This is a genomic window from Ruegeria sp. O11, from assembly GCF_056535285.1.
The window spans coordinates 1-115,343 of sequence record NZ_JBQERS010000009.1 but is presented as its reverse complement, the minus strand read 5'-3'; the positions used below and the strand labels follow the sequence as shown (position 1 = coordinate 115,343).

Genomic DNA, 115,343 nt, shown 5'->3' with positions numbered 1-115,343 from the left:
TGTATGGCCTGCGCCGTTTCCTCCTGCAGGAATATCGTCTCACCACGGTCATACTGACGCCAGATCGCGTGGCTCAACAATGTTTCCACATGCTGTTCCGGTAAACTGCGCAGCAGCAGCGACTGACGTGCGATCGCTTTTTGTGCTTCGTGAGACAAGAGAATACCCCTGTTACTTCCTGCCGGCGCGCGCGCCCGGTTGGTCCATCCTTGCCCCACGCTATGCCAGAGCCGGCAGTTGTGCACCATAGTTTTATGTTGTGTAAACTTGACTATTGTCATGTTGCGGGTTGGTTCGCTGCCCTATTCTCGGCCCAAAGCCAGTATTCCGGGGAGCACGTAACATGGACTACGAGCGTTATTTCAGTCAAAGCCTCAATGACCTTCGGGAAGAAGGGAATTATCGTGTTTTCATAGACTTGCAACGTCGTTGTGGTTCTTTTCCGAACGCACGCCAGACGGATGGCTCGGTCCAGCGGAATGTGCGGATCTGGTGCTCGAACGACTATCTCGGCATGGGTCAGCACCCCTCGGTGATCGGCGCGATGCATGACGCATTGGATCGCTGCGGCGCGGGGGCAGGCGGCACGCGGAACATATCAGGCACCACGCATGATCACGTGCTGCTTGAGGCCGAACTGGCGGATTTGCACGGAAAGGAATCCGCGCTTCTGTTTACTTCCGGGTATGTTTCGAATTGGGCAGCTCTTGGCACCCTCGCCGCAAAAATCCCCGACCTGATCGTGTTCTCTGATGCCCTGAACCACGCCTCGATGATCGAAGGCATCCGCCACTCGCGAGCGCAGAAGGTGATCTGGAAACACAACGATCTGGAAGACCTTGAGGCCAAGCTGGCCGCCGCTGATCCAGATGCACCCAAGATGATCGCCTTCGAGTCAGTCTATTCGATGGACGGCGACATCGCCCCCATCAAAGAGATCTGCGATCTGGCCGACAAATACGGCGCGATGACCTATCTGGATGAGGTTCACGCCGTCGGTCTTTATGGCCCGCGCGGCGGTGGCATTGCTGAACGCGATAGACTGATGGATCGTCTGACGGTGATCGAAGGCACGCTTGGCAAGGCGTTCGGTGTGGTGGGTGGATATATCGCTGCCTCTGCTGCGCTGTGCGATTTCGTGCGCAGCTTCGCCAGCGGCTTCATTTTTACCACCGCCCTGCCGCCTTCTATCGCAGCTGGAGCTGCAGCCTCGATCCGGCATCTGAAACAATCGAATGCTGAACGCGACTTGCAGAAAGCCCGCGTGGCACAGGTTCGGGCCCGTTTGGATGCGGAAGGTATCCCCCATATCCCCAACCCCAGCCACATCATCCCAGTGATGGTCGGCGATCCGGTGAAGTGCAAGTTCATCTCGGACACGCTGTTGGAAGAGTTCGGTATCTACATCCAGCCGATCAACTATCCCACCGTGCCAAAAGGGACCGAGCGGCTGCGGATCACGCCGTCGCCCGTGCATACCGATGAGGATATCGACCATCTTGTCGGCGCGCTGTCTGCCCTCTGGCAACGCTGCCAGATCGCGCGGATGCCGATGGCCGCCCAGTGATTAAGAAGCGCCCCCTTTGCGTGACACTTCGCCGTCTCCTCGGAGGCGGCGTTTTTTTGGTCAGATCAGGTAGAGGACGAAGATGATGATGGCAAATCCTGTAGTCACCATGGTGAACCCCCGCAGCCAGGCCGGGCTGTTTGCGAGATCAAGATAACGAGCCAGGATGATGCGGCATTTCGCCAGTGCGAGGATCAGAATGCCGCCGGCCAGGGCGGCAGGCGGGATGGGCAGCACAGTCAGCAGTGCAGATGCGACGCTGAGCATCAGAAGGGTTAGCCATGCGCGTGTGAGCGCATTCGGGAGTCTCCAGCGGGCGTATTTAGGAAAAGATGAAGCTGCGGCCATCCGTATTATCCCAGCAGGTAAATCACGGGGAAAAGCAGGATCCAGATCAGATCGACCATGTGCCAGAACTGCGCACCTGCCTCGATGTTGCGGGGGTCATCGCGCCAAGCGACCAGCAGCAGGATGCCGACGCCAGCCAGCACATGAGCGGCGTGAAAGCCGGTCAGCAGGTAGTAGAACAGGAAGAACGGGTGGGTCTCGTAGGTGATCCCTTGTGCGGCTTTGCCTGCGTATTCCACGCCCTTGATGACAAGGAATACGACGCCCAGCGCGGCGGCGGCGATCAGTGCCAGACGGGCTGCGAGCCGACGCGCGATCTGCCGCCAGTGCAGTGCTTGCGCCGCCAGATAGCCAGAGGTGACCAGCACCGCCGTATTGAGCGCCGCTCCGGTACGATAAAGATGCGATTGTGCTTCGGCGAACCCGGCCGGATCGGTCAACCGAACGCCCATGAAGGCAATCAGGCCAGCGCCGAATACCAGCAGTTCCGAGATGATCAGAACCCACATCAACAACTCGCCCGGAAGCTCGTCGATCAAAGAGGTATCACTCATGCGCCGACCAGTTGGCGGTAGATTTGCGGCAGGGCCATAGTCAGGCGGTGCGGATCGGGGATGACCGCAAATCCGCCTTGGCCGAACATGCGCGGGAACCAGCTTTTGCCGGTTTTGTCGATGGTAACACCAAAGACCGATTGCCCGACGCGGCGTGCCTCGCGGATGGCTTGGCGTGTGTCTTCGATACCGTGACGGCCTTCGTAATGGTCCAGATCGTTGGGTTTGCCATCGGTGATCACCAGTAGCAACCTGCGTTTGCGCGATTGACTGGCCAGATCAGCCGAGCAATGGCGGATCGCCGCACCCAGCCTTGTATAGTGGCCCGGACGCAGGGACGCGATGCGCTGTTCTACCAATCTGCCCATCGGCTCATCGAACCGTTTGCAGCGCTGCACGTAGACGCGTTGGCGTTTCAGCGAGCTGAAAGCGTGAATGGCAAAATCGTCACCGCAGGCGTTCAGACCCCAGGCCAGCGCGGCCAGTGCCTCGCGTTCGATGTCGATCACGGCACGGCCTGTCACGGCGCTTTCGGTGGAGCGGCTGACATCCAGTAGAATCGAAACGGCCAGATCGCGGGCTTCGGGGCGGGATTGCATCCAGACGCGTTCATTGCCTTCACCGCTGGCGTGGCGATCGGTTTCGGCACGCACGGCGGCCTCGATATCCAGTTGATCGCCGTCCAGATGGCCGCGGGTCATGACGCGGCCCGGGCGCAGCGCCTCGAACTGGCGCTTTACAGCGCGGATGCGGCGGGCGGTGGCAGGGTCTTTGCCGAATTCAGCCGAGTCTTCGCGGATATCGGCATCCGACAGCAAGACGTTGACGTGATCCGGCAGGTAATGCCCCGTGCGCACGTCCCATTCAGGATAGAGGATGCGGCCTGAAAGACGCTCGCGATTCACGTCCTCGGGCGCCAGGTCCAGATGCAGTTTCAGCTTGGTTGGCGGGGCTTTGGAGATCTGCCCTAAACCGATTTCTTCCTGATCGTCGGCGGCTTTCTTGGCGTTATCGGGATCGTCATCATCGATGCGCCGATTGATGTTCAGAAACTCGGCCCAGCTGAGGATCGCCTCAAACTTGTGCAGGATGAAACTGTCACTGCGGTTGGCCTGATCCGATTTACGGCGGCGGGCGCGGTGGGTTTTCTCCCCTGATTCCTCAGGTGGACCTTCAGTATCGGGGTTTTCGACCTCGTTATGTTCGGAAAATCCGACGGCGCGCAGTTCGGGCCACAGGGGAACAGGGCGGAGATGCTGATATCCACGTGGGGCGGTCAGATCATCATCCAAGGTCAGAAGCTGCTCGGCCCGCGCTGACAGGGGTGCGGGATCGCCCAACATGTAACGAAGCAGTTCCTCGACCGCTGCCTCCTCGGGAGGCAGGCCAGGGATGTCGCGGTGATGCAACACACCCTTGCAAAGCTCGTAATAAAGTGGGCGCAGGCCGGGGGCGTCGTCCAAAGTAGCCTCGACCATGCTCTGCGCGGCGATCAACGCGCGCAGGTCAGCGCGCAGAGGGTCATCTTCATCAATCCGGGTTCCGGCATGGGCGGCAGCAGCGGCCAGCCAGACAAAAAGCGCGCCATTGGCTTCGCGCGCGGGGAAAACGGCCAGCCGGTCCGGTAGGCGCAGAACTTCGCCATCGAAGGAGGCGCGCGGCATCAGCTCGACCTCGGTTGCCAGCTTGCGACGCCAGCTTAGACGGTGACGTGAAACCTCGGGTGAGACCGGGCGCAATTCAACGCCCGGACTACCCCCAAGCCCTCGGAAGAGGACAGCCAGCCGCCCTGCGACCTCAGAGAGGTCGACCGCGGCTCCATCATGCACCTCAGGTGCATCAAGGCGGCTGGCAAGGGTGTGCCACAGTTTCCCGATCGTTTCTTCGGGTTCCCATGGCTCAAAATCGATCCTGACCATCGGCCGGCCTCACCCAAAGACAGCCGTGACAAGATCGAGGAGCCCGCGTTTGATATCCTCGTCATCAGTCAGAGGTTCGATCATAGCGGCGAGGATGGCGCGGTCGGTTGACATGCCTTGTGCGATCAACGTCGCGGCATAGACAACCAGACGGGTGGAAACGCCTTCCTCAAGGTCCTGCCCCTTGAGCCCGCGCAGCTTGTTCGCCAACCGGATCAGGGGCTTGCAGCGCTCCAGCGCCAGCCCGCTTTCCTGGGCGACGACTTCGGCTTCCATCTCAGGAGATGGGAAGTCGAATTCCAGCGAAATAAACCGCTGCCGGGTCGAGGGTTTCAGGGTTTTCAGGATATTCTGGTATCCGGGGTTATATGAGGCCACCAGCATAAAGCCGGGCGCGGCCTCAAGTTCTTCGCCGGTGCGGTCGATCGGCAGGATGCGCCGGTCGTCGGTCAGCGGGTGCAGCACGACGGTCACGTCCTTGCGGGCCTCGACCACCTCATCCAGATAGCAGATTGCGCCTTCGCGCACCGCACGGGTCAGGGGGCCATCGACCCAGACGGTTTCTCCACCTTTCAAAAGGTAGCGGCCAATCAGATCGGCAGCGGCAAGATCATCGTGGCAGGCCACGGTATAAAGCGGGCGGCCAAGTTTTGCGGCCATGTGGGCCACAAAGCGGGTCTTGCCGCAGCCTGTCGGGCCTTTCAGCAGAACCGGCAGGTCGTTGTTGTAAGCGGCTGTGAACACATCACATTCATCACCTTGGGCGAGGTAGAAGGGGGCGTTTGCCGCCCCCTCATTCAGTTTCATGGAGCCGTCCATATCCATCACTCCGCAGGGGTTTCAGCTGCGCCAGGTTCGATGACCTCTTTCCGGGGAACCCAGATCGAGTAGATGAACAGTAGCGCACCAAGCACCACAACCACACCTGAGCCGAGACGCATCCAGTAGAAGATCGCAATCTGGTCTTGCACGTCCATGAAGTAGTCACCGACCACACGTTGCATGTGAGTCTGCACGGTACCACCGAAAGTCAGGACGAATGTCATGAACACCATGCCGCTGGTCATCAGCCAGAACGAACCCATGTTCAGAACCTGATTATAGGGATCACGGTTCTTCAGGATCGGCATCGCGTAGCTGAAGATCGCCAGGTTGAGGCAGACATAGGCACCGTAGAAGGCCAGGTGACCGTGCGCGGCGGTGATCTGTGTACCGTGGGTATAGTAGTTCACCCCATGCAGTGTGTGCAGGAAGCCCCAGACACCGGCACCGAAGAACGCCAGAGTGGCACAGCCCAGCGACCACAACAGTGCGGCCTTGTTCGGGTGGTCACGGCGGCCCTTCCAGACCATGACGAAGGCAAAGGCCATCATCGCGAAGAACGGGATCACCTCGAGGCTCGAGAAGATCGACCCGATCCACTGCCAATACCCGGGGGTACCGATCCAGTAATAGTGGTGACCTGTACCGAGGATGCCCGAGAACAGGGCAGCGGCAACGATGACATATAGCCATTTCTCGACGATCTCACGGTCAACGCCGGTCAGCTTGAGCATCAGGTAGGCCAGGATCGAGGCCATGATCAGCTCCCACACACCTTCAACCCACAGGTGGACGACATACCACCAGTACTGTTTGTCGAGCGACAGGTTGCCCGGGTTGTAGAAGGCAAACAGGAACAGCAGCGCCAGACCCCACAGGCCCAACAACAGGATGTTGGTGATGGCAGTCTTCTTGCCCTTCAGAACGGTCATCGACACATTGTAAAGGAAGATCAACGCGGCCACGACAATACCCATCTTGACCCATTTGGGTTGCTCAAGGAACTCGCGCCCCTCTTTGCCCAGCAGCCAGTTGCCTTCGAACAGGTTGAAGACATAGGTCACAACCACACCCAGCGTGCCGACCACAAGAATGATCAGCTGCAGATAAGCCAGCTTGGGTGAATGGATTTCACGTTCCGCCTCTTCCGGGATCAGGAAGTAGGCCGCTCCAAAGAAGCCAAGGATCAGCCAGACGATCAAAGAGTTGGTGTGAAGCATCCGCACGATGTTGAACGGCAGAAGCTCACTCAGGAAGTTCGGGAATACATAGATGAAACCGGCCAGAAGGCCGCCGATCACCTGTATCGCGAACAAGGCCATAGCTACCGCAAAGTAGGCATAGGCTATTTTTTGGGATTCGTATTTCATTGCTCCGTTCCCTTTCTCAGCCTGCCTCGTTGGGCGGCCAGCCCTGAGCGTCGATATTGTCGGTCCAGATCAGGAAGTTCGCCAGATCACGGATCTCTTCGTCGCTGAGGTTGAAATTGGGCATCTGTCGACGACCGGGAATGCCGGTCGGTTGTGCTTCCATCCAGCCCTTAAGTGCTTCAAAGGCTGATTCCGGGTCGTCCAGCACACCCCAACGGGTCATCACATTCGCGACTTCCGGCGCATAGTAGGCACCTTCACCCATGATAGTATGACAGTTGATGCAGGCGTGTTTTTCCCAGACATGCTTGCCCCGGACCACACTTTCATCAAGCTTTGCCGAATTCTCGGAGTTGACGATATACAAGTGCGAATGGGCCGACAGGGCCAGAAAGATGAGGATGAAGAACAGTGACCCGCCATAGAATATGTTGCGAGCCATGCTCTTTGTCATGACTTCTCGCATTGCGCTCTCCTTTGCGCAGATTAGCTAGTATGGAGACAATGCCGCGTGGGTAGTGGAGCTGCCTTAACGAAAGTCAAGACTGCAGAGGATGAGCGTTCCCCATTCCAAATCTTTGGTCATCAGAGGCCAACAACGATCTATCTTGACCAAACAACGGCAGAATCCCCTCATTAAACCGATATTTTTAATCGAATAATAACCTTGAAAACTGCATTTAGGGTGGTCAGTCTCTTGCAGAATTCTTTGTCGGTCGGGGTTTTCCCTTCGGCCTGCGGTCCACTCAAGCCAGGCGGATAATATCAATGCCAATTAATATCTACGGTGCCTTTCGTACTGACACGACGATGACAGACAACACAGCGACCTTTGCGACGCTTGGGGCCACGTTTCAGATATCCCAATATAGCCAGATCACGATTGACGATGGTGCGGATGGGTCGGTTATTGAAGGCGACAATATCGTCAATGAATCCCCGAACGACCCGACCCAGACCTATTTGGGAGAGGTGTTTATCTGGGACTACACGATCGAAGTAAATGATGGCGTCAACACCTATCAGATCGGTGTTATGGACTGGGATGAAAACGGCGATGGGGATTTCGATTTTCCAACGGCTGAACAAGGTTATTTCATTGGCTTTATCGGTGATATTCCCCCGCTCAACACCACCCTGACTGTTGGCTCGGTTGTCGACAACGGCGCGAATATTGACGTAGATACCGTTGTTCCCTGCTTCTGCGCTGGCACGCTGATAGATACTCCGACCGGACCTCGCGCGATCGAAACACTATCCACTGGTGACAAAGTCGTCACCTTGGATCACGGTCCCCAAGTTATTCGTTGGATTGGATCGCGAACGCTTGATGCGTCTGAACTGGCTCGCAAACCCAGATTACACCCTATCCGGATCGCTGCCGGTAGTCTGGGCAGCGGCCTGCCACGTCGTGATCTTTTGGTCTCACCCCAGCACCGCATGCTGATCCGTTCGAACATCGCGATTCGCATGTTCGACAGCGAGGAAGTCCTGGTCCCAGCCCACAAGCTTGTTGGCATCCCGGGAATTACTGTCGAAGAGGACGCTCAGAATGTCGTCTACTATCACATACTCTTCGACCGGCATGAGATCGTGTTGGCCGAAGGTGCGCCATCCGAAAGCCTATTCACCGGGCAGCAGGCGCTAAAGGCTATACACCCGGAAGCACTGGCTGAAATTGTTGCGCTTTTTCCTGAACTGGCCTCGCAGGATCATCAACCTGTGGCTGCGCGCCAGATTCCCAGGCAGGGAAGAAAAATCCACTCATTGCTACGACGGCACAAAAAAAACGACAGGGCCTTGATCCGACCGTCTTGATGCGGATTCATCGACGCGCCTACACTCAGGATGCAATACGTGGCCCTGTCAAAGCAGGCCACATCGTGATCAGGTAAAGAACGATAGCGCTGATCCACAGACCGTCAGAAACCAACATCATGACCAGATACCCCTGGTCGGTCACTGAACCAACCCAGCGCAAAATAGCGGACGAAGCCATAAGACCGTAGGCGACTGCCATAGGTGGCGGGGCAACAAGTGCGCGGCCACTATGGCCCAAAGCAGCCCGACTCATCACGGCTAGGGTCATGCCTCCGACACAACCGATTCCCAGAACGTGCAACGCGCCGATTTCGCTGCCGATACCCAGAACCGCCACCCCCCACAAAACCAGCCCCAATGCCAGCATTCCCAGACCCAGATGCAGGGCAACCAAGATCGGTTGACGTATGGCCCAGCGCGCGCGCCACCGTGACATGCGCAGGATTTGGGTTATGCCAAGCGCTACGGCCATGCCACCCGCTATCTTACCCAATCCGAAGAGAAAAACGCTGAGCGGTAGTAGCAGCGCCAATCCCATGCTGGCTTTGTCTAATGCAGCTACCGATACCGGCCACGCGGCTTCCGGCTTGCCCGCGCGCTTCATCGCATTCCGGGTGAAAGCTGGCGTTATACGTCCACCAAGTATCGCGATCATGCTGCACAGCGTCAGCAATCCTACACGCAATCCTATGTCCAGTGTACCGCCGGTAATGCCCATCCAATCAAGATGGGTCAGCAGATTGGCAATCCAGAAATAGCTGAGCAACAACAGAAAGATCATGTTCTGCGGCTTGGGGCGTCGGATCAGTTGGCTTGCGATCTTTGCCGCCAGAATCGGTACAAAGGCCAGATCGAAGACAGCGACCAGACCCGGCGGCAGAGCCCCGGAGAACCACATCGCGATCCGTCCGGCCAACCAGATACCCGCGGCAATAACAATAAACTGTACCCTTGCCTCCGGCGTACCCGTCCAGTTTGGCACCGCTGTCAGTAGAAATCCTCCAAGGGCGGCCGTGGCATATCCAAATATCATCTCATGCGCATGCCACATGGGTGGGTTCATGGCATAGGTCGGATTTTCGTAACCGACCAACCCGGTCTGAGTCGTGAGCCACACACCCCAAGCACCACCCGCGAATAGACCGAATAGCCCCGCTGACAGAAAAAAGACGCGAAATCCTTCACTCAGTACCCGCGCGATCATTGCCGGCATGCCTGCTCTCCTCGGCCTTAGTGGCTGTTGAATCCGGTCTAACAAACCCGACTCGTTCGGGACTTAACCGAAATCAAGCGCCCGGAGAAACATGACCCTAAAACATAGGTTTTCCTCATAATTTAAAGGTTAATCAGGACCTTCATTTTCCAGTTTGCGACCCTTCCGTTGACTTTCGTCAAGGAGTGATCGGCGCCAATGTTTCAGGCTGCAACCTGCCTCACCACGCAAATGGAGAGTGATCATGTCACTTGGAATCAGCTACGATAAGACCGGCCGCGCCTTTGGGGTCGGTTTGGCAATGCTGCTGGGCTCTGTCGCCGCGCCAGCATTTGCCGAAGAGCCAACGTTGAGCGACGAAGCATTTGAGTCGTCCAAGCAGCTCTATTTTGAACAATGCGCAGGTTGTCACGGCGTTCTGCGCAAAGGTGCGACCGGTAAGAACCTGGAACCACACTGGAAAAAAACTGCAGCAGACGGCACCGTCACAGAAGGCGGTACGCTTCAGCTGGGTCAGGAGCGCCTTGAAAAGATCATCGCCTGGGGAACCGAAGGCGGGATGAACAACTTCTCGGACATTATGACCGAGCAGGAAATCAAGGATATGGCGACATACATCATGATGGAGGCCCCCAAGCCGCCGGAAATGTCGCTGGAGCAGATGAAAGAGACCCGCAAGGTCTATGTGGAAGAGGCCGACTATCCAACCGAGCCGCTGCATGGCCGCAACTGGGAAAACTTCTTCGTCGTCATCGAACGTGACGTGGGCAAAGTGGCTGTTATCGACGGCGACACCAAAGAAGTGCTGACTCACATCCCGACTGGTTATGCCGTACACGTTCTGAAAGCGTCTGAGCACCACTCGATCACTGAGCCTGAGCATCCCGGCCGCTTCTGGTACACGATGGGCCGCGACGGCAAGATGACCAAGATCGACCTCTGGCAGAAGCCAGAGAACATGTTGGTTTCCGAAGTCAAAATCGCCTATGACGCACGCGACGTTGCCGTTTCCGGCGACGGTAAATACGTCATCGGTGGCGGCTACTGGCCGCCGCATTTCGCGATCGTTGACGCGCAGACCATGGAACCGGTCAAGGTCGTTTCTACACGTGGTACCAACGTAGACGGCGAGTATGTGGAAGAAGCCCGCGTAGCCGCGATCTACACCACGCCGAACGAACCCACCTGGATCGTTGCCGTGAAAGAGCTCGGCCAGCTGTGGCAGGTCGATTATACCGACCTGGACAACCTGCGGATCGACAAGATCAACTCGGCCAAGTTCCTGCATGACGGGTTCTTCGACCCGACAGGCCGGTACTTCCAGATCGCCGCGAACGCGTCGAACAAGATGGTCGTCGTCGACACCGAGACCCACAAGCTGGAAGCGATGATCGACACTGCAGCCCTGCCGCACCCGGGACCCGGCGCCAACTGGGTCGACCCGAACTGTGGTCCGGTGGCTGGTACAACCCACCTTGGTGTTGGTACCGTAACGGTCTGGGGTAACGACCCCGAAGGTCATCCGGATCAGGCCTGGAAAACCTGCTACGAAGTGGAAACAGACGGCCCCGGCCTGTTTGTCCGTACCCACCCGAACTCGGACTACATCTGGGCCGACCAGACTAAACACCCCGAGCCGGAAATTCAGCAGTCTGTTCAGGTCATCTCGAAAGAGACCGGTGAGATCGTGAAAACCATCCAGATCACCGAAGACGAAGGCAGCGCTGCTGTTCACTTCGAATTCAACGCGGATGGGACCGAGGTCTGGGTTTCCAAATGGAACCTGTCGGATTCGAAAGAACCCAATGGCCAGATCGTAATCTTCGACGCCAAGACACTGGAAGAAATCGGCCGCATCGAAGGGCTTTATGCTCCGACCGGTAAGTTCAACGTCTACAACCGTTCGAACCACGTCACCTGACGGTTTGAGAACCAACACCGGAAAGGGCGGGCCCCTCGCCCGCCCTTTCCTCGTTTGACCCATCAGCCAAACTCACCGGCCTGCCATCAAAGGCCAGATAAGAAAGCCAAAACGGAGCCCGGATATGACCTCCGAACCGGATAAGAAAAAACCGATCTGGCGCCGGTATTTCCTGTGGGGAATGCCCGTGGCCGGTATTGCCGCAGCTTTTGTCGGCGGCATCATCTTCTGGGGCGGGTTCAACACCGCCATGGAAGCCACCAACACCAAGGATTTCTGTATCTCGTGCCACGAGATGCGCGATTTCGTCTATGAGGAATATACGGGCACGATCCACGACGTGAACCGTTCAGGCGTAGGTGCTGTCTGTTCCGACTGCCACGTGCCCAAGGACTGGACGCATAAGATCATCCGCAAGATCAAGGCGTCGAAAGAGCTGTACGGCAAGATGGTCGGCACCATCAACACACGCGAAAAATTCGAGGCCAAACGCGTGCACCTGGCGATGAACGAATGGGAGCGGATGAAGTCCAGCGACTCGCGTGAGTGTCGCAACTGCCATGACTTCGAGTCGATGATGCCCGAGTTCCAAAAACCCCGTGCGCGTCAGCAGCACCTGAATGCGATGACCGTCGGGCAAACCTGTATCGACTGTCACAAAGGGATTGCACACTCGGACGCTCGTGATCGGGCTGACGAGGAGTATCTGGAAAAGCTTGAGGCCCCGAACCCGTCCTTTATCCGCGAGATACCGCCGGAATACCTGGCCAGCCTGGAACGGATTGAAGCCAAAGAAGCTGCCGAAGCTGAGGCCGAAAAAGCTGCCAAACAGGCACAGCATGAGGCCATGCAGGCACAGATTGCGGCGGCGGTGGATGCGGCGGTGGCCGAGGAGCGCGCCAAAGCCGGCGGCGAAGAGGCCGCAGCGCCTTCAGGTGGTGGAGGTGGCAGCGATGTCGGCTCGGACATAGATTGGAACGCGGTAGCTGCTACAGATCTCAAGCTGTTCTACCCCGGTCAGGCTTCGTTTGAATGGGTACAGAATGGCAAATTCCACGGAGGCGCTCGTCCGCTGACAAAAGGTGGTGACCAGTGCACGACCTGTCACGCCAAAGAGCTGGATACCATCGGCAACAAAATCGTCGCAGGTGGTGAGCTTGAGCCGACGCCGATCCCCGGCAAACGGGGCGTGATCGATGCGACCGTACAGGCCGCGCATGATGATCAGAACCTCTATGTCCGACTGCAGTGGCCGGATGCTGGGCACAATCCCGCACCTTTCGTTGATGGTGGCAAAATGGACCCTGACAACCAGATCAAGGTTGCCATGATGATCACCGGCACAGGGATCGAACTGGGCGAACAGGTGGGGTGTTGGGCCTCGTGCCACGCCGACAACACCTATATGCCATTCGCGCCCGAGGCGGACGCCATCGCAGGTAACGCCGATGTGGCGGGTCGTATGACCACGCAGGACACGGTGACCAAGTACATCAGCGAAAGCCGGACCGAGGTCGAGATCAAGGGCCGTCGTGGCAAGGCGCTGGGTGGCTGGGACAAACTGCAAGCCGCTGAGCAGATCGAGCAGTATCTGGCCGACGGCACCTATCTGGACCTGATGCGCGTCTATGCAGACGGCAGCGCCACCAACGGTTATCTGCTGGAACAGCGCGTGGTTAATGACGGCGAAATCGCCGCCTCGGCCAGCCTCGACGCGGGCATGTGGACCGTGGTCTTCACCCGCCCACTGAACTCGGGCGCACCCGGTGACGTGCCGCTGGAGGCCGGTCAGACCTACACGGTCGGCTTTGCTATCCACGATGACTTTGCCGCCGCGCGGTTCCACCACGTGACGCTGGATACCAGCCTGGCGCTGGACGATGACAGTGCCTTCATCAACGTGGTCAAACAATAAGGAACTGGGGCCGGGCAATCCGGCCCCTTCCGCTTAGAAGAGGAGACTTGGACGATGAAACCCCAACACCTTCTTCCCGCTTTGCTGTTTCTGGCCGCACCTGCCTGGGCGGATGAGACCGCCGAGCTGTGTGCTGAAGCCGAAGAGCGTTATGCCGAGCTGTTTGGTCAGCCCTCATCCTCCATTGAGGATGCGGAAGTGGTGCTGATGTACAAATACACCTTCTGCCCGGTCGAGCTGACCGTGAAAGCAGGCACCACGGTGCGCTGGGTCAACGTGGACAAACGCACGAGCCACTCGGTCCTGCTGAAAGACGGCAGCGAACCCGAAAGCGACAGGCTGTTTCCTGAGGAAACGGTTGAACTGACCTTCCTCACCCCCGGCCCGCAGGAATATTTGTGCGGACCCCATTGGGAAACGCAGAACATGATCGGCATGATCACCGTCGAACCCTGAGCCGAGGCACCATACAGGCATGAGAGAGAGGAGCGCGGGATCAATTCCTGCGCTCCTTAACTTTAGTCAAGGAGGTTCCTTTTCGATTGCGCCAGTCTGGCCGCATGACACGCCCGGCTCACCCAGCAACGTCCCCTGATCGCGCAGGAATTCCGGGCTCCGAAGACATTCAGACCAAGCGAGTTTGCACATGAGCGGTAAGGTTTTTCTGATTGGCGCAGGCCCTGGTGACCCTGAACTGATGACCCTGCGCGCACTGCGGATGCTGCAAGAGGCGGATGTGGTTGTTTATGACCGTCTGGTCTCGACCGATATCCTCAACTTGCATGCCGAGGGCGCACGGCTGATCCCGGTTGGCAAGGCCCCCAAATGCCATACGGTGCCGCAGGATCGCATCAACGAAATCCTGGTCGAAGAAGCAAGCGCCGGTCACACCGTTGCGCGGTTGAAAGGCGGCGACCCGATGATCTTCGGGCGTGGATCGGAAGAGGCGGCGCATCTGATGGCCAACGGCATCCCGGTCGAATATGCGCCGGGCATCACCGCCGCACAGGGGGCGTCCTGTTCCACCGGCGTGCCGCTGACCCACCGCGGTCTGGCGACCTCGGTGCAATATGTCACTGGGCATCGGCAGGCCGACAAGGTGCTGGATCTGGATTGGAAACGTCTGGCCGACCCGGACTCGACGCTGGTTGTCTATATGGGGGTCGCCAATATCGGCCAGATCGCCATGGGGCTGATGACCAAGAACCTGCCCGGTTCGACCCCGGTGTTGGCAGTTGGCAAAGCCACCACACCGGATGAACACCGCATGGTGTCCCGGCTGGATCGATTGGCAGCGGATGTGCGCGACGCTGATTTGAAAGCACCGACGCTGTTCATCATCGGCAAGGTCGTATCGCTATTCGCAGAACGGCCCGTGGCTGAACTTCTGGAGCAGGCGCATGGCTAAGTTTGGTTCCAGGCGATCAGGGGGCAGTCTGTCGCTGCCCGATGGTGCTGCCAAGGGCCCAGGTTGGACCGCGCGCGCTGTACTGACGACGGCTGTGCTTGTGGCCACATCTGCCTTTGCCGCCGACACTCTTGACCCCAACGCGCTGAAACGTCTTGTCCATCAGGACTGCGGCTCGTGCCATGGGCTGTCGTTGAAAGGCGGTCTCGGCCCTGATCTGAGATCCGAGACATTGGAGCACTACGACGCGGACGTTCTGACCGGCGTAATACTCGATGGTATCCCCGACACCGCGATGCCCCCATGGCGGCCTTTGATCAGCGAAGAAGAGGCTGAATGGATCGCGCGTTATCTGCTGGCACAGGAGGCACAATGAAACAGCTCATCCTCACCCTTGCCGCCACCCTGCTGATGACAACAGCGCAGGCTGAGCCCACCGCGACCGGAGACCTCGGCCTTGTGATCGAACGGGCAAAAGGCTCGGTCCTGCTGGTGGATCAATCCGACCGCGCCGCGCTGGCCCGGATCGAAGGGCTTGGCGATCTCTCCCATGCCTCATTGGTCTATTCCCCCGATGAACGCTTTGCCTATGTCTTCGGGCGCGATGGAGGGCTGACTAAGGTCGATATCGTCACCCGCCAGATCGTGAACCGCGTGGTCCAGGCGGGCAACGCCATCGGCGGCGCAATCTCGGATGACGGCAAACTGGTCGCGGTGTCGAACTATGAGCCCGGCGGGGTACGGGTCTTTGATGCGGACACGCTTGAGATGGTCGCCGACATTCCCACCGACAGCAAAACCATCGGTCTGGTCGACGCACCGGGTCGCCGATTTGTCTTTACCATGTGGGATACGGGCGAGACCTGGATCGCCGATTTCACCAAGGGTGACCCCGCAATCACCAAGATTGCTGACATGGGCAAAAACCCCTATGACGCGCTGATCACCGCCAATGGTCGCACCTATATCACCGGCCTGTTCGGTGAGGATGGACTGACCGCGCTGGACCTGTGGTCCGACAATCCCGAACCCATCCGCGTGCTGCCTGACTATGGTCGCGGACAAGAAGAAATGCCGGTCTACAAGATGCCCCACCTCGAAGGATGGGCGCTGACCGGGCGCGAATTCGTGCTGCCGGCTGTCGGCCATCACGAGGTTCTCTGGATCGATTCCGACACCCTGACCGAGACCGGGCGCACGCAGACCCACGGCCAGCCGGTCTTTGCCATGGCCCGACCCGACGGTCGGCAGGTTTGGGTGAATTTCGCCCACCCGTTGAATGATACAATTCAGGTCATTGATTCAGTGAGCAAGGAAATCATCCACGAGTTCAAACCCGGCCCCGCCGTGCTGCATATGGAATTCACGCCTCGAGGGCATGAGGTTTGGATCAGCGTCCGCGATGCCAACAAAGTCATGGTCTACGACACCCAGACCTTTGAAAAGCTGCGCGAGATTGAGGCCGACAGCCCCTCGGGCATTTTCTTCACCGCGCGTGCGCACAGAACGGGGCTTTGACATGCAGCATATCACCGACCCGATCGACCGCCGTCTTCTGGACGATTTCCAGCGTGATTTTCCCATCGTAGAGCGCCCGTTTCAGGTTCTGGCCAACGCGCTTGGGCTGGAAGAGGCAGAAGTGCTCGACCGTCTGGCCCGGATGCGCAAAACCGGCCGCATAACGCGGGTCGGTGCGACGATCGCACCCGGCGCGGTTTCGGCCAGTACGCTTGCGGCTGTGGCAGCTCCGGAAGAACGGCTGGAAGAGGTCGCAGCGCTGATCGATGCGGAACCTGGTGTGAACCACAATTACCAGCGCGAGGATGACTGGAACCTTTGGTTCGTGGCCACTGGACCGGACCGGACGCATGTGAACGACACCCTCGCAAGGATCTCGCAGCGCTCGGGGCTGCGGGTTCTGGATTTGCGGCTGGTGCGGCCGTTCAACATTGATCTGGGCTTTCGTATGTCGGGCGAGACCCGCAATGCTCCTGGCCCGCGAAAAGTGGATCGTTCAGCCATGCGAGAGGGTGACCGACCCCTGTTGCAGGCCCTCAGTTCCGGCCTGTCGCTGGTCTCTGATCCTTATGCGGCGCTGGCCCGAACCCTGAACCGCGACCCAGACGACGTGATGGATCGCGTAGCCGCCTTGCACCGGGCCGGGATCATCTCTCGCCTGGGCGTCATCGTACGCCACCGCGCTTTAGGCTGGTCCGCCAATGCAATGGTGGTCTGGGATATGCCGGCCGAGCAGGTCAGCAGCGCTGGCCCGGCGCTGGCAGCGCATCCCGGTGTGACACTGTGCTATGAGCGCAACCCGGTCGAGGATATCTGGCCCTATCGCCTCTATTCCATGATCCATGCGCGTTCGCGCCCTGAGGCAATGGAGGTTTTGGCCGGGGCCGCCGCCCTGCCCGAACTATTTGGCGCGCAGCGCAAAGTACTGTTCTCGACCCGCTGTTTCAAACAGACCGGTGCATTGATCCAACCGAAGGAGGCCGCCGCATGACGCTCGACGACACCGACCGCGCGATCCTAAACCGGATGCAGGATGACCTTCCGCTGACCTCGCACCCTTACTCCGAAATTGCTCAGGAAATGGGGATCGCAGAGTCCGACCTGCTGGCCCGTCTGACCCGCATGAAAGACGAGCGTGTGATCACCCGCTTTGGTCCCTTCTTTGACGCTGCTGCGATGGGTGGAGCCTTCTGTCTGTGCGCTATGGCCGTGCCCCCACGGGATTTCGAAAACGTCCTGACCAAAGTCAATGCGCATCCCGAGGTCGCCCATAATTATGAACGCACGCATCGGCTGAACATGTGGTTCGTTCTGGCGACCGAAACACCCGAAGGGATCGCAGCCACAGCCGAGGCGATCGAACGGGAAACAGGGATCGCGGTCCTGCAATTCCCCAAACTTCAGGAATTCTTCATCGGCTTCCGGGTGGCGGCATGATCGACGCTAAAGACAGAGAGATTATCGAGGCGCTGCAAGGCGGCCTGCCCCTTGTGCCCGCCCCCTACGCGAAGGTGGCCGACGGCTTGGGCCTGGATGAAAAGACTCTGATGTCCCGTCTGGCCGATATGAAATCGCGTGGCGTCATCCGGCGCATCGCTGCGGCCCCCAACCACTATAAACTGGGGATGACCTCGAACGGCATGACTGTGTGGGATGTCGACGATGACCGCGTCGCTGAATTGGGCGCTCAGATTGGTTCGCTACCCTTCGTCACCCATTGCTATGAACGCCCGCGCGCCTTGCCAGACTGGCCTTACAATCTGTTCGCCATGGTTCATGGCGCTGACCGGGATGAGGTCGAGGACAAGCGTGCCGAGATTGCCGCCATCCTCGGCGATGCCTGCCGGGCCAAAGATATCCTTTATTCCACGCGCATCCTGAAAAAGACCGGGCTGCGCCTGAAAAAGAAAGGCTGAGATATGTTTCGCCTGACCGAATACATGCACCAGCTGGTCAAACCGACCCCGGTGCGCAAACGCCGCTCCGGCCCGGTGAAACCGGTGGTGATCTGGAACCTGACACGGCGTTGCAATCTGAAATGCCGCCATTGCTATACCGTCTCGGCGGATGTCGCGTTCCCGGGTGAGCTCAGCCACGAGCAAGCCATGGTAACCCTTGAGGATCTGGGCCAGTTTCGCGTCCCGGCCCTGATCCTCTCGGGTGGGGAACCACTGGACAGGTTCGATTTCTTCGACATCGCCAATCGCGCGCGTGATCTGGTGCCGATGCTGGCACTATCGACCAACGGCACGCGGATTTACGACGAAACCGCCGACATGATTGCGGACGTGGGCTTCAACTATGTCGGCATCTCGCTGGACGGAATCGGGGCCACGAACGACTGGTTCCGCGGTGTCGAGGGCGCCTTTGCCGACGCCCTGCGCGGTGTGCGCGAATGCAAGAAACGCGGCATCAAGGTGGGCCTGCGGTTCTGCCTGACCGAAGGCACGCAACATCACCTGCCTGACCTGCTGCAGCTGTGCGATGATGAGGGAGTCGACAAGTTCTATCTGTCTCACCTCGTCTACGCCGGGCGCGGCGACAAAAACCGAGGCGAAGATGCCGAGCACCTGCGCACCCGTAAGGGTCTGGACCTGCTGCTGGAACGTGCGTGGGAGGCTGCGTCTGGCGGTCGTCTGCTGGATATCGTGACCGGCAATAACGACGCCGATGCGGGGTATTTCCTGAACTGGGTCCGGGCGCATTTCGACGATGACAAAGCCGCCCATGTGCGCGAGCATCTGGCCGCGTGGGGCGGGAACTCCAGCGGGCTGGGCGTGGCCAATATCGACAATCTGGGCCGCGTGCATCCCGACACTTATTGGTCCGATTACACAGTCGGCAATGTGAAGACCAAATCGTTCTCAGAACTTTGGACCGGTGACGACCCGATGCTGGCCATGCTGCGCACCCGTCCGCGTCCTTTGAAAGGGCGTTGCGGGGCCTGCCAGTTAAAGGACGTCTGCGGCGGAAACACCCGCATCCGGGCGCTGCAACTTACTGGTGATCCGTGGGCCGAAGATCCGGCCTGCTATCTGTCGAATGAAGAAATCGGCGTGGATGGCGCGAGCGAGCGCCTGCAGGTCACGCCGTTCCGGGGGAAAAGCCATGATCCGGCGCATCAGTTCTTTTGACACTCTGAAAATCGGCGCTTTCTGCTCGCTACTGCTAGCGGGCACCGCATGGGCCGATGCCTCATCTGATTACGCCGAGCATTGCGCCTCATGCCATGGCGAGAACCGTCTGGGTGGGGTCGGTCCGGCGCTTATTCCCGAAACGCTGAAACGGATGCGAGGGCCGCGTGTGGCCGCTGTGATCGCCGAGGGGCGAATCGCGACACAGATGCCGGCGTTTTCGTATGAACTGGACGCGCTGCAGATCGAGGAACTAGCAGGGTGGCTGAAATCGCCGCTGGAAACCGATCCCGAATGGGGCGAGGCCGATATCATGGCCAGCCGCACTCTGGACGAGGATTACATTCCAGTCGATGCCCCGGTCTGGGACAGCGACCCGATGAACATCACGCTGGCCGTTGAGACCGGCGATCACCATGTCAGCGTTCTGGATGGGGATACTTTCGAGGTTCTGGACCGGTTCGAGACACCTTTTGCCGTGCATGGCGGGCCGAAGTTTAGCCCGGACGGGCGCTATGTCTTCATCATGTCCCGCGATGGCTGGGTGCAGAAATATGACATCTGGGCGCTGAAACAGGTAGGCCGCGTGCGTGCGGGTCTGAACAGCCGCAACATCGCCATGTCAGGGGATGGCAAATGGGTGGCCGTGGCAAACTATCTGCCGAACTCTCTGACACTGCTGTCGACCGAAGACCTGTCTGTAGCGAAAGTCATTGATGTAAAAAGCAAAAAAGGAAAACCCAGCCGCGTCTCGGCGGTCTATCAAGCACCGCCCCGCGAGAGCTTCGTTCTCGCGCTGAAAGACGTGCCCGAGATTTGGGAAGTATTCTACGGGGCGAACCCACCGCAATCCGGTTTGGGGCATGACTTCCGCATCGAGGGTCAGTTCAAGAACCCCGATCCCTTCCCGGTGCGCAAGATTACCACGCCGGACTATCTGGACGATTTCTTCTTTGACCAGAGCTATGAATACGTCATGGGCGCCTCGCGCGATGGCAAGGGCGGGCAGGTGATCGATCTGGTTATCGGTCACAAAGTGGCTGATCTGGACCTGCCTGGGATGCCTCACCTAGGTTCGGGAATTACCTGGAAACATGGCGACTCCACCGTGATGGCGACGCCGCATCTGACCGATGGCACGGTCTCGGTGATCGACATGGAGACATGGGAAACCGTCAAGCGGATCAAGACCGAAGGGCCCGGCTTTTTCATGCGCAGCCATGAGAATTCGCCTTACGTCTGGGCCGATGTGTTTTTTGGGCCGAACAAGGACGCCATGCATGTGATCGATAAGCAAAGCCTTGAAATCGTAAAAACTTTACGCCCTGCGCCAGGCAAGACCGTGGCGCATGTTGAGTTCACCAAGGATGGTAGCCACGCGCTGGTTTCAATCTGGGAAGATGACGGCGCGGTGATCGTTTATGACGCGCAGACGCTGGAAGAGGTCCGCCGCCTGCCGATGCGCAAACCGTCTGGGAAGTACAATGTCTGGAACAAAATCACCTTCTCGGAAGGCACCAGCCACTGAGGATAAATGGCCGGTCTGGAAGCTAGCCATGCTGCTTTACCCGGCCACGGCTCTGACCGTGGCCATCAACCTGTTTCTGGCCGGGCTGATCCTGCACAGCGCTGGATTTGGTGCCATCGGGCCGGTGCCCGCGATCCTGTGGTCGATCCCATTGGGCATACCTGCCGCGTGGTTGGCGGGGCGTTGGGTGCGAGGGTTGATGGATGAGGCAGATGGTTGATTTCAAATGTTAAAATCGAAAGTTTCCAGAACCTGACCTAAGTCAAGTATCGCGCCGAGAGAATCCCCTAGAACACGCAGCATAGCTTCCCGAGTCGGAGTCTCCATGCCTGCCCTCGTCCCTTTGCACAATCTCCCTGCCCGTGCGGTTCGCGCGGCAGCTGGGTTGGCGGGCATGCTCCTTCTATTGCTGCAGACCTTTGGAACGGCGCTGGCGAGTCCCGGTGAAAGTGTCTGGGTGGAGATCTGCTCGGAAGGCGGCGCGGTCTGGGTTGAGGTTGACCTTGAGGAGGGCACCGAAGACCCGACCGCGTACTGCCCGAAATGCGCCGATTGCGCGCTGTGCGCTGTCACCAGCGCGGCACCCGTGCCCGAGCTGGCGCAAGTGCCGCAAATCGGAATCTTCCTTGTTGTACAGGTTCAGAACAGCAAATCTTCCGTGTTGTACAACTCGGATCGGCTGTGGCCCGAAACCCGGGGACCCCCGTGCCCGACCCAAAATACATCTGAACGCGCCCCGCGCGCGTCCATGGCGTCCACCCTAAGTATCGGAGGTGCGCCGTGGTCGTAAGTCGCGCAATCCATTTCCTGCTGGCCTTTGCCCTGTCCTGCCTGATGGCGATCAGCGCCCAAGCCGACAGCCTTGCCAGCTTCCTGCCCGAGATTGAACCCGCCGATCTGGCCCCCGGTGCCGATGCCTTTGGGCCGGTCCGCGATGACGTTCCGGTTGCGCCCGTTCTTAAGGGCGGCGAGACCGTTGCCTGGGCCTTCCTGACTTCTGACTTCGTGGGCACCACCGGATATTCCGGCAAACCGATCCATGTGGTTGCCGCCATCGATGACGACGCGGTGTTGACCGGTGTGCAGCTGGTCAAGCACTCGGAACCCATCGTTCTGATCGGCATCCCAAACTCGCGCATGGTTGAGCTGACCGAAGGCTATGCCGGTCTGGACCTGAAGGTTGAGGCTGAAACCGGCGGCGAGGGACATGACCTCGACATCATCTCGGGTGCGACGGTGACGATCATGGTGATCGATGACAGCCTTGTGCGTGGTGGCATCAAGGTGGCCCGAGCACTGGGTCTGGGCGGGTTGTCTCCGCTACAGGCAGACGGGCCGAAACGCGAAGTCGATATGGCACAGGATGCCGTTTACGACTGGACCACATTGTCGGGTGACGGTTCGATCCGGCGGCTGACACTGGATGTCGGCCAGGTCAACGCTGCCTTTGAAGCCACTGGCGATCAGCGCGCCATCAAACGCCCTGAACCGGGTGAGCCGGATGACACGTTCATCGACATGCACGTGGCGCTGGTCTCGGTCCCATCGATCGGCAAATCGCTATTGGGCGAGGCGGAATATCAGAACCTTGTCGAATGGCTGGATGAGGGCGAACAGGCTATTCTGGTGCTGGGGCGCGGGGCCTACAGCTTCAAGGGTTCAGGCTACGTACGCGGCGGAATCTTCGACCGGATTCAGCTTATCCAGGGCGACAATTCGGTACGGTTCTTCGACAAGCAGCAAGAGCGTCTTGGCAGGGTTGCAGCCCCGGACGCGCCCAGTTTCACCGAGCTGGATATCTTCAAGATTCCCGCCGAAGCCGAATTCAACCCGGCCGAGCCGTTCCGCCTGCAACTGCTGGTGCAAAGGGCCGTGGGTGCGGTCGACAAAACCTTCCTGACCTTCGATCTGGGCTACAAGCTGCCCGAGCAGTATCTGTTGCCAGTCGCAGCCCCCACTGTTGTGGATGACGCCACTGGCGAAGCCGCAGCAAAGGCCGCCTTGTGGAAACGCATCTGGAAGGATCGCACGGTCGAGATTGCCGGTCTGGGCGTCATGTTGTTGGTGCTGACCGCAACCTTCTTCTTCCAGTTCCACGCCACGATGAACGCCCGGGTCTTTTACTGGTTCCGCATCGGATATCTGACCCTGACGCTGTTCTTTATCGGCTGGTACGCCAATGCGCAGCTGAGCGTGGTGAACCTGATGGCTCTGGCGGGCAGCTTGCGCACCGGGTTCTCATGGGACGCCTTCCTGCTGGATCCACTGGTCTTCATCCAGTGGTTTGCCGTGGCCGCCGCCCTGTTGTTCTGGGGACGCGGGGCTTATTGCGGCTGGCTGTGCCCGTTTGGTGCGCTGCAGGAACTGACCAACAAGATCGCGCGCGCGCTGAAAGTGCCACAATGGACGCTGCCATGGGGACTGAACGAACGTCTGTGGCCTGCGAAATACATGATCTTCCTTGGCCTCTTCGGGCTCAGCTTTGTCTCGATCCCGCTGGCTGAGACCTATGCCGAGATCGAGCCGTTCAAGACCGCCATCATTCTGAAGTTCATGCGCGACTGGCCCTTTGTGGTCTTTGCGCTGACCCTGCTGGGGATCGGGCTGTTCATCGAACGGTTCTATTGCCGCTACCTCTGCCCGCTGGGCGGAGCGTTGGCTATCCCTGCCCGAATTCGCATGTTCGACTGGCTGCGCCGCTACAAGGAATGCGGCAGCCCTTGTCAGACCTGCGCCAACGAATGCCCCGTTCAGGCCATCCACCCCACTGGTGAGATCAACCCGAACGAGTGCGTCACCTGCCTGCATTGTCAGGTGCTCTACCAGTCCGAGGACAAATGTCCCGTCGTTATCCGCCAGCTTAAACGGCGGGCCAAGACAGGGTCGGTCAACATCAAGGCCCCCCTCGGGCAACCACCGGCGAACCATCCGAACGCCAAACCGCAATCCGTTTCCTAAAAAGGAGGAACGATCATGTCGGAACAAGACAACAAACTGAACATCACCCGCCGAGGGATGCTGGGGGCAACCGCCACCGGTGCAGTGCTGGCCGGGACCGGCCTAGGTTCGACCCTGATGACCGCGAAACAGGCCAGCGCTGCGGCCAATGCCAACCTGGAGCCCGGAGAGCTGGACGAATATTACGGCTTCTGGTCTTCGGGTCAGACCGGTGAATTGCGCATCCTGGGCTTCCCGTCCATGCGCGAGCTGATGCGGGTGCCGGTGTTTAACCGTTGCTCTGCAACTGGCTGGGGTCAGACCAACGAGTCGCTTAAGATCATGACCGATGGCCTGCTGCCGGAAACCAAGGAATTCCTCGCCAAGCGGGGCATGAAAACCTATGACAACGGCGACCTGCACCACCCGCACATGTCGTTCACCGACGGCACCTATGACGGCCGTTACCTGTTCATGAACGACAAGGCCAACACCCGTGTCGCCCGTGTGCGTTGCGATGTGATGAAATGCGACAAGATCACCGAGATCCCGAATGCCAAGGCGATCCACGGTCTGCGTCCGCAGAAATTCCCGCGCACCGGTTATGTCTTTGCCAATGGTGAAGATGAAACTCCGCTGGTCAACGATGGCACCGTGCTGGACGATCCGTCGCAATACGTGAACATCTTCACCGCGCTGGACGGCGATACCATGGAAGTGGCATGGCAGGTGATCGTTTCGGGGAACCTCGACAACACCGACTGCGACTATCAGGGCAAATACGCCTATTCGACCTCGTACAACTCGGAAATGGGTATGAACCTGGCCGAGATGACCGAGAACGAACTGGACCACGTTGTTGTCTTCAACCTCGCGGAAATCGAAAAAGGCATCGAGGCTGGTGACTATCAGGAGCTGAAAGGCGTCAAGGTTCTGGACGGCCGTAAGGGTCAGAACAAGAAATACACCCGCTACATCCCGATCCCGAACTCGCCCCACGGCATCAACACCGCGCCTGATGGCAAGCATGTCTGCATCAACGGTAAGCTGTCGCCGACCGTATCGATCATGGATGTGACCAAGCTGGACGCCCTGTTCGAAAGCGATGCCGATCCGCGATCCTGCATCGTGGGTGAGCCGCAGCTGGGTCTTGGCCCGCTTCACACCGCGTATGACGGTCAGGGCAACGCGTTCACCACGCTGTTCCTCGACAGTCAGATCGTGAAGTGGAACATGGATAAGGCGATCCGCGCCTACGCGGGTGAAGATGTCGATCCGATCATCTCGAAGGTCGATGTGCATTATCAGCCGGGTCACAACTCGACTTCCATGGGTGAAACCAAGGATGCCGACGGCAAGTGGCTGATTTCGATGAATAAGTTCTCGAAAGACCGCTTCCTGAATGTGGGTCCGCTGAAGCCTGAAAACGAACAGCTGATCGACATCTCTTCCGACGAGATGAAAGTGGTTCACGACGGGCCGACCTTTGCCGAACCGCATGACTCGATCATCGTTCGCAGCGACATCGTCAACCCGGTCAACGTATGGGACCGCAACGACGTCACTTGGGAAGACGCCCGCAAACAGGCCGAAGCCGATGGCGTCGATCTGGAAGAAGGCGCAGAAGAGCCCATCCGGGATGGCAACAAGGTGCGGGTCTACATGACCTCGCAGGCGCCGACCTTCAGCCTTGAGAAGTTCACCGTCAAACAGGGCGACGAGGTAACAATCTTTGTCACCAACCTGGATGACGTGGACGACGTGACCCACGGCTTCTGCCTGGGCAATTACGGCATCGCCTTCGAGATCGGGCCAATGGCAACCGCGTCGATCACCTTCACCGCTGACCGTCCGGGCGTGCACTGGTTCTATTGCCAGTGGTTCTGCCACGCGCTGCACATGGAAATGCGCGGCCGGATGCTCGTCGAGCCGCAGGGAGCATAACCCATGCGTTGGCCCCTGCTCATACCGCTCCTGCTCGGCTCGCCCCTTTGGGCGGCGGACTGGGATGTGCCCAACCGGGCGGGGGCCATCAAAGAAACACTGGCGCAGGCGGCGGATGGAGACACCCTCCGCCTGAGCCCCGGTGTCTACACCGAAACACTGGTTCTGGACCGGCCCGTAACCCTCGACGGGCTGGGACAGGCCACCATTGACGGACAAGGAAACGGAAGCGTCATCACCGTGACCGGGCCGGGCGTGACTGTGCGTGGTCTGACAGTTATCGGTTCCGGTTCAAGCCATGAGGGTATCGACAGTGGTATCCAGCTGACCAAAACGGCTAAGGCGCCCGTGGTCGAGGATAACGTGCTGCTAGGCAACCTCTACGGCGTCGACATTCACGGGGCCAAAGACAGCATCGTGCGTGGCAACCGGATCGAAGGACGTTTGGACCAACGGATGAACGACCGAGGCAATGGCGTCTATGTCTGGAATGCCCCCGGCGCAGTGGTTGATGGCAATGACATCCGGTACGGTCGTGACGGGATTTTTGTGAACTCGTCCAAGAAGAACACCTTCACCAACAATCTGTTCCGCGACCTGCGCTTTGCCGTGCATTACATGTATGCCGACAATTCGGTGGTCAGCGACAATGTCTCGATCGGCAATGATCTGGGCTATGCGGTGATGTTCACGACTAATGTGACCGTGGCCAACAATATCTCGATTGGTGACCGCGAACATGGCGTGATGCTGAACTATGCCAACAAGAGCACCATTACCGGCAACGTGGTGAAAGGTGCCAAGGAAAAATGCACCTTCCTCTATAACTCCAACAAGAACGAATTCACCGACAACTGGTTCCAGGGATGCGGCATCGGCATCCACTTTACTGCTGGGTCTGAGCGCAACCGTATCGTTGGCAACTCATTCATCGGAAACCGGACGCAGGTGAAATATGTCTCGACCAAATGGGTCGAGTGGTCCGAAGACGGGCGCGGAAATTACTGGTCCGATTTCGCCGCTTATGATGTGGATGGCAACGGCATTGCCGATGCCCCCTATCGCCCCAATGACAGTATGGACCATGTGCTGTGGACCCAACCCTCAGCCAAATTGTTGCTCGGCTCCCCAGCCGTGCAACTGGTGCGCTGGTCTCAATCGGCCTTCCCGGCGCTGTTACCGGGGGGTGTGATGGACAGCAATCCATTGATGCAAGCCCCTGAACCCCCAGCTATGAAAAAGGTGCCTCATGACGGATAAGGCCCTGTCAATCGACCATGTTCTCAAGGACCGTGGAAAAACCCGCGTTCTTGACGATATCACCCTGTCCCTTGCCCCCGGCCAGCGCGTTGCGCTGTTGGGCCATAACGGCGCGGGCAAGTCGACCCTGATCAAATCTATCCTCGGCCTGACGCCGATCCATGGCGGAGCCATTCGGATCGGAGACGCCACCCCCGGTAGTGCTCAGGCCCGGCGCGAGACGGCCTATCTGCCCGAAGCGGTGTCATTTCATCCCGCGCTAACCGGGCGTGAGCAGTTGACCCTGTTTGCGCAGCTTTCAGGCGCAAAAGCCGATGTGTCCGGTTTGCTGGATCGTGTCGGCCTGAGCGACGCTCTGGACCGTCGGATCGGCACCTATTCCAAAGGCATGCGGCAACGTTTGGGCCTGGCGCAGGTGCTGTTGGGCCAACCGAAAGTGGCCTTGCTGGATGAACCGACAAGCGGGCTGGACCCGATTTCTCGGCAGGACCTGTACGCCATCATCGACGAACTAGCTGCCCAAGGCACCGCCGTTCTGATTGCCTCACACGCGCTGACCGAGGTCGAGGCGCGCACCGACCGGATCGCCATCATGCGCAAGGGTCAGATGGTCGCCGACGACACCCTGAACAATCTGTCGGCTCTGGCCGGTCTACCGATCCGCTTGAAGGTACGCGCCAGCGCCAATCCGGATGTGCTGGCCGCTGAACTGGGCGGCAGCCGGATCAATGGGGCATCTGTTGAATTGCTCTGCACACCCGAAGACAAGATGGAGGCCCTGCGCCGGATCGCTGGACTGGGCGATGCGGTCGCGGATGTGGAAATGACCCCGCCCAAGCTGGAAGATCTCTATCGCCACTACGCACAGGAGGATTTGCAATGACTCGCTTCCTCGCCATCACCCGCACAGAAATGCTGATCCTGCGCCGCAACCGTTGGCTGCTGGTCGCCACGTTGATCATGGTTCTGTTCGCCTTGGCTCTGACCTTTGCTGGCAGCGCACCTACCGGCACGCTAGGCGTCGAAATGCTGACCGTCTCGGTCGCGTCAATGACCACGCTGTCGGTCTATCTTGCGCCGCTGCTGGCGCTGATGATTGCCTTTGACGCCATCGCCGGCGACGTGGATCGCGGCAGCCTTTCGCTGCTGCTGTCTTACCCGGCTGGGCGCGGAGAAATCCTGTTGGGCAAGTTCACCGCCCACCTCGCGGCGTTGGCCTTTGCCATGACCATCGGTTTCGGCACCGCAGGCGCAGTGGCCGCCTTCTTTGGCGGCGCGGGGCCAGAGAGCCTGATGGCGCTGGTCCGCCTCATCCTCACATCCATCCTGTTGGGCGCTGTCTTTCTGGCGCTTGGATACCTGTTGTCCGCCCTGGCAAAGGGGGCCACGGCGGCAGCGGGTCTGTCGGCTGGGCTCTGGCTGGTCTTTGTCGTCCTCTATGATCTGGGCCTGTTGGGGGCCGTGGTCATGGACAAGGGCGGCACTTTCACCCAATCCGTCTTTCCATGGGTGATGGTGGCCAACCCGGCCGACGCTTTCCGACTATGGAACATCGCCGCGACCGAAGGCGTCGCGATGGCTTCCGGCATGACCGGGGCGGCGCAAGCTCTGCCGGTCTGGGCTGCACCCGTCTCACTGTTGATCTGGCCGGTGATAGGCTTTGCACTTGCCCGGATCGCATTCCGGAGGGTCGAGCCATGAAGCGCCTCGCCCTGATCGCCTTGGTCGCGTTGGCGGCCTGCAAGGAAGAGGTCGCCGAGGCCCCCGACCCGGTTGATCTGACCCCCGATGCGCTGAGCTATTTCTGCCAGATGAACATCGCGGAACATGGCGGGCCCAAAGGTCAGATTCATCTTGAGGGCTATCCTGCGCCTTTGTTCTTTGCTCAGGTGCGCGACATGCTCGCCTATCTGAAAAGCCCCGAACGCGATGCCAAGATCACCGCTGTTTACGTCAGCGACATGGGTGTCGCCCCCAGCTGGGGGCAACCGGGCATCTCTAACTGGATCGCAGCCGATGGTGCGACCTTTGTCGTCGGCGCAGATGTCGCCGGAGGCATGGGCGCGCGCGAGGTCGTCCCATTTGCGAAACTCGACGAGGCCGAAGCGTTTATCCTGCGCTATGGCGGGTCCGCTTTGCCCCTGCCCGAGATCCCCGATGCCGAAGTCCTTGGACCCGTCGATCTGGACTTGATTCTGGAGACCCCCGCATGACCGTTTTGACCCGCCGTCGCTTCCTGACCATCTCAGCCGCCTGCGCCGCCATGCCCGCAGCCGCCAGCAGTTCGGCCCAATGGCGCGGCATCGCGCTGGGCGCACCTGCAAGCCTGCGGCTTGAAGGCCTGACGGGTGTACAGGCCGCGCCGATCTTTGCTGCGGTCGAGGCCGAATTGAACCGGCTTGAGGATATCTTCAGCCTCTACCGACCACATTCTCAGATCAGCCAGTTGAACCGCACCGGTCACTTGAATGCACCTGCGCCTGAGCTGCTGGAGGTGCTGAGCCTGTGTTCCGTGCTTCACGAAGCCTCGGGCGGGGCGTTTGATCCGACGATCCAGCCGCTCTGGCTGGCGCTAGCCAGCGGAGCGGAGCAGCCAATAGTGGAACGCGCGCATGCAACGATCGGATGGAACAACGTGCATGTCGGTACGGATGAAATCCGCCTGCCATATCCCAGACATTCGGCGATCACGTTGAACGGGATTGCGCAAGGTGCGATCACCGACCGGATTGTTGCTTTGCTGCGGTCCTTCGATCTGCGCAATGTATTGGTGGATATGGGTGAGGTCGCCGCTCTTGGCCAGCCACACACTAGCGAACCATGGCGCGTGGGGCTTGCCGCCCCCGATGGCACGTTGGCCAAACGAATCAGGCTTCAGGATCGAGCTGTCGCAACCTCAGCGCCCGGCGGTACGATGTTACAGGGCAAACATGGCCATATCCTGAACCCGAAAGGGCACAAAGTTACGCAACGCGCAGTATCAGTATCCGCACCTCAGGCTGTTGTTGCCGATGGGCTATCAACCGCCCTTTGCCTGACTCCGGATAGCGGAGCAAACGTGCTGGCGTCGCGGTTTCCAGGGGCGAAAATCGAGATGCTACTCTGAGCCACAAGAGCGGCGGGCACCTCAAAAATATCTAGCGCTCGCTTTGGGGTGCCCCGTTACGGTCGGGATATTCAGTGAATGGTTTTGTTGGAGAATTATGTTCGCCAATGTGAATTGATTTTGACGGCTGGCCAGTGAGATGGAGGGGTTTGCGCCCATCAACGAACCGCATTGTATTGATGCTTTAGCCAAGTTCCCCGAGGAGGCACGCCAACATCGAGCTATGATTTCCTCGAGTGAATATTGCAAGCACAGTAACTGAAAGAGAGTTCCTCTAACCGCCCTTAAGCGTCTAATAGGGTTAAGTTTTTTCAAACACTTTTTACTCATTGAAATGCGTCGAGTAGCAGATTGTTGGCGCATTTCCTCAAATATTTGCATCGATCCGAACGAAGGCGCTGTCCGCTTGAGGCGGACGAAGATCAGTAGATCTGCACGATTACAACCTACAAAGCTCCGAAATCGCGCGAATTGTTAACGCAATGTTAACGATGCGTTTTCGATCCATTCAAAGACATTCCGGCATACTAACAGTATGTTATGTCGCCGACGATTATACGGCACCTGCCAAACTTTCTAGATTGGAAGACCCGATGTTAAACTTCTCTCTAAACTTCACGGTTGCCTCAATTGGGATTTTTTCTGGCTTTCTAACAATATATGCTTTTTTGTGATCGGCTCAGGAACTGATGTTCGAACCCTCAACCCCAAACAGTGCAGCCGTAAATGCATACCGGCTGAAACGTTCCAATTCGGAATATGATGTAGCGATGTGGGCAGCTTGCGCTTTAATGGCGCTGCACAAAGACGAGCCAGCCGTGTTGCGAGAATATGCATGTCTCTGGGCGAGCAGAGAGAAATTAGACGGATCAAAAAGAAATCAGTCAGAGCAGTCATAAAGTGGACAGCCCAGCGATCAAAAGGCAACGACCTTAATGGATAAGAATTCCGCCTCAAAGCTAAATATCTGAGGCTAAGTTGTGACCCTGCTCCTTGATCCCGATCGTTTGGACGTAAAAGCCGTTTCTGCCTCTTCGTATTGATTGAATTGTGGTCAATGCCTGCTAAGCGGAACTACTGAATAACTCAAACGAAGCAAGCATGAGGTACACTGAGATTCGCCTAATAATCTGAAACTAGCCCGCCAACAAAAGTGCGCGCTCGTTTTGTGTTATGGTCGATCCTGCAGTTTTTGATGATCTTTCGCGCTTTGGCGAGATTGCAACTGTCGGCAATACTGCAAGCTCCCTTCCTGACGCAGCATTTAAGGATGCGCTACCTACGCTTCTTCTTGGCGCCCTAGCCTTGTCAAACGCCAGAACGGGGCAACCCCATCATGAGGAAAGAAACTGACAGGCCCATCACTTTCCGCGCGCCCAAGTATATCCTCTCCTGTTTGGTTTTTCAGTGTCTCATTCAGGGGCAGCAACCTATCGCTGTCGAATGGCTTGATCTGGGGGTGCCCCCAGTTTTGTTTTGACAGCGTCAACATGCGACGTAGTCCAACGCGCACCCTCTCGCCAGCATCACTTTTCCAGGGGCGTAACCCCACAGCCGAAAGAAGGTCAAATAGGTTAACCCAACTCTGCAAATTGAAAGTACAATAGTGCTGCGTCAGTGTGCGCTGCAGTTCGTGTGGTTGATCTCCCTCAGGAGTAATCGTGGAGATGGCACGAGCTTGCGCTCGTAAGTCAATGGCTTGCAAATCATCCTCTTTTTCCAAAAAAGCGGCAAGACTGGCGGCCTGCAAGTCATAGCACGTCCCGTGGTTGTTGGCGGCTCTACACTCTTGGCGACCTTGGGCGCTATTGGTGAACCAATCAAAGAACTCTAAGCTCCACTCTTTCATACGGTCGGTTGTGCGCGAATCCTCAAGGAGCCGAACCGCATCCAGAAGAAAGTAAAAATCCTTGGTTTCAATGAGTCCACGGGCGGCACCCATGTTGCCCTGGTGACCCATCCGAACCTGTGCATATGAAAGGTTGGGTTTCATTCCTGTTTTCGCGTCAAGAAACCACGTCCTCAGAATTGAGCAGGCGTGTGCGTGGAAGCTCGGATCGGCGTCTTGTAATGTACTCGCTAATGCAAGGGCTGTGGTGTCGTCGAAGACGCGTTGTAAACGAGTTCGATCGAAGCGGCCGCTCTCTGGTTCGTAAAGTTCAGTGCCCGGTAGTCGTTCACCGTCGCGCCTGACATAGGGCAAACCATCTTTCGAGTTTGGGTTCGGCCACCAATATGGCGCTGGATGAAAATAGTCGCGAAGATCGCCAGAGGGGCCGGGCTCGGGTTTTTGCGTAACCGAAAATGGACCTCGTTCTAAAGCCTGCTGTGCAGCTTCCCGAACAGCTACCCAATCTTCTGACTGTGCCGGATCAGCCGTGGTCAGGTCATAAGATAGGGCTTGGTCTTGCGCGAACGACGCACGGACTGGGCGCGCCGACAACATGTCCAAAGTCGAACGGATCGCAGAAGCGCGTGCGAGACCACGGTTAACAAATGCCTTCCGATCAGCCTGTTCAAGGTGGGCTTTTCCTGACGCCAGCCGCGCGACCCAACCGGCTTGCCCAACCCGATGACCATCAGGGTGAACTCGGCGTGGCGGAATGTCGAAATCTTCCACAGGCCATCGCGTCCACGGACCCTCGATACCAAGATGCATGAAAAGCTCAACCTTTGGACGACGACCATATGGAAGGTCCTCGTTGAACCTCAATGGTGCATCGCATCGAAAAACCAATTGGGGCTCTTCTTCCGCAGAAAAGGTATTGTTAGGTTCCAGCAAATCTTGATTGTTGGTGATCCTTGCCATTGGAACAACAAAATATCGCTTGTCCCGGGCCTCTAAGATGTTCGAATGCAGCTGTGCCCATCCTGAGGACGTAAGGAAGCAATTCCCATCAAAAGGCAGCGCCCACTTGCCGTATTCCAGACAAAAATCGAGAGCTGCATTTCGTGCGCCGTTGTTGTGCATCACATAGTTATTGCGGGCGCGGTAAGCCTGCATAACCGCCTGCGTCGTGCGCGTACTGGTTGAATCTATTTCAAGATGTCCGTCGTAGAACATATCAGGCTGTTTGAACGTATCGAAACTGTATCCGATAGACTGATATTCTTCTGGATCGAAGGCGATACGTCGATAGGTCTGCCCTCGTTCCTCAAGCAAGTCGATAATCTTTGCTTCAGTCTCCGCGTTAAATATCCTGTTGAGCAACCATAACTTTTTTACGCCCTCGAATTCTGGTTCATTGTCTAAAATAAAGCGCACATTTGAGAGGCTTTGGCCAACCTTGTGCCTTGGCTCGAGATCGTTGCCGACAATACGACAGAGCGCGAATGTATCCGCCAAATCGTTGATATCAGATTCCAGTCTTGGATCAATGGGCGCTTGATTCACATCTCGCAGAGTACCGCTTATATCACCCATACGCGGCACTTCATAAGAAGTACCGAAGCGATTGCGCCTGATGCGGTTGCGCCTTATGTCTCGCCAATGCCTGTTCAGCCTGTAAAGCAGGTAGAGAGGAAACAGAGCGATGATTGCTATTCTGATTTGTAGGGAGCTTCGCTTGAAGTCGTGTTTAAGTCGTTCGAGCAAAGCTTGCCTCCTGTAAGATCGCTTTGGTACGCATATTGGCTTTGTTTGATCTCATCAACCAATTCAAAAGCAAAAATTCGCTCATGATTGGCTCGGCTCTTCTGAGCCTTTGTTCTCTGCAGTGCCCCTTGAGTGTCCCATTTGATTTGGATCGCCGTTATTTGTGAGGAACGGAGGATCGAGAATGTAGATCAAGAGACACAAGCCAGAAGAAATAGTTCAGAATCTGCGGCAAGTTGATGTGCTTGGCGGACAAGGAATGATGCGTGCAGATGCGATCCGCGAGGTTCGCATAGCGAAACAGACCTATTACGGGTGGCGCAAGCTATATGGTTGGATGGGAACCGATCAACTAAAGAAACTCAAACGTCTGCGGAATGAAAATGAGCGTCTGCGAAAGGCCGTCTCTGGTCTCACAATCGACGGGCTCATCTTGAAGGAAGCGGCTCAGGGAAACTTCTGAGCCCCACCCGGCGGCGTGTCTGCATCGACCTGATCAGAAGCGAGATGAAGGTAGCGGAACGCCAGATTTTTCGGGTGCTGGGGCAGCATCGCTCGACACAACAGTACTAGGCATGCAAAATCTTAATACGGTTAAGCTACTGATCCTGAACGAGTCCAATCTCGGAAGACAGGGCATTTTTGCGTTGCTTTCCGATGACCCTTCTCACAGCCCATAGGATCGTTAGGGGTGCCAGCAAAATCAACCAAGGTGCGCTTGCTATTAACGATATTTTTTAGCTTTCTGTCGCGTTTTATTGTAAGGCGAGCTCGGCCCGAGCAGCGCGATTTTCGTCATCCAGTATCTCTAAGACTCGAATTTGGCGTGTGGATTGAACCGGCCGAAGGTCATCTGGCGACACATACACACTTTTCGATGGAAACCCCTATGGAGATTATTATTTTTGTCGTTATTTTGCATAGCTAATCCTATGCACGCACAACATCAGCCGCGTCGCGATAGACACCACGTGTATCGATTAGAACATTTGTGTGCTTTTCAATCATATCGTAGTCAAAACCAGTATGGTTGGTCAGCAAGATCGCAGCATCAAATTGAGCGAGTACTTCTGGGGTAAGGGTTACAGAAGACAAATCAAATGCATGTTCGCGCATAGGTGGAAAAACTGGGACATTGGGGTCTGAATATTGCACATCAGCTCCCCATTCCCGCAGGAGTTCCATCACGAATACAGAAGGGCTTTCCCGCATGTCATCCACGTCTCGTTTATAGGCGATCCCCAGAGCCAGAATTTTAGCACCCTTGATAGGTTTCTCCGCTTCATTAAGCGCACGTATCACCTTGTCGACCACATACTGCGGCATCGCTGCATTGATCTCACCTGCTAACTCAATAAAGCGCGTATGCAATCCGTATTCTCGGGCTTTCCACGTAAGGTAAAAGGGATCAATTGGGATGCAATGTCCTCCAATACCGGGACCCGGATAGTATGGTGTAAACCCAAAAGGTTTAGTAGCGGCGGCGTCCACGATCTCGAAAATATCGAGTCCCATACGATCGGCGACAATCTTCATCTCGTTAACCAAACCAATGTTCACGGAACGGTGGATGTTTTCCAGTAGCTTCACCATTTCAGCGGCCTGGGTTGAGCTTACGGGTACGACATTGTCGATGAATGTACCGTAGAGGGCGCGGCCTGCCTCGAGGCAAGCCGCAGTGTGACCTCCAACAACTTTTGGAATGGTCGTTGTCTCGAATTCAGGGTTGCCGGGATCTTCACGCTCCGGTGAATAAACCAGGAAAAAATCTGAACCAACTTTCAGTCCCCGACCTTCGATATAAGGTAATAGAACTTCAGCGGTTGTTCCCGGCCATGTGGTGCTCTCCAAGCTAAGGAGTTGCCCACCACGCAGGTGATGCTGAATACACTCCATAGTCGAGCGCACAAAACTCAGATCGGGCTCGCGATTGGAATTTAGGGGTGTGGGCACACAGATGATTAAAGCGTCGCACTCTCGTGCGCGGGAGAAGTCTGTCGTTGCCTCAAAACCGTTCTCCTTAAGGTTGGCAATCTCCTTATGAGCGATATGTTTGATCGGACTATGACCTCCGTTCATCTGCTCGATACGTTCCTTCAGGATGTCAAAACCTAAGACTGGTAAACCTGTTTTGGCAATTGAAAGCGCGAGGGGTATGCCAACATAGCCAAGGCCAATTATTCCTATTTTCGCCTGTTTTAAGGCAAAACTCTCTTTCAACTCCATGTTATCTTCCTATTAATCCTCTGCTCTAAACACCGTGCAATGTATATGTTGTTATCGAGTGGCGTGATCTAAAGTGGCGATTAGTACATGACTGACCCTTCTGCCACCGAGATATTGGCTTCTTTGGAGTGCCGCGCCTGCGGTCTTTCGCCTATTCTCCCAGTAGTGTCTGACCCTTGGATGCATAGAAAGCTTCTGCGAGAATATTCAAGCGCTTCCAATTAAGCGTCTGCATGGTTTTGGTATGACCATATGTATTTGCCTTAAACGGACGGGTAAAGGCGGATTTGGGGTCAGGATTCATGACCAGCGCCTGCAAGCTCCGGCAACGTCATGTCATCATCCTGAGACACCAGATCTTCGTGGAAGGCCTTGTGGGGTGCGAGTTTCCCGTGTTCTCGGGGACCATCGTGTTTGATACAGTCCGTAAAATGGCGGCCAAACCGGTTCACACAAGCCGATCGGTTTCGCGGCTGATAATTACGCCCCGCTCAGCAAGAATATTCTCGATATCTACTGCGCTCAAAGAAAGCCGACGATACACCCAGACCGAGTATGCAATCACATCACGTGGGAAACGAAAGCCGTTCGGGTGTGGCATATCTGTCGGTATCTTCATCCAAAACAACTCACGCCGCCATCTGTCCCAAAATCCCTGACGGCGGACAATACCCGGTTTCATTTTAAGCGGGGCGTTTAGTATGATCAAATACCGCGAACTTCGGAAATGCAATGAAATCCTTGCTACGCCATCTGCAACCTTTCACTCGTTTCGGCAAACAATTCGATTATGAAAACCCGTTGACGAAGCGCCCCGAAATATTCCTGATCTACAGAAAGACTGGAACTGCTTCGACATTCCTAATGCGTTTACTGAAGGGCGTTTATGCTACAACGCCGCTAGATTCGGTCAAAACAGACCTAGGCAGTTACAACACAGAGTATCCAAATGTCGTTGATTATCTGCTCAACATACGCCCCAGCATTCCAATCAATGTAATCGTATTGGCACGGGATCCATTTACGCGGCATGTGTCGCAGTATCAAGCGGGAATCTAAAAGACTACATAACTATTATATTAGGAATAGTAAATTTCCCACCATTAGATGAAGGTACCCCCACTGATACCCCCAATGCTGATTTTGCCTTTATCCTGTCCCCACTGGCCCCTCGCTCATAACGAGAGTCTGCGGGTTTGTTCTCTGCTCTCCCACATTGGACCGCCTTAAACTGGGTTCTTCCGGCTCTTTGCGATCACGGGCTGATGACGCCATCTGGATAGTGCACGGCAATCGGGACGTTATTTCCGATTGCGCCGTAGGGTCTGTCCTCGTTGTGGTGTTTTCGCCAATCCTCCAGCTTTTAGTGGACATTCGCAAGGCTCATGAACCAGTGGGTGTTCAGACACTCCGCCCTGATCTTGCTGTTGAACGCCTCTATGAAGCCATTGTCTATGGTTTTCCGGGTTGCGAGAAGTCCAGCGTGACATCGTCGGCAAAAGCCCAAAGATCAGGTCGCAGCAGATAAACCCGTTGCCTTTGTCGCAACGTATTGTCTTTGGATAGCCGATTTTCCCACAGACTCGTTCGAGCGTCTGCACGACATCCTGGCCTCGATAGAGAAGCGCGGATCGGCCACGGGACAAAGGCGCGAAAGCTTGCGCTCAAACCGCTGCCAGCCATTCCTTATGATGCGATGCTGACGGTGGAGCAGCGGGTCAGCCATGAAGGCATAGTCTCAGTTGATTGCAATTACTATGCGGTGCCGGAAACAACACGAAAGCGCCCGGTGGACCAGAGGCTAGTCATGAACTAATTATCATACTGGATCAGTAAGGTGGGGCAGCTTAACTCGTGCAACAATATCGGGGAATAGTTCTAAATGGGAACAAAGATAAAGACATGCTGGAAGTCAGGGAAGCAACCCTAAAAGATTGCAACATTCTCTTACGTTGGCGCAACGACGAACGTACTAGGAGTATGTCCCGCACCTCTGGCCAAGTTTCGCCTGCAGACCATAAAAAATGGTTTGAGGCCGCGCTTGAAGATCCACTCAGATTACTACTGATGCTTGTTCGGCACGATTCGCAAAGCACCCAGTTTATTGGGACTACACGTTTCGATACGCAGGTTTCAGACGGAACCGTCGAGGTCTCAGTGACCTTGAACCCAGAAGTCAGGGGCAAAGGGTACTCCAAATTAGTATTGTCTGCTTCAATCGCGCATGTCGAAAAATATCGAAAACCCGTCAGATATATCGCCTTAATCAAATCCTGTAACGTAGCCAGCGTAAAAGCGTTTGCAGCGGTGGGATTTAAACGCTGCGGGGAAAAGGATGGCTTAGAAGTTTACGAATTGTTGAGGTAATTGTTCCTCAAGGTTGCGTTTCAGGCCGCTCGCACACGAGACATTCGTTAAGAGTTAGGGAAGAAGACGTTCATGCTTCAGCTCTGCGATTGCCCAATCCTCCTCCGTATCGATATCTTGCACATGCGTTTCAGGCAGCACAATCGCACCGGTCCTGTCACCGAAAAGTGCTTTGGTACGCAGAAAATCCCTGACATCGAACCAGTACCATTGTCCAGCATCATGATACGCCTCCGGGAGATCTTGGGATCGTAAGTCCCGGTTCTCTGGAAAATTAAGTGAGATCCGGCCTTCCTGTTCGTACTGCAGCGAACGCCAAATTGGATAATTGAAACGAGTGACCGGCATTACAACACTAAAATCCGTGCTCACCAGCAAATCCAATCCCTTGCTTAGAAACGACGCTGAGACAAATGGAGCCGTAGGATATATGCAACACGCCTGATCGAAGCGCCGTTCTGTGTCTGAATAAGCGGTCAACACCTCAAGAAGCGCATCAGCAGTTGTCGCGTGATCACCTGATGCCTCGGAAGACCTCCGAAAAGGAACTGACGCTCGGTATTGTATCGCGATCTCGGCAATTTCCTCATCATCTGTACTAACCATGACTTCATCGAAAAGACCGCTGTTTAGAGCGGCTTCAATAGACCAGGCGATGATGGGTTTGCCTCGAAAACTACGGATATTCTTGCGTGGGATACGTTTGGATCCACCTCGTGCAGGGATGATCGCAATACGAGACTTTGATGATTGCGTAGTCGCTCTGTTCTCCACGTTACTTCAACCCAGTCGAAATCATCTCAGACGCCAATGGCTCACCAAAACTGATATCGCGGGACGCTGTTTTGCCTAACACTTCATCGTAGAATTTTGGCGGCAAGCCATTAGCAGGCCGGATTGAGCGTACATTTTCTGCGCTAAATTGATCCCCTTTAGCCATTGGCGCCACTACATAGAGCGAACGGCGGTTCTTCAGGATAGTGCCTTCTGCTGCAGTTGGTTGTAATGCGGGCTGGCCTAGCGATGAAAAAGCAATCTGAGCATGATCTACGAGTTCCTTCAGTTCGTCAGGTTCAAGTGAGAATGTGCTATCAACTCCCCCGTCTGCTCGTGCCAGAGTGAAGTGCTTTTCGATAAACACCGCACCAAGCGCGACTGCAGCAGTCGGTACTACCGTGCCCATGGTGTGATCAGACAATCCACACAGTATGTCAAAACGCGCACAAAGATCTGGGATTGTTGTTAGATTGGCCTCCGTTGGTGATGTGGGATAGGCCGATGTACAGTGCAACAGTATGATGTCTTCGCATCCCGCCGAGCGTGCTGTTGCAACCGCGTCTTCAATTTCTTGCAAATTCGCCATCCCGGTCGACATAATCATTGGTTTGCCAGTTTGGGCAACTCGGCGAATAAGAGGAATATCGACTAACTCAGGCGACGCAATTTTGTAAGCTGGCGCTTCCAAGTCTTCCAAAAAATCAACTGCAGTCGCATCAAAAGGCGAGGAAAACACTGTAATTCCAAGTTCTTTTGCTTTTACAAAGAGTGGTTTGTGCCACTCCCATGGAGTATGTGCTTCTTTATAAAGATCATAAAGCCGACGCCCGTCCCACAACCCCCCCTTGAGAATGAACTCAGGGCGATCGCAGTCAATTGTAATGGTGTCTGCTGTGTAGGTTTGCAGTTTGACAGCGTCGGCTCCGGCATGGTGAGCAGCTTCAATGAGTGCTATTGCCCGCCCAAGATCGTGGTTATGATTACCTGATAATTCAGCAACTATGAAAGGAGGAAAATTTGCGCCAATCCTGCGCCCGTTTATCTCTATGGTTTTCATTTTTCTCTCCAAAACTTCGCGCTGCCTGTTCTTAGTTTTAATTGACTCATGCCTTATAGCGAGTGTGGCACCGTTGTAATCGATAACCCGTTGTCGCGTTCCGCCCATAGGGTTTTGCACTTTTTGGGCATGCATTTATTGTTGCCATTGCTTAGAGCTCCCTTCCTGACGCAGCATTTAAGGATGCGCTACCTACGCTTCTTCTTGGCGCCCTAGCCTTGTCAAACGCCAGAACGGGGCAACCCCATCATGAGGAAAGAAACTGACAGGCCCATCACTTTCCGCGCGCCCAAGTATATCCTCTCCTGTTTGGTTTTTCAGTGTCTCATTCAGGGGCAGCAACCTATCGCTGTCGAATGGCTTGATCTGGGGGTGCCCCCAGTTTTGTTTTGACAGCGTCAACATGCGACGTAGTCCAACGCGCACCCTCTCGCCAGCATCACTTTTCCAGGGGCGTAACCCCACAGCCGAAAGAAGGTCAAATAGGTTAACCCAACTCTGCAAATTGAAAGTACAATAGTGCTGCGTCAGTGTGCGCTGCAGTTCGTGTGGTTGATCTCCCTCAGGAGTAATCGTGGAGATGGCACGAGCTTGCGCTCGTAAGTCAATGGCTTGCAAATCATCCTCTTTTTCCAAAAAAGCGGCAAGACTGGCGGCCTGCAAGTCATAGCACGTCCCGTGGTTGTTGGCGGCTCTACACTCTTGGCGACCTTGGGCGCTATTGGTGAACCAATCAAAGAACTCTAAGCTCCACTCTTTCATACGGTCGGTTGTGCGCGAATCCTCAAGGAGCCGAACCGCATCCAGAAGAAAGTAAAAATCCTTGGTTTCAATGAGTCCACGGGCGGCACCCATGTTGCCCTGGTGACCCATCCGAACCTGTGCATATGAAAGGTTGGGTTTCATTCCTGTTTTCGCGTCAAGAAACCACGTCCTCAGAATTGAGCAGGCGTGTGCGTGGAAGCTCGGATCGGCGTCTTGTAATGTACTCGCTAATGCAAGGGCTGTGGTGTCGTCGAAGACGCGTTGTAAACGAGTTCGATCGAAGCGGCCGCTCTCTGGTTCGTAAAGTTCAGTGCCCGGTAGTCGTTCACCGTCGCGCCTGACATAGGGCAAACCATCTTTCGAGTTTGGGTTCGGCCACCAATATGGCGCTGGATGAAAATAGTCGCGAAGATCGCCAGAGGGGCCGGGCTCGGGTTTTTGCGTAACCGAAAATGGACCTCGTTCTAAAGCCTGCTGTGCAGCTTCCCGAACAGCTACCCAATCTTCTGACTGTGCCGGATCAGCCGTGGTCAGGTCATAAGATAGGGCTTGGTCTTGCGCGAACGACGCACGGACTGGGCGCGCCGACAACATGTCCAAAGTCGAACGGATCGCAGAAGCGCGTGCGAGACCACGGTTAACAAATGCCTTCCGATCAGCCTGTTCAAGGTGGGCTTTTCCTGACGCCAGCCGCGCGACCCAACCGGCTTGCCCAACCCGATGACCATCAGGGTGAACTCGGCGTGGCGGAATGTCGAAATCTTCCACAGGCCATCGCGTCCACGGACCCTCGATACCAAGATGCATGAAAAGCTCAACCTTTGGACGACGACCATATGGAAGGTCCTCGTTGAACCTCAATGGTGCATCGCATCGAAAAACCAATTGGGGCTCTTCTTCCGCAGAAAAGGTATTGTTAGGTTCCAGCAAATCTTGATTGTTGGTGATCCTTGCCATTGGAACAACAAAATATCGCTTGTCCCGGGCCTCTAAGATGTTCGAATGCAGCTGTGCCCATCCTGAGGACGTAAGGAAGCAATTCCCATCAAAAGGCAGCGCCCACTTGCCGTATTCCAGACAAAAATCGAGAGCTGCATTTCGTGCGCCGTTGTTGTGCATCACATAGTTATTGCGGGCGCGGTAAGCCTGCATAACCGCCTGCGTCGTGCGCGTACTGGTTGAATCTATTTCAAGATGTCCGTCGTAGAACATATCAGGCTGTTTGAACGTATCGAAACTGTATCCGATAGACTGATATTCTTCTGGATCGAAGGCGATACGTCGATAGGTCTGCCCTCGTTCCTCAAGCAAGTCGATAATCTTTGCTTCAGTCTCCGCGTTAAATATCCTGTTGAGCAACCATAACTTTTTTACGCCCTCGAATTCTGGTTCATTGTCTAAAATAAAGCGCACATTTGAGAGGCTTTGGCCAACCTTGTGCCTTGGCTCGAGATCGTTGCCGACAATACGACAGAGCGCGAATGTATCCGCCAAATCGTTGATATCAGATTCCAGTCTTGGATCAATGGGCGCTTGATTCACATCTCGCAGAGTACCGCTTATATCACCCATACGCGGCACTTCATAAGAAGTACCGAAGCGATTGCGCCTGATGCGGTTGCGCCTTATGTCTCGCCAATGCCTGTTCAGCCTGTAAAGCAGGTAGAGAGGAAACAGAGCGATGATTGCTATTCTGATTTGTAGGGAGCTTCGCTTGAAGTCGTGTTTAAGTCGTTCGAGCAAAGCTTGCCTCCTGTAAGATCGCTTTGGTACGCATATTGGCTTTGTTTGATCTCATCAACCAATTCAAAAGCAAAAATTCGCTCATGATTGGCTCGGCTCTTCTGAGCCTTTGTTCTCTGCAGTGCGGATAAAACGAACGATTGGAGTGGAACTACCGCATTTCAACCCGTATTAAGCCGACTAACATAGAAGCTGATACTTGGGGCAAAGCTGGAGATACGAAGATGCGAATTTGGCCAAGAAAGAAGCGGCATACTGAAGCTTTGGCAAACCAGATTGCACCAAATGCAGAGAAAGCACCCGCTGGTTCGGATCTGATCAAGGACGAGAAATTCGGAATCCGCGACCTAGATACCCTCAACGACTCTGTGCTCGCCCAAATTAGTGCCCTCTCGAAAGCAGAAATTGCAGACCGCGTGGACGCCGTTTCGATACCCAAGATATCTAGTGATACCGAGTATCGTGCGGCGTCCAAAATATTGAAACAAGAAGGCATTCTTATTGTACGCGATTTTCTGAGCAGTGACTCGCTGGCACTGGCAGAGGTTGCATCGGAAAAGGTCAAAGACGCGATGCAAAAAGTTGATGCCGATGGTGCGTATGAAGACAAATCCATGATCGTACAGTCTTCAATCAAGAAGGTGAGCGGCTACAATGCCATGGCGAGCCATAAGAAGAGCATTGTCTCCGTTCGTGGTGGTGCTGATGCAGGTATGGTGGATGTCTTCAATTTCGACAAATTTATTGAAGGCGAACGGCATATATTGCGCACCCCCTTCACCCAGGAATGGCTGCTGCGGTTGATCGCGGAAGAACAAACAAATGCGGTGGCTGAGAATTTGAACCTATACCTAAACCGCGGGGTCGAAAAGACACGCGGTTTTCACGCCGACTCTTACAACCCGTCTCTCAAAGGATTTGTCTATCTGAGTGATGTGCGAGAGTTAAGCGACGGCCCTTACTGCTACGTACGGCGTTCGCATAAGGATGGGCCTTGGCGCCGAGCCAATCAAAAAATATCGGAACTTGCAGAAGCAAAGACCGAGGCGCCCTTTGTGGATATGTCGATGGTCCTACCCGTTCTGGCACCACGTGGATCATTTGTCCTGAGCGATCAGGCCGGTTTTCATCGCGGTATCCCGCAAAAACCTGATGCGGAGCGGCGCGTATTAGTGATGCGCTACAAATGAACACCTGGATCGAAGCTAAGAAGGCAAGTGCAAGGCAGAAGTTTCCTGAAGCCTTTCTTGCTAGAATGGAAAAAAGCGTTTCGACTAGGCCACCAATCGAGCTCTATTTACTTGGAGATCGTACCGAGATCGCGGTGGCAAATGCCAACTATCGTGCAGTCAATGGTGACTATGCATCTGCATCCACTCGCCTAGCTCGCATATTGCGTAAGCAACCCAGGCATCATGGTGCGCTCACATCGTTGAGCATGCTATGTTCATTCTTCTTGGACTCCGACAGCATTGGTGAGTGCTGGGAAATACTTGGAGGTCGTAAGGCCCTGCAAAAAATCGCCGAATCCGTATCTGACGAGTCTTACGTACACCTAAAACTCTTGGTGGAGTTGGGTCTGTCGGTCGAATTTGAGCTTGCGCGTCAAGTCGTAGACACCAGCATAATGGGAGAGATTCGGAACAACACAATCGTCAAACGGCGCGATGCAACTCTTTTCTTCTGGCATATACCAAAGTGTGGAGGAACTGCGTTCAACTCGTGCTTAGCAAACTATTTTTACAGGTCTGGACTGGCGAAAATTCCATCGTACACCACCCTAAAGTTGTTCAACTTGTTATTAACAGAGTACGCAAGCGATATTCCTTATATCTCCAGCAACCATCTATCTCGCTGGCGTCTAAAGATGCCCAAGCAAGAACCTGTTTTCCAGATACTTGCAACACGGAATGCAGAACAGCGTGCCGTATCAGCTTGGCGCCAGTATTATTCAACGTCTCATAAAAGGCTCAACATACTCCCGCAACACGGGGAGGTGTGGCCCTTTTGGCCAAGAGCGAATCTTGAAGCCTGGGCGAGACGAGCCCCAAGGCATGTGGTTAACCGACAAACGTCGACATTCTCAAAGTCGATAAACGTTGAAGAAGCGAAACAAGAGATTGGCGGCCTTGACTATCGGTTTGACGTTAAGAGCTCTTGGAATGCAGCTAGGGAATTGGCGTCGTTGTTCTCGCTTGAGCTCGATTTCGATTTGATGAACACAAAAAAAAATGTGACAGATAAATCAATTGTTGTCTCACCTGAGCATCTCAATGTTCTGGGAGATGCTTTGGAACCTGACTTGACCCTCATCGACAGTCTATCGGAGCGTTAGCACAGGTATTGAAAGCAGTGGCTTCACGTCTCAACTTGGCGGTGACAACGTGGTGAATTAGCCTCTATTATGAATAGCGCTAATCTGCTGTGACATTGGACATTGTTTGCTGAACTATTTTAGGCTTGCCCTGCCCCCTTAGGGTCAACTATCTGAAACTAGTGACTGGGATTTCTACCCGGCCTTTGGGTATTCGAGAAGCTAAGGAGCGGAGCTATTCTTTCGAATTCGACCATACTCGTAACGGGTGGGACAGGGTCCTTTGGACATACGTTTGTGCCGCTCACATTGGAAAAGTTTAACCCAAAACGCCTCATTATTCTGTCGCGAGACGAGATGAAGCAATGGGAGATGGCGAAACTCTTCAAGAATGACCCAAGGGTAAGGTTTTTCTTGGGTGATGTCCGGGACCGCGAACGTTTGTACCGAGCGCTCGACGGTGTCGATTATGTCGTCCATGCCGCAGCTACGAAAATCGTTCCAACGGCAGAGTACAATCCCTTCGAATGCATCAAGACCAACGTTATTGGCGCGATGAACCTGATTGACGCCTGCATAGACAAGAAGGTTAAGCGCACGGTAGCATTGTCGACCGACAAGGCATCCAGCCCAATCAACCTTTATGGTGCTTCCAAGCTTGCATCTGACAAGTTGTTTGTTGCAGGAAACAGCTATTCAGGAGGGCAGCACACAACTTTTTCTGTCGTACGATATGGCAATGTAATGGGATCTCGTGGCTCGGTCATTCCATTCTTTATGTCGTTGAATGAAAGGGAAAAACTGCCTATCACAGACACACGCATGACCCGCTTCATGATTACACTTGAGCAAGGTGTCGACCTTGTATGGCACGCGCTTGAAGATATGGAAGGCGGAGAAACCTACGTGCACAAAATCCCTTCGATGAACATTATGGACATCGCAAAAGTAGTGGCACCAGGAAGGGATCACGAAGTTGTTGGAATCCGCCCAGGCGAAAAACTGCATGAGCAGATGATTGGTGCTGAAGATGCAATGTTCACTTATGAATACGACAAGTATTACAAGATTTTGCCCGCAATCAGTGGTGATGACCCCACTCAGGATCGTCGCATCAAGGGCGGTAAAAAAGTAGCGGAAGACTTTGTCTATTCCAGTGACAGCAACCCATCATGGATGGAGCCTCAAAAGCTGGTGCGTTGGATCGAAGTCAATCGTGCGAAAATCGGCGTTATTTGATGATACCATACGGTCGCCAAGACATTACGGAAAGCGATGTTGCTGCTGTCTGTGAGGTGTTGACATCCAATTTTCTCACCCAGGGGCCTGCCGTCCCTGCATTTGAGGCATCGGTGTCAAAGAAAATCGGAGTACCGCACGCTGTCGCGATGAACAGCGCGACGTCGGCTTTGCACGTAGCTTGCTCAGCACTTGGTCTGGGACCCGGAGACTGGCTATGGACGCAACCGAATACCTTTGTTGCATCGGCGAATTGCGCACTTTATTGCGGCGCCCAGGTGGACTTTGTGGATATTGATCCGGAGCGTTTCACAATTTGTCCCCATCGCTTGGGGGCCAAGCTTGCTGAAGCGGAAAAGACAGGCAAGCTCCCAAAAATTGTTGTGCCCGTTCACATGTGCGGCCAGCCAGCGGACATGGATGAGATTGGCAAGCTTGCGCAACAGTATGGTTTTTCCATTATCGAGGATGCTAGCCACGCCATTGGCGGAAGCTACAAGGGTCAACCCGTGGGTGCTCATCCCGATACAGCGATAACCATATTCAGCTTCCACCCAGTTAAAATCATCACCTCAGGAGAGGGTGGCATGGCTGTGACGCGGGATGCAGAGTTGGCAGCAAAAATGGCTATTCTGCGCAGTCATGGGATCACACGTGACGAATCCCTCATGACCCATGAGTCTGAAGGTCCTTGGTACTACCAGCAGATTGATCTCGGTTGGAACTACCGCATGACAGATATACATGCGGCGCTGGGACTCAGTCAGATGACCCGCCTAGAGGATTACATCAAACGGCGACACGTATTAGCGAAACGCTACGACGTGGCTTTGTCGGATTTCCCGTTGAGAGTACCGACCCGCGTTGACGATTGCATGTCTGCTTTCCACCTATACAGTATTCGCTTGGATGACGTAGACCTGCGTCGTCCGGTATTTGAACATCTGAGAGCTGCCGATATTGGGGTCAATGTTCACTACATACCTGTTCATCTGCAGCCGTACTATCGACGAATGGGCTTTGCAGAAGGGGACTTTCCGCAAGCTGAGGACTATTATGCGCGTGCAATCAGCCTGCCACTATACCCGGCACTAAGCGAAACCGACCAAGATTTTGTGATTTCAACGCTGGCAGAGAGTCTCGGTGTGTGAGGCCGGTAATAACAGCGGATCCTTCGGATGCTCTTTACTTGAGGTGAGACGATGAAATACGCGATTGTGAGCACGTATCCGCGCGAAGGTTCTCAGAACATTGGTGATAAACTCATCGAACGCGCAACAATAAAGGCGTTGCAGGCAGTAGATCCAGATGCGGAGTTCATCAGCATTTGGCGTGCGGATGACTGGCAGAACGTTGCTGGTATGATTTCGCACTGCGATCACGTGGTATTTGCTTGTCTTGCAATCCGCAAGAATATGGCGATTGTCTATCCATATCTTAAGAACATCCTAGAATTAGAAATCCCGATTTCGGCAATCTCCGCAGGGACAAGTATCGCACCCCTTGCGGACCATCGCTTCCAGATAGGTTTCTCGGACGAAGATATAGAGCTTCTTCGGCGCTTTTCCGAGAAAGCAGTTGTCTTCACGTCTCGCGGCGCGATCACTCAACTCTTTTGTGAGAAAAACGGCCTGTCCAAAGCGCGGCTGTCCGGTGATGTGGCCTTTTGGGACCCGCGATTTTCTGATCGAACGTTCGAAGACAAAACCCAAATCCGGAGTATTGCAATAAGTGATCCTCATGCAGGCGATTTGTATCGCCCTATTTTCGAGGGGCTGGTCAGCACATTGCGCGCTCGTTTTCCTGACGCGCGGATCGAATGCCTGCTGCATGGATTGAATTCGGATATCGAAGATGCCTGCACTAAATTGAATGTGCCGCAACGCGAAATCTATAAAGATCCCGATAATGGCTTAGACGGTTATGATGAATTTGATCTCCATGTGGGCTTTCGCGTACATGGGCATGTGAGCGCATTGCAAAGGTGTATACCCAGCTACCTTCTAGAGCAGGATGGGCGCGGTGCTGACTACGGTCTAACACTCGACCGGAAAATCTCGATTCCCTGCTACAGATTACCAAGCTCTCTAATTAAGCCGAAGCCGGTCCACACAAAGCCCGCGAGCAGATTGCAAAAGCTGTTTGGAATGAAGGTAAGTCAAGATGAACTTGTCGATGCAAAACCTGTACAAAAGCTGATCGGCGGTCCTTTGCAACTCATGGAAGCTTTGCTCGCGCAAGATGCCGCACGAAACTTTACGAACTTCCTGGAATTCGAAAAGACAGTCGCCCGATTTAATGCAGCAACACGTGATTCAATGCACGCAATTGTGACAGCGCACCACTGAGATGTCCCTCAACGTTGTATTTCGAACCGATGCGTCGTTGGAAATTGGGTCTGGGCATGTGATGCGATGCCTGACCTTGGCCGATACTATCGCGCGAGCAAACGGGCAAGTTCATTTTCTATGCCGCCGTCTTGAAGGCCATCTTGAGTCGGTTATTCGAAGTCGTGGTCATCCAGTGACAATGCTGAGTGCGCCGCATACGACGTCAAGTCTTATTGCTCCCAATTGGCTACAGGTTACACAAACTCAGGACGCGGTGGATACCAAAGACGTTCTGCGTCAATTGCCAGGTGGTCGCCCCGACTGGATCATTGTCGATCATTACGCGCTTGACTATGAGTGGCACGTTGCGCTGCGACCCTTTGCTATGCGCATGATGGCGTTGGACGATCTTGCGAATAGACCCATGGCGGTCAATCTTCTGGTAGACCCGACACTTGGCCGTCTTCAGGATGACTACCAGGGATTGTTGCGTCAAGATGCACTGTGTCTGACTGGGCCTCACTACGCTCTACTTCAGCCTCATTTTGCCGCTCTTCGATCGCAGAGCCTCGCGCGGCGCGGCGTTCGACCGGTACGTAGATTGATGGTCACCATGGGAGGGGTCGACAAAAACAATCAGACCAAAAGTATCATTAAGACCCTCGATACTCACCAGCCTCAAGAATTTGAAGCACTCGACGTGATTTTGGGCCGCAACGCACCTCATCTCGATCAAGTACGGTGTGAATTATCGCGATTGAGCATCCCAGCACAGTTGCATGTGGAAACACCGAATATGGCCGAGTTGATGATGTCCGCAGATGTTGCCATTGGTGCGGGTGGAGGCACAAGCTGGGAGCGTTGTTGTCTTGGTCTGCCAACAATCGTTGTCGCAATTGCGCAAAATCAGATTGAGATCGCGCGAGCGTTACAAGACGCTGGTGCAGCAGTTGCTGTCGAACTAGAAAATGAAACCGAGTTTGCCACTCAACTTATTGCAGCCCTAAGCACCCTTTCGAGAAAAGAAGTGCGAAAGGTCATGTCGCAGCGGGCCGCTGCGATTTGCGACGGTCGAGGAAGTAGTCGCGTTTTTGAGACAATGTGTAGAGCGATTTGATCGCTTGCACCCTGACCAAATCAGATCTTTTTATGCGCGGCTAGATCCGGTATTCGAAATCCTTATGTCGAAGGTATGGCTATGAGCGCTGCGGGGTTAGATGCATTGAAGCTGTTTTTGTCGAGGTTTTGGGATGTCCGTACAAAAGTCACCAGAAAAGCATTGTCGAACTACGCAGACGGCCTGCACCGAGTTGCTTGTGTAATAGATAAAACACCAGATTACCATAAGCTTATGACTGACGGTCTTACCTCTGAGGAACAGGCGGCATTTGCTGCAGAGATCGATCTAGTTTCACGCCGCGCGAACGCTATTGATCTAGCGCGAAAAGCGATCGAGCCGGGTGTCTCACGCGTTATCCTTCCCGACATTGACGGAATCGCTTTCGAAGGAAAGACCGAAAACAATGTAAAAGAGTTTCATTTTCTTCAGAATCTCTGCGCACTGGTCAACTTGGATGTCGAACGAAACAATTATTCATTTCTCAAAAAAACACGAAAGCTCGAAGTTCCGAACCAATTGGACGGGTTTATTTCGAGATTAATGATAAAAGTATTTTCCGACTACATTAATGCTCGACAGACGGTAGAAGCTGGGTTGGTACATCAACTGATCTTGTATAGCAGATATTTCAAGTCAACGCTGACGGCCTTTTTGCAGCCGGATGCCGTTCGACCTCGCCTTTTTGTTCAGGCCAACGATCACTCGCCGATCCGCGTTGCTTTTTCCGTTGTCATGAAAAGCCTAGGCGTTCCCCGGCTTTACCTCCAACACGCTCAGGTCAGCCCAGCATTTCCACCTTTGGACTATGAATTTAGTGTTCTATATAACGAGCGATCACTGCAAACATATCGCGATATCGCACCCACAACTGGCAAGATCTTTGTGATTGGACGGGAGACTGTCGGCGTTCCGAAAGAGTCCCTGGAACATGACCGCCAAGGACCGTGCGATGTTGTCATTTACCCTACCGCTCGAATCGATACGGATGGTTTACAAAAAGTTGTCCAGGCACTCGGGCGGAATCCGGGTGTGCAGAAAGTGCAAATTAAGCGGCACCCTCGAGCCAACCAGATATTTCCCGGCGATTTTGGGGAATTACAGGTCGAAATCATTGATCAACGCCCCACGCAAGACCATGTGGCAATTGTTGGTAACTCCTCTATCGCTCTAGAACTCATTAACCAGGGCGTACCCGTATATCAGTGTTTCGAATTCGACTTCGTGACACGTGACTACTACGCATTTGTTCAAAGCGGTCTGATTCCTGAAGTTACTGCAGATATGCTCCGTACCAAGTTCTGGAAGCCATATAACATCAATGAAACTTGGAGGAGAGCATACGCCGAGTGGATGCCTAGCGCAGACCAGTCCGCACAAAATGCCAAATCACTTACTGAATCCATTAGTCAGTATATGTAGCGGTCTGCACCTAGGAGTAGCGGCTTGAGATTACAAACCATTGGATACGAGATTATTGGGTTTATGAAACCGAAATCCATCGCCAGATCACGCACACCGTCCAGGCGAACATTGGAGCCAGACGCCTGATCGCTGTCGATGGGCAGGTCGACGTCAGTAAGACCTTGTTCCTGCACCGTTTGTAGGACGAAATCGCGCACGAGAACATAGTCACCGTCGCCGAGAGCCTTTCTGTGGATAAAGCCCGAAAAGCTCTGGCTGACATTGCAATTGACCCCCTCGTCGGTGCCAATAGGGCGGTTACAGTTGTTTCCGACGATGGCCTCGATCAGTTCTAGGTCCTCTCCAAGCAGGCGGGCAACTTGTGCAATTGAGAAGAGGTAGGTTGTTGTTGCCATCGCGTGGCCTTGCCCATCAACTGCGCTTTGGGCACCCAGTTCCAGGGCAGCAATTCGTCGAGCCGGTTCATTTTGTGATCATGAATGCGGTCGAGGATGTTGGCGAGGTAGGCCTGAGGATCAAGACCGTTCATCTTGGCGGTTTCAATCACGGTCAAGGCGAGGGCGAAAGTTTCACCGCCGGTATCGGATCCGGCAAAGAGCCAATTGCGGCGACCGACGCCGATGAGCCGCATACCGCGTTCGGCGGTGTTATTGTCGATGGCCACACGGGCGTCCTTGAGAAACAGCTTGAAGGAGGGCCACCGGTTCAGGCCATCACGGAGGGCCTTGGCAAAGTCGCTTTTGCCGGGAATGCGTGTCGGTTGGACTTGGGCCCATTTGTGGAACTCATCGACCAGCGGTTTTGTCTTGTCATGCCGGACAGCCCGGCGGTCATCGGCAGATTGGCTCGAGATCTTGCGCTTAATGTCGTAGTATGTCCGTCGTCAGGGAATTGGGGACGGAAGGCGGCTCAATGTAGGAGAAGATCTGACTCACACTGTTGCTCTAATTAGCAGTCCAAATTGGTTGCTGAAATTGACCGAATACACAAGCCTTCATCATCAGCTGGATATGACAGGGCGGAATATTTCCAACGTAAGTGAAGAAGGAGGTTGCCAAATTGCGCTCTATTCCAGCACCTCGTCTCCATCCCGGGCGGCTGCGCGTCTTTCGGCTAGACGTTTGGCCATGTTGTAATCGTCACTGCCGCGTTCAAAGCGGCTTTCGTAATAGTCGAGCACCATTGCGTTTTCCTTGGCGGTTAGCAGTCCACCAGTAGAAAGCACCTCGATGATGCTGCGACGTTGCTGGTCAGACATTTTTCCATAATGGATTTCTGTATTTTTTTCGTTCGTATGGCCAAGGTTCAGGGACCAGGCTTTGCGATCTATTGGAGAGGTGCAATGCTCATCGCCAAGCACCTTGAGCGTATCGCGAACGGAGTGTGGTGTGCATTTGCGCCCGATCAACGAGGTGGCAAAGTCAAACGCACAGCTCACGGCTGAGGAGGATTGCATCGGGGGCACCGCGCCGATCTCTGGGCCGCGTTGTTTCAGATGTACGATCTCGGGGAACACGGCGTCGTATTGGGTGCAGCCTAAGGCAGCCAAATCCGAAAGCCAGATGATGAGGAATTTTTGGAAGGCCTCAGTGCGCGGAAAGAAGACGCTGCGAAAGCTCTTCCCATTCTTTGCACGCATTTCTTTGGCGTCCTGAACCAGTTCCTTTTTATCAAGATCAATGTGTTTCAGTCGCAATGTCGTGAGGGCAGCGGCGCGCAAGCCACTGGTATAAGCACAAGCCACCATGGCGCGGTCACGGCGCTCTGCAATCGTGCGATCGGGCATTTTCTTCAGCATCTTTTCCGCCTGCTTGATCGTGAGATAATCGCGATCGTCGCGAGGCGGGGTTTTGGCGTGTACCGCCTTTGGAAGTTCGAGGCAGAGCAGAATGTTCTGGCTCAATCGCTTGTAGCCATCCTGAAGGCAGAGCCAGCCGAAGAACTAGCGAACCCGCGACGCGTGATGCCGGATGGTGGAAGTGCTCAGGCCGCCATGCTCTTTGGGGGTTTGGCCGAGTTTGACCAAATGATCACGAAAGGCTGCGGCGTCTTTCCGCGTGACTCTATCGAAGGCTTTGCCACCCATGCAATCCTCCAACATGCGGATGCTGCGCAGATGGGCACGTATGGTCGAAACCTCATAGCGTCTGGCAGAGGTTTGCCACTCATGCACGATCCGATCGTTTGTCGGGTACCAAACTGTCTCGCGAAAGTCGGGTTTATTCCCGGTATCAACTGGGATCTCGCAATTACTTTCGCATAAACCCTGCTAAAACAAGCTACTATCAGCTTGGATCGGACGCAACTGGATGATCATGTGGTGCCTCAAGAGGGACTCGAACCCCCGACCTTGTCCTTACGAAGGACCTGCTCTACCAGCTGAGCTATTGAGGCAATTCAGAGGTTCCGTTTAGCGGCAGGGTACAGGTCATTCAAGGGCGGTTCGCTCAGGCAGTGGTGTTGACCCATTCGCTATCATCCCGCATCCTGACTCCGACTTGATCCGCTTGGCGGGTTTGGTTGGTTAATCAAATATTTACCAAGGTCATTTGAATGCTCGGAGAATCGCAGAAGACCTATGTGCTGGATACCCACCGGCTGCGCGATCCGGAAGAGACCCTTGCCATCGTCAAACCGTTTCTCAAAGAGATGGGCATCACACGGATCGCGAATCTGACCGGACTGGATCGGATCGGGTTGCCGACCGTGATGGTGACGCGGCCCAATTCGCGCTCGGTTGCGGTGTCGCTGGGCAAGGGATTGTCGCTGAGTGCGGCGCAGGCCTCGGGGGTGATGGAGGCGATCGAGTCGTGGCATGCGGAACGGATCGAGCTGCCGCTGCGGCTGTGCAGCCACACCGATCTGGCGCAGGAAAACGTGGTTGATGTGGACCGCCTGCCTCGCGTGACCGGAGGGCAGTTTGACCCTCACGGCGCGATGCTGTGGGTGCAGGGGCAGGACCTGAACGCGGATGCTGCTTGCTGGGTGCCCTATGAGATGGTGGATACGGATTACACGACCTCTATGGCCAACGGACAGCGCGCGTTTCCGCGTACGACAAATGGTCTGGCATCGGGCAACGATGCCGCTGAGGCTAGCTGCCACGCGATCTGCGAACTGATCGAGCGCGATGCGACGACGCTGTGGCATCATCGGGGTCCAACACCCCGCATCGATCCTGATACAGTCGATGATCCGCGCTGCCGTCAGGCAATGGGCCTGATCACAGAGGCAGGGCTAGAACTGGGGATCTGGGACACGACCTCGGATATCGGCATCGCCAGTTTTCGCTGTGTAATCTGCGAGACCGGAGAGGCAAACGGCCATATCGGGATCGGGGATGGCTGTCACCCCGACCGCGCCATAGCGCTGCTACGCGCGCTGACCGAGGCGGCGCAGACACGGCTCACCTATATTTCAGGCGCGCGAGACGATCTGGACCCTGAGGAGTTTATCGACGAGGCGCGCCTGTGGCGTGGACGGTATGTACGCGAGCTGATCGAAGGCGCAAAGCCGACAGAGCGTTTTCCGGATTGCCCCTCGCATGTAACAGGGTCTTTCACGGAGGATCTCGATCTGATTCTGTCCCGGTTGTCTGAGGCCGGGATCGGCCAAGTGGTAACGGTTGATCTGTCCCGACCCGAGATCGACATCGCGGTCGTCCGCGCGGTCATTCCGGGGCTGGAAGCCCCGCATGACGATCCTGACTTCATCGCCGGTCCGCGGGCGCGAGCGGTGTCGGCATGACCGTCGTTGTTTTTGTTGGACCCACGCTGCGACCCGAGGCCGTGCAGGAACAACTGGATGCCACCATCCTGCCCCCAGTTCAGCAGGGCGATGTGTATCGTGCGGTGCGCGACAGGCCGCAAGCAATTGGCATTATCGACGGGTATTTCGACGGGGTGCCTTCGGTCTGGCACAAGGAAATCCTGTGGGCGCTGGAACAGGGCATTCCCGTATTCGGCAGCGCCAGCATGGGTGCTTTGCGGGCGGCGGAACTGGCTGATTTCGGGATGATCGGCGTCGGACGGGTGTTCGAGGATTACCTGAGCGGCGCCATTGCAGATGACGATGAGGTCGCGGTGCTGCACGGCCCCGCCGAGCTTGGCTTCATACCGTTGAGTGAGCCTATGGTCTCGATCCGGGCCACGTTGTCCGCAGCGGTGAAGGCCAAAGTGGTGTCGGAGGATGAGGCACAGATATTGCTGGGTGCAGCCAAGGCGCTGCACTATCGCGACCGGGTTTGGGACAAGGTGATTTCGGTTGCAAAGACCGACACAGACTCGGCGACGTTTCTGAACTGGTTGCCCGGCGGGCAGGTGGATGCCAAAGGCGACGACGCACGCGAGATGCTGGCGCAGATGGCGCGGTACCTGGAAGCAGGTTCCTACGCGCCGGAATCGACACGCGTCGAACGAACTCTGGTCTGGCGTGAACTGCGGACTCGTGTGGATTCCGAGACCGCTCCGCATGACCCGGATGCGCGGGCACTGGTGGACGAACTGCGGCTGGACCCTGCCCTTTATGTCCAACTACGCGACCGCGCCGCGTTGCACCTGTTGGCGCGCGACGAAGCATATCGGATAAATCACCTACCTGATCGGGATACCCTGCGAAGACAGATGACTTTACACCGTCGCGCGGCCCGCCTGCCCCGCCACTCCGATCTGATGGAATGGTTGCAGGACAACGATCTGACGCTTGCTCAATACGAGGCATTGCTGGCGGACTGTTCCTACAAAGATACGGCCATCACAGCGCGAGCGGATGAGCTCGACATTGCCCTGCTAGCCCAACTGCGCCACGATGGTCGCTATGGCGCGCTGCGTGATCGGGCGCGACGCAAGGCCAGCCGGATGGCGGGGCTGGATCGGGTGAATGGTTCTGCAAACAGAATGCAATCGCTGCTCTGGTATTTTGAAACGCGGCTTGACCAGGCGGTGCCAGATGATCTTGAATCCCATGCAATCGCGCTTGGCCTTGACGGGCGCGAGGCGTTTCTTGATCTGATTGAAGCTGAATACATGTTTTGTCGCACCGAAGGCGAACCGGGACAATAACGGGAGGGGACAATGACGAACTGGCCCGACTACTCGGACAACGAAACTCCTGGCACACGGTTCTTGCTTTATCCGCAATCGCCCTTTTTAGAGCCGAATTCGAAACCTGAACTGGTCGAGATCTCTGCCCCGCAGGGTACGATCGGACCGGGCCCCTCGGGGCCGCGAATGTATGCGATGTACCCGGTCGACAAGACGATCCCCTATGGCGCGATGATTGAAGGCGAAGAAGGGCCCGAGATGTATCTGCCCGCCTGGGATGGCTATATCCTGCCGCCCCCTGAACCCGACGAGTTCGGAAATTTTATCCATATCGATCCCGACGATCCGGCCTTTGAAGCTGCCCATCTGTTTGGCGCAGCACATTTTACGATGGATGTGTGGGAGGGCTATTTCGGCCGCCCTATCCCCTGGCATTTCGAGCGTGATTTTGAACGGTTGGAACTTTCCCTGCTGCCCAGCCTTGATAACGCGCATATCGGCTGGGGATTTCTGGAGACCGGCGGCACTCGAGAACATGGCGAGGAATACCGCCCCTATAGTCTTAATTTTGACGTCGTAGCGCATGAGATCGGCCATGCCATCATCTACAGCGTCATCGGCATGCCGTCAGAAGAGGACGCAACTGGCGAGTATTATGGATTCCATGAATCAGCAGCAGATATGGTGGCACTGCTTGCATCACTGCATTTCGGTTCAGTCGTAGATGAACTGCTGAAGAACACGCGCGGGAACCTGTATACCTATAACCGGCTCAGCCGATTTGCAGAGCTGTCCCAAAACTCGCAAATCCGCATCGCCGCTAATGACCGGACTCTGTCCGAGTTCTCACATGGCTGGTCCAGTGAACACGCGCTGTCGGAACCGCTGACCGGGGCGATGTTCGACATTCTGGTCGATATCTACCACGAGCGGCTGGTTGCACATGATGTGATCGACCCCGAGATGGAGGAGCTTTCGGATGAGCTGGAAGGCTCTGACGAATACAACGCGATCATGCAGGATTTATTCGACGAGCATTACGCCGCTGAACCGGAAGGATTCCGCGTGGCGCTGATAGAAGCGCGGGATTTGCTGGGCACCTATCTTGCCGACGCTTTGGAAATGCTGGATGCTGATATGTTGAGCTACTTCGGGGTTGAGCGCGCGTTGGTTGTTGTTGACCAAGAGATCACAGGAGGGGCATTCCGCCAGATCATCGAAGGCAATTTCCGCATGCGCGACATCGGATTGACACGCCCTGGCCCGCGTCTGACTAAGCCGGATGGTTCGAGCCACGCCGCATCGGTTCGAACACTATCGCCCGAACCAAAAGAACCTTAAAGTCTTTGTTTTTACCTCGGTTTTATGTCAGGTTACGGGCACGGGGTGATAATTCGACAAACGAAGCGCAGACCAATGCGCAAACCGGGACGGACGTGGCAGAAAGCTCCGTCAGCCCCCGATAGGGAGAAAGTGATATGTCTGAGTCGTTACTCAGTTTTTCCGAGGTATTATTGTTTGGGCGAGAGTTAAGTGATCTAAAACTTAAACAGAAATCGGTCCGGTTGGCGCTTGAGTCGCCAGATGTCGCCAGCATTCCGACAGGATTTACCAGAATAGACGGTGTACCGGTCAGAGAAAACGACCGGGTAATGCTTCAGGTCGGAACGACGCCAAACACAGACTCGGGTATCTACAAAGTTGTATCTGCCGGAGGAGGTACCTTTAATCTGGACCTGACCAGACGCAAGAAGGTTTCACACGATTCTCTGGTTTACATTCGTCGGGGGCGGCAATTCAAACATACATTCTGGCTGCAGGCCGCAGATCACCACAACAGGCAGTTATATGTTGAACAAGATGACCGCAGAAGGGGTCGTGGCGTCAACAACTTCATCGGGGACCAGTTCGGAGGCGATGCCCGGCTGGCGCGGATTTATGGCTTCGCATATGACGGCACATATTACGAGATGCCGGAACCGACAATCTTTCTGGTCCATGGCGAAGGCGACAGTGCCACAGGTGGCAACCTGCCCTATGGGTTCAGCATGGAAACTGCCGGAGCTGCAGATACGACACAACAGGCCGCGCGTGCTCCGCTGGATCCGTCCAGGTCCGGTGTCGCGGCGGCGGATTACCAGATGGCGAACGACATCCGTGTCTGGAACTATGATCAGGCCGATTACACCATCCGCATGGATATTGCTGCCGGTCAGGTCGAAGAAGTGCTGCTGGACGTCTATTTCGAATACGACGCGCCGATGATGGCCGGAGCCAAGGTATCGGGAGCCAAGGTGAGCGGGGCCAAGGTTTCAGGCGCCAAGGTCAGCGGGGCCAAAGTGTCGGGTGCTAAAGTTTCAGGTGCCAAAGTCAGCGGTGCAAAGGCCCGCGGAGAATAGGGCCTGATTAAGCAAAGCGCTGTTGGGTTAAGCCTGATATGACAAGTGTTGCTGGCCACATACGTGCAGGTGTGTGGGCAGCGACAGCTTTAAGACTGCATTGAGCCCATACCTCGCATATGCTTCGCGGTTTAGGAGCGACTGCTTCCAAACGTTCGCCCTGATTGGTAGGGTCAGTTTGAACTTTTTGGAGTAACTGTGTGCGCAAACCCAAGGGTCGCCTGACCGATGTATTTAACCTGCCAGACGATGAAGCTGGGAGGCCTCGCACTGTCCTGATGTTGGATCAGCTCACACATGTACCAGAGGCAGGAGACGTGTTGCAGGTTGCTGACCGAAACTTGTCGATTGCTCAGGTCGATGGTCGGCGGATAAGGAATTGCCTAACGGGCTGGAAGATGGCACGGCGGGGCAGTGTTGCCGTCTTGATCAACGAATCGACGGATACTCTACAGCCATTAGTGCGGCGTCCAGATCGTCATTTCGTCACTTGGACCCCTAAAGACGAATTGCCCTGGCATTTCCAAACTAACGATCTGCCGACATTTTCGCGCCTCAATGAAGATTGGAACGCGCATCCAAACGATGTTGGCCTCAAGATTGAGCAGAATGGTCAAACGCTATTGGCCCATATGCGGCCAAACCCATACGTATATCGTGAATACGAAAACATTCCTGCAATCACAGTCTGCTTCAAAGGCTGCGAGAGGTATCGTGTTACACCAGTAAATGACCATGGTTGGTATGGGGGCCAATGCCGTTTTAGCGGGCTGGCACCGTCATGGGGCGAGTTCTACGAAATTTCCGGCAATACCCGAGACGACATGGACGCCACACCTTGGATCACGATGGAAGGGGTTGGAACGCGACATTTTCATTTCTACCTGCGAGACGAAGCCCTTGAGGTCAAAGCGCAAGATTGGTCGTTGGAATCTAAAAGCTGACCTTCAATTTCGTTCCTCGAACGGCAACCTAGCCCCCACTCCGTCTGAAACTTCAGACGACGCATCGTTGCATCGGACACGACGATAGATAAAAAACGGCGACGCAAACCACGCCCGTACCTGCCACTCAGAACCCGGCCTTCTTGAGCCCCTCGACAAAATGCTGCGTATCGTCGGACAGACGGTCTGGTTGAACCTTGGCCCAGCGCGAGAGTGAGAAATTAGGATGTGCCGCGCGGTGTTTGTCAGCGATCTGGCGGGCCATATCTAATTCTCCTTTATGAGCGTAGCTGGCGGCCAGCACGCGCTGCCCCTCGGTCGGGTTGTTCATCTTGTTCACACACGCGATCACATCGTCGTAGCGCTTGAGGTTGTAATAGGCTCCGCCCAGATGCCACAGATATTGATCAGGGAAATACGGGTTAAGGCGCATTGCCTGTTGCAGATGCTTGATAGCAGTATCGTTATCTCCCCAATGGGCCAGTGCGTCGGCGTAGTCCGAGTGCATATCCGCGTCATTGGGGTTCAGCTGCAGGGCGCGCTTGTAGGATTCGATCGCGGAATCGAACTCTTTTCGATAAAGCTGTACATAACCCAGCTCTCCAAACCCGCGTGCATCGGTCGGGTCGAGTTCCACGGCGCGTTGGGCCAACGATAGTGCCTTGTCGAGTGCGCTGTTTGGGTCTTCAGTCCACGAATAGCGCCAATCAATGTTCAACGTACGCGACAGGGCTGCTGCAGCCCGCGCATAGCCGCCGTCACGCTCAAGAGCGGATTCATAGCAATGCTGCGCCTTGCGGTTATCGTTGCGTGTGTACTTGAAGATATGATGCTGCCCCTGAAGGACAGACCCATAGGCCTGCAAGTCTGACGGGATCGCCTGTACCATGCGCTGTTTTTCATGCGACTCGATCATCACTGCGGTGGCTGCAACAATGCATTCAGTCACTTCATCCAGAATATCGAATATATCGTCGAGCTTGCGGTCAAACCGCTCGCCCCAGATGGTGCGCTCGGTGTTGGCGTCAATCAGCTCGGCCGTGATCCGGATTCTGCTGGATGATCGGCGCACGCTGCCGCGCGCGATGTAGCGCACGTTTAGGCGCCGGGCAGCTTCTTGAGGCGACATTGACTGGGTTTTGAAGAAGAAGGACGAGTTTCGGGCGATGATGAACAGGTTCCGGAACTTGGACAGGTTCATGATGATGTCATCGGTTAGCCCTTCGGCGACCCAGTTATCATCTTCCTCACCACCCTGACTGGCAAACGGCAATACCGCAACCGAGGGGATATCGGGCCGTTCGAGCACCTCCAACTGCATCTCAGGACGCAAGGTGGCGGCCATTGTCGCTCCTTCGACCTCGGTTCGAACACAGTATGTCGCGACCGGAGAAATGATGTTCTTGAGCTGTTTGGGGCCAAGGAATTCATAGCCATAACGCAGCCGGTTGCGGATCTGCTCATAAACGGCCGCACTAACATAAACCCGCTCGGGCTCGGCAATCTCTTGCAGGCGGGCGGCGATGTTGACGTTGTCGCCGTGGATGCCACGTTCATCCATCAAAACCTCGCCCAAATGAACGCCCGCACGGAATTTGATGTGCTGGCCGTCCGGCCGCGTCAGATTATGCTCGGCCGCAATTCGATGCAGTTCGATGCTGAATTCAACCGCGCTGGTGGCCGTATCAAACAATGCAAGAATACCGTCGCCGCGCACTTCAATGATTTTGCCCTGATATTTCGAGCAAGTCTCTTCGAGCTGGAACAAAAGAGATTTCAACGCGTTATACGTATCCATCTCGTTCTCACTCATCAGGCGGGAATAGCCGACAACATCGGCAAACAGCACCGCCCCGAGCTTTTGTCTGATTGATGTGTCCGAACCGGTCGTATTCACTGGGTGCACTCAACTGCGTGGTCTCGTCGAATCCGACAAGAGCGTTTTAACAATATACCAAGCAAAATTCGCATCATTTCAAATAACAGAACCGCATTCAGGCGGCCAAGACATGCCTGTTGCCCCAAAACTGACCACCGTTTCCCGGCCCAGTTCCTGTGCCAACACGTTCCGACGCTCAGCCCAGTCCTGTTGCAACATACCGACGACCACCATGTCGTGAAACTGCCCGTCCGCGAACCAAGCCTGCCGCATCGTGCCTTCGATCTGGCAACCCAATCGACTGATCAGATCGCGGCTGCCGTGATTGTCGGCCCGATAATAAGAAGTTATCCGGTTAAGTCCTAATTGCTGAAAGGCAAAATCTAACATCAATGCAACAGCTCGCACCGCCACGCCCCGGCGCCGCAATGACTTTTCTACAAAAACCGGAACAACCGCATCCCGATTGAAGGGTGAAATCGATTCGAGACCAACCACGCCGACCGCATCTCGATCATCATTTTCAATCACAAACCAACATTTTTCCTCTCTGCTAGAAATGCCAACAGCGCCTTCCCAAGAGTGTTCGGTTTGCGTCAGATTTTGCGGAATTCGCGTGGTTCTGTCGAACAGAGCTAGGTCTTGAACATCCTGAAACCAGCGGGCCACGATCTCAAGATCAGCCTTTTCCAGAGGGCGCAGCTTGAACTGCCGGTGTGAGGTATCGGGCAAAGGAAACGACTCCTGAAACAAAATGAAAAAATCTATGCGTGCGATACTAGCACAAATATCCCAGAAACAAGAAAGGGTTATTCACACAAGCCTGACGTCGGCTGCGACCCGCTGAACGGGGCAACCAGTCAAGTCCGAAGAATGTTTGAATAGTGCGAGCGAAGACCTAATCAGCGCTTCTCGGCCCGGATCAGGAAGATGTTGCGTAGGTAAATCGACAAACCCATCGACTGGCCCAGAATAAAAACTGGATCACGGCGATAGATCGCATAGCTGAGAAGTATCAGCCCGCCGCCAATCGAAAGGTACCAGAAGGCCATCGGTATGACCGATTTCTTTGCGCGTTCTGATGTAATCCACTGAACGATGAAACGAGCGCTGAACATCAATTGACCAGCCAGACCAATGAATACCCAAAGGGCCTCGGTCGGGCTGTCGACGTGCAGGATTTCCAGAATGGTTTCTTTCACGACCGGTTTGCCTCGGTTGCTGAAACAGATTTGGCGCGGCGGGTCAGCCAGACAACGCCGAACAAATCCCAAATGCCAACCATGGCCCGCCCGAAATTGGTGTATTTTGACTCACCGGTCATGCGCTGCTGATGCGCCACATCAACCAGTGCAACATTCCATCCGTAGGCTTTGAACAGCGCTGGCAGGTATCGATGCATATGGTTGAAAAACGGAAGATCGACGAACGCCTGCGTTCTGAACGCCTTGAAACCGCAACCCGTATCGCGGGTACCGTCTTTCAGCATCCAGCCCCTCAAGGCATTCGCAAATCGCGAGGCGAGCTTTTTTGATGCGGTATCTTTCCGACCGACCCGTTGCCCCGCCACAAGACCGACCTGCGCATCATCGCCAGATACCAGCGGCGCCCAGATCTTGGGCAGTTCTTCTGGCGGGTTCTGTCCATCGCCATCCAGAGTGCAACAGATATCGGCGCGCGCGGCCTTGACGCCAGAATGGACAGCGGCACTTTGCCCACCTGCCGTTTTATGCCGTAGGATGCGCAACTGCGGGTATTCTTTCTGCATCTCCTGCAGCGCCGCAAAGGTACCATCGGTCGAACCATCATCGACCGCGATGATCTCGAACGCAGGAAGATCAGAAGCGGCGTCGCAGATCCCCTGAATCAATCCAGCAGCGGCCCCTTGCTCGTTATGCATGGGAATCACAATCGAAACTGTGGGTCGATTATCAGCATTTTCCTTAGATTCAGTCGACATCGCAATCAAAGCTTCTTGGATACAGTCACCGGGGTTTGTGATTGATCAGACCCCGAAATTCAAGTACTCGCCTAGTCCAAAACACATCATATTACAACAAGTCAGAGGATAACCAGAGTGGTCCAAAATTCGGGCATCGAACATTTGCAGACCCACAAATGGCTACCTTATGCAATAACAGGCATCACCATCGCATTGTTGTGGTGCTGGTACATGTCCGGGTTGGGGCAAGATGGCCTGTCAAAGATTGATGAATTTTTTACTTATGACCGCAGCCTGGGTTTCATCCGCAACAATGACTGGCTTGCAGTATATTCTCAGAATGAGCCCAGCCTAAAAAAACCACCCCTTCAATATTGGATGACAGCGGCATTGATCGAGCAGGGAATGTCGCACATGCTGGCCCTGCATCTGCCTTCGATGCTGTTTGCGCTTGGGTCGCTGATCGCAACGGCTTTGCTCGCCCGAATTATGGTTCCCGATCAACCTTGGCTGATGTTGCCTGCGGTCTTGCTTGTGTCCAGTTCAAAAAACTTCTGGGGACATGCGACATCGGCCATGCTGGATAGCGGCGCAATGCTTTTTTCCACCTTGGGGGTGGTCACGATGCTTGCCGCGTTCGAGCGTCCAAAGCTGTGGCCATGGTTCGGGGTCACTGTGTTTCTGGCTGGATTGCAGAAAAGTCCGACCCCACTCGCATTTTTGGCTCTGGCACTCCTGACACTTGCTCTAACCCGGCGCTGGCAGGATCGACCCGTAAGCGAGATTCTAAGAAACAAAACCTTCCAATGGACCATGGCGGCCTGTTTATTGTTGGCATTTCTATGGCCGTTGTTCCAATACCTGCGCTTAGGATTTGATACCGAGTTTCAAGGCAGTGTGCGCGGCGAAATGCTACACCGGTTTGCACCCACCGTGTCAGATCGAAGTCTAAAGAAGCTGTCAGAAATCATCCTGGGTAATGCACCAGTCTTAAGGTTCGCGGGTTTCTTAGGCCTTTGCGCCCTGCCCTTCGCACTCGGCCGACCACGGCTGCTTGCCACTGCGGGAATCGCAATGTTCTTTTTCCTGGCAATGTGGATGGCATCGGGAAAGGTCTATGATCGCTATATTTTGTTGATATTGCCGATGTTGATGGTGGGCGCAGCTGGGGGCATCTTGCTGATCTCAAAACGGCTTTGGGTGCGTGCCTTACTGCTGGCGGTGTTGTGTTTTTCCGAGCAGGGTCCGATCAAACGTACGGTTGATTATAGTCATCCCAACACCGCAGAACAGTTCGGCATAGACCTGCAGGATCTGCTTTCGCCGTTGCAATCAACCCATCAGCCAGATGAAACACTTGTTGTATGCGGGTTCAAAAACAGACACCGGTTGCCCTTGGGTGCCGCCTCAGTGTACGCGTCACCCGATCGACGGTTCGTGTATATGAGGCACTCTGATTTACCGGGCTACCTCAAAAGATTTGGCTATACTTCCGGTCCTTTGAGAGGGGTTTGCCGAGCCCAGGAACTTAACCAGTTCTCAGATGAACTTTCTGGATTGGATCGGCAATCTGTTGAAGGCACAGATTTTGTCTATTGGACGGCACGCGGTTTGCACCTTGATTGATGACAAGCCCATTCACTCGCAAACAATCTCTGTTCGGTGGCATGCGGGCAAAGTTCTTCGGAATGGAAGTGTTTCCCATCCCTAAGATCGGTAAGGTGTTTATTCCAAACGAGCATCATCGCCAGAGCGGTGACGACCTTAAAACCCTGTTTGGTTTTGGCAGTTATGGAACATTCCGTGAAATTAGCGGCATGTTCATCAGCTTTGTTTCTTCCGAAAATCCTCAATTCTGATACAAATGCAATTATTCGAAAGTGAGATCGCAATGAATGCACTAACCAGAATATCGCGAGGGATCGGTGTCGCCTTCAAGGACGGCAGAGTAAAGGGACTTTTGGCCTTTACGGCCGGTATGATCCTTTGGGCATCGGTGTTTTATCATTATGTCGAAGGCTGGAGCTGGCTCGATTCCATCTATTTTTCTGTCGTGACGATTTCGACTGTGGGATTTGGTGACTTTTCTCCGGAAACCGCAGCGGGGAAGATCTTTACGATGATCTACATCATCGTCGGCCTGGGGATATTTGTGACCACGGCAACCACTGTGGCGGATACCATTTTGTCCCAGAACGATGAGAAATCAGAAAAATAAACCTCGTAAGGTTCGACCCACAAAAAGTCATGCGCAATCGCTTTATTGCCAGAACAGCTAAAGCCTTAATCCGGATCCATCTGTGTCTTCAGGCCACTGTAAGATCTTTGGCAGTTAATAAATATACATATCAGCTTTTTTGAGTGTAATGTTGGGACAACCAATAGTGGAGGGATAGAATGGAAAAGACCCAAGACGCCAGAATTGTCGATCTGGCAATACGATTGCTTTTTCTCGGATTATTCCTCTACAGCGCTTTGGTTATGATTGCCCCACTCGCAAGTGTGGTTATCTGGGCAACGATACTCTGCGTCGCGCTCTATCCGGTTTTTGATTGGCTGCAATCCAAGTTGGGCGGGCGAAAGAAGATTGCCGCGACAATTCTCGTTCTGACGGGCCTGGTTTTGACCTTGGGACCCGTCGCAACAGCTGTTTCTGGCGCTGCAGAACTTGGGTCTGAATTTGCGCAACAAGCGGACAAAGGCGAATTAAAGATCCCACCGGCACCCGAAGGCCTTAAAGAACTACCGTTGGTCGGGGGCAAAATTGCCGAGGTCTGGGGATTGTTTGAGCGGAATCTGGATGGAGCGCTCGCCAAATATGGTGCGCAAATCCTTGAGATTACAAAGTCTCTATTTGGAAAAGTACTGGGGATCGGGATCGGGCTTCTTGGACTGGCGCTGTCTGTACTGATTATGGGAGCCTTGTTCAGCCCAGGACCAAGTCTGGTTCAGGGCCTTCAGCGCTTTGCCAATCGTGTGTTTGCGCCGCGCGGCGGCGAATTCATTACACTGGCGGGTGCAACGATCCGCAATGTAACCAAAGGCGTGATTGGCGTCGCGGCCATTCAGGCAGTCGTCGTTTGGATATTGCTGGTGCTGTTCGGGATATCTTCGGCCGCCACCTTGGCGTTCGTTTGCCTGATACTCTCGATTATCCAAATCGGGCCCGGCTTGGTTCTCTTACCGGTGATCATCTACGCCTGGAGTTCCATGTCCGGAGGGGCTGCCCTGATCTTTACCATTTTAGCCATACCAGTAACCATTATGGACAGCTTCCTGAGACCTGTGTTCATCTCAAAAGGCCTTGAGACTCCCATGCTGGTGATCCTCATCGGTGTTCTTGGTGGCATGATGGCCTATGGCTTGATCGGCATATTCATGGGGCCAGTTCTTTTTGCTGTTTTCTATGAATTGTTCAAAGTCTGGATCGATGCCAGCCCCGAAGCCGAAAGCGCGGCAAACGGAGACGCAAAATGAGAAAGACAATTTGGACAACTCTGGCTGTCATAATTGTTTTTCTGGTCTGGTATCTCGTTGCTGACCGAAAAACGCCATTTACCGGGAATGCCCGAGTAAAAGCAATTGCGACACAGATCGTTCCACAGGTCACCGGTACAGTCACCGAAGTTCTTGTCGAAAACGGTCAGGTCGTATCAGCCGGTGATGTTCTGGTTCGAATTGACCCAAGGCCTTACGAAATTGATCGCGACAAGGCCGAGGCTGATCTTGAATCAGCCACGCAGGAAGTGGGTGCATCCTCGGCAGAGGTGAGCGCTGCACAAGCCAAGCTGGCAAGGGCACAAAGTGATCTCGACACGATGCGCATTCAGACCGAGCGTGTTTTTGCGCTTGAAAAGAAAGGGTTGATTGCGATTTCAAAGGCCGATGACGCGCGTGGGCAACTGGCAGAATCCGAGGCAAATTTTGAAAACGCCAAAGCGGATCTGGAAAAAGCCAAACAGCGATTGGGCGACGACGGAATTAACAACCCGAAAATCCAGCGCGCATTGGCTGCCTTGGCGGATGCAGAGCTTAATCTCGAGTGGACAGAACTGCGTGCTCCAGCGACAGGTGTCATATCCAATTTGTTGATCGCACCCGGAACATATGCGCGATCTGGTCAGGACCTATTGACGTTTCTGGATGCAACAGACGTTTGGATCGAAGCGTATTTTACCGAAAACAACCTTGGTCGGGCTTCGGTAGGATCACCTGTCGATGTGGTACTGGACATGCATCCCGGCCAGATTGTTCCAGGCGTGATCGAGAGCTTCAGCGCAGCAGTCTCCCTGAGCGGTGGGGATGAGCCCGGCCAGTTGGCCAGCCCGCCCAGCACCAAAGGATTTCTTCGTGAGCCTGAACGCTTTCCAGTCCGGATCGTATTGCCTGGCTACGAAGCCGCGAATGCCGAAGACGACTTGCGCTTCCAGCTTAATGGGCAGGCCGACGTTATCATGTATCTGAGCGAAAACTCTCTGCTGAACGTGGTAGGTCGGACCTATATCCGTTTGGTATCAATCCTGTCCTATGCGTACTGAGGATCGAAATTCGGTCGTACGCCTGGCACTCGGCGTCACCGGGGTATTCTCCTTGGGCTTATTTCTGGGGTGGCCACTTGCGGTGGTAGGAGCGGTCTTCACCGCGCTGTTTCTTCAGGCACCCGCTGCTTTGCCCTTAGCAGCATTTGCAAAGCTCTTTGTCTTCTCGATCGGGCTAATGTTCATTTCATTCCTGCTGTCGTCAGTCTTCGCCCCATATCCCTTGGTGTTTCTGATTCTAGTTGCCATTGGTATCATCCTGTCATTCATGTGGTCCGTTTCTGGCGCAGGCGTCCTGCCTGGTGTCATAGCCCTCATGGGTGCGTTGATGATCCCAAACCTTGTTCTGCAATCACAGGATCTGGCATTGGTGCTTGTATTTTGGATACCTTTGAACCTGTTATTTGCAGGTTTCATATCAACGCTGATGTTTGTGTTGATACCCGCTGCCCCCCCCACAGCGGCTCAGAAAAAGACCAATACTTCGCCTGACTTTGACCCGCATCGCCGGATCGCCAGAATGTCGCTTGTCACGGTTCCGTTCGCGATGGCGTTTTTTGTGTCCGGCGCTTCAGCCCTGTTGGTCCTATTCTTTGTCGCGCTTCTTAGCCAACAACTTGCAGCCATGCCGTCGATGGGCAAAACCGTGGCCAAAGCCATGCTAACGGCTAATCTCCTCGGGGCGGCGGTTTCAATCATCTGCTATGAAATAAACGTAATAGCTCCGGTTATTCTTACCCCAATTTTGTTGGGTTTTTTCATTTGCCTGACACTCGGAGCGCTTGGCAAATCGCAGGTCCCGCTCGCCGCTGCTGCAGGTTCGGCATTAACAACGGTTCTGATCGTTTACGGTGGTTCGATCGCTCCGTTTTCCGATGAGGCTGACGTCAAGAGCATCACAAGAGTATTGCAGGTCGCCAGCGCGGCCATTTTCGTGATCATCGCATATGTCGTGGTCGATGAGTTTTGGCCAGAACAAGAGCGCCGTGCAGCTCAATAGAATGTGTTGCAAAAGTGCTTTGATCTAAAACCAGTGGCGTCACCAACTTAAACCTTCTGCTCTGTTCATTTGGCCTGAAAACCGTTCAGGTCGGTCGGTTTGCGGTGACTTAAGCACTCATAGGTCGTCGCGAAAGCTAAACCGGTTCTTCGATGTGTGTCACAATTCGGGGTACAGGAAGCATCTAACTGATAGAAAGCGCAGTATTTGTATGAATAGTCTGGCGACCCCGGCAGGATTCGAACCTGCAACCTGTCCCTTAGGAGGGGAGCAGGTCAGCATGGTTTATTGTTATTTTTCAATTTTTTAATGGAAATCAGCTGTGCTGTTGTGCGGGTTTTGTGCAAAATTTCTATTGTTTTGGGCATTTGAATTCGCCATTTGCACCCCTTTGTTCGCCATTTGTTCTATCCAGAAACTGTTATTTGAAAGCTCGTCAGCTCGACGTGTGGAGCGATAAGGTCTTGTGCAACGCACGTTCGTTCGTGCGCAGATTTGCGCCTATTACGTACGATGGCGAACCCCAAGGTTTTTTGAGCTCGAGAACTCCATCGCACAATTCGTTACCAAAGTTGCCTGACCGCTAGCGCATTTGTCCTAGCTGCCGTCGACGCGAAGAGAACAGTATGCGGCCTAAGTCGAAACTGGCCAAAAACCGCAATTGTCACATTACTTGAATGGGAGACTAGTGTAAGCGCCTACTTCGTTGTTCCCCGAACGCGCGTTGAAAGCTTCGATCATTTCATTCGTCGCTTCCGCAGCGCCTAGGTCCATACTCTCAAGATCGAATTCCGAGAAAGGAAACTCAGCAGCAGAATCTGGCGGTTGCTTGGCCATTTGAACGGGTGCTGGAAAAGACTCTTCATTCGGTACGCCCTGGCGCGTGCGAATTTCGTCTTTCGTCACGTTCCACGTCATGAAGTCGGCAGCCAGGTCCAAGGGACCATCATAGGTTTCCCGAATTGCCGAATAGACAGCCAGTGCGATGTCATGATCGTTTTGGAAATGATAGCAAACCGCCAACCGCGGTTCCGTCTCGGACATTATCTTCCCGAATGCCTGCGCGGAAGTGTGCCCCTGTGAGCCCACGAAAATGGCTTCCGAAGGTGCAAATCCGTATTTCTCAATCATGAACTCAGGCGGCGTGAAGCATTCGTGAATGGCAAGATCGGCCCCAGCAGCGTGTTCGCGCCACCAACGAGTCGGAAGCGTATCGGAAGAAAAAGCAAACTTCAGGCCATTCCATTCGAGCAAGAAACTCACGGCCTGTTCACCATGAATTGCCGGAAGTGTTCTAACCTGAACCCCGTTTTCGTCAAAAATAACGTTGTTTACTGCTTTCCAGTCGAATTCGTTGACCTCAAGCTGGAGCCCTCTTGGATCGACGGCTGCACCCCGTGTCGCTTCTTCCCACGCCCACATCTGCTTCATGTGATTTGCCCATGATTTGGTTCCCCATTCAGGTTTAATCCCCTCGGGTCCCCAAAGACGTACAGGCGTAAGGCGATTGTTCACAGGGCCAGTAAAGTAAAAGGCAGGAAAATCGCCGGCATGATCGAGGTGTAGATGGCCCAGGAAAACCTTGTCGAGCTGATCCAATGGAATTCCAAGCGCCATGATCCGTTCGTAAGATCCCTCACCCATATCAAATATGAATTTTTCACCATTCCCTAGCTCAACTAGGAAACACGCAGCAGCTTGTTTTAGACGTGGTTGGGGCATGCCGGTTCCGCACGCGATAACTCGCATTTCGTCTGGACCAAGTGCTTCAGTGCCAGGATAATAAACCGTTTGGTTGGGGAAAGGTTCGGTCCTAGACCATTCGGTTGGGGTTTGGTTTTCCGCAATCCCGGTGTTTGCGAAAGCAACAAAAATACCAAAACTGAGCGCTATTGCACGCATGAAAGGTTTCAAAAAAGCCATCGACAATCTCCCCCTAAAAGAACCTGGCAAAAATACATCTGCTAAGATTCGTCATACTAAAGGATCGCAATTATTGAATGCAGCTGGCAAGTCTTGTCACAAAAAACCCGTTTCACTGAGAAACCGAAAGCTAAACGGCAATCACTTTCTAAGTCCAATCAATCAATTTGAGTGAGCTATGAATTCAGGCTTCAGGAAGCTAAAGCGTTCGATTTCTTGTGTGCCGTTTAGGACAGTTAGAGTCCTTACCCTGATCGCTCCACCGTGCATAACTCAATTATTTTGGGCACAATTGGAATTCTTTGGTTGGAGACAAAGCGGGAGACTGGCTGGTAAATCCGAAACATTTACAATCTTCACAGTCGCCCGAACAAAATCGCGTTTTCTGTGCAATTTATGTGCAAGTTTTTGATCTTAGTTCAAATTTCAATCGTGTATCGCCAAGTATAATGGACATCGCGCTAAATCCTGACGCATTGCACAAACCGCTTCTACTTCGTGATTAACAAAATTTACTGATTATTTCTGAATCTTATGGCGACCCCGGCAGGATTCGAACCTGCAACCTGCCCCTTAGGAGAGGAACATGTTGCCTGTTTTTTGTGTTTAATTTCATGTAGTTAAAAGGAATCTTTGGATTTTTGTGTCAAATTTGTGCCACGAATTTCGCTGTTTTTTGAACTTAACTCCGCTTGGCCACTCGATAGTTCTCAGTTTGTTCTCTTAGTCTAATACATAGTCACGTTCATTGGCTCAAATCTCAAAATGCCAATTCTTATTGCATTGCACGAAAAAGGCGGCTGGTACTTCAGTAGCGAGTCAACGGATCGATCCCAAGCCGGAAAACCTGGGGTCTTTGCAGTTGTGAGAAACACTGAAGTACGATGGCACTTGTTCTTCGCCCCAAATTTTGTTCCCAGCCTTCTTTGGGTTTGATTGGAAGAAGGCGTTCCTCTCCGAAATGTACCTGTCGATCGCTGACTTAGCTTCCTCAACCGATTGGTAATTGCTGTTGTGTATTACGGACTGAGAAAGTCCGCTGAACACCGACTCAATAACGTTGAGGAACTGCGCTCGCGCCGGTAACGGCCGCAATTTGATCATCGGTGACTGGTAGGTATTTCGGTATTCACGTTTGTTGACGCGTTTCACTTCAGCAAGGAATTTTTTCGAAGAATGCCATGAGGCGGCATCCCATGAGAGATAGAGCCTTCGACAGTCAAAATACTCGTGAAGAAGTACGTGCAGCAGCTTAATCATTTCTTCTGTATCCTTCTTCTTAGAGTAAAAATGGGTTATTTGATTGCTGCTCAACTCCAACGCAGCAGTCACAATCAAGAAACCTTTCGAGTCCTGGTATTGAGGCACGGTAGGTTTTGTACCGCGTTTGACCAAACGCCGGCCACCTCGTTCGCGAACAGAAACTGGGCCGTATTCGTCAATCGAGAAGAAGCGGTCCATGGGACCAAGCCGCCTCAATGTGCGGGTGATCTTAATTAACTTCTCGCGGTAGTTTGGGTCGTTGCTTGTGAGTACTTCTCGAGTTTTACATCGGGAGTAGCCTTCCTCTCGGAATATTTGCCCCATTGCATTTTTGTTTATTAGCGTACCCTTGGCTTTTAGAACGCTGTGCAAAAGATCGATTGTCCAAGTGGTTCTGTTGATGCCGTAAGCACTTGGGGGTTCGTGAAGCGTTTCAAAAAGTTGATCTCTTAGTTTTTTGTCGTCGTATTTTCGGGGCTTCTTACGAGGTTCAAACAGACCCTTGTGATCGCCGTTCGAAAACCGGCGAACGAACCTCCTTACAGCCCATCTTGAATAACCTATGAACTCGGCAATTAGTCCCTCATTCACCCCTAGTAGGCTAAAAGTGAGCACTAGCGCTCGGTTCCTGTAGTACCGGGACCTGTTGGCCAGTCCGGGCGCAATGCTCTTAAGAAAAATTTTGCGACGATGCTTCGGCACGTGCTCAACAAGTTGATCCGGTGTGTAGTGCCCCTGCGAAATATGAGCCATCAGAAGTATTACGGACCTTTCTTTTTCGCGCATTTCCGAGTTTTCCCGGGCGAGTGACATCACTCGGTCAAGCAACTTAGAGAAGTCCGAAGAAGGAAAGTTGTCCATTGATCTTACTCCTAAAGCAGCTCCTCCAACACTAATCTATCGCCCGAAAGTGGTCGCATTTAGTCAACGAAAAGCACCTTAAATCTGTCGGACAGTTTTGCGGCGGTGTAAATTAATTAACTATATTTTGGGGTGAAGCAAATAATACCCCAAATTTTGTGTCAAATTTGTGCCACTTTCTTCCAAAAGTCGCCGAAAATCAGCATTACGAGAAAGAAGCCAAAACTAAAAATTTACAGGATTTTCCAATTAGTATAGATAGTTATGGTGACCCCGGTAGGATTCGAACCTACAACCTGCCCCTTAGGAGGGGGCGCACCGATTATCTCACCACATTCCAACAACCCACATATTTCCCTTATTTTCAGTTGAATGTGACAACGTGAGACATTACGATATTGAGTAAGTCTGTAGCTGAATTTACCCACGGTTTACCCAATGCTGTCTTCTAAGTTCGTTCGCAACGCCCCGGTCGGAATGCACACCGATGGCCGAAACGGCCTGTATCTGCGCGTCACACCGGCAGGCCGAAAGAGCTGGATCATTCAGTTCATGTTCGGCGCTGGTAAGGAGCGTAAGAACCGCAAGCACAGCTTTGGGTCGTGGCCTGAAATGTCGATCAGTCAGGCAAGGGAACAGGCCATCAGGTTCAAAGCTATGATCGCTGATGGTAGACACCCAGCCGACGATCACCCGCTGCTCTGTGAGAGCGTTACAGAGGCGGCAGAGGCATACATCAAAGAGCATTGCCCAACCCTCAAATCACCCCGCAACGTCATTCGTGTGCTGCGTAAGGAGCTATGCCCACGGTATGGACACCTTGCACTTAGTCAGCTCGGCGCTGAACACATCCGCACCATTATCGCTTCTGTACAGGCCCGTGGTGCAGCGGTTGAAGCCGCTATGGTCCACCGGGATATTCAGCGGTTTCTTGGCTGGTGCATGAAAACCAAGGGTCTGATCAGCACCAACCCTGCAATGCTGGTACAAAAGCCAAAGGGCGGGACTGTTACTCGTGATCGCGTACTCAGCGACGACGAAGTTATCCGCATCTGGTCTGCTCTCAGGAAAGCAAACCCCGGCGACAGCCTAATCAAGTTGCTGCTTCTGACCGGATGTCGCCAAGGCGAGATTGCCAATCTGCGCTGGGCTGACGTTGATCTTGATGCGCGCTGCTTCACACTCTCTGCAACCAAGAACGGCGACAGCAGGCGTGTACCGCTCAGCCCCGGCGCATTCGCCGTTATCAATGGCCTGCCTGTCTTGGGTGAGTACGTTGTTTCAACAACAGGTGATCGCCCGTACAGCGGCTTCTCACAGCTCAGCAATCGCATCCAGCGTGACAGCGGCACCAGTGACTGGCGACAGCATGACATTCGACGCACTGTCGGCACTGGCCTGCAACGTCTTGGCGTTGATCGTGAGGTCATACGCGCCGTGCTTGGACACCGACACTACGACGCAGCCACCCCCGTGTATTTGCGTCACGACTTTCTCGAAGAGGCGCGAGACGCCCTGTCCCAATGGGATAGGCATATCGTGTTGGCCTTGGCAGGTGAGCAGCAAAAGCTACGCGCCTGAAGCTTGCCGAGCATGGGCGGCAGACCCATGCGCTGAGCGTAGGCGGCACTCCTGCGCTACTGTCGTGGCCAGTGTGATAACCCACGCCGCATAACGCCAAGCGGGAATGGAAGGCTTTCACTCTACACTGTGGAGGGCTTTCCTATGCCTGCCAAAATGAGACGAGCTGCGGATTGTATCCGCGACCTGAACGGCGTCATGTCACCCGCCACCTTCTGGCGTAAGCAATCCGATCCCAACGACCCAATCCCAAAGATCGTTAAGATCGGGCCGCATATGTCAGCTATTCCGCTGGATGCGTGGACCTACTACCTTGAGAACATGGGCGAGATTTATGCCGGTCTCTATGACGGAGACGCAGCATGATCACCGACGAAATCAGAAACAAGCTGACAGCCAGCGCCTTTGAGGTCGCTGAGATGCTGCTGGGAGAGCCAAAGACGCGCGACAGCAAGTATCAAAGGTGGGGCCGCAAAGGGTCGGTGTCCGTGTCCCGTGATGGCACCTTCTGCGACTTTGAGGCTGGGGTTTCCGGTGACATGATTACCCTCTGGGCACATGCTCAGGGTAAGCCCGTTCGCGATGTCATCCCCGACATTGTTGATTGGGCAGGCGGCAAGCCGGTCGAATTGCCTGTTCAAAAGAAGATCACGGAACGTAAGCCTGTTTGGCCGCCGTTCATACACTCAACATGGTTCAACTCCATTCCGCTGCGCATGTCACACGTAGAGCGGTGGGAGCGCCGAGGAATACCCGTAACCATCGACAAGGATGGACGGGTGAGCCTCGAAATATTCCCCGACTTCATCAACTGGTTTCCGTCTACCCGCTGGTCATCACGGTGGAAGTGCGTTGTCTCAATCGGGTGGGGCTATAATCCCAAAAGCGAAAGACTGTATCGAAGCACCCTGCACAAGTGGAACCCGGCCAACAACTGGAAGGGATATGCCAAGGGCGCACGCGCCGCAGGCTCTGCCATCCAGCTTGGGTACGACAGTTCAAGATCAGGGGTCGCTCTGGTTGCCGAAGGCTTCGAAAACGCAATGTCAGCCGCCGTATATCTCAGCGAACACCTTGGTCATCCATTCGATGTATGGGCGGGCGGTACTGCGATGGGATTGCAAACCTTCAATCACGCTGACTGCCACACACTCTACATCGCACACGACCACGGCGAAGCCGGGGAACAGGCTCTGAAATCAGTCCAGCGCAGGTATCGGCACGCACAGGTGAAAGTGATGACGCCGCCCCAATCAATGGATTGGAACGACGTTCTGCAATCTGGCTGGGAGCCGATGAAAGGACGGGCAGAATGGACCAAGTAAGCAAGAAGCCCGCTGATACCAGTATCGAAGTTTTCGATAAGGGGGGCAACATCAGCCCAAGATTAGGCATCGACGGTACGAACGTAATCTTGGGGCCAAGTGGTGAGCCTATCTGGAATACAGCAAACGCAATGCTGATGCTGGAACTGCATGAGGATTGGGAGGGCGTGCTGTATTACAACGAATTCCGAAGGGAGGTCGAACTACGCAGGCCGATCATTGGAAGCAGGCACCCCAAGTCCGAATTCCCAAGAGATATGGAGGCTCGTGACATCGTGGCTGGAACCGTCTGGTTCAACCGAAATGGTTTCAAGAAAGCCAGCAAAGAAATCGTGCGGGATGTAATGGTCGCCTATGCAGAAAGGTTTGTTATTAATCCAGCGCGAGACTGGATGAACAGCCTCGAATGGGATGGAGCCGCCAGACTGGACACTTGGACATCGGACTACTTGGGCGTTGAACCTGATGAATACGTCAGGTTGGTCGGGCGCTCTATTCTTGTATCAGCAGTCGCACGGGTGCTTGACCCCGGATGCAAGGTGGACACGATGGCCGTTCTTGAGGGTAAGCAGGGGTTGAAGAAATCCACGATGATCGAAGCCCTTTGCCCATACAAAGAATGGTTTGGGGATCAGTTGCCCCCGTTGTCCGGTAATCCAAAGGAGGCATCGCAATACCTGCCGGGACACCTGATCGTGGAGTTCGCTGAGCTGGACGCACTCAGAAAGGCTGAGAACGAACGGATCAAAGCGTTCATGACCCGCAAGATCGAAGATTACCGGCGACCCTTTAAGCCGGGATACAAAAAGGAGCCGCGATCCTGCATCTTCATGGGAACCACAAACAAGGACAACTACCTCAAAGACCCGACAGGGAACCGACGATACTTACCACTAAAGTGCGTCGGATCACTGGACGAGGACGGACTGATTGAGGTTCGAGACCAGCTTTGGGCCGAGGCCGTTCATGCGTACAAGAACGGAGAGCAGTGGTGGTTGCCCAAGCACATGGTTGCAGTCGCTGAGAAAGTGCAGGCCGAACGAATGGAAGTTGATCCGTGGTTGGAAAAGATCACGGAAGAACTGCATGAAAAGTCAGAGGTTGCCCCCTCTGAAATCCTGAACACTGTTCTTCACTTCACAACCGACAAGATGGATCGGAAATCCGTGAACCGCGTCACCGACTGCCTCAACCAGCTTGGCTGGGAACGGGACGGACAATTCACGAGCGGACCCCATAAAGGACGCGCAAGATACGTCAAAAAATGAGGTCGGGGCCACGGCCCCACCTACCCCAATCGGGTAGAGAGTAGACACGGTAGACATCTTTTCCTATGTACGGCTCTTTTTACTCACCTACACCCCCCCTATTTACCCCACCTCTATATATATCAATGGGTTATACCAATTTGAGAAAACTCCATGCATTGTTGTCTACTCTGTCTACTGTCTACTTTTTTCACCCCAATAACCGCCTTCGCTGTCTACTCTGTCTACTCGCTGTCTACCGCCTGACTTAACCAATTTTTGCCTTTGAACTGGCAGTGCCAGAGAGTAAGCCAGTAACCCCGTATGGGGTCTGGTTAGAGGGGGTCAACAACCCATCAACCTCTCTGATGCGAACAATCAAGGCATCACGGATATTTAACTTTCCTATTGGCTTGCACGGATGCAGCATATTGACCCCAGTTGAATGGGGCCTCAACGTCGGCCCCATGATTTGGAGGCTTTGAATGAAGACTGATTTTGACGAAATCCGAAAGTATGCTGGTACAGGAGAACGGCCTGACGATTGGCCAGAAGATGTTTATTCTATCAGCATCGATACGCTGTCTTTGATTGGTGTCCACGCGGAAGACAACACGCTTTACTGGGATGGCAAAGAGATTGTAACGCGCAGTGTTGTTCGGCTGGGTACCAACGAATTCTGGCTTGCTGCCATAGCCTCACTTTCAACCCTAGGCATGTTTGTTTTGGCGGCGCTTCAGGCCATCGGATTACTTTAAATCTCTGAACAGGCAATTATTCGAATAATTTTGCGCTGATCGCTAGGTGATGCAATCTGCATCAAGTATTCTGGCAATATGAGCAATCTTATTCCATCGCCGCCTAAATTGACTGATCCACGCCACCAGAGAGCACTTGAAATGTTGCTGGATGGCGAACGGATGCAAGATATTGCGGCTGAACTGGGCGTCCACCGAACAACTGTTTTGCGCTGGAAGACAGACGAAGATTTCCAGCTGGCGTTTCGTGCTGCCGTTCAGGCCAAGATGGGCGCACATCTTCCTGAATTGGTGGACATCGGAATGGAGAAGGCCAGAAGCCCCAAAGCCGGGTTAATGGCCGTTACAAAAATGATCGACACGCTGGCGCAACACAGCGGTGTTACAGCAGAGGACGCCGACGACCGAAGGGCGGGATTGAGCATTGAAATCAATCTTGGCGACGGCCAGCCATTTGATCCGCTTAACTCGCATAGTGATCCAGCCGTTGAGAACCAGCGCCTTCGTGCTGAGATTGCAGAATTGAGAGCTAAACTGGATGCGCCGGTTATTGAGTTGGACGATGATCCATCCCCACCGGAGGCGGCGTAATGCATCCGTGGAACAGGGGAATGGGCAAACCTGTTGTTGCGGGTAAGCAATCGGATCGCTCGTTTAACGAGCAATTGATCCACGACATGCGGATCAAAACCATGCAGCAGGCCACATCCTCTGACCCTGATCCAAAGCCGGTATCTCCCCGATTGGAGCTGAAACGCTTCAATCCGTCTCCCCCGCCAAAGCAGACGCACCCAGAGGAAACGTCCGGTGGTCGCACAGCTACAGACACTTTGCGACCTGCGGCGGGGGAAGACCGGACTGAGATTGTAAAACGCAAAAAGTACACCAAGAAACTGAAGCTGAAAGGAGGGAAGTGATGCGCAAGCAGCCTCCTAAGCGTCCTCCAAAGAATGTGTCCATTCTGAGTGATCGCATCTTCTCACCAAAGCGCGGACAGGTGATCGAACCGGGGATTAAGGACAAACCACAACCGGGGCCGCATGTTCCGCTGCGCAGCCCAGATACGCGAGGACTGAACAAATGAGTGAAGGACCAAAATTCAGCGATTTGGTGGCTTCGGGCGATCCGCAAGCCATGCAGATCGAAAAGATCATGAACTCTGATGACTATCGCACGATGAATGGATCAGAACATTCGGCGGTAGCCCGTCAGATCGTCTCTGAATACTTCAGCCGCACGTTCGGACACGCGCCCGCACCGGGATCACGTCAACGCAACACTGTTGGTCGTGGAGGACTGCGCGGATGAGTACCGAATATCAAAAGCTGGTCGCTGCGCGTGACAAGGCCGTACAATCCGTTGCTGATGCAGAACTCTCCATTGCCGAAGTTGAAGCCAAGCTGAAAACCGCAGAGGAGGCGTCCAAGGTTACAAACATTGATCTGAAGGACGTTGATGGGGCCGCTCAGCGCCGCGCTGAGGAGCTGTCCAAGGTGTTGGTGTTGCGTGACATGCTGGACAAGGCAAAGGAGGCCCACGCAGCCGCTCAGCAAGCCGCCCGTGATGCTTATTCTGAGACTTGTGCGTATGAATACACGACATCCCAGAAAGACATTGTGGAAATCATCGAAAAGATGGCCGCTGCTGCGCTCGAATACCATGAGTTGCTGGCCGATGCGGCGTTCATCTATTGGAAACGTCTGGATCGACAGCCGACCGCACATACTCAGTCACCCTTTGATCAGGCGCTGAATGATCTCTTCGATCTCGCCCTCAAGGGGCAGGGTTACAAAGGCAGCACATCTTACCGGGACGTAAACACGGCTGAGAAGATCATCGCGTTTTATTCCGGCAAGTTGGGCGACGCACACGGCCTGAAAATTCACACGCACCTCGAAACCAATACCCTTTGGCACCAGCAGCCGAGAGACAGCGTGGCCTATCAGGGTGGATTGGCGCGGTACATGGATCAAAAGAAGAAACGCGGTAAGAAGTCCGCTGCCTGATGATCGTTCTTCGTACTGGCAAAGTGCCAGAGACCCTCAAGAAGCCTGTACAAAAGGCAAAGCGAACCTGTTTGATGTGCAGCAAGGTCTTCATGTCACAGCACATAGGACATCGGCGCTGTGATCGCTGCAACAAGTCGTTTCGCACGCACGGCGAACCCCGAGATGTCCTGTTCTGGTCCTCATAACGGAGAAGACAATGAAACTTGCCGGATCACCGATGAAGATCGAACAGGCACAGGTTTTCAAAGACCTTGCCTTTACAAAAGATGAAATCGCTCTGATCAAGCGATACCGCGCTATGGATCGCGACGAAAAAGCTGTCGTGATGAAAGAGAACCCAGATGGCTTTGGCGTCATGGAAAGCCTTTCCGTCAAAGCCAGAGTGTACGAACAGGGCGTCAACGCCATGTTGTCCCGTACCAAGGTCAGCCGCGATGTCGAAACGCTCAACACATTTGCCGCAGGCATCAAGGAAGAGATCATTGCACGTCAGCGCGTTCTCACTATCCTAAAACGCGAAGCCGCAAAAATGAACAAGGATGTCAAATGTTCGCCGACGACATGCCAGACTTCCCAACTCTAAACCCTCTGCCCCTATATCCGCACTGGCGGGTTGATCTGCCTAAGCAGGCTGTAGAACTTGAACCCTCCAACACGCACATCGGTGAAGCTTTTTGCGGCCTAATCGTCGTTGCTTTTATCGGGTACTTCATCTTTGCACCTAGCTCGCACAAAGGCGAAAATTGGACAAGTGCAGATGAAAGCGAGCGCATGACCGCACGAGCGCGTCGGTGATCTACTCGGCTCCTCAGAACATCCTCGACCCAAATTGGTTGAAGCATGAAATTAGCTGTGCCAAATCACAACTCCCATTCAAAAATTCATATGGCGAGAGTTAATGCCTGACCCAATACCCTCAAGGCACCCAATTGGAACCAGCGCCTATTGGAACGAACGCGCCGAGATCGAAGCCTCGTCAGCAGCAAAACTCACCAACGAGGCACTCTCGGCGCACAGCCAAAAACACAGCGCCAAATTGCTGAAACAGGCGGAAGAACACGAGGAACGGTCTCGCCGGTTCGAAAAACTTGCCCAACGTATCGAGCAAACAGGTGAAATTGTCCTACCTGCCGAAACTGACACAGCAAGACTGGTGAGCGACGGTAAGCGTGCATCGCATCGCTTTGCCAACTCCGCTCGTTCAAAAATCCCGGTACTAAATCGCGCAGTCCGGTACTGTTTTTGGGCTTTAGTATGGTCTGGCGTTGCAGTGGGCGGCTATTGGGCCGTGAACAAAATCTACTTCAACAGATGCATGCAAATTGAAATGTCCCACATGGCTGAAGAGCTTGATGTTGATTTTGGCTCAGTACAGGCGGCCTATAATATGACTAGTTCCCTCAAAGATGCAGTGCGTCGGGCAAGAACGCACGGCCCAAGCGATGCTGAATACGCGCTGGTGGCTGTAGCTTGGCATGAGTGTGAAGAACGGTCTCTTCGCTCACTCATTTGGGACCAACGCAACATATCGAGTGGTGCAGCAGACCAAAGTTCCCGATGACAATTCTGAGAACAAAAGCCGTGTGAACAATATCCTGAGTTTGGGTGATATTACCTATCCACGTCTAAAGTTTTGGACCCCGAGGTACCTTGACAGAGAAGAAGGACACACCCCGGGGAAAAACTAAACCAATCAAACGAAGCGCACCGATCAACCAGTACTGCCCAGCCTGAAAGAAGAAGAAAGAAAGCAATGTCGGCCCGCCTTGCCACCGCCCCCTTGGGGTGAGGGGGCGGCGTCAAGCCGGTCCTCACCACAGTGAGAGAGGAGGAGGAGCGAGATGGCAGATGGCACGGCTGAGAAGAGAGGCAAGCGAGAACAGCAGGCCCAGTGGGAAGGGACAGTGAATGGTCAGGCCACGCACCCAGCATCTGAAGCCAACGCAGCGCCACAGCCCCGCTCAACTGAAGGTGGGATGCGAATTGAGTTTGCTCGAACTTCCCAGCTTTCTCGGCTCTGGCGGGACAGTGACCCGACCCGAGCAAGCTCAGGGAACAAGTTCAGGGGTAGCCAGCAGCCAGCACATTCAGGCCAGCCACGGCGCACCTGAGCCGGGTTAGATGCGAACCCAACTTGAACTGATCTTCCTTAAACTTTCTGGTTTTTCTGGCTCTGCCAAGACTGGGTTGATCGCCGCCGCAATGATGAACCGATCAACCCAGTCTTGGTTGCACCCAGCTTACCAATGTAAGCGCGGTTGGTTGTGTATTGCCTGTACAAAAATGAGTGCAGTATTTACCCACCATTTACCCACGGCGGCACTGACTTCCTATTCGTATCAGCCTGAAACCCTTATTTTATTGGCGACCCCGGCAGGATTCGAACCTGCAACCTGCCCCTTAGGAGGGGGCTGCTCTATCCAGTTGAGCCACGGGGCCGCGTTTCGCTTTCTGTAACCGGGTTTATTCGGATTGTCATCGGCTTTGCACAACAGTTGAACAGATCACCCTGTTCACGCTACCATCGCGGAAACAAACAATGCAGGTATCCCCGGTGACAATAGAAACAAAACGCCCGCTTACCCTTCGTGATGTCTCAGAAGCGTCCGGAGTGTCGGAGATGACAGTCAGCCGGGTGCTACGCAATCGCGGGGATGTATCGGACGCCACCCGTACCCGCGTTCTGGCTGCTGCGAAGGAATTGGGATATGTGCCCAACAAGATCGCCGGTGCCTTGGCATCAAGCCGGGTGAACCTTGTGGCAGTGATCATTCCATCGCTGTCGAACATGGTTTTCCCCGAGGTTCTGACGGGCATCAATCAGGTACTGGAAGATACTGAACTTCAGCCGGTGGTCGGTGTCACGGACTATCTGCCTGAAAAGGAAGAAAGGGTGCTGTACGAGATGCTCTCGTGGCGGCCTTCGGGCGTGATCATTGCAGGGCTGGAACATACCGAAGCCGCCCGCGCCATGCTGGATTCGGCAGGCATTCCGGTGGTCGAGATCATGGATACCGATGGCAAGCCCGTCGATGCCATGGTAGGAATCTCACACCGCCGCGCCGGACGCGAGATGGCACAGGCGATCCTGAAGGCTGGATATGAGCATATCGGTTTCATGGGTACCAAGATGCCGTTGGATCACCGTGCCCGCAAACGGTTTGAAGGCTTTACCGAAGTGCTCGGCAAGCACGGGATCGAGATCGAAGATCGCGAGTTTTACTCGGGCGGTTCAGCGCTGGCCAAAGGCCGAGAGATGACGCAAGCCATGTTGGAACGTTCGCCTGAGTTGGATTTTCTGTATTATTCCAACGACATGATCGGCGCAGGCGGGCTACTGTATCTACTGGATCAGGGGATTGAAGTGCCGGGTCAGATTGGCCTCGCCGGGTTCAACAACGTCGAGTTGTTACAAGGATTACCGCGTAAGCTGGCGACGATGGATGCCTGCCGAACCGAGATCGGGCGTACCGCTGCAGAAATCATCGCGGCAAAGCTGGCCGATCCAGAGTCAGAGGTTGATACCCGTGTCACCTTGACCCCTAAGATCAGCTTTGGTGACACGTTAAAACGACGCTAGGATCCCATGACCCTGCAACGCCTGAACAACCGCCAAGCGCGGACAATGTTCATGGATCGCCACGCGTTGCTGGAGCAGCCGGCAGGCGGTTCTAAAGGTGAGGATCTGTTGCGATTGATCCACCGCCTGGGGTTTGTGCAGCTCGACAGCATCAACACGGTCGCACGCGCCCATGATATGATCCTGTATGCGCGCCGACCAAGCTATCGCCCGCGCAACCTCAAGCGACTTTACGAGCGTGATCGGGCGCTGTTCGAACACTGGACCCATGACGCTGCCGTTATCCCGATGGATTTCTATCGCCATTGGCACCTGCGGTTCCTTCGCGATGCCGACATGCTGAAAGCCCGATGGAAGAACTGGCGACGTGATGGCTTTGAACAGAGATTCGAATCTGTTCTTCAGCACATTCGCGATCATGGTCCCGTGGGATCATCCGATGTGGGCAAAGATGAGAAGAAGGGGTCTGGTGGTTGGTGGGATTGGCATCCGTCAAAAACTGCGCTGGAATACCTTTGGCGATCCGGGGCGCTGACTGTAATCGGTCGTGAGGGGTTTCAGAAACGCTATGATCTGACGGAGCGGGTTATCGACACCCAACTTTGCCCCGGCAGCATAGCGTGTGACGTAGATGCAACCGTGGATTGGCTTTGTAACGCGGCACTCGACCGGCTGGGCTTTGCCACGTCAGGAGAGCTGGCGGCATTTTGGGATACCGTCAGCGCCAGCGAGGCAAAGGCGTGGTGTGATCAGGCTCTGACAAAGGGAATAATCGCAGAAATATTCGTAGAGTGTGCGGATGGGAATGACCGCAAAGTCTTTGCACGGCCCGAAATATGCGAACAGGTGGCAGCGCTGCCAGAAGCGCCCGGTCGGATCAGGGTTCTTAGTCCTTTTGATCCCATGCTGCGCGATCGTAAACGCGCGGAACGCCTATTTGGGTTTCATTATCGCATCGAAGTGTTCGTTCCCGAGCCCAAGCGCATTTACGGATACTACGTCTTCCCCTTGATGGAGGGAAACCGTATGATCGGCCGTATCGACATGAAGGCACACCGTAATCACGGCAATCTGCATGTTCGGGCAATGTGGCCCGAGCAATCCGTCCGCTGGTCCGATGCAAGAACCCGACGGCTGGAAGCAGAACTTGACCGGGTTCGACGATTCGCTGATCTAGACACCATAGAATTCGCTAGAAACTGGCTGAAAGACCCTAAATAGAGCCTGTATTACCTCAAGAACCCATGTTCTTCGAAAAGCTCCATCAGATCTCTGATCGACTCATTCTCGGTCCGCCCGGATGTATCCAGCTGAGCGTTCGCACGCCCGTACAATGCCTCGCGACTGGCGAGTATGCACTTGAGCTGCTCCATTGCTTTTGGATTTCCTGCCATGGGACGTTCGTCGCCTTGCGCGCGCACCCTTTCCATATGCTCGGTGGGTGTGGCCCGAAGCCAGACGGTGTGAAACCGGCTCAGCAATGTCGTATAGGTCGAAGGCTCTGAAACGATGCCACCAGCGACAGCAAGAACCATTCGATCATCGGCGGCAATGACCCGGTCCAACGCTTGCGCTTCGAGGTTGCGATATCCCTCTTGCCCGTAGAAGGCCATGACTTCAGCCAATGGCATCCCCGACATTTCTTCGATCTGAGCCGTCAGTTCCACAAAGGGCAGCTTAAGCGCAGCGCCAAGTAGAGCACCCAGCGTTGATTTCCCCGCGCCACGTAAACCGATAAGACAAACCCGCTGTGCCCGAGCATTCTCAGCAGGATCGGGACACAGTTCCCTCATGACGTTGTCTTTGACGTCATCGCTGGCCTGCCGGAACAGTTCGAGCATCTGCAAATCATCCGAATCCCAGGGATCTTCTTCGCCGATCAGCCATTCGGCTTTGTAATCCAGAGCCTGCGCAATCCGATGCAGTACTCCGATCGAGATATTGCCCTCACCAGCTTCGAGTTGTGCCAGATACCGAGGCGAAACACCCGAGCTTTCCGACAAAACCCGGCGCGGAATGCCGCGCATTTGCCTGGCCTTCCGCACACGCGCTCCAACGCGCTCGCTCAAATCCTGCGTGGCGAATTCTTTAGGCTGTGCCGGTTTTTGCGGCTTGGGCCCATCCATTTTTGTCAGACCGTTTGTTCCAAGTGACCCTCAAGCTACGACGCTAGAACGACGCGGGCAATCGATATTGTACAAGCTCTGGAACCGATGCAGGAATTGCTGCCCCAAAAACAAACAAAAACCATTGTTTAGAGTCTATCCAGCTTGAGTAATTAGCTTTTCAGTTCGTGTAGTTCGCTCAAAAGATTCAGCAGTGTTTCGTGTTGCTCAGCCCCCATCAATTCGCGCGTTTGTGCCGCCAACCGCAACATTTCCGGCAAGTTGGCGTGAATGATCTGCATTCCTTCTTTGGTGATTTCGACGATCTGGCGACGACGATCTTTTTCGACGGCCTGCCGTTTAATCAACTTTTTATCTTCCAGCTTTTTCAGAATCCGAGTCAGGCTGGGAAGCAACAAACAAGCGCGTTCTGAGATCTGCGTGGGTTCTTGCGGACCTTCTTCTTGCAAGACGCGCAGAACGCGCCATTGTTGTTCAGTTACCCCTGCGTCAGCTAAAACACCACGTATCGGCCCCATCACCCTTTCGCGCGCACGCAACAAGGCAATCGGCAGTGATCGAGACGTCAACGGCAAACTATTCGTCATGGTTAATTTTGACGCGACTCCCTTTGTTTCGCAATAGATTGCTAAGTTCACGCAAACTTGCAGGGCTGGATTTTAATTAACTTGTTCATTAATAGTGAGTCGAAGTGATTATTCAGTAGGCAGATCAGATTAGCCGCAAGGAGACCGCAATGAATTGGGACGAATTTTCCGTATGGGGCAAAAAAATCGCTGATTGGACACAAGATTATCACCTGACCGTTGGCGACAAGCCCGTTCGTGCAAGAACTGAGCCTGGCGATATTCTGAACGCCCTACCCACCCATCCGCCCGAGCATGGTGAAGCAATCGAAAGTATTTTTCGCGATTTTGAACAGATCGTGATGCCCGGTATCACCCATTGGCAGCACCCCCGATTCTTCGCCTATTTCAACTCGAACGCGTCGGCGCCGTCGGTGCTGGCTGAATTCCTGGCCAGTGCCATCGCGCCGCAATGTATGCTGTGGCAGACCTCTCCCGCCGCGACCGAAATGGAAACGCGGATGATGGATTGGCTGCGCGAGGCGCTGGACCTGCCTGAAGGATTTGCCGGGGTCATACAGGATTCCGCCTCTTCGGCGACGCTAGCGGCTGTGTTGACCATGCGCGAAAAGGCAATGAACTGGCAGGGAAACAGCCAGGGTCTTTTTGGCCAAAAGCCACTGCGTGTTTATTGCTCGTCCGAAGTACATACCTCAATCGACCGCGCCATTTGGGTTTCGGGGATCGGACAAGACAATCTTGTGCGCATCCCAGTTCAAGGTGATTGGCGTGGGATCGATCCAAACGCGCTTGAAGCAGCGATTCAGTCCGATTTAGACTCTGGTATACAGCCGGCTGGTGTGATCCTTTGCGTTGGTGGAACAGGAACCGGGGCGACTGATCCGGTGGATCGCTGCCTTGAGATTGCGCGTAAATACGGGCTCTATTCGCACGTCGACGCTGCCTGGGCCGGCTCTGCTATGATCTGTCCCGAATATCGCAAATACTGGCCGGGCATCGAACAAGCTGACAGCATCGTCTTCAATCCGCATAAATGGCTAGGTGTCCAGTTCGATTGCTGCGCACATTTCTTGAAGAACCCCGATGATTTGGTCCGCACGTTAGCGATCAGCCCAGAGTACCTAAAAACCCATGGGAAAGACGGAATCATCAACTACTCGGAATGGTCGGTACCACTGGGCCGTCGGTTCAGGGCATTAAAGCTGTGGTTTGTCATCCGAACCTACGGGCTAGAGGGGCTGCGTGAACGGCTGCGCAATCATGTCAACTGGTCGGTCGCGCTGCATGATCGACTGGCAGCTGAGCCGGACTTTCGGATCGTCACACCGCCAATGTGGTCGCTGTGGACCTTCCGATATGAGCCGCAGGGCGCCATCGACCTGGACGACCTGAACTTGCGGCTGGTGAATGCGATTAATGATGACGGGCGGATTTATCTGACCCAGACCCGCGTTGACGGTGATTTGGTCATCCGCTTTCAGGCTGGGCAGTTCGAAACCACCGAGAGCGATGTTTTGATGGCATATGACGTGATTACAGAAATCGCGCGCAGCCTTTAGGCCCGCATCACAGCTGCGGCCTGCGCGTAGCCGCCTGAGGCACCGTCAACAAAGTGCACATGGTCATCGCTCATTGCAGAGGGCACAAAGCAGGTCATCATGGCCTCTTGCTGAGAATGCAGGCCGTATCGGATCTTACCGCGTGCCTGAGCGTCTTCCAGCATCCGGGTGATCTGCTCCAACGTGGATGGGTCACAATCCAATGTCATTTTCAATCCGTCATCAAATTTGCGAAAATCCGCGTTGCGGCTGACCATTTCTTTATAGTGATTGGGTTCGAACTGGCCCAATCTCATACCGGTTTTGAACAGAAGACCGATCAGCATATTTTCGATCATCAGCCGTATCTTCTGAACCAGCAAATTGCGCCCAGCGCGTGAGACATGGGCATCGATATCAATACCTGGCGGAGGAAAACTCATCGGCGGTCCCTTTTGGGGAACCGGATGACCGGCCCGGTCCAACCCTTCGGCGATCGATAAAACGGATTGGCTCAAAGCCGCGAAATCGGCCTCGCTAGACTCTAATGTTGGCTGAATTACCAGAGATACTATCTGACCGTGGCGGGCCGGACTGTTGGACCAGCGGCAAGACAGGCCCGTCAAGTCGGGCTGCGCGTCAGGTCCAGCCGGTGGAATGGCGGCGCGCCCGGATTTCATCTGCGCCTCGGCCCAGGCCAATCCACCGCCTGTAAACATCGCATAGTCAACACCGGTAGAGGGCGCATAGCGGGCAACACGCAGATCGCGCCCAGCTGCTCGGATGTCAGCTACCGAAACCAGCCCTGCGCGCAAAGTGATGGCAAATTCTGTTTCGGCCCAACTCTGCAAAGCCGCCAACGTTTCGCGCGCGATCTTGGCATCTTCGCCCGGCACTGCAAAGCCGGCCCCATCGCCGCCAAAGACATAAGGAAAAACACGACCTCCCAGCGCGTTGATCATGCCTGAAATAACCGCAGCACCAACCATGTTGACGGTTTTGTAACGGCCACGCGCGATCTCTCCGGTCGAGTCCACGATATCCGCGACTCCCAAAACCCACGTATCAGGCAAAGGTGTAAACTGCACCGGATCGCTCAGTCGCAGGAAGCTGTCTGAAATAGGGACTGAGTCATAAAATAAAGAGTCTGAAGGGGGCATAACACTCTCTGAAATTCCCAAAACTGCTTTGAAGATAGCCTAAATGTGAAGGATGTCTGCCCCTTTCGCACCACCCCGAGCGCTTGTGCAGACCTGCACAACGTGCAAAGCATCTCGGCAGGGCATACGGGCAATAGAGGCAGCAGATGCAGACAGGCTTGATAGTTTTATGTCTGGCTTACGTCCTCAGCCAGTTTTTTCGCGCCTTCCTGGCCGTGCTGACTACCGATCTGGGCAGAGACATCGGAGCCACGCCCGAAGACCTGGCGTTTGCGTCGGGGCTTTGGTTTCTGGTTTTTGCCGCAATGCAAATCCCGGTGGGCTGGGCTCTGGATCGTGTCGGCCCGAGGCGCAGCTCTGCGATGCTGTTGCTGATTGGCGGCGCAGGCGGGGCTGGCCTATTCGCCATCGCAACCACTCCGTTTCATGTTGCGCTGGCCATGGCGCTGATCGGGGTTGGCTGTTCACCTGTCCTGATGGCGTCCTATTATATCTTTGCCAGAGAATTTCCACCTGCCAAATTCGCCACGCTCGCCGCAGTAATGTTGGGCGTTGGATCAGTCGGCAATCTGGTGGCCTCTTACCCGACGGCTCTGGCGGTTGAGCTTATGGGGTGGCGGGCAACTTTGGGTGGTTTGGCGATCATTTCGGGCGTGGTGGCTGCAGGGATCTGGCTGACGGTGCATGACCCCAATAAGGTCGAGACCGAACACAAAGGATCGGTTCTGGACCTGCTGAAAGAGCCCGCCCTCTGGACCATCCTGCCACTTATGCTGGTGGCCTATGCGCCCTCTGCGGCGTTGCGCGGTCTCTGGGCAGGGCCTTATCTGCGCGATGTATTTGACCTCAGCACTACTCAGATCGGGCAGGCAACGCTGATCATGGGTGCCGCGATGATTGCGGGCACCTTTGCCTATGGGCCTTTGGACCGCATCCTTAAGACCCGCAAATGGGTGATCTTCGGTGGCAACGCCTTGGGCGCAGCCACTTTAGGACTGCTGTGCCTTTGGATCGACGGGGGCGTCTGGCTCTCGGTCTTTCTGCTTGCGGTCATCGGCTTTCTGGGCGCCAGTTTTCCGGTCATCATGGCGCATGGTCGCGCCTTCATTCCAGCGCATCTGGTCGGGCGTGGTGTTACCCTGCTGAACCTCTTCGGCATCGGCGGTGTCGGGTTGGCGCAATTTGCCACCGGGCGCATCCATGCGGCCAGCGCCGCGATCAGCCCCTCGGCGCCCTATACCGCAATCTTCGGCTTTTTCGCCGCCACCCTTGCCATTGGTTGCGTGATCTATCTGTTCAGTCGGGACAGCGTGGACTGAAACCGGAGCCCACCCGTGCGGGACATCGAAGTAGTTGCGCTCAAATTGAAACTTTCCCCGTCAGGTGTGACGACTACGGTTATCCGGCTGCTGCCGATAGGTGAAAAGATGATCGGCATCTGCACCACCAAAGCGTTCGAAGCCTAGCAGAAACAAAAATTGCAGGACGCCGGGCTTGGAGACCGCGTTCATTTTCTGGGCGAACACCTCTGGGATGAGATTGTCGAGACCTATCGCGCGCTCGATCTGTTCGTGACTCCGCGCGGCACGAAGGATTTGGCCTGACCTCGCTTGAGGCGATGGCCAGTGCGCCGGAAGATATGCTGCCTGACCGCGCCGCATTAACCACCGCGGAACACGCCGCGTGCACCCATGTCGAACAGAATTTCGAATCGAAGGCGAAGCGCAGGCAATTGTCGAGGTTTGTCGATCCTTGCTGAAACAACCCTGAACGGTATTGAACTGTGTCAAATCGGTGTGACGGGGTGAAATAAGCCGAAACGCCTCTTTTTTCTTTGCCGCAACGCGGCTATGAACGCGCGTCCTTAACTTTGGAGACATGAAATGGGCTATCGCGTCGTAGTCGTCGGCGCCACAGGAAATGTGGGCCGCGAAATGCTGAACATCCTGGCGGAACGCCAGTTCCCCGTCGATGAACTTGCCGCACTGGCAAGCCGTCGTTCACTGGGTACCGAGGTTAGCTTTGGCGACACGACACTCACGACCAAGGACCTGGATACTTTCGATTTCACCGGATGGGACATGGCGCTGTTTGCCGTGGGTTCCGAGGCGACCAAAGTCTACGCCCCCAAGGCGGCGGCAGCTGGCTGCGTGGTGATCGATAACTCGTCGCTCTATCGCTATGACCCGGACATTCCGCTGATCGTGCCGGAATGTAACCCGCAGGCGATCCACGACTATAAGAACAAGAACATCATCGCCAACCCCAACTGCTCGACCGCGCAGATGGTTGTGGCTCTGAAGCCGCTGCATGACCGGGCCAAGATCAAGCGCGTGGTTGTCTCGACCTATCAGTCGGTTTCCGGTGCCGGTAAGGAAGGCATGGATGAGCTTTGGGATCAGACCAAGGCCATCTACAACCCCACCACCGAAGTTGAGCCGAAAAAGTTCCAGAAGCAGATCGCCTTCAACGTCATTCCGCAGATCGACGTCTTCATGGAAGACGGCTCGACCAAGGAAGAGTGGAAGATGGTTGTCGAGACCAAAAAGATCGTCGACCCGTCGATCAAGGTCACAGCCACCTGCGTCCGCGTTCCGGTCTTTGTTGGCCACTCTGAGGCCGTAAATATCGAGTTCGAGGAATTCCTGGACGAAGACGAAGCCCGCGACATTCTGCGCGAAGCGCCGGGCATCATGGTGATCGACAAGCGTGAAGCGGGCGGCTACGTCTCGCCCATCGAATGCGCGGGTGACTTCGCCACCTTCATCAGCCGTATCCGCCAAGACTCGACCATCGAGAACGGCCTGAACCTGTGGTGCGTGTCCGACAATCTGCGCAAAGGCGCAGCGTTGAACGCAGTTCAGATTGCAGAATTGCTGGGCCGTGAGGTTCTGAAAAAGGGCTGAGGCTGCACAATTTCGAAAGTCGATTAAACCCCGCTGCGCCATCAGCGGGGTTTTTCTTTTTTGAGGGCAAAGGGGCGTTAGCCCGCAGGACTGCCGACGCCTGCTGCTGATAAAAACCAGCAACGACCATCGATCGTCTGGCGGGCAGAGTTGACGTTCAGTTTATCACTTCTTGGACGGCATCTATCGCCCAAATTCAACGGCCTGAGACCTTCATCTCAATCCAGATAGCTGGCGCGCAGCATTCAAATGTAAGCGTAAAATGCTCTGCCGTGAAAACCATTTCCCAGAAAAATGCCCAAATGATAGGCTGAGAAATTATGGAAAGCCGACCAAATCGTCGATTAGCAGCTATTTTAGCCGCCGATATCGCAGGCTATTCAAGACTGATCGGCTTGGACGAAGAAGGCACCATAGACAAGTTGCGTTTGATCCGTGCCGAAGTCATAGAGCCATTGGTCTCAGGGCATTCGGGGCGCATTGCGAACACGGCGGGTGACAGCTTTCTGATCGAATTCCACAGCGCGGTCGATGCGGTGCGTGCGGCGGTCGAGATACAATCGGAACTTTCAAAAAGAAACTCAGATATCGAACCTGACCGCGCCATCGTTTTTCGGATTGGATTGAATGTCGGTGATATCGTCTCGAACTCGAATGACATATTGGGCGACGGCGTCAACGTGGCCGCGCGGCTTGAGGCATTGGCGGAACCGGGTGGAATTATCGCGTCGCAGTCGATCGTTGAGTATGCCCGCAACAAGGTTTCTTTCAGGTTTGAGTCAATTGGTCCGCAATCAGTCAAGAACATCGCAGAACCGGTTGAGGCTTTCTTAATACAAACTGATGCGGCACCCTTTCTGACAAAACCGAAAGCGAAAAATGCGTCACGGTTTCTTAAGTTGGCTGCGGTTATGGCTGTGCTGATATTGATGGGGTATTTCGGGGCAATGACCTGGAAAAAGGGGCAACTGCGCGCCTCAGAAGCGCAATTGGCCTACCCGCTACCAGACTTGCCATCAATTGCCGTGCTTCCGTTGACAAATTTTACCAGCGACCCGTCCAACAAGATGCTGATCGACGGCGTTTCCGAGGACCTGATTACGGATTTATCCCGCATTTCCGGCTTATTTGTCATCGCGGGAAATACCTCTTTCGCTTTTCAGGACCGCGACATTGATGTTCCAGGCTTTGCCGAAAAACTGGGTGTTCGTTACGTCGTCGATGGAAGTCTTAGACGCACCGACGAAGGTTTTCGGGTCAATATCCGCCTGACCGACACGGTAAACGGTAGATTGATTTGGGCCGAACGTTTCGATGGTGAAATTGACGAGATTTTTGACCTGCAAAACAACATTGTGCTGGCGATTGCGCAGGAGCTTGATGTTCCTCTCGATTCTCAAAGTCGAATCGCAATCGAAAACGTAGAAACGGAAACCATCGAAGCACGCGAAGCATTCCAGCGCGGTTGGGAGCTTTATTCGCGTTTCAATGAACGCGACAATCTGGCTGCAATTCCGCATTTCGAACGCGCAGTCGAGTTGGATCCTGATTATGGGCGTGCCTGGGCGACTCTTGCTCTGGCACATTTACGACCGCACATTTTCCACCATTGGACAGGCTTCGCAGGCGCTGACGAACAGATGCATATTGGTCTTTTCTATAAGTACTTCCGCGAACTGACGCAGCAGGACACCTCATTGATCCACGTCGTTCGGGCGATAGTCAGTCTTAACCTTCCAGATTGGGACAGTGCCCAGGGCGTAAGTCGGGGAACGGATGAAGCCAGGCAAGAGGCTGCAAAAGCCATTGCCCTGCAGCCCAGCGATCCAGAGGCGCATTTGACAATGGGATGGGCCCTGATTGCGGGCGGTGAACCTGAGGAAGGACTGGCCTTTGTACAGGCTGCAATGCGTCTCGACCCTGCGTATCCCAGCCACTACGCGTTGTTTGAAGGTGCTGCGCTTTTTGCAATGGATGATCTGAACGGCGCAGAGGCGGCCATATTGCATGAAGTGGATCGGAACCCTCAGGCAATTGAATTGATGCCATTTGCGGCCTCGGTTTTGGCCTTAAATGGCGATCGGAGCTCTGCGCGGGCAATGATCGATCAATGGCAGAAGGGAAAGCGTGAGCGGGTTCTGAACGAAGTTGTTCGCGAGTACTTCTTTATCGTGCGCTGGATTGGCGCGCAGCAATATTTGAACAATCGCTTGAAAAAAGGCCTTCGATTGGCCGCGCTTGCACCGAGTACAACGATAGCAAGCCTCAAAGCCGATTTGTCACGCGGGGATGCCAAGGAACAACGTGAAGCAGCTCAAAGATTGGCGCTGTTTGGTGCCAAAGCAGCACCAGCAGTTCCTGAGTTGATCAAGCTGCTCGACAGCCCGTCGGTTTTTGTCAGAAAAGAAGCAGCCATTGCTTTGGGAGAAATTGGAGAAAGTGCCTCATCTGCGTTGCCCGCATTGGAAGCAAGCGTTGACAAATCCTTGTCGGGGAGTTTCGCCGCCCGAGCCATTGAACAGATACGCGGATACTCACAATAGTGGCGACCTTGATCTCTGCCCGGAGACAGGACCCAAACACAGAAATGGTGAGATTGTGTATACGAAAGCCATGAGGCGTGGATTGATCCTGCTGACATGTGGCGTATATGGGAACGTAATCCGATTCCTCGCACCACTAACGGTACAGGACAAAATCTTCGCCAAGGCCATGTAATTCCTCGAAGCCTCGGTCGACGCTACTAAAGGAGCCTGATCATGCTGGACACCAAAGTGACGAAACTGGAGCTGAAGGATCCTAGCCTTCTGGAAACCCGCGCCTATATCAACGGCGCATGGGTTGAGGGTGAGGCAACCTTTCCGGTTCACAACCCTGCCACCGGCGATCTGATCGCCAATGTGTCGGATATCGACATCGAAGGCACCAGGCAGACCATTGATGTTGCTTATACTGCGAAAAAGGAATGGGCCGCGCAAACCGGTAAGGAACGCGGCGCGATCCTGCGCAAGTGGTTCGATCTTATGGTCGAAAACGCTGATGATCTGGCGACCATCCTGACCGCTGAGATGGGAAAACCCTGGGCTGAAGCGCGCGGAGAAATTCTGTATGGCGCGTCCTTCATCGAGTGGTTCGCGGAAGAGGCAAAGCGTATCTACGGCGACGTGATCCCCGGCCACCAGCGTGACAAGCGCATCGTGGTGCTAAAGCAGCCCGTGGGCGTGGTGGGATCGATCACACCGTGGAACTTCCCCAACGCGATGATCGCGCGCAAGGTCGGCCCGGCGCTGGCTGTGGGCTGTACGTTTGTGGCACGTCCTGCAACGCTTACACCGCTTTCGGCGCTGGCGATGGCAGTACTGGGCGAACGTGCGGGTATCCCGGCAGGCGTGCTCAACGTGATCCCCGGCACCGATAGCTCGGGTGTAGGTAACGAGCTTTGCACCAACGACAAGGTTGCCAAAATTACCTTTACCGGCTCGACCCGTGTAGGCCAGATCCTGATGCGTCAGGCAGCAGGCACCATCAAGAAGATGTCGCTGGAACTGGGCGGCAACGCGCCATTCATCGTGTTCGACGACGCCGATGTGGATGCGGCTGTGGACGGCGCGATGATCGCCAAGTTCCGCAACAACGGTCAGACCTGCGTCTGCGCCAACCGGATCTATGTGCAGGCAGGTGTCTACGATGAATTCGCCGCCAAGCTGGCCGAGAAAACCAAAGATCTGAATGTGGGCAATGGCTTTGGCGACGGCATCACCACGGGTCCGTTGATCAACGACGCAGCGGTCGCCAAGGTCGAAGAGCACATCTCGGACGCGGTATCTAAAGGCGCGACGGTCACGATGGGTGGCAAACGCTCGGATCTGGGTGGGACGTTCTTTGAACCCACCGTTCTGACCGGCGTAACCCGCGACATGAAGGTCGCGAAGGATGAAACATTCGGCCCCGTTGCCCCTCTGTTCAAGTTCGAAGAGGAAGACGACGTCGTTGCCATGGCCAATGACAGTGAGTTCGGCCTGGCTTCGTATTTCTACAGCCGCGATCTGGCGCGGGTCTGGCGCGTTGCCGAGGCGCTTGAATCGGGCATGGTGGGCGTTAATACCGGCCTGATCTCGACCGAAGTCGCACCGTTTGGCGGTGTCAAGCAGTCCGGTCTGGGCCGCGAGGGTTCGAAATACGGAACCGAAGATTTCCTAGAGATGAAGTATCTCTGTATGGGTGAAATCCAGTAAGCGCATTCAAATCGTCGAAAGCCAACGCACTCGCGGGTCGCTGCGGGTGCGTTTTTTTTCAGACTGAAGCGTGCCCGCGCAAACGAACCACCAAAGGCATCATCGCCAACACCAAAACGGCCGAGAAAAAGAAGGGTGCGCCCGGCAGGTAGACGCCTTCAGCATCGACTGAAGCCTGAAACAGACCGGTCATCACCAGGGGCGACAGGACAGCAGCAACAGATGATAGCGACGCGATAACCCCCTGCACCACACCCTGACGGTCTTCGTCGGCCTGGTTCGAGGCCATTGCCGTCATCAATGCGGGCACAAGATCAGACAAGGCGGCCAGCAAAAGAAAGACCACAAGGGCGGTGATCGTCGCTGTGAAACCAAATCCGATCATTCCAATCAGCGCGGACATCATCCCCAGCATCAAAGTGCGGTAATCGCCAATCCACTTGATGAAAAGGGGCATTAATCCCCCCTGCACAATCGCCAGCAACACGCCGTAAGCAGCAAGCGACAACCCAATGTAGAGTGTCGGCCAGTCGAAAACTTCACGCGTCCAAAACGCCCAAAGGGTCGGATAGACCATATTGGCAAATTCAAAGATGAAAATGCACAGCAGCGGTATCGCCAGCCCCGGAAACCGGAAGGCGTCAAAGATCGATTTGAACGGATTCAGATCGCGCTTGCCAAAAGGGCGGCGTTTTTCGGGTGTCAGGCTTTCGGGCAATACAAACACACCGAACAGGGCGTTCGCGGCGGATAAAACCGCAGCGATCCAGAACGGCGCGGTGATACTGATCTCGGCTGCAATGCCTCCGATGGCTGGCCCAAGTACAAACCCGATTCCGAAGGCCGCTCCAATCAGACCGAAATTTGCAGCCTTTTCGGTGGGAGAAGATATGTCGGCAATGTAAGCCGTCGCAGTGATGTAGGTTGCCCCGGCCAAACCTGCGAGCGTGCGCCCGAGAAGAAGCAACCAGAAGCTGTCAGCCAATGCCATGATCACGTAATCCAGCGCGAGCATGACCAAGGCGGCTATAAGGATCGGCCTGCGCCCGATGGCGTCCGAAATGCTGCCTACAATGGGGCCGCACAGGAACAGCGCTCCGGCATAGGCCGCCATCAGCAGCCCGCCCCAAAAAGCGCCCTGCCCGGTGTCCCCAGCACCAACGCGATCCATCAGGTCGGGCATGATGGGGAACACGATGCCGATACCGATGGCGTCGATCATCAGCGTGATCAGAATGAAGGTTATGGCTCTGCTTTTGAACATATCGCCCTATCGGACGGGTACGCGGCTAAAGCAAGAGGAAAGGGCAGAACTTTTCACTTGTCGGGCAACCGTTTTCAATCAGGACAAACTCACCCGCAGCCTTGCCATCGATGAGCGAACTGGCTGCCCCGTCGAAAGCAACCAATCTCAAGTTCCCAGCCCCCTTCGGTCCGTTCGATTTATCGCACAACATATACCGAGGTATGCGAATGACGGACGACCCGGGCCGCGTTTGGACCAAGCAGATAATCCTTAAAATCAGGCTTATGCGCACCGATCACGATCAGGTCTGATCCCGCGCTTTCGGCCGTTTTCAGTATTTCCTGATAGGCGCTGCCTGTGGCCACCACATGGCGAACCTGTGCATTGCGTTCCTCACCCAGCGTTGCGGCGCAGAGGGCGACCAGCTTTTCATGAGCCTCTTCAATCACCTTTTCGTGGTGGTGGGGTTCGAAGAAACTGCTGACGAACCCCTCTCCATAATCGGGCGTCACCGTCACCACATCCAGCCGCGCGCCATCCATTTCGGCCAGCGCTGCGGCGCGTTCTAGAACAGCAACATCAAGATCGCCATTGCTGATATCCACGGCGCACAGAATAGCTTTGGTCATGCGGGTTCTCCCTGTTTTGCGGCGCGACCGCGTTGGAGGAAGGCGACAAGACCCAACAGGATCAGCGCCGGGATAAAGATCAGCTCTTTCGCGGGCTGACTTTGCGGAGCCTGGATGCTGGTGATGTGAACAGCATCGTCAGCATAATAGTCGAACATGTCCAGCTCGTCCGCGACCGGCGTACCGAACATCGGCTCGTCGAGCTTGACCAGACCGTCTTCTTCCAGCGTCATCAGGCCCAGAGCGTCGACGCGAGCTGTACCGTCGGCCCCTTCCGGAATGTCCAGAACAACGGTGGTTTCGGTCATATTGCCGGTGTCAAAGTCCGGACCCGCGACCTCAATCCGCATGGTGCTGCCGGGTGCGGCCTCACCCACGGCCTGTGTCAGCTGTGCCGGCTCGATCTGCGCAAAGGGCGGTGCGATGCGGTTCATGAAGAAATCCGGACGGAACAGCGCAAAGGCGATCAGAATCAGCGCCACGCTTTCATAGATGCGGTTCTTAGTCAGGAACCAGCCCATGGTACCGGCGGTAAAGATCAGGATCGCGATGGTAGCGGAGATGGCCACCAGAATACCCTGTACCCAGCCCACATCGATCAGCAACAGGTCAGTGTTGAAGATGAACACAAACGGCAGCGCGACTGTACGCAAAGAATAGAAGAAGGCGGTAAAGCCTGTCTTGATCGCATCGCCGCCAGAAACAGCAGCAGCCGCAAAGCTCGCCAGACCAACCGGCGGCGTCACATCAGCCATGATACCGAAATAGAACACAAACAGATGCACCGCGATCAGTGGCACGATCAAGCCGTCCTGCGCACCCAGTTCGACAACCACACCCGCCATCAGCGAGCTGACAACGATGTAGTTCGCGGTGGTCGGCAGACCCATGCCGAGGATCAGGCTCAGCAGACCGACCAGCGCCAGCATGGCAATCAGATTGCCACCTGATAGGAACTCGACCAGATCGGCCATCACCTGGCCCACACCGGTCAGCGTCACCGTGCCCACGATCACACCCGCAGTGGCGGTGGCCAGAGCGATACCGATCATGTTGCGCGCGCCGTCGATCAGCCCGTTCCACAGGTCAATGACACCGGCCATGAAGGCGTTCGCTGTGTCGCTTTCGCCGCGGAAGATGGACTTGAGCGGCTTCTGCGTGAGCAGGATCACGAACAACAGAGAGGTTGCCCAAAAGGCCGACAGGCCGGGCGATTTCTGTTCGATCATCAGGAAGTAGACCAGCACGATAATCGGCAACAGGTAATGCAGACCAGCCTTGTAGATCTCGGCGATCACCGGAAGTTCGACCTCTTTGGCATTAGGATCGTCAGGCACCAAGTCCTCTACTCCGGAAGCCAGCCAAAGTAGGATCAGATAGGCCAGCACAATCAGCGCCGACAGGACCAGCCCCGACGCGTCGGGCATGAGCGCAACGATCGCCTTGATCGGGTACTGTATGCCGTAGCACAGCCCAGCAAAGCCCACGAAGAACAGCGCCATGCCGCCAATCGTACGACCCATCGAAACAACGCGGTCGCCCAATGTCGGCATGTTCCGCTTCACCGCTTCAAGATGCACGATATAGACCAGCGCGATGTAGGAAATTGCAGCAGGCAGGAATGCATGGGTGATCACCTCAACGTAGGAGATGCCTACATATTCCACCATCAGGAAGGCCGCAGCGCCCATCACGGGCGGCATAATCTGACCGTTCACGGATGAGGCAACCTCGACCGAGCCTGCCTGTTCGCTAGAAAAGCCTACACGTTTCATTAGCGGGATGGTGAACGTACCGGTCGTCACAACGTTTGCGATGGATGACCCCGAGATCAGGCCGGTCGCTGCCGAACCCACAACAGCAGCTTTGGCCGGGCCACCGCGCAGGTGTCCTAGTGCGCCAAAGGCCATCTTGATGAAGTAGTTGCCCGCGCCCGCCTTATCCAGCAGTGCGCCGAACAGCACGAACAGGAAGACGAACTTGGTTGAAACGCCTAGCGCGATGCCAAAGACACCTTCGGACGTGATCCACATATGGCTCATCGCCTTTTGCAGGCTGGCCCCTTTCCAGCGGATCACCTCGGGCACCCACTCGGAGGAACCGAAGAAGACGTAGGCGAGAAAGATCGTGGCAATGATAGCCATCGCAGGGCCAAGCGCGCGACGCGCGGCCTCAAACAGCAGCAGTAGGCCAACAAGGGCGAACCATTTGTCGGTGTCGTCTGCAAGGCCGCCTGCATCAACGATCTTTTGGTAGAAGAAATAACCGTAAAGCGCCAGGAATGCGCCGACGATCCCCATAATCCAGTCTTGAACAGGGATATAGTTTCGCGGGCTGGATTTAAGCGCCGGATAGGCCGAGAAGGCCAGGAACATCGCAAAGGCCAGATGTATCTGGCGCGAGTTATTCACCACGCTGCCCGGCAGCAGGTAATTCGATAAGGGAGAGGCCAGAACGACCTGAAACACCGACCACAAGACCGCAACAATCGCTAGAAACAGCCCGACATTTCCCGCCGGATCACGCGCGCCTGCATCTGATGAGGCAACCAGTTCCTGAAGCTCTTCTTCGGAAAGAGGGCGGTTGCCCTGTGTGTCGGAACTCATGTTGGTATCTCCCTGTCCTTCGGCCTTGGTTTTTGCAGCCGTCTTGTCTCCGGTTTAGCCCGGATATGAATCGGGGCGCCCCGAAAGGCGCCCCGTGTCAGGTCTGGTTATTGAATCCAGCCTTTTTCTTTGTAGTACTTCTCTGCACCTGGATGCAGCGGTGCCGACAGGCCATCCGCAATCATCTCTTCCGGTTTCAGGTTGGCAAATGCCGGGTGCAGCTTTTTGAAGTCATCGAAGTTCTCGAAGACTGAGCTGACAACCGCATAAACCGCATCTTCGGAAACGTCTGCCGAGGTCACAAAAGTCGCACCAACACCAAAGGTCGATGTGTCGCCGTCCGAACCACGGTACATACCACCGGGGATGGTAGCGGTACGGTAGAACGAGTTGTCACCCACCAGCTTGTCAACCGCATCGCCACTGACATTCACCAGAACCGAGTCGCACGCGGTGGTTGCTTCCTGGATCGAACCGGACGGGTGACCAACAGTGTATACCATTGCGTCAATCTGGTTATCACACAGAGCTGCGGACTGTTCAGCCGCCTTTAGCTCGGTCGCCAGTTCGAAATCATCGGTGGACCAGCCCATTTCGCCCAGCAGAACTTCCATGGTGCCGCGCTGACCGGAACCGGGGTTGCCGATATTGACGCGCTTGCCCTTCAGGTCTTCGAAATTCGAGATACCCGCGTCGGCACGCGCCACAACCGTGAACGGCTCTGGGTGTACCGAGAACACGGCACGCAGGTTCTCAAACGGGCCGGCTTCTTCGAATTTCGAGCTGCCGTTATACGCGTGGTACTGCCAGTCCGACTGTGCCACACCAAACTCAAGCTCGCCTTCGCGAATGGTGTTGATGTTGTAAACCGACCCCCCAGTCGACTCCACCGAACACCGGACCCCGTGCTCTTTCCGGCCCTTATTGACCAGACGGCAGATCGCGCCACCCGTCGGGTAATATACACCCGTAACGCCGCCAGTTCCGATCGTGATAAACTCTTCTGCATATGCCGCTGGTGCCATCAGGGCCGCCGCGGCAAATGCGGTGATTGTGGATTTCTTGAACACTTTGACACTCCTGTTGTCAGTCTTTTTTAATCTGTTGGGGTGCCTGAAACCTTTCAGAACACAACACAAAAAATCGCACTGGAATCAGGCCCCCCGATGAATAAGAGGAAAGCGAAACCAAACAGCAGGTGTCTATACGGTTGATTACGTATAGGCTTGGATTCGAAGATAGGGGAATGAGGGTAATCGGCCGCAGGTCGCGTCTTAGGTACCGATACTTGTATAAGGTCGTTTGGACAGAATTTGGACCACGCAGGACATCAAGAACTTCGTCCAGATCATGCCGAACCCGCGCGCAGGCGCAGGTCGCTGCGTGCAACGCTTGCATTGTGCCTGGGTGGGTTGCAGTTTCTCGCGATCCTTTCCGTCATCCTGTCGACCTTTGTCAGCTCGGAAAACGCGCTTTTGCGGCAATCGCGCAATTCTCTGAACGAGGTTAGCGTCAACGTCATCGGGCAGGTCAAAAGTTTCCTGAACCCAGCCCGGCAAGCATTAGATGCTACGAGGCGTCTTGCCGAAAATGACGTTCTGGACATCAGCGATGCCACCGTTTTGGAAAGCCATTTCTTCCAGCAGCTTCAGGTCGCACCACAGCTTGCTGGGATGTATATGGCCGATGAGACGGGCAGGTTTGTCTATGTGATGCGCGCAGAAGAGGCCGGGCGCTATCGCACCAAGTACGTTCCGCCATTTCTTGATGGCACTACCGAGCATCCCGCCGATTTCAAATGGCGCAACGATCAGTTTACTCTGCTTGAGACGGCGGCCACCGACACCGATACCTATGAGGCGCGCAGTAGGCCTTGGTACCGAATGGTCTCTGAGACCAAAGCGCCGATCTGGACAGAACCCTATATCTTCTTCACGACGCGCCAGCCGGGGATCACCTATAGCGTGCCGATCTTGGACGAGGATGGAAACATCCGCGCCATTTTGGGTGTCGATATCCAGATCGACGCCCTGTCGGGATTCCTGCTAGATATCTGGTCTGAACGACGAGGCGCCGCGCTGGTTCTGAACGAAGATGGTGCGGTTCTGGCACACCCAACGCTCGTGTTGATCCGGCAGGAAGCCCATATGGAAGCGCCCGAGTTGACCCGGGTGGATCAGATCGCGGACCCCATCGCGCAAATGGCGTTTGGAGATGTGGTGCAAACCGATCTGAGCGACACTGAGGGTCCTGTCCACACGGATTTCCAGCTAAACGGTCAAGACTATGTGGCGATGCTGATCGAGGTGTCCGAGCCGGGGCTGCGTTGGCTAATCGGCCTTTATGCGGCCGAGGACAACTTTATTGGCGAGATCAAGAAGAACCGGACACAAGGCGTCTGGATCGCGCTGGCCATCGCCATTCTGACCGGCGCAATCGGGCTTGCCATGGCCGACCGGATCTATGCCCCGGTGCGCACCTTTGCCAGTCAGAGCCAGCAATTGTTCAGTGGGGAGATCACGCCCGAAGAAGGTTTGCACAGCCCTTATCGTGAGCTGGAAGATACCGGTGTGGCTCTGACGCAAGAGGTCAAACAACGTCAACGGTTCGAAACCGCCTATGGCCGCACCTTCGATCTGGCCTCTCGGGGGATGGCCCAGATCTCGCCCGAGACGGGGCGGTTTCTACGGACCAACGAACAACTTTGCGACATCATGGGGTATCAGCCGGAAGAACTGGAGAAGATCACGCTGGCCGACATTCTGCCCGAAGACGGTCATCAGATTGCGGTCAAGTTCCGCGAAACCCTGCTGCAGGATTCCGAGTTCATAATCGAGAACCAGTTTATCCGCAAAGACGGATCACCGATCTGGCTGCGGGTCAACGCAATCCTGATCCGCGATGAAAGTGGCATACCCGATCACGCAGTTGCCATTATCGATGATGTGAGTGATCGGAAGCAGGCCGAGGATGAGGCCGGCCGCCTTAGCCGCGATCTGTCCCATGTGGCGCGGGTCAACTTGATGGGTGAGATGGCATCCGGGCTGGCGCATGAGCTGAACCAGCCACTTAGCGCGATCTCATATAACGTTGACGCTGCGAAGATCACGTTGGATGAAATCGGCGATCCCGATCCTGAACTGACCGAGATCCTTTCGGATATCGACCGCCAGTCTCGCCGCGCAGGCGACATCATCCGCGCCCTGCGCGAAGTGGTGCGAAAGGATCGCGGACGTCAAACCCCGTTTGAGCTGAGCGGGCTGATCCAGCAAACCGTCAGTCTGATGGAGGCCGAGGCGAAACTGCATGAGATCAAGTTGCATTTTGAGGAATCCGGCCTTCCCCCGGTGATCGGAAACCGGACACAGATCGCGCAGGTGCTGGTCAATCTGTTGCGCAATGCAATTGATGCTCTGGCGCGTGATCCTGTCGCGAAAGGCCAGATCAACATTATGACCCGAACCACAGATGAAATGGTCGAAGTCCATGTGCAGGACAACGGTCCTGGCGTCAGTGATGATGTCACTTTGTTCAATACATTCGACACGCAAAAGACCGACGGAATGGGCCTGGGCCTGTCCATTTGCAGAACCATTGTCAAAGCCAACGGCGGAACGATTTGGTATGAACCCACCGAAACAACAGGCGCATGCTTTTGTTTCACCCTGCGCCGCAGTGACTTATCCGAGGAAAATCAGGAATGATCTTTGATCCGCAGGTTGTATACATCGTCGATGACGACGAAGATGTGCGTATCGCCCTGTCGCGCTCCCTCAGCAAACGTGGGATGCAGGTCGAACACTTTCCGGATGCACAGGCCTTTCTGAACCAAGTGCATGAAGATGCTAAAGGATGCCTGATCCTTGATTACGGAATGCCGGGGATGGACGGGCTGGAACTGCAGGATCATCTGAACCGGCGCGACTCGACCCTCCCGGTCATATTCATCTCAGGCCATGGGGGCATTCCGGAATCGGTCCGCGCCACAAAGGCAGGCGCAATTGACTTTCTGGAGAAACCTTTCGACCTGCAGGTGCTGGTTGAACGAATACAGGCCGCTTTCGAACTTGGCACAAAACTGCGCGCCGAGAAAACAAGGCGTCGGATGCTTGCAGATAAACGCAGACTTTTGACCGAGCGTGAGGAACAGGTGCTGCAGCATATTCTGACCCACCCCTCGCGGACATCTAGCAAAGAGATTGCCACCGCACTGGGAATAAGCCCTCGCACGGTGGAAATTCATCGGGGACGCATCCAACAGAAGGTTGGTGTGAAAACGACCATTGAGCTGTATGAGCTATTTGGGCAGATGCACTGATGGCAAGTGTTAAGACGTACACGCCAACAACTTGATTTGGCGCAGCAGTAATACTGAGCCTTGGTCCTAGGCATCCTCTGCGGATGTGTAGCAATTATTCATCGAGCGCCCGTGCTTAGATGCGTTAACCTGCGAGGTCGGCAAAAGTCGAAAGACAGATGCTGTTTGGCTTGCGAATTGCGTCTTGCAGATCATATTGGCATTTTCGATACCGACCCACCCAATGCGACGGCAACATTGGCAAACGGAACCGATTGGTACAATCGGCCCCTGCATCACTATTGGATAACGGCGTTTTCCCAGGCCGAGATGAACTTTCTGCGTTTCAATACGTCCAGATAGGTCAGCAGCGCAGGGTTTAGTCCGATTGCCTCCTGTTCGCTATCGGCGGATGCAGACAAGACCGGCAGAGGCGAACGCTCAGGACTTTGTGCCGTACCGTTAATCAGATAACGCACAAATGCTTCGGCAACCTCAGGTTTTTGTGTCGCCTTAGAAACCATGACCGTTCGCATCATCGTAGTCTGGAAATCAGACGGCAATATGATTTCAAGAGCACCCTGACCTTCAGTCTGAGCCGCCGCGTAGCTGCCCAGCACGTTATAGGCGACCAGAACTTTCCCGTCGGCCAGATCGCGGACCATGTCGCCGGAGCAGCAATATAGCCGGACGCCCAGACCGCCCATCACCTCCATCAGGCGCCAATAGGTTTCCGACGCACGCGCATCCTGCGTGGCGAACAGATAGCCCAGCCCGGATTGTCGTACGTCATAAGTTCCAACCTTGCCTCGAAACACCTCGGGCCGTTCTCGCAGCGCTTCGATCAGGCCCTGACGCGTTTGCGGGATGGTTTGGCCTTCGAAAGCTGCGCGGTTGACCACAATGGTGGCGGGCTCGGAGGTAAAGGCAAACAGACTGTCGTGCCATTGCGCCCAAGCAGGAATGGGCATACCGTCCAGAGGCAGCGCAAACCCGTCATTGGCGAGTTTCAATTGCAGGTCCATGGCACTTGAGATGACAACGTCAAATGCATCAGGTGTTGCTCGAACGCGCTCATAGATATCGGCAGTCCCTGACACCAAATATTCGACACTAAATAGAGGGTTTCTTGCAACAAAATCTTCGATGAACGGTGCGAACAGAACGGTGTCGGTACTCGATATGACACGCAAGGGCGTGCCCTCGGCGCCATCGTTGAACAAACGGCGATCTTCCCAGTCGTCGGCGGTTCCAACATGCGGAAGCAGCAAAAATATCAGAGCGATAAAATAACGCATGCGCCGCCCTCTGATTGATTGGTCAGAACCAGCGTGCCGCCGTGGGCTGTTGCCACGTCCTGCACAATGGTGAGCCCCAAGCCCGAACCAATGGTCCCCGTCGCGTTCTGGCCTCTCTCAAACCTGCGGGTCAACGTGTCAATCTCATCAGGTGGAAACCCCGGGCCAGAATCTTTGACGCTGATCTGGATCTGAGGCGTTGCGGTGACGTTGATTTCAACGGTGCTGTCGGGGGGTGCGTATTTCAGAGCGTTGTCGACCATGTTACGCACGGCGTTCTGCAACAGGATCGGATCACCTGAGTACTGAACCGAAGCGTCACCCGTCAGAGACAACGAAAGGTCTTTCATTTCGGCGATGGGCGTCAGGCGCTGCACAAGCTCATGGGTCAAAGCAACAAGATCGAGGTCTTCTCGTTCCAGATGATCGGCCCGGAATGTTATCATGGCATGATCCAGCAATTGCCCCGCCGCCCGAGAGCTTTCGTCAATAGCCCGCACCATCGCACGCAAAGCTTCGCGATTTTCCTTGCGTTCGACGCGTTGCAAGGTCGCCTCGGCATAAGAACGAACAGTCGCCAATGGTGTACGTACCCGATGCGCCGCCTCTGCGATGAAATCTTCCGATTGGCTGAGAGACTGATCCAGCCGCCCCATCAGGGAATTCAGCGAAGACACCAGAGGGGCCATTTCCTTGGGCACCGGTTTTCGGAACGGGCTCAGGTCCTGCGGTCCGCGACGGGTCACCGAGGTGGTCAGCTTGTTCAGCTGTCCGATGGTTGCTGTTGTAACCCAAAAAGACAATGCCGCGGTCAGCACAAAAAACCCGATCCCCAAAAAGGCCGCATTGCGTGAAATCTGATCCAGCGTTTCGGCCAATGCATCCTGCGTCTGCGCAAGCGCGACCTCGATTTCGGTCTGACGGCCCAGACCGACCAATGTGCGGCTGGCGTTGACCTGCCGAACGCGCTCACCCCGAAGCTCACCCGCATCGAAGGTCCAGTTGCCATCCCTCGTATCTTGGGCAAGCTGAAGATCGTCATAGCCCGATATGAATGCGCCGTCCTGATAGATCGCATAGAACACTCGGTCATCCGACGGGGTCGCCAGCATAGAAAACGCGGCATAGGGAATATCGATCTCGAGCTGCCCATCACGCAGCGCAGCCGCATCCAGGATCGAGGCTGCCGACGCGCCAAGGATGTTGTCCTGCCCCTGCTGGGCCACTTGCGCTGCATAATTTCGGACCGCGAAGAACAGTAGAACGGCCAATAATGCCGCGCCGCTGATCAGCGCCAGCACAAGCCGGTTTCTGAGCGATCCATAAACAGCCGGACTAACCGTCATGGTCCAGCCTGTAGCCCAGCCCGCGCAACGTGGTGATTTTCAGCTCGGATTTCTCAAGGTGCTTGCGTAGCCGACCCACATAGACCTCAATCGCGTTGTCCGAGATGTTGTCGTCGTAAGAAAACAACCTGTCGGCCAGCTTCTGTTTCGAAAAAACCTGACCTGGCGCGTTTATGAACAGCTCCATCATCCGCAGCTCGCGATTGCGCAAGGATATCGTTTCTCCCCGCACGCTCAAATGGCCTGCGACAGGGTCAAACACGATCCCGCCGACCTCGATCCTTGATTTGGCAATCCCTGATTTGCGCCGCAAGACGGCCCGGCAACGGGCTTCTAGCTCGGCGTGATCAAAGGGCTTGGTCACATAGTCATCCGCCCCCAAATCGAGCGATCCGATTCGATCCGAAACCTGACTGCGCGCGGTCAAAACGATAACTGGCGTATCCGGATCTCGGGCCCGATGACGCTGCAAAAAGTCCCGGCCATCTCCATCGGGCAGCATGATATCCAGCAGGATCAGATCATATTCCTCGATCTCAGCATAAGCCGTTGCATCGTCCAATTTCTCCGCATGATCAACGACATGACCATCCAGGCGCATGCGCGCACACATCGCATTTGCAAGATCCAGGTTATCTTCGACCAGAAGGAATTTCATGAGGGCTGGGGCGCTTCCTAACGCGTGACAGGTTGATGTCAGGTTCGTGTGGTTAAACTTCAGAATAATCTGAGCCGCCCCGCGGCCGGATGTCAAATGGGAGGACATCATGACAACATTCAAACTGGGCCGTCGTGCCCTGATCGCAGCCGTTGCTGCCGTTGGTCTAACCGGACCTGCATTGGCGCAAGACCAGGTCGTGGACAGCATCCACTTTCTGATCCCCGGTGGCGCCGGCGGCGGTTGGGACGGAACCGCACGCGGAACTGGCGAGGCCCTGACCAATGCAGGTCTTGTGGGCACGGCATCCTATGAAAACATGTCAGGCGGCGGTGGCGGTAAAGCCATCGGCTATTTGATCGAAAATGCCGAAAGCAACCACGGAACCCTGATGGTCAATTCGACGCCTATCGTGATCCGGTCTCTGACGGGCGTGTTCCCGCATAACTTCCGCGACCTGACTTTGGTATCGGGCACCATCGGTGACTATGCGGCAATCGTTGTTGGCAAGGACAGCCCGATCAACTCTATGGCAGACCTGCTGGCAGCCTATGACGCCGATCCAGGTGCCACGGCCATTGGCGGCGGCTCGGTTCCGGGCGGCATGGACCATCTGGTGGCAGCCATGGTGATGGAAGCGGCCGGCAAAGATGCGCTGGGCGTCAAATACATCCCGTACGACGCGGGCGGTAAGGCCATGGCGGCACTGCTGTCTGGCGAAATCGCAGCCTTGTCGACTGGCTTCTCGGAAGCTGTCGATCTGGCCAATCAGGGTGAAGTGAAGATCATCGGCGTTACCTCTGAGGAGCGCGTAGACGCGGCACCCGACGCCCAGACGATGAAGGAACAGGGTATCGACACCACCTTCGTCAACTGGCGTGGTTTCTTTGCGGCACCCGGACTGCCCGAAGACAAGCTGGCCGCCTATCAGGACGCCATCACAAAAATGTATGATACACCTGAATGGGAAGAAGTACGCGCGCGCAACGGTTGGGTGAACATCCACAACTCGGGCGACGACTTCTCTGCTTTCCTCGAAGATCAAGAAAAGCAGATCAGCGATCTGATGAAGAAACTGGGCTTCCTCTAAAGGCGGCTTCGGCAGAGCGGTCCTCCGCTCTGCCCCCAAACTCACAACAATAATACGGGAGGGGACACCATGGCGCTGGATCGTTGGATCGCGCTTGTTCTGCTGGGGATTTGTCTAACCTATGGCTATGCAGCCTGGTTCACGATGGACGGCAGCCTGCCCCCTTTCATGCAAAGGAACCCGATATGGCCCAGCACCTTCCCCAAGGTCCTGTCCATACTGGGGATAATCGCTTGCACAATCATCCTTCTGGGCTTTGAGAAAAGTGAAATAAAAGAGGCGGATATCGACTACCGCCGCCTTGGCGAATACCACCTTGGGCAGGCGATTTCGCTGCTGGTTCTGATGGTCGTCTACGCCCTATGTCTGCGCCCCGTCGGATTTCTGATCGCGACATCGGGCTTTTTGATTATTGGTTCGTACATTCTGGGTGAACGCAAATGGCATATCATGGTGCCTGTGGCCCTGATCGCAACCGGATCTGTCTGGTATCTGGTTCAGGAAGTTCTTGGAATTTACATGCGCCCACTGCCCGGCGTTTTCGGAGGCTGACATGCTTGAAGGACTTCTGATCGGTCTGCAAACGGCCTTTTCGCTTCAAAACCTATTGATGGTCATCGCGGGGTGCCTGATCGGTACATTCATCGGCATGTTGCCCGGGCTGGGGCCAATGTCGATCATCGCGATCATGATCCCGGTCGCAATTTCGATGGGAGATCCATCCGCTGCTCTGATCCTTCTCGCGGGCGTCTACTATGGCGCGATTTTCGGTGGCTCAACTTCATCCATCCTGCTGAACGCGCCGGGGGTCGCGGGCACAGTGGCGTCAAGCTTTGATGGCTATCCTATGGCGCGACAAGGCAAAGCCGGTAAAGCGCTGACCATTGCTGCGATCGCAAGTTTCGCAGGAGGTACGATCGGGGCAATCTTGTTGATGGTATTCGCCCCGGCGCTGTCTTCCGTCGCGCTGTTGTTTCATTCCGCCGAATATTTTGCGCTGATGGTCGTTGGCTTGTCAGCCATTGCGGCATTTGCCGGTTCAGGTCAGGTGGCAAAGGCGCTGATCATGACCATTCTCGGCCTGATCATGGCCACCGTTGGCGAGGGTGCGCTGTTCAACCTGCCGCGCTTCACCATGGGCATCATGGACCTGCAATCCGGCTTTGGCTTCATCACGCTGGCCATGGCAATGTTTGCCTTGCCCGAGGCGCTTTTCCTCGTCCTCAAGCCCAAGAATCTGCAAGGCGATGATGGTGAAATCAAAGATCTGCGCATCACCAAAGACGAGGCAAAAGCCATCGCGCCGGTTATTGGACGCCAATCGACTCAGGGCTTTTTCATCGGGGTCCTGCCGGGCGCGGGCGCGACTATTGCGAGCTTCCTTGGCTATGCGGTCGAGCGCAACATCGCGCCAAAAAAAGAGCAGGAAGAGTTTGGAAAAGGCTCTATTAAAGGGCTTGCGGCACCTGAGGCGGCAAACAACGCGGCCTGTACCGGTTCGTTTGTGCCGCTGCTGACATTGGGCATTCCCGGATCGGGCACCACCGCAATTCTGCTAGGCGCGCTGATCGCGCTGAACGTCACACCCGGACCGCGTCTGATGATCGACGAGCCGCAGATCTTCTGGGCGGTTATTATGTCGATGTTCATCGGTAACCTCGTCCTGCTGATCCTGAACCTGCCACTGATCCCCTACATCGCCAAAGTGCTGGCCGTTCCGCGCAACTATCTGATCCCGTTCATTCTGTTCTTCACCTTGATGGGTGCATATATCGGCCAGAACAACGCCACCGAACTGTTGATACTGGTCGGTTTCGGGGTCTGCGCGACAGCTCTTAAGTTCGCGGATTATCCACTCGCTCCCCTGCTGATTGGCTTTATCCTTGGTGGAATGATGGAGGACAATTTCGCACGCTCCATGCAGCTTTACGATGGTATCGGATTTATCTGGGAGCGCCCGATGACGCTGGCGCTACTGGTCGTCGCTGTGCTGTTGGTGCTACTGCCCAGCTACCGCGCCCGCAGAGCACGGGCACGGGCAGCCGGGATCGCCGATGGCGACTGAGCCACTCTCAGGGGTCCGCGTCCTTGACCTGACCAATGTTCTTGCGGGCCCCTATTGTTGCTATCAACTTGCCCTGATGGGCGCCGAAGTCATCAAAGTTGAACGCCCCGGCAGCGGGGACCTGGCCCGAGTGCTGGGCGCGGATCCTGAACGCAACAAGGCCGGAATGGGCATTAGCTTTCTAGCTCAAAACGCCGATAAAAAGTCTGTTACGCTGGACATGAAGGCCGAGCAGGGGAAGGCGCTACTCAAAAGGCTGGTTCAGACCGCCGACGTTCTGGTTGAGAATTTTCGCCCAGGTGTCATGGATCGACTGGGGTTGGGTTATGAAGTTCTGCGCAACGAAAATCCCAACCTGATCTATTGCGCGATCAGCGGATTCGGTCAGGACGGACCGAGGCGTGACGATCCCGCCTATGACCAGATTGTTCAGGGTATCAGCGGTGTCATGTCGATCACGGGCGCCCCCGATACGGCACCTTACCGGGTCGGCTATCCTCTGGCAGATACTGTGGGCGGATTGACCGCAGCCTTTGCCATCAGCGCGGCCTTGAACGCCAATCCACGCGGCGCATTTCTGGACGTCGCGATGACCGAGGCCGTTGTCTCGACAATGGGTTGGGTCGTGTCGAACTATCTCTTGGGGGGCGTGCTGCCGGGTGCCCATGGCAACGAAAACACCACCTCGGCCCCTTCCGGTACCTTCGCCACGTCCGACGGTCCGATCAACATCGCGGCCAATCGGGATGAGCAATGGCAGGCCCTGGCAAAGCATCTAAACCGAGACGATTTGCTGACCCATCCCAACTATCAGACCCGTGAGGACCGCAAACAAAACCGGCATGCCCTTCGGCAAGAACTCGAACGTGTGTTGACCGCCCGTCCGGCCGCAGATTGGGTTCGCGAATTGAATGCGCTCGGCGTACCGACGGGGCAAGTTTTTACAGTGCCTGAGACTTTGTCAGACAAACAACTGGATGGGAGGGGATTGATAGCGAGCCTGTCAGCTCACGGTGAAAACATGCGCCTCGCAGGCAGTCCGATAGTCATGGACGGCGAGCGGAGAACTCCCCAAACTGCCCCGCCTACCCTTGGTGCCGATAACGCTGCGATCTGGTCCGAGCTTGGCTTATCTGACGCAGAGATCGACGCACTAAAACAAGAAGGGATCATATGAATGATGTGACCGATCGGGGTAGACGGCCTCTATTGCCATAGAACCCGTGCCGATCGGCTGAGTTGCCAAACGATTGAAAGCCTGGTTGGGGCTGTTGGCGTCGCAGAAATGACTGATGGTACGTGATAGCAAAGAACCCACCACGCCTGATTACAGCTCAAAGCTTTCTAATGAACAGCCCTAACGAAGTATCGAACCATTAGGCCCGTTTCTCTTGCTCGATTTCAACGGGCTCGGCGTTTACTTCAATCACTTCTTCCGCCTCTGTCTCGTCGACTTCTGGTTCTTCCTCGGCTTCCGATTGTTCCTCAAGCGCTCCGACGATCAGCGGCAACATGTGCACACCCGTCGCACTGGCGATTTCAGGCGTCTGCGGTGTCTGCCAACTGAGCGTGTCGAAGCTGCCGCAGTTCTGGCAGACTGGACCCCATTCAGGCTGAATATCGTGGCAATTGTCGCAGACCCATTGCGGCCCGCGCGGCGCGTTCAACGCCTTGGCCAGCCAACCCTGAACCACTGCGTCCGAGGCACCCTCTCCCCGTTCAATCGCAGCCATCAGCGTGTAGGCCCTGGCATCCCCCTGCTTTTCAACCACATCGCCCAGCGCGCGGCGCGCTTCGGGGAAGTCTTCGGCTACGATGTTGAGCTCGGCCAGGATCAAGCGGGTCTCCATGTTCTCCGGGTGAATCCGAGTCAGCGCCGTGAACCGCTTGACGCGTTGATCGGGGGTTTCATCCGGCGCAATCTCGGCAAAGGCATGGGCCAGATCGGGATGAGGCTGAACCTCCCATGCCTTTTTGATAATTTTGGTTGCCGCGCGCGGTTTGCCCTTTTTGATATAGGCCCGCGCGGCCATAGCAGCTGCCGGGACCAGATCGGGCGACAGGCGGTTTGCCTCAATCGCGTGTTCCTGCTGTTCGACCGTTGCCGTATCATCCAGCAGCACCTTGGCCTCGGATAGGGCCAAAACCGCGTCGCGCCGCTTGAACACATCGCGCGGCAGATACCCGGCCTTCAGCTTTGACGTCAGCGTGGACCGCGCCCCAGCCCAATCCTGCGCCTTGGTCTGCAGGTTCAACAGCACATCCTGCGTCTCTTCATGCCGGGGTTTCAGGACCAGAGCCTTCTCGGCCAGCTTGCGTGCGGTTTCATCGTCACCTTCAGCCAGTTTCTGCTTCATGATCCCGCGCACGCCGACAAATCGTGTGGCGTTGTTGGTAACCAGCTTCTTGTAGGTCTCTGACGCTTTCTTGGTATCGCCAGTCATCTCAGCGGCCTGCGCCACTAGAAGATTGGTCAATTCCGGCTTGTTCAGCAGCTTCTCGGCCTTGTTGGCCTTGGTCATCGCCACGCGCCCTTCACCCGAGGCCAGCGCCATCAACCCATCCGCCAGTGCCTTATATCCGCGCTTTTCCCGACTGCGGTCGAAATACCGCGACAGGGCGGTTTCATCACCGTTGAGGAATTTCAACGTCGCGATCAGCAGCGTCAGCAGTTTGAAGAACAACCAGACTGCAAACACCAGCACGCCCAGCGCGATCACCGATTGCAGCGGACCAAGCGTGTATTCCGTGCCCGCGACGGTGATCTGCACCCCGCCGGATGATTCCATCAGGAACCCTGCACCCATGGCCAGCAGGCCGATAATCGCAACAAAAACAAGGATCTTTAACAATGACCACAGCATGGCAGGTCCTTCAGTTCGAGTTCAGGCTTGAAGCAAGCGTATTTGCGGCCTCGACGGCTGAGACCCGCGTCTGCGCCGCCTGCTCCCAGTCCGCCAATGCGGTCTGCGCCGCTTCGGGCAGTGATTTCAGTTCGGTCAGCGCCTTTGAGACATCACCATCCGCCAACGCCGCCTGAGCGCGCGACAGGACTGCGTCCGGGTCGTCCCCCTCTTGCGGTGTCACCGACCGCGCGCCCGTCTGGCGCTGCAGGAAGGCAACCAAGCCGGTCCCCTTGTTGGCATCGCGTGCATCGGCGAGCGCAGTGCGCGCAGCAGGGGCAAACGTCGAGCGCAAGGCTGAGAGCGTCTCAACCCCGTCCGTCGCTGACGCAGCCAAAGCATCCGGCACGTCAACACCCCCGGCTTTCAACTCAGCAACCAGTTCTTCATAGGGCTGACCGGCATCCAATTGGCCATGCAGACGCGACAGGATTGCAGCGTTGGTCGCCGCGCGAGCCTCGGCTGAGGCCTTCGCCTCAAGCGCCTGCGCGTCCGAGACCATCTTTTCCACTTCGCTGCGTTGCGCGGCCAAGGAATCCTGCAGTTTCTTCAACTCGGCCTCAAAGGCTGCCGTCGCCTCGGGCGAGACATTTGCCTCAAGCGGTTGTTTCTCAAGCGCGGTCAGGCGTTCCTCCAACGGATCGACCTTACCGGTCAGGCCTACGACACTGGTCTTCACGGAGCTCAAATCGCTTTCGACCGGCGATAGCTTGTCTGACAAAGCCTTGATCTGATCCGAAAGGCCCGAGACATCGGGGCCATCAGCCAGAGATTTGGTCAGTTGGGCAATCTGATCGGATTGTTCCGCTAGCTTCGACTCGAGCGCAGAAATCGCGTCCGAGCTATCTGCCCCACTGGACAAAAAACCGCCACTGCCCACGGCAAACCCGATTCCAGCGGAAATAACGCCACCCAGCAGCGCCGGGAAAAACCCGCCACGCGTCTCAACGGTACGTTCGATAACTTTCTCTTCTGCAGGCGCAACTTCTTCGACAGCCTCAGAAGCGGCTTCGGCTTCGGCTTCGGCTTCGGCTTCGGCTTCGGCTTCGGCTTCGGCTTCGGCTTCGGCTTCGGCTTCGGCTTCGGCTTCGGCTTCGGCTTCGGCTTCGGCTTCGGCTTCGG

At 55.0% G+C, this 115,343-nt stretch carries 104 protein-coding genes, 2 tRNA genes and 4 pseudogenes (1 of these 110 running past the window's edge); 72 read left to right on the top strand and 38 right to left on the bottom strand.

Annotation, left to right across the window (positions count from 1 at the left end):
• Window positions 1-158, bottom strand: partial view of a Crp/Fnr family transcriptional regulator gene (locus ACRZ91_RS16005; RefSeq protein WP_170471352.1) — the start only. Its footprint begins 544 nt before the window's first position; 158 of the gene's 702 nt are visible here — the first part of the coding sequence; the start codon lies at window positions 156-158; its stop codon lies off the left edge, out of view.
• Window positions 159-343: 185 nt separating this feature from the next.
• On the opposite strand from ACRZ91_RS16005, the gene hemA reads away from it, so the two are divergent.
• The gene (hemA, locus tag ACRZ91_RS16000; protein ID WP_480907041.1) at window positions 344-1,567 is read left to right on the top strand and encodes a 5-aminolevulinate synthase; all 1,224 of its coding nucleotides are present in this window, start codon (window positions 344-346) and stop codon (window positions 1,565-1,567) included.
• 60 nt (window positions 1,568-1,627) lie between these two features.
• On the opposite strand, the gene ACRZ91_RS15995 is transcribed toward hemA, so the two are convergent.
• From ACRZ91_RS15995 to ACRZ91_RS15970, 6 genes are read right to left on the bottom strand one after another with little or no spacing between them, the layout of a single operon-like run.
• Window positions 1,628-1,915 (bottom strand): cytochrome C oxidase subunit IV family protein, encoded by a 288-nt coding sequence (locus ACRZ91_RS15995; RefSeq protein ID WP_480907039.1) that lies wholly within the window; start codon window positions 1,913-1,915, stop codon window positions 1,628-1,630.
• 5 nt (window positions 1,916-1,920) lie between these two features.
• Window positions 1,921-2,469, bottom strand: a complete 549-nt coding sequence (locus ACRZ91_RS15990; RefSeq protein ID WP_480907037.1) for a cytochrome c oxidase subunit 3 — start codon at window positions 2,467-2,469, stop codon at window positions 1,921-1,923.
• Complete coding sequence (locus tag ACRZ91_RS15985; protein ID WP_480907035.1) at window positions 2,466-4,388, bottom strand: nitric oxide reductase activation protein NorD; 1,923 nt, start codon at window positions 4,386-4,388, stop codon at window positions 2,466-2,468. Before ACRZ91_RS15985 ends, ACRZ91_RS15990 begins: the two co-directional genes overlap by 4 nt.
• Window positions 4,389-4,397: 9 nt before the next feature.
• Complete coding sequence (locus ACRZ91_RS15980; RefSeq protein ID WP_170587458.1) at window positions 4,398-5,207, bottom strand: CbbQ/NirQ/NorQ/GpvN family protein; 810 nt, start codon at window positions 5,205-5,207, stop codon at window positions 4,398-4,400.
• Between the two features lie 5 nt (window positions 5,208-5,212).
• Complete coding sequence (locus ACRZ91_RS15975; RefSeq protein WP_170471339.1) at window positions 5,213-6,580, bottom strand: cbb3-type cytochrome c oxidase subunit I; 1,368 nt, start codon at window positions 6,578-6,580, stop codon at window positions 5,213-5,215.
• Between the two features lie 16 nt (window positions 6,581-6,596).
• Entirely contained in the window at window positions 6,597-7,046 is a 450-nt protein-coding gene (locus ACRZ91_RS15970) for a c-type cytochrome (RefSeq protein WP_010443109.1), read from the bottom strand.
• A gap of 302 nt (window positions 7,047-7,348) precedes the next feature.
• Between ACRZ91_RS15970 and ACRZ91_RS15965 the strand changes: the two genes are divergently transcribed.
• The gene (locus ACRZ91_RS15965; protein WP_480907033.1) at window positions 7,349-8,398 is read left to right on the top strand and encodes a Hint domain-containing protein; all 1,050 of its coding nucleotides are present in this window, start codon (window positions 7,349-7,351) and stop codon (window positions 8,396-8,398) included.
• A 25-nt stretch (window positions 8,399-8,423) separates the two neighbouring features.
• Here the strand turns inward: ACRZ91_RS15965 and ACRZ91_RS15960 are convergent, their stop codons facing one another.
• A complete protein-coding gene (locus ACRZ91_RS15960) occupies window positions 8,424-9,614 on the bottom strand; it encodes an NnrS family protein (RefSeq protein WP_480907031.1) in 1,191 nt (396 codons plus the stop codon).
• Window positions 9,615-9,858: 244 nt separating this feature from the next.
• Between ACRZ91_RS15960 and ACRZ91_RS15955 the strand changes: the two genes are divergently transcribed.
• From ACRZ91_RS15955 to ACRZ91_RS15860, 20 genes are all read left to right on the top strand, one after another.
• Window positions 9,859-11,535 carry a cytochrome D1 domain-containing protein gene (locus ACRZ91_RS15955; protein ID WP_010443106.1) on the top strand — a complete coding sequence of 559 codons (1,677 nt, stop codon included), beginning with the start codon at window positions 9,859-9,861 and terminating at the stop codon, window positions 11,533-11,535.
• A gap of 124 nt (window positions 11,536-11,659) precedes the next feature.
• The gene (locus ACRZ91_RS15950) at window positions 11,660-13,450 is read left to right on the top strand and encodes a NapC/NirT family cytochrome c (protein WP_480907029.1); all 1,791 of its coding nucleotides are present in this window, start codon (window positions 11,660-11,662) and stop codon (window positions 13,448-13,450) included.
• Window positions 13,451-13,504: 54 nt separating this feature from the next.
• Window positions 13,505-13,906, top strand: a complete 402-nt coding sequence (locus ACRZ91_RS15945) for a cupredoxin domain-containing protein (protein WP_480907027.1) — start codon at window positions 13,505-13,507, stop codon at window positions 13,904-13,906.
• 190 nt (window positions 13,907-14,096) lie between these two features.
• Window positions 14,097-14,858, top strand: a complete 762-nt coding sequence (cobA, locus tag ACRZ91_RS15940) for a uroporphyrinogen-III C-methyltransferase (protein WP_260023512.1) — start codon at window positions 14,097-14,099, stop codon at window positions 14,856-14,858.
• Window positions 14,851-15,234 carry a c-type cytochrome gene (locus ACRZ91_RS15935; protein WP_480907025.1) on the top strand — a complete coding sequence of 128 codons (384 nt, stop codon included), beginning with the start codon at window positions 14,851-14,853 and terminating at the stop codon, window positions 15,232-15,234. The genes cobA and ACRZ91_RS15935 overlap by 8 nt, the downstream gene beginning before the upstream one ends.
• Complete coding sequence (locus ACRZ91_RS15930) at window positions 15,231-16,376, top strand: cytochrome D1 domain-containing protein (protein WP_480907023.1); 1,146 nt, start codon at window positions 15,231-15,233, stop codon at window positions 16,374-16,376. The genes ACRZ91_RS15935 and ACRZ91_RS15930 overlap by 4 nt, the downstream gene beginning before the upstream one ends.
• A 1-nt stretch (window position 16,377) precedes the next feature.
• Entirely contained in the window at window positions 16,378-17,367 is a 990-nt protein-coding gene (gene ahbB, locus ACRZ91_RS15925; RefSeq protein WP_480907021.1) for a siroheme decarboxylase subunit beta, read from the top strand.
• Window positions 17,364-17,813: an Lrp/AsnC family transcriptional regulator gene (locus ACRZ91_RS15920; protein WP_480907019.1), complete on the top strand. Its 450-nt coding sequence runs from the start codon at window positions 17,364-17,366 to the stop codon at window positions 17,811-17,813. The genes ahbB (ACRZ91_RS15925) and ACRZ91_RS15920 overlap by 4 nt, the downstream gene beginning before the upstream one ends.
• The gene (ahbB, locus tag ACRZ91_RS15915) at window positions 17,810-18,292 is read left to right on the top strand and encodes a siroheme decarboxylase subunit beta (RefSeq protein ID WP_480907018.1); all 483 of its coding nucleotides are present in this window, start codon (window positions 17,810-17,812) and stop codon (window positions 18,290-18,292) included. Before ACRZ91_RS15920 ends, ahbB (ACRZ91_RS15915) begins: the two co-directional genes overlap by 4 nt.
• Before the next feature lie 3 nt (window positions 18,293-18,295).
• Window positions 18,296-19,510, top strand: a complete 1,215-nt coding sequence (nirJ, locus tag ACRZ91_RS15910; RefSeq protein WP_480907016.1) for a heme d1 biosynthesis radical SAM protein NirJ — start codon at window positions 18,296-18,298, stop codon at window positions 19,508-19,510.
• On the top strand, window positions 19,485-21,038 hold the full coding sequence (locus ACRZ91_RS15905; protein WP_480907014.1) for a cytochrome D1 domain-containing protein: 1,554 nt from the start codon (window positions 19,485-19,487) through the stop codon (window positions 21,036-21,038). The genes nirJ and ACRZ91_RS15905 overlap by 26 nt, the downstream gene beginning before the upstream one ends.
• A 28-nt stretch (window positions 21,039-21,066) precedes the next feature.
• Window positions 21,067-21,258, top strand: a complete 192-nt coding sequence (locus ACRZ91_RS15900; RefSeq protein ID WP_480422720.1) for a hypothetical protein — start codon at window positions 21,067-21,069, stop codon at window positions 21,256-21,258.
• 105 nt (window positions 21,259-21,363) lie between these two features.
• Window positions 21,364-21,828: a hypothetical protein gene (locus ACRZ91_RS15895; protein WP_480907012.1), complete on the top strand. Its 465-nt coding sequence runs from the start codon at window positions 21,364-21,366 to the stop codon at window positions 21,826-21,828.
• 44 nt (window positions 21,829-21,872) lie between these two features.
• On the top strand, window positions 21,873-23,996 hold the full coding sequence (locus ACRZ91_RS15890; protein ID WP_480907086.1) for a 4Fe-4S binding protein: 2,124 nt from the start codon (window positions 21,873-21,875) through the stop codon (window positions 23,994-23,996).
• Window positions 23,997-24,011: 15 nt separating this feature from the next.
• A complete protein-coding gene (nosZ, locus tag ACRZ91_RS15885) occupies window positions 24,012-25,919 on the top strand; it encodes a TAT-dependent nitrous-oxide reductase (protein ID WP_480907010.1) in 1,908 nt (635 codons plus the stop codon).
• Window positions 25,920-25,922: 3 nt separating this feature from the next.
• Window positions 25,923-27,179, top strand: coding sequence for a nitrous oxide reductase family maturation protein NosD (locus tag ACRZ91_RS15880; protein ID WP_480907009.1), 1,257 nt, complete (start codon window positions 25,923-25,925; stop codon window positions 27,177-27,179).
• Complete coding sequence (locus ACRZ91_RS15875) at window positions 27,169-28,062, top strand: ABC transporter ATP-binding protein (RefSeq protein ID WP_170542345.1); 894 nt, start codon at window positions 27,169-27,171, stop codon at window positions 28,060-28,062. The genes ACRZ91_RS15880 and ACRZ91_RS15875 overlap by 11 nt, the downstream gene beginning before the upstream one ends.
• Entirely contained in the window at window positions 28,059-28,880 is an 822-nt protein-coding gene (locus ACRZ91_RS15870) for an ABC transporter permease (protein ID WP_480907006.1), read from the top strand. The genes ACRZ91_RS15875 and ACRZ91_RS15870 overlap by 4 nt, the downstream gene beginning before the upstream one ends.
• The gene (locus tag ACRZ91_RS15865) at window positions 28,877-29,392 is read left to right on the top strand and encodes a nitrous oxide reductase accessory protein NosL (RefSeq protein WP_170773419.1); all 516 of its coding nucleotides are present in this window, start codon (window positions 28,877-28,879) and stop codon (window positions 29,390-29,392) included. The genes ACRZ91_RS15870 and ACRZ91_RS15865 overlap by 4 nt, the downstream gene beginning before the upstream one ends.
• A complete protein-coding gene (locus ACRZ91_RS15860) occupies window positions 29,389-30,285 on the top strand; it encodes an FAD:protein FMN transferase (protein WP_480907004.1) in 897 nt (298 codons plus the stop codon). Before ACRZ91_RS15865 ends, ACRZ91_RS15860 begins: the two co-directional genes overlap by 4 nt.
• Before the next feature lie 1,279 nt (window positions 30,286-31,564).
• Here the strand turns inward: ACRZ91_RS15860 and ACRZ91_RS15855 are convergent.
• Entirely contained in the window at window positions 31,565-33,709 is a 2,145-nt protein-coding gene (locus ACRZ91_RS15855) for an alginate lyase family protein (RefSeq protein WP_480906995.1), read from the bottom strand.
• 361 nt (window positions 33,710-34,070) lie between these two features.
• On the opposite strand from ACRZ91_RS15855, the pseudogene ACRZ91_RS15850 reads away from it, so the two are divergent.
• Window positions 34,071-34,447, top strand: a pseudogene (locus tag ACRZ91_RS15850) (transposase); the annotation flags it as partial.
• Between the two features lie 363 nt (window positions 34,448-34,810).
• Here ACRZ91_RS15850 and ACRZ91_RS15845 read toward each other — a convergent pair.
• The 3 genes and pseudogenes from ACRZ91_RS15845 to ACRZ91_RS15835 form a co-directional block, all read right to left on the bottom strand.
• A complete protein-coding gene (locus tag ACRZ91_RS15845) occupies window positions 34,811-36,106 on the bottom strand; it encodes a nucleotide sugar dehydrogenase (protein WP_480907002.1) in 1,296 nt (431 codons plus the stop codon).
• A gap of 401 nt (window positions 36,107-36,507) precedes the next feature.
• A pseudogene (locus ACRZ91_RS15840) lies at window positions 36,508-36,725 on the bottom strand (IS6 family transposase); the annotation flags it as partial.
• A gap of 744 nt (window positions 36,726-37,469) precedes the next feature.
• On the bottom strand, window positions 37,470-37,613 hold the full coding sequence (locus ACRZ91_RS15835; protein ID WP_480907000.1) for an integrase core domain-containing protein: 144 nt from the start codon (window positions 37,611-37,613) through the stop codon (window positions 37,470-37,472).
• 156 nt (window positions 37,614-37,769) lie between these two features.
• Between ACRZ91_RS15835 and ACRZ91_RS15830 the strand changes: the two are divergent.
• Window positions 37,770-37,889, top strand: a pseudogene (locus ACRZ91_RS15830) (Mu transposase domain-containing protein); the annotation flags it as partial.
• 119 nt (window positions 37,890-38,008) lie between these two features.
• Window positions 38,009-38,473 carry a GNAT family N-acetyltransferase gene (locus ACRZ91_RS15825; RefSeq protein ID WP_480906999.1) on the top strand — a complete coding sequence of 155 codons (465 nt, stop codon included), beginning with the start codon at window positions 38,009-38,011 and terminating at the stop codon, window positions 38,471-38,473.
• A gap of 54 nt (window positions 38,474-38,527) precedes the next feature.
• On the opposite strand, the gene pseF is transcribed toward ACRZ91_RS15825, so the two are convergent.
• The 3 genes from pseF to ACRZ91_RS15810 form a co-directional block, all read right to left on the bottom strand.
• Entirely contained in the window at window positions 38,528-39,247 is a 720-nt protein-coding gene (gene pseF / locus ACRZ91_RS15820; protein ID WP_480906998.1) for a pseudaminic acid cytidylyltransferase, read from the bottom strand.
• A gap of 1 nt (window position 39,248) precedes the next feature.
• Complete coding sequence (gene pseI, locus ACRZ91_RS15815; RefSeq protein ID WP_480906997.1) at window positions 39,249-40,307, bottom strand: pseudaminic acid synthase; 1,059 nt, start codon at window positions 40,305-40,307, stop codon at window positions 39,249-39,251.
• A 192-nt stretch (window positions 40,308-40,499) separates the two neighbouring features.
• Window positions 40,500-42,644 carry an alginate lyase family protein gene (locus tag ACRZ91_RS15810; RefSeq protein WP_480906995.1) on the bottom strand — a complete coding sequence of 715 codons (2,145 nt, stop codon included), beginning with the start codon at window positions 42,642-42,644 and terminating at the stop codon, window positions 40,500-40,502.
• 395 nt (window positions 42,645-43,039) lie between these two features.
• Between ACRZ91_RS15810 and ACRZ91_RS15805 the strand changes: the two genes are divergently transcribed.
• The 7 genes from ACRZ91_RS15805 (at window position 43,040) to ACRZ91_RS15775 (ending at window position 51,237) form a co-directional block, all read left to right on the top strand.
• Window positions 43,040-44,005 carry a phytanoyl-CoA dioxygenase family protein gene (locus ACRZ91_RS15805; RefSeq protein WP_480906993.1) on the top strand — a complete coding sequence of 322 codons (966 nt, stop codon included), beginning with the start codon at window positions 43,040-43,042 and terminating at the stop codon, window positions 44,003-44,005.
• The gene (locus ACRZ91_RS15800; RefSeq protein WP_480906991.1) at window positions 44,002-45,150 is read left to right on the top strand and encodes a hypothetical protein; all 1,149 of its coding nucleotides are present in this window, start codon (window positions 44,002-44,004) and stop codon (window positions 45,148-45,150) included. The genes ACRZ91_RS15805 and ACRZ91_RS15800 overlap by 4 nt, the downstream gene beginning before the upstream one ends.
• Before the next feature lie 165 nt (window positions 45,151-45,315).
• Window positions 45,316-46,368 carry a UDP-N-acetylglucosamine 4,6-dehydratase (inverting) gene (gene pseB / locus ACRZ91_RS15795; protein ID WP_480907084.1) on the top strand — a complete coding sequence of 351 codons (1,053 nt, stop codon included), beginning with the start codon at window positions 45,316-45,318 and terminating at the stop codon, window positions 46,366-46,368.
• Entirely contained in the window at window positions 46,302-47,519 is a 1,218-nt protein-coding gene (gene pseC / locus ACRZ91_RS15790; RefSeq protein WP_480906989.1) for a UDP-4-amino-4,6-dideoxy-N-acetyl-beta-L-altrosamine transaminase, read from the top strand. The genes pseB and pseC overlap by 67 nt, the downstream gene beginning before the upstream one ends.
• A 51-nt stretch (window positions 47,520-47,570) precedes the next feature.
• Window positions 47,571-48,716: a polysaccharide pyruvyl transferase family protein gene (locus ACRZ91_RS15785; RefSeq protein WP_480906987.1), complete on the top strand. Its 1,146-nt coding sequence runs from the start codon at window positions 47,571-47,573 to the stop codon at window positions 48,714-48,716.
• A 1-nt stretch (window position 48,717) separates the two neighbouring features.
• Window positions 48,718-49,815: a UDP-2,4-diacetamido-2,4,6-trideoxy-beta-L-altropyranose hydrolase gene (pseG, locus tag ACRZ91_RS15780; RefSeq protein WP_480906985.1), complete on the top strand. Its 1,098-nt coding sequence runs from the start codon at window positions 48,718-48,720 to the stop codon at window positions 49,813-49,815.
• An 81-nt stretch (window positions 49,816-49,896) separates the two neighbouring features.
• Window positions 49,897-51,237, top strand: a complete 1,341-nt coding sequence (locus ACRZ91_RS15775) for a hypothetical protein (RefSeq protein ID WP_480906983.1) — start codon at window positions 49,897-49,899, stop codon at window positions 51,235-51,237.
• Here ACRZ91_RS15775 and ACRZ91_RS15770 read toward each other — a convergent pair.
• From ACRZ91_RS15770 to ACRZ91_RS15760, 3 genes and pseudogenes are all read right to left on the bottom strand, one after another.
• Complete coding sequence (locus tag ACRZ91_RS15770) at window positions 51,225-51,635, bottom strand: hypothetical protein (protein WP_480906981.1); 411 nt, start codon at window positions 51,633-51,635, stop codon at window positions 51,225-51,227. The genes ACRZ91_RS15775 and ACRZ91_RS15770 overlap by 13 nt on opposite strands.
• Window positions 51,636-51,640: 5 nt before the next feature.
• Window positions 51,641-52,111: pseudogene (locus tag ACRZ91_RS15765) on the bottom strand (IS66 family transposase); the annotation flags it as partial.
• A 195-nt stretch (window positions 52,112-52,306) separates the two neighbouring features.
• On the bottom strand, window positions 52,307-53,143 hold the full coding sequence (locus tag ACRZ91_RS15760) for a site-specific integrase (RefSeq protein ID WP_480906979.1): 837 nt from the start codon (window positions 53,141-53,143) through the stop codon (window positions 52,307-52,309).
• On the opposite strand from ACRZ91_RS15760, the gene ACRZ91_RS15755 reads away from it, so the two are divergent.
• Window positions 53,096-53,503 (top strand): hypothetical protein, encoded by a 408-nt coding sequence (locus tag ACRZ91_RS15755; protein ID WP_480907088.1) that lies wholly within the window; start codon window positions 53,096-53,098, stop codon window positions 53,501-53,503. The genes ACRZ91_RS15760 and ACRZ91_RS15755 overlap by 48 nt on opposite strands.
• 55 nt (window positions 53,504-53,558) lie before the next feature.
• Here the strand turns inward: ACRZ91_RS15755 and ACRZ91_RS15750 are convergent.
• Window positions 53,559-53,634 (bottom strand) — tRNA-Thr (locus ACRZ91_RS15750).
• Between the two features lie 159 nt (window positions 53,635-53,793).
• Between ACRZ91_RS15750 and ACRZ91_RS15745 the strand changes: the two genes are divergently transcribed.
• The 5 genes from ACRZ91_RS15745 to ACRZ91_RS15725 all read left to right on the top strand — a co-directional run bounded on the left by ACRZ91_RS15745 (window position 53,794) and on the right by ACRZ91_RS15725 (window position 59,625).
• A complete protein-coding gene (locus ACRZ91_RS15745; protein ID WP_480906977.1) occupies window positions 53,794-54,987 on the top strand; it encodes a YcaO-like family protein in 1,194 nt (397 codons plus the stop codon).
• Entirely contained in the window at window positions 54,984-56,300 is a 1,317-nt protein-coding gene (locus ACRZ91_RS15740) for a TfuA-like protein (RefSeq protein ID WP_480456029.1), read from the top strand. The genes ACRZ91_RS15745 and ACRZ91_RS15740 overlap by 4 nt, the downstream gene beginning before the upstream one ends.
• Window positions 56,301-56,312: 12 nt before the next feature.
• Window positions 56,313-57,623 (top strand): gluzincin family metallopeptidase, encoded by a 1,311-nt coding sequence (locus tag ACRZ91_RS15735; RefSeq protein WP_480456030.1) that lies wholly within the window; start codon window positions 56,313-56,315, stop codon window positions 57,621-57,623.
• A gap of 137 nt (window positions 57,624-57,760) precedes the next feature.
• Complete coding sequence (locus ACRZ91_RS15730) at window positions 57,761-58,681, top strand: hypothetical protein (RefSeq protein WP_480906975.1); 921 nt, start codon at window positions 57,761-57,763, stop codon at window positions 58,679-58,681.
• Window positions 58,682-58,881: 200 nt separating this feature from the next.
• Window positions 58,882-59,625, top strand: a complete 744-nt coding sequence (locus ACRZ91_RS15725) for a hypothetical protein (RefSeq protein WP_480906974.1) — start codon at window positions 58,882-58,884, stop codon at window positions 59,623-59,625.
• A 127-nt stretch (window positions 59,626-59,752) separates the two neighbouring features.
• Here the strand turns inward: ACRZ91_RS15725 and ACRZ91_RS15720 are convergent, their stop codons facing one another.
• The 4 genes from ACRZ91_RS15720 to ACRZ91_RS15705 all read right to left on the bottom strand — a co-directional run bounded on the left by ACRZ91_RS15720 (window position 59,753) and on the right by ACRZ91_RS15705 (window position 63,464).
• Window positions 59,753-61,522 (bottom strand): tetratricopeptide repeat protein, encoded by a 1,770-nt coding sequence (locus tag ACRZ91_RS15720; RefSeq protein ID WP_480906972.1) that lies wholly within the window; start codon window positions 61,520-61,522, stop codon window positions 59,753-59,755.
• A gap of 78 nt (window positions 61,523-61,600) precedes the next feature.
• On the bottom strand, window positions 61,601-62,236 hold the full coding sequence (locus tag ACRZ91_RS15715) for a GNAT family N-acetyltransferase (protein WP_480456034.1): 636 nt from the start codon (window positions 62,234-62,236) through the stop codon (window positions 61,601-61,603).
• 170 nt (window positions 62,237-62,406) lie between these two features.
• Complete coding sequence (locus tag ACRZ91_RS15710; RefSeq protein ID WP_010443061.1) at window positions 62,407-62,706, bottom strand: lipid-A-disaccharide synthase N-terminal domain-containing protein; 300 nt, start codon at window positions 62,704-62,706, stop codon at window positions 62,407-62,409.
• A complete protein-coding gene (locus ACRZ91_RS15705; RefSeq protein WP_480906970.1) occupies window positions 62,703-63,464 on the bottom strand; it encodes a glycosyltransferase family 2 protein in 762 nt (253 codons plus the stop codon). The genes ACRZ91_RS15710 and ACRZ91_RS15705 overlap by 4 nt, the downstream gene beginning before the upstream one ends.
• Window positions 63,465-63,581: 117 nt before the next feature.
• On the opposite strand from ACRZ91_RS15705, the gene ACRZ91_RS15700 reads away from it, so the two are divergent.
• The 6 genes from ACRZ91_RS15700 to ACRZ91_RS15675 all read left to right on the top strand — a co-directional run bounded on the left by ACRZ91_RS15700 (window position 63,582) and on the right by ACRZ91_RS15675 (window position 68,984).
• Window positions 63,582-65,072: an ArnT family glycosyltransferase gene (locus ACRZ91_RS15700; RefSeq protein WP_480906968.1), complete on the top strand. Its 1,491-nt coding sequence runs from the start codon at window positions 63,582-63,584 to the stop codon at window positions 65,070-65,072.
• On the top strand, window positions 65,072-65,305 hold the full coding sequence (locus ACRZ91_RS15695; RefSeq protein WP_170773453.1) for a hypothetical protein: 234 nt from the start codon (window positions 65,072-65,074) through the stop codon (window positions 65,303-65,305). The genes ACRZ91_RS15700 and ACRZ91_RS15695 overlap by 1 nt, the downstream gene beginning before the upstream one ends.
• A 32-nt stretch (window positions 65,306-65,337) precedes the next feature.
• The gene (locus ACRZ91_RS15690) at window positions 65,338-65,664 is read left to right on the top strand and encodes a potassium channel family protein (protein ID WP_170471240.1); all 327 of its coding nucleotides are present in this window, start codon (window positions 65,338-65,340) and stop codon (window positions 65,662-65,664) included.
• 179 nt (window positions 65,665-65,843) lie between these two features.
• Window positions 65,844-66,923: an AI-2E family transporter gene (locus ACRZ91_RS15685; protein WP_480906966.1), complete on the top strand. Its 1,080-nt coding sequence runs from the start codon at window positions 65,844-65,846 to the stop codon at window positions 66,921-66,923.
• Complete coding sequence (locus tag ACRZ91_RS15680; protein WP_480906964.1) at window positions 66,920-67,984, top strand: HlyD family secretion protein; 1,065 nt, start codon at window positions 66,920-66,922, stop codon at window positions 67,982-67,984. The genes ACRZ91_RS15685 and ACRZ91_RS15680 overlap by 4 nt, the downstream gene beginning before the upstream one ends.
• Window positions 67,974-68,984 (top strand): DUF2955 domain-containing protein, encoded by a 1,011-nt coding sequence (locus tag ACRZ91_RS15675; RefSeq protein ID WP_480906963.1) that lies wholly within the window; start codon window positions 67,974-67,976, stop codon window positions 68,982-68,984. The genes ACRZ91_RS15680 and ACRZ91_RS15675 overlap by 11 nt, the downstream gene beginning before the upstream one ends.
• A 669-nt stretch (window positions 68,985-69,653) precedes the next feature.
• Here the strand turns inward: ACRZ91_RS15675 and gntH are convergent.
• Together gntH and ACRZ91_RS15665 are read right to left on the bottom strand one after the other, a co-directional pair.
• Window positions 69,654-70,937, bottom strand: coding sequence for a guanitoxin biosynthesis MBL fold metallo-hydrolase GntH (gene gntH / locus ACRZ91_RS15670; protein ID WP_480906961.1), 1,284 nt, complete (start codon window positions 70,935-70,937; stop codon window positions 69,654-69,656).
• A 789-nt stretch (window positions 70,938-71,726) separates the two neighbouring features.
• Entirely contained in the window at window positions 71,727-73,031 is a 1,305-nt protein-coding gene (locus tag ACRZ91_RS15665; RefSeq protein WP_480720835.1) for an IS630 family transposase, read from the bottom strand.
• A gap of 438 nt (window positions 73,032-73,469) precedes the next feature.
• Between ACRZ91_RS15665 and ACRZ91_RS15660 the strand changes: the two genes are divergently transcribed.
• The 13 genes from ACRZ91_RS15660 (at window position 73,470) to ACRZ91_RS15600 (ending at window position 82,072) form a co-directional block, all read left to right on the top strand.
• Window positions 73,470-74,612, top strand: coding sequence for a tyrosine-type recombinase/integrase (locus ACRZ91_RS15660; protein ID WP_480602833.1), 1,143 nt, complete (start codon window positions 73,470-73,472; stop codon window positions 74,610-74,612).
• A 144-nt stretch (window positions 74,613-74,756) separates the two neighbouring features.
• Window positions 74,757-74,978, top strand: coding sequence for a hypothetical protein (locus ACRZ91_RS15655; protein WP_480906958.1), 222 nt, complete (start codon window positions 74,757-74,759; stop codon window positions 74,976-74,978).
• On the top strand, window positions 74,975-75,937 hold the full coding sequence (locus tag ACRZ91_RS15650) for a toprim domain-containing protein (protein WP_480906956.1): 963 nt from the start codon (window positions 74,975-74,977) through the stop codon (window positions 75,935-75,937). Before ACRZ91_RS15655 ends, ACRZ91_RS15650 begins: the two co-directional genes overlap by 4 nt.
• Window positions 75,925-77,205, top strand: a complete 1,281-nt coding sequence (locus ACRZ91_RS15645; RefSeq protein WP_480602827.1) for a virulence-associated E family protein — start codon at window positions 75,925-75,927, stop codon at window positions 77,203-77,205. Before ACRZ91_RS15650 ends, ACRZ91_RS15645 begins: the two co-directional genes overlap by 13 nt.
• A 464-nt stretch (window positions 77,206-77,669) precedes the next feature.
• The gene (locus ACRZ91_RS15640) at window positions 77,670-77,942 is read left to right on the top strand and encodes a hypothetical protein (protein ID WP_480602825.1); all 273 of its coding nucleotides are present in this window, start codon (window positions 77,670-77,672) and stop codon (window positions 77,940-77,942) included.
• A gap of 78 nt (window positions 77,943-78,020) precedes the next feature.
• Window positions 78,021-78,533, top strand: a complete 513-nt coding sequence (locus tag ACRZ91_RS15635) for a helix-turn-helix domain-containing protein (protein WP_480602823.1) — start codon at window positions 78,021-78,023, stop codon at window positions 78,531-78,533.
• A 20-nt stretch (window positions 78,534-78,553) separates the two neighbouring features.
• A complete protein-coding gene (locus ACRZ91_RS15630; protein ID WP_480602821.1) occupies window positions 78,554-78,859 on the top strand; it encodes a hypothetical protein in 306 nt (101 codons plus the stop codon).
• Window positions 78,859-79,026 carry a hypothetical protein gene (locus tag ACRZ91_RS15625; protein WP_480602819.1) on the top strand — a complete coding sequence of 56 codons (168 nt, stop codon included), beginning with the start codon at window positions 78,859-78,861 and terminating at the stop codon, window positions 79,024-79,026. The genes ACRZ91_RS15630 and ACRZ91_RS15625 overlap by 1 nt, the downstream gene beginning before the upstream one ends.
• Window positions 79,023-79,250, top strand: coding sequence for a hypothetical protein (locus ACRZ91_RS15620; RefSeq protein WP_480602817.1), 228 nt, complete (start codon window positions 79,023-79,025; stop codon window positions 79,248-79,250). The genes ACRZ91_RS15625 and ACRZ91_RS15620 overlap by 4 nt, the downstream gene beginning before the upstream one ends.
• On the top strand, window positions 79,247-79,948 hold the full coding sequence (locus tag ACRZ91_RS15615; RefSeq protein ID WP_480602815.1) for a hypothetical protein: 702 nt from the start codon (window positions 79,247-79,249) through the stop codon (window positions 79,946-79,948). Before ACRZ91_RS15620 ends, ACRZ91_RS15615 begins: the two co-directional genes overlap by 4 nt.
• A gap of 199 nt (window positions 79,949-80,147) precedes the next feature.
• A complete protein-coding gene (locus ACRZ91_RS15610; protein ID WP_480602814.1) occupies window positions 80,148-80,534 on the top strand; it encodes a hypothetical protein in 387 nt (128 codons plus the stop codon).
• A 315-nt stretch (window positions 80,535-80,849) separates the two neighbouring features.
• Window positions 80,850-81,512: a hypothetical protein gene (locus tag ACRZ91_RS15605; protein WP_480602812.1), complete on the top strand. Its 663-nt coding sequence runs from the start codon at window positions 80,850-80,852 to the stop codon at window positions 81,510-81,512.
• Window positions 81,513-81,859: 347 nt separating this feature from the next.
• Complete coding sequence (locus ACRZ91_RS15600; protein WP_480906953.1) at window positions 81,860-82,072, top strand: hypothetical protein; 213 nt, start codon at window positions 81,860-81,862, stop codon at window positions 82,070-82,072.
• Window positions 82,073-82,313: 241 nt separating this feature from the next.
• On the opposite strand, the gene ACRZ91_RS15595 is transcribed toward ACRZ91_RS15600, so the two are convergent.
• A tRNA-Arg gene (locus tag ACRZ91_RS15595) sits at window positions 82,314-82,390 on the bottom strand.
• Window positions 82,391-82,505: 115 nt separating this feature from the next.
• On the opposite strand from ACRZ91_RS15595, the gene ACRZ91_RS15590 reads away from it, so the two are divergent.
• Window positions 82,506-83,531, top strand: a complete 1,026-nt coding sequence (locus ACRZ91_RS15590) for a LacI family DNA-binding transcriptional regulator (RefSeq protein ID WP_480907082.1) — start codon at window positions 82,506-82,508, stop codon at window positions 83,529-83,531.
• 6 nt (window positions 83,532-83,537) lie between these two features.
• Window positions 83,538-84,752, top strand: a complete 1,215-nt coding sequence (locus ACRZ91_RS15585; protein ID WP_480906951.1) for a winged helix-turn-helix domain-containing protein — start codon at window positions 83,538-83,540, stop codon at window positions 84,750-84,752.
• Window positions 84,753-84,760: 8 nt separating this feature from the next.
• Here the strand turns inward: ACRZ91_RS15585 and ACRZ91_RS15580 are convergent, their stop codons facing one another.
• Window positions 84,761-85,657 carry a helix-turn-helix transcriptional regulator gene (locus ACRZ91_RS15580; RefSeq protein WP_480906949.1) on the bottom strand — a complete coding sequence of 299 codons (897 nt, stop codon included), beginning with the start codon at window positions 85,655-85,657 and terminating at the stop codon, window positions 84,761-84,763.
• Between the two features lie 152 nt (window positions 85,658-85,809).
• The gene (hpaR, locus tag ACRZ91_RS15575) at window positions 85,810-86,244 is read right to left on the bottom strand and encodes a homoprotocatechuate degradation operon regulator HpaR (protein WP_170773808.1); all 435 of its coding nucleotides are present in this window, start codon (window positions 86,242-86,244) and stop codon (window positions 85,810-85,812) included.
• A 149-nt stretch (window positions 86,245-86,393) separates the two neighbouring features.
• On the opposite strand from hpaR, the gene ACRZ91_RS15570 reads away from it, so the two are divergent.
• Complete coding sequence (locus ACRZ91_RS15570) at window positions 86,394-87,803, top strand: pyridoxal phosphate-dependent decarboxylase family protein (protein WP_480906947.1); 1,410 nt, start codon at window positions 86,394-86,396, stop codon at window positions 87,801-87,803.
• Here ACRZ91_RS15570 and ACRZ91_RS15565 read toward each other — a convergent pair.
• On the bottom strand, window positions 87,800-88,942 hold the full coding sequence (locus tag ACRZ91_RS15565) for a DUF3095 domain-containing protein (protein WP_480906946.1): 1,143 nt from the start codon (window positions 88,940-88,942) through the stop codon (window positions 87,800-87,802). The genes ACRZ91_RS15570 and ACRZ91_RS15565 overlap by 4 nt on opposite strands.
• Window positions 88,943-89,088: 146 nt before the next feature.
• On the opposite strand from ACRZ91_RS15565, the gene ACRZ91_RS15560 reads away from it, so the two are divergent.
• From ACRZ91_RS15560 to ACRZ91_RS15535, 6 genes are all read left to right on the top strand, one after another.
• Window positions 89,089-90,261, top strand: coding sequence for an MFS transporter (locus tag ACRZ91_RS15560; protein ID WP_480906944.1), 1,173 nt, complete (start codon window positions 89,089-89,091; stop codon window positions 90,259-90,261).
• A gap of 15 nt (window positions 90,262-90,276) precedes the next feature.
• Window positions 90,277-90,408 carry a hypothetical protein gene (locus ACRZ91_RS15555; RefSeq protein ID WP_480872901.1) on the top strand — a complete coding sequence of 44 codons (132 nt, stop codon included), beginning with the start codon at window positions 90,277-90,279 and terminating at the stop codon, window positions 90,406-90,408.
• Window positions 90,409-90,420: 12 nt separating this feature from the next.
• Window positions 90,421-90,546 (top strand): hypothetical protein, encoded by a 126-nt coding sequence (locus tag ACRZ91_RS15550; protein WP_480906942.1) that lies wholly within the window; start codon window positions 90,421-90,423, stop codon window positions 90,544-90,546.
• Between the two features lie 279 nt (window positions 90,547-90,825).
• The gene (locus ACRZ91_RS15545) at window positions 90,826-91,848 is read left to right on the top strand and encodes an aspartate-semialdehyde dehydrogenase (protein WP_010443042.1); all 1,023 of its coding nucleotides are present in this window, start codon (window positions 90,826-90,828) and stop codon (window positions 91,846-91,848) included.
• A 320-nt stretch (window positions 91,849-92,168) separates the two neighbouring features.
• The gene (locus ACRZ91_RS15540) at window positions 92,169-94,391 is read left to right on the top strand and encodes a HEAT repeat domain-containing protein (protein ID WP_480906940.1); all 2,223 of its coding nucleotides are present in this window, start codon (window positions 92,169-92,171) and stop codon (window positions 94,389-94,391) included.
• Window positions 94,392-94,607: 216 nt separating this feature from the next.
• The gene (locus ACRZ91_RS15535; protein WP_480906938.1) at window positions 94,608-96,083 is read left to right on the top strand and encodes an NAD-dependent succinate-semialdehyde dehydrogenase; all 1,476 of its coding nucleotides are present in this window, start codon (window positions 94,608-94,610) and stop codon (window positions 96,081-96,083) included.
• Window positions 96,084-96,141: 58 nt separating this feature from the next.
• On the opposite strand, the gene ACRZ91_RS15530 is transcribed toward ACRZ91_RS15535, so the two are convergent.
• The 4 genes from ACRZ91_RS15530 to ACRZ91_RS15515 all read right to left on the bottom strand — a co-directional run bounded on the left by ACRZ91_RS15530 (window position 96,142) and on the right by ACRZ91_RS15515 (window position 101,634).
• On the bottom strand, window positions 96,142-97,347 hold the full coding sequence (locus ACRZ91_RS15530) for an MFS transporter (protein WP_170542426.1): 1,206 nt from the start codon (window positions 97,345-97,347) through the stop codon (window positions 96,142-96,144).
• A 179-nt stretch (window positions 97,348-97,526) separates the two neighbouring features.
• A complete protein-coding gene (locus ACRZ91_RS15525; RefSeq protein WP_010443038.1) occupies window positions 97,527-97,958 on the bottom strand; it encodes a universal stress protein in 432 nt (143 codons plus the stop codon).
• Window positions 97,955-100,564, bottom strand: a complete 2,610-nt coding sequence (locus ACRZ91_RS15520) for a TRAP transporter permease (protein WP_480906936.1) — start codon at window positions 100,562-100,564, stop codon at window positions 97,955-97,957. The genes ACRZ91_RS15525 and ACRZ91_RS15520 overlap by 4 nt, the downstream gene beginning before the upstream one ends.
• Before the next feature lie 107 nt (window positions 100,565-100,671).
• A complete protein-coding gene (locus ACRZ91_RS15515) occupies window positions 100,672-101,634 on the bottom strand; it encodes a TAXI family TRAP transporter solute-binding subunit (protein WP_480906934.1) in 963 nt (320 codons plus the stop codon).
• A gap of 243 nt (window positions 101,635-101,877) precedes the next feature.
• Here ACRZ91_RS15515 and ACRZ91_RS15510 point away from each other — a divergent pair, with 243 nt between their 5' ends.
• Both ACRZ91_RS15510 and ACRZ91_RS15505 read left to right on the top strand, forming a co-directional pair.
• Window positions 101,878-104,268 (top strand): ATP-binding protein, encoded by a 2,391-nt coding sequence (locus tag ACRZ91_RS15510; protein ID WP_480906932.1) that lies wholly within the window; start codon window positions 101,878-101,880, stop codon window positions 104,266-104,268.
• Window positions 104,265-104,882 carry a response regulator transcription factor gene (locus tag ACRZ91_RS15505; protein WP_010443034.1) on the top strand — a complete coding sequence of 206 codons (618 nt, stop codon included), beginning with the start codon at window positions 104,265-104,267 and terminating at the stop codon, window positions 104,880-104,882. Before ACRZ91_RS15510 ends, ACRZ91_RS15505 begins: the two co-directional genes overlap by 4 nt.
• A 278-nt stretch (window positions 104,883-105,160) precedes the next feature.
• Here ACRZ91_RS15505 and ACRZ91_RS15500 read toward each other — a convergent pair whose 3' ends face one another.
• Genes ACRZ91_RS15500 through ACRZ91_RS15490 form a run of 3 tightly spaced genes read right to left on the bottom strand, consistent with a single transcriptional unit; the run spans window position 105,161 to window position 108,163 of the window.
• Window positions 105,161-106,159, bottom strand: coding sequence for an ABC transporter substrate-binding protein (locus ACRZ91_RS15500; protein WP_480906930.1), 999 nt, complete (start codon window positions 106,157-106,159; stop codon window positions 105,161-105,163).
• Window positions 106,138-107,505, bottom strand: coding sequence for a sensor histidine kinase (locus ACRZ91_RS15495; protein ID WP_170773479.1), 1,368 nt, complete (start codon window positions 107,503-107,505; stop codon window positions 106,138-106,140). Before ACRZ91_RS15495 ends, ACRZ91_RS15500 begins: the two co-directional genes overlap by 22 nt.
• The gene (locus ACRZ91_RS15490; protein WP_170542436.1) at window positions 107,495-108,163 is read right to left on the bottom strand and encodes a response regulator transcription factor; all 669 of its coding nucleotides are present in this window, start codon (window positions 108,161-108,163) and stop codon (window positions 107,495-107,497) included. Before ACRZ91_RS15490 ends, ACRZ91_RS15495 begins: the two co-directional genes overlap by 11 nt.
• Before the next feature lie 109 nt (window positions 108,164-108,272).
• On the opposite strand from ACRZ91_RS15490, the gene ACRZ91_RS15485 reads away from it, so the two are divergent.
• The 4 genes from ACRZ91_RS15485 (at window position 108,273) to ACRZ91_RS15470 (ending at window position 112,495) form a co-directional block, all read left to right on the top strand.
• Window positions 108,273-109,253: a Bug family tripartite tricarboxylate transporter substrate binding protein gene (locus ACRZ91_RS15485; protein ID WP_170542439.1), complete on the top strand. Its 981-nt coding sequence runs from the start codon at window positions 108,273-108,275 to the stop codon at window positions 109,251-109,253.
• Between the two features lie 69 nt (window positions 109,254-109,322).
• Window positions 109,323-109,805 (top strand): tripartite tricarboxylate transporter TctB family protein, encoded by a 483-nt coding sequence (locus ACRZ91_RS15480; RefSeq protein WP_170471194.1) that lies wholly within the window; start codon window positions 109,323-109,325, stop codon window positions 109,803-109,805.
• Window position 109,806: 1 nt separating this feature from the next.
• A complete protein-coding gene (locus ACRZ91_RS15475) occupies window positions 109,807-111,318 on the top strand; it encodes a tripartite tricarboxylate transporter permease (RefSeq protein WP_170542443.1) in 1,512 nt (503 codons plus the stop codon).
• Window positions 111,308-112,495, top strand: a complete 1,188-nt coding sequence (locus tag ACRZ91_RS15470) for a CaiB/BaiF CoA transferase family protein (protein WP_480906926.1) — start codon at window positions 111,308-111,310, stop codon at window positions 112,493-112,495. The genes ACRZ91_RS15475 and ACRZ91_RS15470 overlap by 11 nt, the downstream gene beginning before the upstream one ends.
• Window positions 112,496-112,694: 199 nt before the next feature.
• On the opposite strand, the gene ACRZ91_RS15465 is transcribed toward ACRZ91_RS15470, so the two are convergent.
• Both ACRZ91_RS15465 and ACRZ91_RS15460 read right to left on the bottom strand, forming a co-directional pair.
• Window positions 112,695-114,182, bottom strand: a complete 1,488-nt coding sequence (locus ACRZ91_RS15465) for a heme biosynthesis HemY N-terminal domain-containing protein (RefSeq protein WP_480906924.1) — start codon at window positions 114,180-114,182, stop codon at window positions 112,695-112,697.
• A gap of 10 nt (window positions 114,183-114,192) precedes the next feature.
• Window positions 114,193-115,343 (bottom strand): COG4223 family protein (locus ACRZ91_RS15460; protein ID WP_480906922.1); only part of this gene is annotated, 1,151 nt, incomplete at its 5' end.

Excerpts from the sequence above, each read along its gene's own strand:
- hemA (WP_480907041.1), top strand. The coding sequence starts at position 344 with ATGGACTACGAGCGTTATTTCAGTCAAAGCCTCAATGACCTTCGGGAA.
- ACRZ91_RS15995 (WP_480907039.1), bottom strand. The coding sequence starts at position 1,915 with ATGGCCGCAGCTTCATCTTTTCCTAAATACGCCCGCTGGAGACTCCCG.
- ACRZ91_RS15990 (WP_480907037.1), bottom strand. The coding sequence starts at position 2,469 with ATGAGTGATACCTCTTTGATCGACGAGCTTCCGGGCGAGTTGTTGATG.
- ACRZ91_RS15985 (WP_480907035.1), bottom strand. The coding sequence starts at position 4,388 with ATGGTCAGGATCGATTTTGAGCCATGGGAACCCGAAGAAACGATCGGG.
- ACRZ91_RS15980 (WP_170587458.1), bottom strand. The coding sequence starts at position 5,207 with ATGGACGGCTCCATGAAACTGAATGAGGGGGCGGCAAACGCCCCCTTC.
- ACRZ91_RS15975 (WP_170471339.1), bottom strand. The coding sequence starts at position 6,580 with ATGAAATACGAATCCCAAAAAATAGCCTATGCCTACTTTGCGGTAGCT.
- ACRZ91_RS15970 (WP_010443109.1), bottom strand. The coding sequence starts at position 7,046 with ATGCGAGAAGTCATGACAAAGAGCATGGCTCGCAACATATTCTATGGC.
- ACRZ91_RS15965 (WP_480907033.1), top strand. The coding sequence starts at position 7,349 with ATGCCAATTAATATCTACGGTGCCTTTCGTACTGACACGACGATGACA.
- ACRZ91_RS15960 (WP_480907031.1), bottom strand. The coding sequence starts at position 9,614 with ATGCCGGCAATGATCGCGCGGGTACTGAGTGAAGGATTTCGCGTCTTT.
- ACRZ91_RS15955 (WP_010443106.1), top strand. The coding sequence starts at position 9,859 with ATGTCACTTGGAATCAGCTACGATAAGACCGGCCGCGCCTTTGGGGTC.
- ACRZ91_RS15950 (WP_480907029.1), top strand. The coding sequence starts at position 11,660 with ATGACCTCCGAACCGGATAAGAAAAAACCGATCTGGCGCCGGTATTTC.
- ACRZ91_RS15945 (WP_480907027.1), top strand. The coding sequence starts at position 13,505 with ATGAAACCCCAACACCTTCTTCCCGCTTTGCTGTTTCTGGCCGCACCT.
- cobA (WP_260023512.1), top strand. The coding sequence starts at position 14,097 with ATGAGCGGTAAGGTTTTTCTGATTGGCGCAGGCCCTGGTGACCCTGAA.
- ACRZ91_RS15935 (WP_480907025.1), top strand. The coding sequence starts at position 14,851 with ATGGCTAAGTTTGGTTCCAGGCGATCAGGGGGCAGTCTGTCGCTGCCC.
- ACRZ91_RS15930 (WP_480907023.1), top strand. The coding sequence starts at position 15,231 with ATGAAACAGCTCATCCTCACCCTTGCCGCCACCCTGCTGATGACAACA.
- ahbB (WP_480907021.1), top strand. The coding sequence starts at position 16,378 with ATGCAGCATATCACCGACCCGATCGACCGCCGTCTTCTGGACGATTTC.
- ACRZ91_RS15920 (WP_480907019.1), top strand. The coding sequence starts at position 17,364 with ATGACGCTCGACGACACCGACCGCGCGATCCTAAACCGGATGCAGGAT.
- ahbB (WP_480907018.1), top strand. The coding sequence starts at position 17,810 with ATGATCGACGCTAAAGACAGAGAGATTATCGAGGCGCTGCAAGGCGGC.
- nirJ (WP_480907016.1), top strand. The coding sequence starts at position 18,296 with ATGTTTCGCCTGACCGAATACATGCACCAGCTGGTCAAACCGACCCCG.
- ACRZ91_RS15905 (WP_480907014.1), top strand. The coding sequence starts at position 19,485 with ATGATCCGGCGCATCAGTTCTTTTGACACTCTGAAAATCGGCGCTTTC.
- ACRZ91_RS15900 (WP_480422720.1), top strand. The coding sequence starts at position 21,067 with ATGCTGCTTTACCCGGCCACGGCTCTGACCGTGGCCATCAACCTGTTT.
- ACRZ91_RS15895 (WP_480907012.1), top strand. The coding sequence starts at position 21,364 with ATGCCTGCCCTCGTCCCTTTGCACAATCTCCCTGCCCGTGCGGTTCGC.
- ACRZ91_RS15890 (WP_480907086.1), top strand. The coding sequence starts at position 21,873 with ATGGCGATCAGCGCCCAAGCCGACAGCCTTGCCAGCTTCCTGCCCGAG.
- nosZ (WP_480907010.1), top strand. The coding sequence starts at position 24,012 with ATGTCGGAACAAGACAACAAACTGAACATCACCCGCCGAGGGATGCTG.
- ACRZ91_RS15880 (WP_480907009.1), top strand. The coding sequence starts at position 25,923 with ATGCGTTGGCCCCTGCTCATACCGCTCCTGCTCGGCTCGCCCCTTTGG.
- ACRZ91_RS15875 (WP_170542345.1), top strand. The coding sequence starts at position 27,169 with ATGACGGATAAGGCCCTGTCAATCGACCATGTTCTCAAGGACCGTGGA.
- ACRZ91_RS15870 (WP_480907006.1), top strand. The coding sequence starts at position 28,059 with ATGACTCGCTTCCTCGCCATCACCCGCACAGAAATGCTGATCCTGCGC.
- ACRZ91_RS15865 (WP_170773419.1), top strand. The coding sequence starts at position 28,877 with ATGAAGCGCCTCGCCCTGATCGCCTTGGTCGCGTTGGCGGCCTGCAAG.
- ACRZ91_RS15860 (WP_480907004.1), top strand. The coding sequence starts at position 29,389 with ATGACCGTTTTGACCCGCCGTCGCTTCCTGACCATCTCAGCCGCCTGC.
- ACRZ91_RS15855 (WP_480906995.1), bottom strand. The coding sequence starts at position 33,709 with ATGGGTGATATAAGCGGTACTCTGCGAGATGTGAATCAAGCGCCCATT.
- ACRZ91_RS15845 (WP_480907002.1), bottom strand. The coding sequence starts at position 36,106 with ATGGAGTTGAAAGAGAGTTTTGCCTTAAAACAGGCGAAAATAGGAATA.
- ACRZ91_RS15825 (WP_480906999.1), top strand. The coding sequence starts at position 38,009 with ATGCTGGAAGTCAGGGAAGCAACCCTAAAAGATTGCAACATTCTCTTA.
- pseI (WP_480906997.1), bottom strand. The coding sequence starts at position 40,307 with ATGAAAACCATAGAGATAAACGGGCGCAGGATTGGCGCAAATTTTCCT.
- ACRZ91_RS15810 (WP_480906995.1), bottom strand. The coding sequence starts at position 42,644 with ATGGGTGATATAAGCGGTACTCTGCGAGATGTGAATCAAGCGCCCATT.
- ACRZ91_RS15805 (WP_480906993.1), top strand. The coding sequence starts at position 43,040 with ATGCGAATTTGGCCAAGAAAGAAGCGGCATACTGAAGCTTTGGCAAAC.
- ACRZ91_RS15800 (WP_480906991.1), top strand. The coding sequence starts at position 44,002 with ATGAACACCTGGATCGAAGCTAAGAAGGCAAGTGCAAGGCAGAAGTTT.
- pseC (WP_480906989.1), top strand. The coding sequence starts at position 46,302 with ATGGATGGAGCCTCAAAAGCTGGTGCGTTGGATCGAAGTCAATCGTGC.
- ACRZ91_RS15785 (WP_480906987.1), top strand. The coding sequence starts at position 47,571 with ATGAAATACGCGATTGTGAGCACGTATCCGCGCGAAGGTTCTCAGAAC.
- pseG (WP_480906985.1), top strand. The coding sequence starts at position 48,718 with ATGTCCCTCAACGTTGTATTTCGAACCGATGCGTCGTTGGAAATTGGG.
- ACRZ91_RS15775 (WP_480906983.1), top strand. The coding sequence starts at position 49,897 with ATGAGCGCTGCGGGGTTAGATGCATTGAAGCTGTTTTTGTCGAGGTTT.
- ACRZ91_RS15770 (WP_480906981.1), bottom strand. The coding sequence starts at position 51,635 with ATGGCAACAACAACCTACCTCTTCTCAATTGCACAAGTTGCCCGCCTG.
- ACRZ91_RS15745 (WP_480906977.1), top strand. The coding sequence starts at position 53,794 with ATGCTCGGAGAATCGCAGAAGACCTATGTGCTGGATACCCACCGGCTG.
- ACRZ91_RS15740 (WP_480456029.1), top strand. The coding sequence starts at position 54,984 with ATGACCGTCGTTGTTTTTGTTGGACCCACGCTGCGACCCGAGGCCGTG.
- ACRZ91_RS15735 (WP_480456030.1), top strand. The coding sequence starts at position 56,313 with ATGACGAACTGGCCCGACTACTCGGACAACGAAACTCCTGGCACACGG.
- ACRZ91_RS15730 (WP_480906975.1), top strand. The coding sequence starts at position 57,761 with ATGTCTGAGTCGTTACTCAGTTTTTCCGAGGTATTATTGTTTGGGCGA.
- ACRZ91_RS15705 (WP_480906970.1), bottom strand. The coding sequence starts at position 63,464 with ATGTCGACTGAATCTAAGGAAAATGCTGATAATCGACCCACAGTTTCG.
- ACRZ91_RS15695 (WP_170773453.1), top strand. The coding sequence starts at position 65,072 with ATGACAAGCCCATTCACTCGCAAACAATCTCTGTTCGGTGGCATGCGG.
- ACRZ91_RS15690 (WP_170471240.1), top strand. The coding sequence starts at position 65,338 with ATGAATGCACTAACCAGAATATCGCGAGGGATCGGTGTCGCCTTCAAG.
- ACRZ91_RS15685 (WP_480906966.1), top strand. The coding sequence starts at position 65,844 with ATGGAAAAGACCCAAGACGCCAGAATTGTCGATCTGGCAATACGATTG.
- ACRZ91_RS15680 (WP_480906964.1), top strand. The coding sequence starts at position 66,920 with ATGAGAAAGACAATTTGGACAACTCTGGCTGTCATAATTGTTTTTCTG.
- ACRZ91_RS15675 (WP_480906963.1), top strand. The coding sequence starts at position 67,974 with ATGCGTACTGAGGATCGAAATTCGGTCGTACGCCTGGCACTCGGCGTC.
- ACRZ91_RS15665 (WP_480720835.1), bottom strand. The coding sequence starts at position 73,031 with ATGGACAACTTTCCTTCTTCGGACTTCTCTAAGTTGCTTGACCGAGTG.
- ACRZ91_RS15660 (WP_480602833.1), top strand. The coding sequence starts at position 73,470 with ATGCTGTCTTCTAAGTTCGTTCGCAACGCCCCGGTCGGAATGCACACC.
- ACRZ91_RS15655 (WP_480906958.1), top strand. The coding sequence starts at position 74,757 with ATGCCTGCCAAAATGAGACGAGCTGCGGATTGTATCCGCGACCTGAAC.
- ACRZ91_RS15650 (WP_480906956.1), top strand. The coding sequence starts at position 74,975 with ATGATCACCGACGAAATCAGAAACAAGCTGACAGCCAGCGCCTTTGAG.
- ACRZ91_RS15645 (WP_480602827.1), top strand. The coding sequence starts at position 75,925 with ATGGACCAAGTAAGCAAGAAGCCCGCTGATACCAGTATCGAAGTTTTC.
- ACRZ91_RS15640 (WP_480602825.1), top strand. The coding sequence starts at position 77,670 with ATGAAGACTGATTTTGACGAAATCCGAAAGTATGCTGGTACAGGAGAA.
- ACRZ91_RS15635 (WP_480602823.1), top strand. The coding sequence starts at position 78,021 with ATGAGCAATCTTATTCCATCGCCGCCTAAATTGACTGATCCACGCCAC.
- ACRZ91_RS15630 (WP_480602821.1), top strand. The coding sequence starts at position 78,554 with ATGGGCAAACCTGTTGTTGCGGGTAAGCAATCGGATCGCTCGTTTAAC.
- ACRZ91_RS15625 (WP_480602819.1), top strand. The coding sequence starts at position 78,859 with ATGCGCAAGCAGCCTCCTAAGCGTCCTCCAAAGAATGTGTCCATTCTG.
- ACRZ91_RS15620 (WP_480602817.1), top strand. The coding sequence starts at position 79,023 with ATGAGTGAAGGACCAAAATTCAGCGATTTGGTGGCTTCGGGCGATCCG.
- ACRZ91_RS15615 (WP_480602815.1), top strand. The coding sequence starts at position 79,247 with ATGAGTACCGAATATCAAAAGCTGGTCGCTGCGCGTGACAAGGCCGTA.
- ACRZ91_RS15610 (WP_480602814.1), top strand. The coding sequence starts at position 80,148 with ATGAAACTTGCCGGATCACCGATGAAGATCGAACAGGCACAGGTTTTC.
- ACRZ91_RS15605 (WP_480602812.1), top strand. The coding sequence starts at position 80,850 with ATGCCTGACCCAATACCCTCAAGGCACCCAATTGGAACCAGCGCCTAT.
- ACRZ91_RS15600 (WP_480906953.1), top strand. The coding sequence starts at position 81,860 with ATGGTCAGGCCACGCACCCAGCATCTGAAGCCAACGCAGCGCCACAGC.
- ACRZ91_RS15585 (WP_480906951.1), top strand. The coding sequence starts at position 83,538 with ATGACCCTGCAACGCCTGAACAACCGCCAAGCGCGGACAATGTTCATG.
- ACRZ91_RS15580 (WP_480906949.1), bottom strand. The coding sequence starts at position 85,657 with ATGGATGGGCCCAAGCCGCAAAAACCGGCACAGCCTAAAGAATTCGCC.
- hpaR (WP_170773808.1), bottom strand. The coding sequence starts at position 86,244 with ATGACGAATAGTTTGCCGTTGACGTCTCGATCACTGCCGATTGCCTTG.
- ACRZ91_RS15570 (WP_480906947.1), top strand. The coding sequence starts at position 86,394 with ATGAATTGGGACGAATTTTCCGTATGGGGCAAAAAAATCGCTGATTGG.
- ACRZ91_RS15565 (WP_480906946.1), bottom strand. The coding sequence starts at position 88,942 with ATGCCCCCTTCAGACTCTTTATTTTATGACTCAGTCCCTATTTCAGAC.
- ACRZ91_RS15560 (WP_480906944.1), top strand. The coding sequence starts at position 89,089 with ATGCAGACAGGCTTGATAGTTTTATGTCTGGCTTACGTCCTCAGCCAG.
- ACRZ91_RS15545 (WP_010443042.1), top strand. The coding sequence starts at position 90,826 with ATGGGCTATCGCGTCGTAGTCGTCGGCGCCACAGGAAATGTGGGCCGC.
- ACRZ91_RS15540 (WP_480906940.1), top strand. The coding sequence starts at position 92,169 with ATGGAAAGCCGACCAAATCGTCGATTAGCAGCTATTTTAGCCGCCGAT.
- ACRZ91_RS15535 (WP_480906938.1), top strand. The coding sequence starts at position 94,608 with ATGCTGGACACCAAAGTGACGAAACTGGAGCTGAAGGATCCTAGCCTT.
- ACRZ91_RS15530 (WP_170542426.1), bottom strand. The coding sequence starts at position 97,347 with ATGTTCAAAAGCAGAGCCATAACCTTCATTCTGATCACGCTGATGATC.
- ACRZ91_RS15525 (WP_010443038.1), bottom strand. The coding sequence starts at position 97,958 with ATGACCAAAGCTATTCTGTGCGCCGTGGATATCAGCAATGGCGATCTT.
- ACRZ91_RS15520 (WP_480906936.1), bottom strand. The coding sequence starts at position 100,564 with ATGAGTTCCGACACACAGGGCAACCGCCCTCTTTCCGAAGAAGAGCTT.
- ACRZ91_RS15505 (WP_010443034.1), top strand. The coding sequence starts at position 104,265 with ATGATCTTTGATCCGCAGGTTGTATACATCGTCGATGACGACGAAGAT.
- ACRZ91_RS15500 (WP_480906930.1), bottom strand. The coding sequence starts at position 106,159 with ATGCGTTATTTTATCGCTCTGATATTTTTGCTGCTTCCGCATGTTGGA.
- ACRZ91_RS15495 (WP_170773479.1), bottom strand. The coding sequence starts at position 107,505 with ATGACGGTTAGTCCGGCTGTTTATGGATCGCTCAGAAACCGGCTTGTG.
- ACRZ91_RS15490 (WP_170542436.1), bottom strand. The coding sequence starts at position 108,163 with ATGAAATTCCTTCTGGTCGAAGATAACCTGGATCTTGCAAATGCGATG.
- ACRZ91_RS15485 (WP_170542439.1), top strand. The coding sequence starts at position 108,273 with ATGACAACATTCAAACTGGGCCGTCGTGCCCTGATCGCAGCCGTTGCT.
- ACRZ91_RS15480 (WP_170471194.1), top strand. The coding sequence starts at position 109,323 with ATGGCGCTGGATCGTTGGATCGCGCTTGTTCTGCTGGGGATTTGTCTA.
- ACRZ91_RS15475 (WP_170542443.1), top strand. The coding sequence starts at position 109,807 with ATGCTTGAAGGACTTCTGATCGGTCTGCAAACGGCCTTTTCGCTTCAA.
- ACRZ91_RS15470 (WP_480906926.1), top strand. The coding sequence starts at position 111,308 with ATGGCGACTGAGCCACTCTCAGGGGTCCGCGTCCTTGACCTGACCAAT.
- ACRZ91_RS15465 (WP_480906924.1), bottom strand. The coding sequence starts at position 114,182 with ATGCTGTGGTCATTGTTAAAGATCCTTGTTTTTGTTGCGATTATCGGC.